The organism is Amycolatopsis granulosa (genome assembly GCF_011758745.1).
In the GTDB taxonomy this organism is placed as follows: Bacteria; Actinomycetota; Actinomycetes; order Mycobacteriales; family Pseudonocardiaceae; genus Amycolatopsis_E; species Amycolatopsis_E granulosa.
In genome coordinates, this window is the sequence record NZ_JAANOV010000001.1 from 3,823,459 (window position 1) to 3,933,935 (window position 110,477).

A 110,477-nucleotide genomic window follows, 5' to 3' on the forward strand; every position below is an offset into this window, starting at 1 on the left:
CAGCCGGGGCGAGCTGGTCGAGATCGGTGACGGGTTCCGCATCCCCGAGCTGCTGGAGTCCACCGGCGCCCGGCTGCGCGAGGTCGGCACCACCAACCGGACGAGCCTGCGTGACTACTCGGCGGCGCTCGGCCCGGACACCGGGTTCGTGCTCAAGGTGCACCCGTCGAACTTCCGGGTCACCGGTTTCACCGCGGAGGTGCCGGTGCGCGAGCTGGCGACCCTCGGCGTGCCGTTGGTGGCCGACATCGGGTCCGGGCTGCTGGCCCCGCACCCGGTGCTGCCGGACGAACCGGACGCGACCACGGCGCTGCGCGACGGCGCGGACCTGGTGACCGCCAGCGGCGACAAGCTGCTGGGCGGCCCGCAGGCCGGGCTGCTGCTGGGTTCCGCGGATCTGGTGGAGAAGCTGCGCCGGCACCCCGCGGCGCGCGCGTTGCGGGTGGACAAGCTGACCCTGGCCGCGCTGGAGGCCACCGTGCGCGGTCCGGAGCCGCCGGTGGCGCGGGCGCTGGCGGCTGACGTGGCGGACCTGCGCCGCCGGGCCGAGGCGCTGGCCGCGCGGATGCCCGGCGCCACCGTCGAGTCGTGCCGCGCCGCGGTTGGCGGCGGTGGCGCGCCGGGCGTCGAGCTGCCGTCGGTGGCGGTGAGCCTGCCCCGATCGTGGGCGGAACCGCTGCGCACCGGGTCGCCGTCGGTGGTGGGCCGGGTCGAGCGCGGCCGCTGCCTGCTGGACCTGCGCACGGTCGACCCGGACGAGGACGAACTGCTGGTCGCGGCGGTGCGGGCGTGTACGTCGTAGCGACCGCGGGGCACGTCGACCATGGCAAGTCGACGCTGGTGGAGCGGCTCACCGGCACCTGGCCGGACCGGCTGGCCGAGGAGCAGCGCCGTGGACTGACGATCGAGCTGGGGTTCGCGTGGACGGAGATCGACGGGCGGCGGCTCGCTTTCGTGGACGTGCCCGGACACGAACGGTTCGTCCCGAACATGCTGGCGGGGGTCGGGCCGGTGCCCGCGGTGGTGTTCGTCGTCGCCGCGGACGAGGGGTGGATGCCGCAGTCGGCCGAGCATCTGGCCGCGTTGCGGGCGCTCGGTGTCCGGCACGCGCTGCTCGTCGTGACGAAGGCGGATCTGGCCGACCCTCGCCCCGCGACGGAGGAAGCGCTTTCCCACCTGGCGGCGCTCGGCCGGTGCGACGCGGTGGCCGTCGGCCGGGGCGGGGACCTGGGGCCGGTGCGGCGGGCGTTGTGCGCGCTGGTCGACCGGTTGCCCGCGCCCGATCCGGCGGCGGACGTCCGGCTGTGGGTGGACCGGGCGTTCACGGTGCGCGGCGCCGGGACGGTGGTGACCGGGACGCTGGCCGGTGGCACCCTGCGGGCCGGGGACGAGCTGGAGCTCGCCGGGGAGCGGGTGAGCGTGCGTGGCTTGCAGTCGCTCGGAGCCGGGGAACGCGAGGTGACGGCGGTCGCGCGGGTCGCGGTGAACCTGCGGGGCGTGGACCGCGGCCAGGTGCGGCGGGGCGACGCCCTGCTCACCCCGGGGGCGTGGGTGCACACCTGCGAGGTGGACGTCGCCGTGCGTGCCCAGGGCGAGTTGCACCGGGAACTCGTGCTGCACCTGGGCGCGGCCGCGGTCGCGGTACATGTCCGTCCACTCGGGACGGACGCGGCGCGGTTGCGGCTGCGGGAGCCGTTGCCGCTGCGGATCGGGGACACGGGGTTGCTGCGGGATCCGGGTGAGCACCGCATCGCGGCCGGTATCACGGTGCTGGACGTGCGGCCGCCGCCGCTGCGGCGCCGCGGGTCGGCCCGGGCGCGGGCGGCGGAGCTGGCCTCCGGGCGCGTCGCGCCACCGCCGGTCGCCCGCGCGAGCGAGCTGCGCGCGATGGGTTTCCCCTCCTCCGGTGAGCGGATCGGCGAGTGGGTCGTGGACGCGGGCGCCCTCGCGCGGGCGCGCACGGAGGCGCTCTCCCGGTTCGACGAGTGGTCCGGCCGCAACCCGGTGGCGGCCGGGATGCCGGTGGAGGCACTGCGCCAGGCGGTCGGCCTGCCCGCGGCCGAGCTCGTGCCGGCCGCGCTGGCGGGGACGGGCCTGGACATCTCCGACGGCCGCGTGCGGCGCCCCGGAGCGGGATTGCCGGACAGGGTGCTGTCCGCGCTGGCTCGCCTGGACGAGCGGTTCCGGTCGCAGCCGTTCCGCGCCCCCGAGGCCGACGACCTCGCCGGGCTGGGACTGGGCCCGCGGGAACTGGCGGCGGCCGTGCGTGCCGGACGGCTGGTCCGGATCGCCGACGGCGTGTTCCTCGGTCCGGACGCCCCGGCCCGCGCCGCGGAGGCGCTGGTCGCGCTGCCCCAGCCGTTCACGGTCAGCGAGGCCCGGCGCGCGCTCAGCACGACGCGCCGCGTGGCCGTGCCGCTGCTGGAACTGCTCGACGCTCGGCGGATCACCGCGCAGGACGCGGACTTGCGGCGCCGGCTCGTCTGACCAAGCCTGGTACTGCTGGACCCAGGGTCGAGCAGGAGCTGGGCCGGTTCTCCCATTTGGGGCATGGTTGGTCTCGTTCCAGCCCACACCGACAGGAGAACCCGATGAACTACGACACCCTCGCCGGACGTACCGCCGTCATCACCGGAGCTGCCAGCGGGATGGGCGCCGCCACCGCCGAGCTGCTGGCCGCCAGCGGCGCGAAGGTCGTGCTGCTCGCCCGGCGTGCGGACCGCCTCAGCGAGCTGGCCGACAAGATCACCGCGAACGGCGGGCAGGCTCTCCCGGTGGCCGTCGACGTCACCGATCCGGCGTCGGTCACCGCCGCCGCCGACCGGGTCCACGAGGTCTTCGGCCCGGTCGACCTGGTGGTCAACGCCGCCGGTGTGATGCTGCCGAACCCGATCACCGACGGCCGCGAGGACGAGTGGACCCGGATGATCGACACGAATGTGACGGGCGCGCTGCGGGTGATCCGTGCGTTCACCGGCGACCTGGTCGCGGCCGCGGCGGAGGGGAAGACGGCGGACCTGGTCAACATCTCGTCCATCGGCGCGCACATCCCGTTCCCCGGGTACGCCGTCTACAGTGCGACGAAGGCCGCCCTCACCCAGCTGTCCACGTCGCTACGCACCGAGCTGGGGCCGAAGGACGTGCGGGTCACCAACATCGAGCCTGGCCTGACCACGACCGAGCTCGGCGAGCACGTGGCCTCCGCCGAGCACGCGGCCCAGCTCGACGAGATGTCCGCCGCGCTCGACCCGCTGACGGCAGACGAGATCGCCGACCTGATCGCCTACACAACGAGCCGCTCGCGGCACGTCAACCTGCGGCAGATCATCGTGCTCCCGACCAGGCAGGCCTGATCGGTTTCGCTCGGAAGCGTGACGGGTACTCCACACTCGGTGAGGAGAGGAGCTCGGCATGGACACGAACGCCTATGTGGCCTTCCTGGTGGTGGGGGCGCTCATCGTCATGATCGACGGCCAGTTCGTCTACCACAGCGGGAAGCGGTACCTGGCGAACGGGCAGGGCGAATCGGAATCCGGGGCGTCGATGGCCCGGCTGGTCGCGGTGCTGTTCCACATCGCGACGCTGGGCGTGCTCGCGCTCATCTCGACGATCGGCTTCCCCGGCGGCACCTCGGCGACGGCCATCGTGGGACGCATCGGGGTGTTCCTGCTGGTCCTGGCGCTGGCTCACGGCATCACCATCGCCGTGCTGGCGCGGCAGCGCGAGGAGCAGGTGGTCGAGCAGATCAACACGCGGATGAACGCGCCGGCGCAGCGCCCGGCGGACCACTCGCTGAACGACCCGGTCGTCTCGCCGGTGCCGGGACAGGAGGGCCGCGACCCGCGGGTCAGCCCCAGCCTGGAAAGCGGCGCCCCGTACACGACCGACCGGTACTAGGAGTTCAAGCTCCGCAGCAGCTCCAGTGTGCGAGCCTGTTCCGCCGGTGACCCGACGAGGGCGGCGGCGAACTCGGTGGCTCCGGCGTCCAGGTGGCGCCGGAGTTCTCGCTCGACGGTGGCTTCGTCGCCGGTGACGACGGTGTCCGCGACCTCCCGCACCCCCTCCCGGTCGAGGATCGCGCGATACGCGGGCAGCGACGCGGCGATGCCGTACTCACGCGCGACCCACGCCCGGATCGAGCCGGGATCGTCGGTCACCGCCACGATCACGCCGGCGATCACGCGTGGCTCCGCGCGCCCCGCCGCGGCCTTGGTGATCTTCGGGACGATGTGCTCGCCGAGCGCGCGCGGCCCGGCCCAGGTGGTGATCGTCCCGTCCGCCAGCTCACCCGCGACACGCAAGGTCAGGTCGCCGAGCGCGGACACCAGCAACGCGGGCGGCTTCGCGCCGGCGACGTCGACTCGCCCCTGCGCTGCCAGCGTTTCCCCCCGATAGGCAATGGATTCGCCGCGCAGCAACGGGCCCAGGGCACTCAGGTACTCACGCAGGTGCCGTGCCGGCCTGTCGTAGGAGAGGCCGTATCCGTCCTCGATCATCGCCGGGTGGCTGAGCCCCACGCCGAGGCTGAGCCGGTTGCCGGTGACCGCTTGGGTGCTCAGTGCCTGCACGGCCAGCTTGATCGGGTGCTGCGGCCAGGTCGGGACGATCGCGGTGCCGAGTTCGACGCCGGGCACCTCCTGACCGGCGACGGCCAGCGCGGTCAGCGGGTCCCAGCCGAACCGCTGGCCCAGCCACAGGGCGGGCAGTCCGGAGCGTGCCGCCGCGACGATGTCGTCGATGGTCTTGCCCGAGTCGTCGACCATCAGGCCGATCCTCATGATTTTCTCCCGTGGTAGGCGGCGCGGTGCTGGTTCCCGATCTTGGCGAACAGGTCGGCGACCTGGGGTGCGAGCTCGGCCAGCAGAGCCGGGTCCGGTTCTGTCCGCGGTTCGAAGGCGCCGCGCACGGTCGCGGCGACCAGGTCCGCGGCGTCCGGGTGCGGCGGGGACAGGAAGAAGCCTTCGAGGGTGGCGTGCCAGGCGTAGCCGAGTTGGTCGAGCGGCAGGTCGGTGCGGACCAGGTCGTGCTCGGTGAGCAGCCGCAGGTAATCGGCGAGGGCTTCGTCGTGCCGCGACTGCGTCCGGTCGCGGGCGAGCTTGCCGAGCACGGCGGGGTCGGCGCGCACCAGCGCCCGCAGCAGGGGACGGCCGGTGACCGACTCGAAGTTGACGCGGGTCAGCTCGTGCAGCAGAACCGTGCGCGGGTCCGCGCGGATGGCGGCCACCAGCTCGTCGGAGGCCGCGGCCAGCTCGCGCCGGAACACCGCGTGGAACAGGTCCTGCCGCGACTTCCAGTGCAGGTAGACGGTGCCCTTGCCGATACCGGCCCGCTCGGCCACGTCGTCGATCGTGACCTTCTGGTAGCCCCAGCGCAGCAGCAGGCCGCCGGCCACGTCGAGGATGCGTTCCGCCCGCTCCTGTCGATCCACGCAGTAACCTTATGACTGAATTCGAATTTCAGTCAACAGTCACCACGGGCCGGTCGCCGGGATGGCCTCACCGGGCGTACCGGGCCACGGTGGTGCGGTAGCCGCGACCACCGCCAGGCCGTGCGGGCCCGCGCGGAACTGGAACGTCGTGCCGAGGGGGATCGTCAGGCACACCCCCGGCACCAGCTCGGTGATCTCGCCTCGGGCGCCTTGCCCGCGCCAGAGGCGGCCGCGCCCGGCGACGACGTACCAGATCTCCTCGACGGTGGCGTGCTCGACGGCCCGCGAGACCTGCCCGGGGGCGAGCGCGAAGTGGGCGAAACTCGCCACCCCGGGCAGCGCGCACAGCGGGCGGACCGCGGACCCGTCGGGGGCGGTGACCTCGGTGCTGTCCCCGACGTGCGTGGTGGTGAACGGGGTCACCGGTCCACCGTAGGATCACTCGCCCGGTCGCAGCGACTCGTCGCCGGGCCGGCCACGGCTCAGCCGCAGATGGCGCCCTGCGCCGCGGAGCCCACCAGGCGCGCGTACTTGGCCAGCACCCCGGTGCGCCGGGGCGGCTCCGGCATCTGCCAGCCGGTCCGGCGCTCCGCCAGCTCCTCGGGGGTGATGCCCAGGTCGAGCGTCCTGGCCTCCATGTCGAGGACGATCGGGTCGCCGTCGCGGACGAAGGCGATCGGCCCGCCGTGCGCGGCTTCCGGTGCGACGTGCCCGATGCACAACCCGGTGGTTCCGCCGGAGAAGCGGCCGTCGGTGAGCAACAGGACCTCCTTGCCCAGCCCCGCGCCCTTGATCGCGCCGGTCACGGCCAGCATCTCCCGCATCCCGGGCCCGCCGCGCGGCCCCTCGTAGCGGATCACCACCACGTCCCCGGGTTGCAGCGTCGGCAGCGCGTCCATCGCCGCCTGCTCCCCGTCGAACACGCGTGCCCGGCCCTCGAACCGGGACGAGTCGAACCCGGCGCTCTTCACCACCGCACCCTCCGGGGCGAGGCTGCCGTGCAGGATCGTCAGTCCGCCGGTCGGGTGGATGGGGTTGGACAGCTTCCGCACGACCTCGCCGTCCAGTTCGGGTGGCGCCAGCTCGGCCAGGTTCTCGGCCACCGTCTTGCCGGTGACGGTGAGGCAGTCGCCGTTCAGCAGCCCCGCGTCGAGCAGTGCTTTCATCACCACCGGGACGCCACCGACCCGGTCCACCGCCGTCATCACGTGCCGCCCGAACGGCTTGACGTCGGCCAGGTGCGGCACGCGGTCACCGATCCGGGTGAAGTCGTCCAGCGTCAGCTCCACCTCGGCCTCGTGTGCGATGGCCAGCAGGTGCAGCACCGCGTTGGTCGACCCGCCGAGCGCCATCACCACGGCGATCGCGTTCTCGAACGCCTCCCGGGTCAGCACGTCCCGGGCGGTGATCCCCGCGCCGAGCATCCCGACGACGGCCTCGCCGCTCTCCCGCGCGAACCGGTCGCGCCGCCGGTCCACCGACGGCGGGCTGGCCGACCCGGGCAGTGACATGCCCAGCGCCTCGGCCGCGCACGCCATCGTGTTCGCCGTGTACATGCCGCCGCACGCGCCCTCACCGGGGCAGATCGCGCGCTCGATCTTGTCGACCTCCTCGCGCGAGATCAGCCCGCGCGCACACGCACCGACGGCCTCGAACGCGTCGATGATCGTCACCTCGCGGCCGTCGACGGTGCCCGGCAGGATCGATCCGGCGTAGAGGAACACCGCCGCCACGTCCAGGCGCGCCGCGGCCATCAGCATGCCGGGCAAGCTCTTGTCGCAGCCGGCCAGCAGGACCGCGCCGTCCAGCCGCTCGGCTTCCATCACGGTTTCCACCGAGTCGGCGATGATCTCCCGCGACACCAGCGAGAAGTGCATGCCCTCGTGGCCCATGCTGATGCCGTCGCTGACCGAGATCGTGCCGAACTCCATCGGGAAGCCGCCGCCCGCGTGCACCCCCTGCTTGCTCGCCTGCGCCAGCCGTTGCAGGGACAGGTTGCACGGTGTTATCTCGTTCCATGACGAGGCGATGCCGATCTGGGGTTTGGCGAAGTCCTCGTCGCCCATTCCCACCGCACGCAGCATGCCGCGCGCCGCCGCGCGCTCGAGCCCGTCCGTCACGTCCCGGGACCGCGGTTTGAGGTCAGCCATGTTGAGCACCTTAGGCCCGAGATCCAATCTCTACACAACATTGACGACCGAGAAGAATTTGTCGAGAATCAAGGCCATGACGACGGTGTCATTCGATCGAGGGCCCGAGGACTACCGGCACTGGCGGTTGCGGATCGAGCCGCCGATCGCCTGGCTCGAAATGGACGTCGACGAGCACGGCGGGCTCGTGCCGGGGTACGAGCTCAAGCTCAACTCCTACGACCTGGGCGTCGACATCGAGCTCTACGACGCCGTCCAGCGGCTGCGCTTCGAGCACCCCGAGGTGCGCGCCGTGATCCTGACCAGCGCCAAGGACAAGGTCTTCTGCGCCGGGGCCAACATCCGGATGCTCGCCGGCTCCGCGCACGAGTGGAAGGTGAACTTCTGCAAGTTCACCAACGAGACCCGTAACGGCATCGAGGACGCCACCGAGAACTCCGGCCAGATCTACCTCGCCGCGGTCAACGGCAGCTGCGCAGGCGGCGGCTACGAGCTCGCACTGGCCTGCGAGAAGATCCTGCTGGTCGACGACAACTCCTCGACCGTGGCGTTGCCCGAGGTGCCGCTGCTCGGCGTGCTGCCCGGCACCGGCGGGCTGACCCGGGTCACCGACAAGCGCCGCGTCCGCAAGGACCGCGCCGACGTGTTCGCCACCCGCCCGGACGGCGTCAAGGGGCGCACGGCCGTCGAGTGGCGGCTGGTCGACGAGCTGGTTCCGCGACAGGACTTCCGTGCCGTCGTGGAGCAGCGCGCCCGCGAGCTGGCCGCGTCCAGCACCCGGCCGGCCGATGCGCAGGGCATCGTGCTCGAACCGCTGGAACGCGAGGTGACCGGCGACCGCATCGCCTACCCGCACGTGACCGCCGAGCTGGACCGGGACACCGGCGTCGTCACGATCACGGTCCGCGGACCGCGGGGCGACGGCTGGCTGCTGGCGATGACCCGCGAGCTGGACGACCTCATCCTCCGGCTGCGGACCAACGAACCCGAGCTCGGCACCTGGGTCGTGCGGACCGAAGGCGACCCGGACGCGGTGCTCGCCGCCGAGCGGGAGGTGCTCACCGGGACGGACTGGCTGTCCAACGAGATCCTGCACTACTACAAACGCACGCTGAAACGGCTCGACGTCACCAGCCGCAGCCTGATCGCGCTGATCGAACCGGGCAGCTGCTTCGCCGGGGTACTGCTGGAGCTGGCGCTGGCCTGCGACCGGCAGTACATGTTGGACGGTCCGCCGATCGACGACGAGGACAGCGACGAGCGCGCGTTCCTGGTGCTGTCCGAGGCCAACTTCGGCGCCTTCCCGATGGGCAACGGGCTGTCCCGGCTGGAGTCGAGGTTCTACGGCGATCACGACCACCTCGACCGGCTCAAGCGGGAACGCGAGCGGCCGCTGTCCGCGAGCGAAGCGGTCGAGCTGGGCCTGGTCACCGAGGCCCCGGACGACATCGACTGGCCGGACGAGATCCGGATCGTGCTGGAAGGCCGGGCGGCGCTGTCGCCGGACGCCCTGACCGGCATGGAGGCCAACCACCGGTTCGTCGGCCCGGAAACAATCGAAACCAAGATCTTCGGCCGCCTGACGGCCTGGCAGAACTGGATCTTCACGAGACCGAACGCCTCCGGCCCGGACGGCGCGCTGCGCCGCTACGGCACCGGCCAGAAGGCTTCCTACGATCGCAAGCGGGTGTGAAATGCCGACCAGGATCGACTACGACGCCAAGATCCCGAACAACGTGGAGCTGTCCGACAACCGGCGCCTGCAGCGGGCGCTGGAGGGCTGGCAGCCGAAGTTCATGCACTGGTGGGCCGAGATGGGCCCGGCGCTGGAGACGCAGGGGGTGTACCTGCGCACCGCGGTCAGCGTCGGCCGCGAGGGCTGGGCGCACTTCGACCACGTCGTGCCGCAGGACTACCGCTGGGGCATCTTCCTGGCCGAGCGCGACCCGGACCGCCGGATCGCCTTCGGCGAGCACCAGGGCGAGCCGGCCTGGCAGCAGGTTCCCGGCGAGTACCGGGCCGACCTGCAACGGCTGATCGTGATCCAGGGCGACACCGAACCGGCGTCGGTGGAGCAGCAGAAGCTGCTCGGCCTGTCCGCGCCGAGCCTGTACGACCTGCGCAACCTCTTCCAGGTCAACGTGGAGGAGGGCCGTCACCTGTGGGCGATGGTCTACCTGCTGCACGCCTACTTCGGCAAGGAGGGCCGCGAGGAGGCGGAGGGGTTGCTGTACCGCAACTCCGGCAGCCCCGACACGCCGCGCATCCTCGGCGCGTTCAACGAGGAGACCGCGGACTGGCTCGCGTTCTACATGTTCACCTACTTCACCGACCGGGACGGCAAGTACCAGCTGGGCACGCTCAAGGAGTCGGCGTTCGACCCGCTGTCGCGCACCTGCGAGTTCATGCTCAAGGAGGAGGCGCACCACATGTTCGTCGGCACCACCGGTGTCGACCGGGTGGTGATGCGCAGCGCCGAGCTGATCCGCGAGCACGACACCATGGACATCGCCGCGCACGGCGGTATCCCGCTGGACATCATCCAGCGCTACCTGAACTTCCACTACACCGTGTCGCTGGACCTGTTCGGCAGCGAGACATCGACCAACGCCGCCAACTACTACACCGCGGGGCTCAAGGGCCGGTGGATGGAGACCCGCCGCAAGGACGACCACCAGCTGACCGACGACGCGGCGACCCTGGACAAGCCGCAGCCGGACGGCACCTGGACCAGCGAGGAGATGCAGAAGATCCTGCTGCTCAACCTCGACCTGCGCCGGGAGTACATCGCCGACTGCGAATCCGGCGTCAAACGGTGGAACAAGATTCTCACCGACGCCGGCATCGACTTTCGGTTCCGCTTGCCGCACCCTGGTTTCAACCGCAAGGTCGGAATAAACTCCGGCCACCACATCACGCCGGACGGGACGATCGTGGACGAGGCGACCTGGGAACGCAACCGCAAGCGCTGGCTGCCGACCAGCGAGGACCTCGCGTTCGTCCGGTCGCTCATGCACCCGGTGTACGAGCGCGGCAAGATCGCGAGCTGGGTCGCGCCGCCGCGGCAGGGCATCAACGGCAAGCCGTTCGACTACGAGTACGTGTACCTGTGACCTGCGAAGGGCGGGCGCGATGGCCGAGTTCAACGCCGCGGACTACCTGGTCGACCGGCACGTCCGGGACGGTGACGGCGCCCGCACCGCGGTCGTCACGGCCGCTCGCACGCTGACCTACGCCGAGCTCTCCGACGCGGTGCACCGCGTCGCCGGCGGGCTCGCGGACATCGGCGTGCGGCCGGAGGAGCGGGTCATGCTGTGCATGGTCGACGGCATCGAAATGCTCACCGGCATCCTCGGCGCGATGTGCGCCGGCGCGGTGCCGGTGCCGGTGTCGACCATGGTCACCGGGCCGGAGCTGGGCCGGGTGCTCGCGGATTCGCGGGCGCGCGTGCTGTGCGTGTCGGGCGAGTTCACCGCGGCCGCGAAGGAGGCGGTCGAGCTGGCGCCGGAGGTCACCGACGTGGTCCTGGACCGCGCGGACCCGGCATCGTTCTCCCGGGTGTCCACACACGACTGGACCCGGCTGTCGACCGCGGGCCCCCGGGAAACCTACGCCACCTGGGCGGATTCACCCGCGCTGTGGTTGTACACCTCCGGCACGACCGGGCAGCCGAAAGGTGCGATGCACCGCCACGCGAGCATCCGCGCGGTGTGCGAGACCTACGGCCGCCAGGTGCTCGGCATCCGGCCGGAGGACCGGTGCTTCTCGGTCGCGAAGCTGTTCTTCGCCTACGGCATCGGCAATTCCGCGTTCTTCCCGCTGTCGGCCGGGGCGAGCACGGTGTTCGAACCGGGACGGCCGACACCGCAGCTGGTGGCCGACCGGGTGCGCACCGAGCGGCCGACGTTGTTCTTCGGCGTGCCGACGTTCTACTCCGCGCTGCTGGCCGCGGACCTGCCGGCCGACACGTTTTCGTCGGTGCGGCAGGCGGTTTCCGCGGGCGAGCCGCTGCCGGCGGTGATCTACGAACGGTTCCTCGCCAGGTTCGGGGTGGAGATCCTGGACGGCATCGGATCGACCGAGGCGCTGCACATCTTCCTGTCCAACCGGCCGGGCGAGGTGGTGCCCGGCACCACCGGGTTCGCGGTCCCCGGGTACGAGCTGGAGATCCGTGACCCGCTCGGCAGGCTGATCGACAGCGCCGGGCAGCCGGGGGAACTGTACGTGCGCGGGCCGTCGACCGCGTTCGGCTACTGGAGCCGGTACGAGACGTCCAAGCACGTGTTCCAGGGCGAATGGCTGCGGACGGGGGACAGCTACGTGCGCAATCCCGACGGCACCTACACCTGCCTGGGCCGGTTCGACGACATGCTCAAGGCGGGCGGCATCTGGGTGTCGCCCGCGGAGGTCGAGCAGCGGTTGCTCCAGCACCCGGACGTGGCCGAGGTGGCGGTGGTGGCGGCGCCCGGCTCGGACGGCATCGAGAAGCCGGTGGCGTGCGTGGTGCCCGCCGCCGGCCACGAGGTGGATCCGGATGCGCTGATCGACTTCTGCCGGGAGGGGCTCGCCGCGTTCAAACGGCCGCGTGCCGTGGTCGCGGTCGCGGAGCTGCCGAAGACCGCGACCGGCAAGATCCGCCGGAACGTGATCCGCGAGCTGGTGCGGGACTCGCTGCGGCCGGGGGCGCTCACGTGATCGACGGCTACACCGTGGTGGACGCGCACGTCCACCCGCCGCGGCTGAGCACGCTGAAACCGGCATGGCTGGAGTGGGCCGAGCAGTTCTCCGGGCCGCACGACTGGCGCTCGGTCTACGACACCGGGGGAAACGTCGTGCCCGAGCGGCTGGACGCCCTGTTCGAATCCGAAGGGGTCGACCGGGCACTGTTGTTCTGCGAGTACAGCCCGCGCGCGACCGGGATCCAGCCGATCGAGGACAACCTGCCGATCGTCGAGCACAACCCGGAGCGGTTCCGCCTGGTGGCGAACGTGAACCCGTACCTGCACCACCCGGTGGCGGCCGAGGTGGAGCGGCAGCTCGACCTCGGTGCGGTGGCGCTGAAGATCCACCCGGTGCACGGCGCGTTCTCGCCGGGGGACAAGGAGCTGTACGCGGCGTACCACGTGTGTGCCGAGCGCGGGGTGCCGGTGATCATCCACTCGGGCACGAGCAGCTTTCCCGGTGCCCGTGCGAGCTTCGGCAACCCGGAGCTGATGTCCGACGTCGTCGAGGACTTCCCGTCGGTGCCGTTCGTGTTCGCCCACGGCGGCCGCGGGTGGTGGTACGACGTGGCCGCGTTCCTGGCCCTGACACGCGACAACGTGTGGCTCGACCTCGCCGGCCTGCCACCGAGGAAGCTGCCCGAGTACTACGCGCGGTTCGACTTCACCCGGCTCGCCGGCCGGTTCGTGTTCGGCACGGACTGGCCGGGCGTCCCCGGCACGCGCCGGAACGTCCAGGCGCTGGCCGAGCTGGGCCTGCCGGAGGCCGTGATGCGGGACGTGCTGGCCGGCAACGCCGCGAAGCTGTTCCCGGGCCTGGGGATCTGACCGCCAACCCGGTGCGTCGAGCAGCAAACACGTCGCAGCGGCATCTTTGCCGATCCGGGCGCCGTGTTTGTCGTTCCGGGTGGCACTGCCGTAGTGCAGGTGCTCCCGAAACCCGCCACCGTCCCGGTGCTGCATCGCCGCGTGGCGGCAACGGGACGGAACCGTCCGGAGGCCGGGCTGTCTCACCGCCGCACGCGACGCAGTCAACCGGCCAGGCGCCGGGTTGTTCGGTGCCCGGCCGTTGTTGCTCAGCGCATGACCTGGTGCAGGCAGAGGACGTTGCCTTCGGAGTCGGTGAACCAGGCGGCCTTTTCGTTGCCCATCGTGGCGATGTGGTCCTGGGTGCGCAGGTCGCCGGAGTCGAAGTCGGCGAAGTGCACGCCGCGGGATTCCAGGTCGCGCACTTCGGACGCGATGTCACCGACCTCGAAGCTCAGTGCGGTGTTCTCGCTCGGTTTGGTGTCCGGCAGCGGCCGCAGGCCGATCACGTGACCGGAGCCGGCCTCGAAGAAGCAGGTCCCGTCGGGGCCGGTTTCGGTCTGCCGCAGGCCGAGCTGGTCACCGTAGTAGTGCCGTGCCCGTTCGGTGTCCTGCGCGGGGAGCATGTGGGTGATGGTGGACGTGGTGAGCATGTCGCCTCCTTCTCCAGCGACGAGAGCATTCATGGTGCGCCTCGGGACTGGCGGGGGCAACGGGGGTGTCAGCTGGTGCCGTTCACTTCGCGCAGGGTGCGCATCGCGTCGGCCAGTGCCTGCGACGCCTCCGGTCCCAGCGGCTCCAGCACGCGTCGCCGGAGGATCTCGGCGCACGCCTGGCGCGCCTTCTCCGCGACCTCGCGCCCGTGCTCGGTGAGGCAGGCGAACGTCACGCGCCGGTCGTCCGGGCTCGGTTGGCGGGTGATCAGACCGGCGGCGGTGAGGCGGTCGGCCACCTTGGTGAATCCGCCGCTGGACAGCGCCGCCTCGGTGGCCAGCCGCGTCATCGGCATGCGGTGGCCGGGCGTGCGCACCAGCCGGAGCAGGATGTCGAACGGCGCCGGCGCCAGACCGAACCGCTCGGCGATCTCGTCCATGAGTCGATCCTGTGTGGCGAGGTACCCCTCGATGACGAGGCCCCACCAGGTCACGATCTCGTCGTCGCCGGGCATGGTCACCCCGTGACTGTACCAGCATAATTCTTTCTGGAATATATCTTGCTGGCGAGAGGTTGTTCCGGTGGTCCCGGGGTCCGGCGAAGGAGCAGACGATGTCCATCAAGACCAGCGGCTTGCACCACGTGACCGCGATCGGCGGCGACCCGCAGCGCAATGCCGGCTTCTACCTGCGCACCCTCGGCCTGCGCCTGGTGAAGACCACCGTCAACTTCGACGATCCAGGCACCTATCACCTGTACTACGGCGACCAGTCCGGGAAGCCGGGCACGCTGATGACCTTCTTCCCCCGGCCGGACGCGCCGAGCGGCCGCATCGGCACCGGTCAGGCCACCACCACCGCGTTCTCCGTGCCGGAGCGCTCGATCGGGTGGTGGAAGGACCACCTGGCCGACGCCGGCATCACCACCGGCCGCATCGCCAACCGCGCGGGTGAAGACGTCCTGACCTTCCGCGACCCGGACGGCCTCCAGCTCGCGCTCGTCGCGCATCCGCAGGGTGACCCGCGCGATCCGTGGGACAACGGGCACGTCCCGGCCGAGCACGCGATCCGCGGCCTGCACTCGGTCACCCTCTCGGTCACCGAGGAGGACGCGACCGCCGAGATGTTCGCTGAGCTGGGCCTGACGTTCGCCGGACAGGACAGCAACCGCCTGCGCTTCACCGCCGGCGAGGGCGGCCCGGGCGCGATGGTCGACGTGCTGGTCACCCCCGGCACACCGCGCGGGCTGGTCGCCACCGGCACCGTGCACCACGTCGCGTGGCGCGCGCCGGACGAGACCAGCCAGGCCGCCTGGCGCGAGGAGCTGGTCGACCGGGGAGTGCACGTCACCTCGATCCTGGACCGGCGGTACTTCCGCTCGATCTACTTCCGCGAGCCGGGCGGGACGTTGCTGGAGATCGCGACCGACCAGCCCGGGTTCGCCGTCGACGAGCCGCTGCTGGAGCTGGGCCGCGCGCTCAAGCTGCCGCCGTGGCTGGAGCCGGACCGCGAGCAGATCGAGCGCGCGCTGCCGAAGCTGGACATCCCGGGCGAGAACAACCGGGTGGACCGGACCGGCCGTTCCTAGAACTCGGTGGGCCGCATCAACGCGTCGGAACCGCCGTCGATCGCGAACTGGGCGCCGTGGATGTAGCCGGCGTGCGGTCCGAGCAGGTAGACGATCAGCGCGGCCACTTCCTCCGGTGTCCCGTGACGCGCAATGGGCGGCTGGTAGCTGCGGATCGCGTCGCCGTAACGGGACGCCAGCCCGGCCCGCAGCAGGGGAGTGTCGACCGCCCCGGGCGCCACGGTGTTCAGCCGGACCCCGGCCGCACCCCATTCGGCGACCCGTTGTCGCACCGCGACCGTCACCGCGTTCTTCGACCACGAGTACGCGAGATGCCCGGCGAACTCACCGGCGTCGGCCAGCGCGGCAGCCTCCGCGCCGCGGGAGATGGGGTTGTCCGCCCACCGGACCATCGTCGACGCGGACGACGACACCGCCACCGCAGCCCCGCGCAGCGCGGGGAACAGGCCGTCCAGCACCTCGACCGCGCCACGGTAGTTCACCTCGATGATCCGCATCGGATCCGGCACGTGCGGCCCGACTCCGGCGCACAGGACGAGCCCGTCCAGCTCGGGCGCCCGGCCGAGCACACCGCCGATCGCCGCACGGCGACCGTCCGATGTGGATAGATCGGCGCAGACCTCGACATCGCGCAGGTCCACACCGATCACCCGGTGCCCCGCCGTCCGCAGCGCCGAGGCCACCGCGGCACCGATTCCCGACGCGGCACCGGTCACGGCGATCACGTCAGCACACATCGCGTCCCCCGGTAGATCGTCGGCATGCACTTGTTGCAGTGCACGCACAGCGAGCGCGCCCCGGAGCGCAGCCGCAGCGGCAGGTCCGGCTCGCGCAGCAGCGCTCGTGCCATCGCGACGAACGCGAAACCTTCCGCCAGCGCCCGTTCCATCGTCTCCAGCCGGGTGATCCCGCCCAGCAGGATCAGCGGCAACTCCAGCGCCGCCCGGAACTGCCGGGCCCGGTCCAGCAGGTACGCCTCCTGGAACGGATAGCTGCGCAGGAACGCACGGCCACCCGCCCGCACCCCCCACCGCACCGGCCGGGGGAACACCTCCGCGAACTCCCGCACCGGCGCGTCGCCGGTGAACAGGTACATCGGGTTCAGCAGCGAGCTTCCCGCGGTCAGCTCCAGCGCGTCGAGCGTCCCGTCCGCCTCCAGCCACCGCGCTACCTGCACGCTCTCGTCCAGCCAGAACCCGCCGGGCACGCCGTCATCCATGTTGAGCTTCGCCGTCACCGCGATGCGGTCGCCGACGGCGTCCCGCACCGCCCGCGCGACCTCCAGCGCCAGCCGGGCCCGGTTGGCCGGTGAACCGCCGTAGGAATCGGTGCGCCGGTTGAGCCGCGGACTCAGGAAGGAACTGACCAGGTAGTTGTGTCCGAAGTGGAGTTCCACGGCGTCGAAGCCGGACTCGATCGCCAGCCGAGCGGCCGAGGCGTGTGCGCGCACCACCCGGGACAGATCGTCCACAGTGGCCGATCGCGTGAACCGCATCCCCAGCGGGTTGGGGAACCGGCCCGGCGCCAGCGCGGGTAACCGGTTGGATGCCGCGTTCGCGACCGGACCCGCGTGACCGATCTGCGCGCTCACCGCGGCACCCTCCGCGTGCACGGCGTCGGTGAGCCGCCGCAGGCCCGGCACCGCCTCCGCGCGCATCCAGATCTGGTGCCGGTCGGTCCGGCCCTCGGGGGACACCGCGCAGTAGGCCACCGTGGTCATCCCGGCCCCGCCGCGCGCCACTCGCCGGTGGAACTCGATCAGCCGGTCGGTGACCAGCGCGTCCGGTGTCGCGCCCTCGAACGTCGCCGCCTTGATGATCCGGTTGCGCAACCGGACCGGGCCCAGCTGCGCGGGCGCGAACACCGTGAACGCCTCGGACGACTCGGACAACTCCGTCATGATTCCGCCAGCCCGGCGGTGACGAACGCCCGCAGCGTCCCGGCCGGGACGTCCCCGGGCACCCCGCCGGCGAAGAACTGGAGCACCAGCCCGAAGGCGAGCAGCCACCGCTGCGCGGCCGCGACCTGCGACAGCTCCGGGCGCGCGTCCCGCAGCAGCTCGATCCACGGCTCCAGCCCGAACCAGCGTGACGTCCACGCCGCCTCCCGCCGTCCCAGCACGAACCGGGCCAGCAGGCGCAGCCGCAACCGGCCGACCGGGTCCGCGGCGAGCTCGGCCAGCGGGGTCACGACGAGGTCGACCAGTTCGGGCACCGTCGGTACCCATCCGTCGCGCCGGCGTTCGGTGACCTCGTCCAGCCGCTGCCGCCACACGGGCGCGAGCCGGGTCTCCAGCAGCGCCGCGATCAGGGCGTCCTTCGAGCCGAAGTGGTAGTGCACCGCGGCCGGGTTCATGCCGGCCGCGGTGTTGATGGCGCGCACGGACACGCTGTCGTAGGCGTCGCCGCCGGATTCGAGCAACAGGCGCTCGGCGACCGTCAGCAGCCGCTCGCGCGTGGTGGCATCGGTGCTCGGCACCCCTCCAGCGAACCACATGCCCATCACCGAATCAATCACTGATTGACCCGCGCCGGGCGGCAGAATGGGGGCATGGCGGACGCGGTGCGCAGGTGGGCGCGGCAGCTGGCGGACTGGGCCATTCCGGAGCACATCCTGGCCGCCGCTCCCGAGTCGCCCTGGGTGGTGCCCCGCACGGTGTTCGCCCGCCGGGCGGACCGGCAGATCGCGGAGCCCGGGACGCCGACGCACCAGGCCGTCCTGGACGCGCTCCCGGGCACCGTGCTCGACGTCGGCGCGGGCGCCGGTGCCGCGAGCCTGCCGTGCGCGCGGGCGATCACGCACGTCACCGCGGTGGACACCAGCGCCGCGCTGCTCGCCGAGTTCCGCCGGCGGGCCGAGGCGCTGTCGCTGTCCCACACCGAGGTCGAGGGGCGGTGGCCGGACGTCGCGGTCGGGCCGGCCGACGTCGTCGTCTGCGCCCATGTCCTCTACAACGTGCCGGACCTCGCGCCGTTCGTCGCCGCGCTCACCGCGCACGCGCGCCGCAAGGTCGTCGTCGAGCTGGCGCATGCGCACCCGTTGACCAGCCTCAACCCGCTGTGGCGGCACTTCCACGGTATCGACCGCCCGTCCGGTCCCACGGCCGCGGACGCGATCGCCGCGCTGCGCGAACTCGGCGTCGAACCGGAGGTCGTGCGCTGGCGCAAGGCCCCGAAGCCGGAGTACGAGCGCTTCGACGAGCTGGTCGACGTCACGCGGCGCCGCCTGTGCCTGCCCGCCGGGCGCGCGGACGAGGTGGCCGAGGTGCTGCGGGGCCTCGGCGTGGACGAGGGGATGCCGCCCGATCTGGGGTCCTCCGGCCGGGAAGTGGTCACGCTCAGCTGGCCGGGTCGCCGGCCGGGGTGACTTCGACCTGCGGGAAGGCACCCACCCGAGCACAATTCGGTTATGACGCACGCGCAGGGGGACAAGCCGGTGAGCGGCACCCCACCTCAGCCGCCCGTGACGAAACCAGCACCCGCGAAACCGGTCCGGATCAACCGCACCCGGGTCAGCGGCACCTGGTTCGCGATCATCATCGCCTTGATCATCCTGATCTTCCTGCTGATCTTCATCCTGCAGAACCTGGCCTCGACCACGGTCACCTTCCTCGGCATGCAGGGCAGCCTGCCGCTGGCCGTCGCGATGCTGTTCTCCGCGATCGCCGGTGCGGTGCTCGTCGCCCTGGTCGGCGGTGCCCGGATCGTCCAGTTGCGCAAGGCGACGCGGAAGGCGAACAAGGTGGTGCGCTGACCCGGCCGTACCATCGTCCCCGGAAACGGGGTGATGCGGTTGACCAGCGAGAACCTGCCGAGTTCGCCGGAGAGCGGCGACGAGAACCTGCTGCGCCGGGCGGGACGGCTCGCCGGGTGGGCCGCGCGCACCGGGGTCACCCTCGGCCGCCGCCTGCCGGTGCCCGGTCTGGAACTGGCCGGTGAGGGGTTGCGGCAGGTCGAACGTCAGGTCCTGACCGGTCTGCGCCGCCGCCTCGACGAGGTCGACGACCCGTACGTGATCGCGCTGAACGCGGCGGGCACCGAGCACGCGCCGGACCCGGCCGGCGAGCTGGTCCCCGCCCGCGAGCCGCTGCGGGCCGCCATGAAGGAACTGCTCGACCGCTCCGTCGGTTTCCGCCGGGACCAGGCTCGCGAGTACCTCTACGCGACCGTGCTGCGGCAGCTGACGCCGGACGAGGCCCGCATCATCGCCACCCTCGCGACCGGCGCGGCCTTCCCTGTGATCGACGTCACCGAACGCGGCTTCGGTGGCGGCCGGACCATCCTGCGCAACGCCTCCACGGTGGGCAAGGCGGCCGGGGTGACCCTCGCCGACGAAGTGCCGGGCTACCTGACCCGGCTGTCCGGGTTCGGTCTGGTGGAGCTGGACGACGAGGCGTCCGAGCTGGAGTCGCAGTACGAGATCCTGGCGACCGAGGACCTGGTCCGCTCCGCGGTGAAGTCCGCCCGGCGGGCCCGGCTGGTGCGCCGGACCGTGCGCCTGTCGCGGTTCGGCAGGCGGTTCTGGGCCGCCTGCGATCCGGGCGACTGGGCTCGCGTGGTGTGAGCGCTGCCACTACCGTGTAACACGAGGTGCCTCAGGTGCGCTCTACGTGACAGACCCCCGCCTCGATTGCGGCCATAGCACACCGGGTTCGGCAACGCCAGCTCGCTGTTGTCATTCTCACGTGTGTTTCGTCGTTTTTGCAGGTAGCCAGCTTGTGGGTGACACGTTGCGCTGAACGACCTAATCATCTCTGTTAGGTTGTTTTGACATGTCCGGAAAGCACTTGATCGAAAATCCGACCAAGGCCGACGGGGCTGCGCTTTGGCGAATCGCGCGCGATTCGCAGAAGCTCGATCTCAACTCGCCTTACGCATATCTGCTGTGGTGCCGCGATTTCGCCGACACCTCGGTGGTGGCGCGGGTGGATGGCAATGCGGTCGGATTCGTGATCGCATATCGCCGCCCCGCGGCGCCGGATACGGCGCTCGTCTGGCAGGTTGCCGTCGACGCGTCCCAGCGGGGGCGGGGACTGGCCGGTTCCCTGCTCGACGACCTGTTCACGCGACTGGTGGCCGACGGGGTGCGATACCTGGAGACCACCATCACGCCCGACAACAAAGCGTCCATCCGCCTGTTCACCTCCTTTGCCGAGCGGTGGCAGGCGCATCTGGAGACCACTGAGCTGTTCAGCACGGCGGACTTTCCGGACGACGACACCCGGCACGAGCGGGAAGACCTTTATCGAATCGGCCCGCTCCAGCCGCGATAACGGCGAATTGGGCGAGGACGCCCGTGCGATTAGCTGTCGACCAGCACCAGTGAGGGGATAACCCAACGTGAGCATCTTCGAAAAGCTCGAATCCGAAGTGCGCAGCTACAGCCGGGGATGGCCGGTCGTGTTCGACCGGGCGCAGGGCACCCACCTCTACGGTGAGGACGGCCGCGCCTACCTCGACTTCTTCGCCGGCGCCGGCGCGCTGAACTACGGGCACAACAACCCCGTGCTCAAGCAGGCCCTGATCGACTACATCGAGCGCGACGGCGTCACGCACGCCCTCGACATGTTCACCGTCGCCAAGCGTGACCTGCTCGAGACGTTCGACGAGCACATCCTCAAGCCGCGCGACCTGGACTACAAGGTCATCTTCCCGGGCCCCGGCGGTGCCAACGCCGTCGAGGCGGCCCTGAAGCTGGCCCGCAAGGTCACCGGCCGCGAGTCGGTCATCAACTTCACCAACGCCTTCCACGGCATGACGATCGGCGCGCTGTCGGTCACCGGGAACTCGATGAAGCGGCACGGCGCGGGCATCCCGCTGGTCCACGCCACTCCGATGCCTTACGACCAGTACTTCGACGGGGCGTACCCGGACTTCCTGTACTTCGAGCGCCTGCTCGAGGACTCCGGCAGCGGGCTCAACGAGCCGGCCGCCGTGATCGTGGAGACCGTGCAGGGCGAGGGCGGCATCAACGCGGCCGGCATGGAGTGGCTGCGGGGCCTGGCCGACCTGTGCAAGCGGCACGACATCCTGCTGATCGTCGACGACGTGCAGATGGGCTGCGGCCGCACCGGCCCGTTCTTCAGCTTCGAGGACGCCGGGATCAAGCCGGACATCGTGTGCCTGTCGAAGTCGATCAGCGGCTACGGCCTGCCGATGGCGCTCACGCTCATCCGCCCCGAGCTCGACGTGTGGGAGCCCGGTGAGCACAACGGCACCTTCCGCGGCATCAGCCCCGCGTTCGTCACGGCCGCCGAGGCCCTGCGCACCTACTGGAGTGACGACTCGCTGGAGAAGGCGACCCGGGCCAAGGGTGAGCGCATCGGCGCGGCGCTGCAGGGCCTGGTCGACGCCTACCCCGACGCCCAGCTGACCGCCAAGGGCCGTGGCCTTGCCCGCGGTTTGGAGTTCCAGAACGGGGAACTCGCCAGCAAGGTGTGCGCGGCTGCCTTCGAACGCGGTCTGCTGATGGAGACCTCCGGGCCGGACGGCGAGGTGGCGAAGCTGCTGCCCCCGCTGACCGTCACCGACGCCGAGATCGGCGAGGGGCTGGAGATCATCGACGCCTCCGTCCAGGCCGTGCTCGGGAAGTAGAACAACGAGAAGAGGAGAAGTTTTGATCGTCCGGACCCTCGACGAGATCACCGACACCGACGCCGACATCAAGACGCCGAACTGGCGCTCGAAGCGGATCGTCCTCGCCAAGGAGAAGGTCGGTTTCTCGGTGCACGAGACCACGCTGTACGCGGGGACCGTCAACGACTTCTGGTACGCCAACCACATCGAGGCGGTCTTCGTCTACGAGGGCGAAGGCGAGATCACGAACAAGGAGACCGGGGAGACCTTCCAGCTGCGCCCCGGCTCGCTCTACCTGTTGAACAACCACGACAAGCACCAGGTCCGGCCGAAGACCGACATGAAGACCGTGTGCGTCTTCAACCCGCCGGTGACCGGCCGGGAGGTGCACGACGAGAACGGCGTGTACCCGCTGGTGGTCGAGGAAGACGCCGAAGCCACCGCCTGAGCCACCCCGAACGCGGATCCCCTACCGGAAGGCACATCGCATACAAGGAGGCGAACCGATTTGACGATCATGGAACCCGGTGTCCAGGACAGTTACCCCACGCGGGTCGCTGCCACCACCCAGCCCATCGACCGGGCCGACCCGACGGTCTGGGGCACCGAGGCCGACGGCCCGGTCGACGCGGCGACGCTCGCTTCGCACGACGCGAAGGGCTACCACATCGTCGAGGGGTTGCTCTCGCCCGCTGAGGTGCAGGGTTACTGGCAGGAGCTGGTCCGGCTCTCCAGCGACGAGCAGCTGAAGGCCGACGAGCGGGTGATCACGGAGAAGCAGACCGGCAGCGTCCGGTCGATCTTCGAGGTTCACAAGATCAGCGAGCTGATCGCGGAGCTGGTCCGCGACCCGCGGATCCTCGACCGGGCCCGGCAGATCCTCGGCTCCGAGGTGTACGTCCACCAGAGCCGCGTGAACTACATGCCGGGCTTCAAGGGCACCGGGTTCTACTGGCACTCCGACTTCGAGACCTGGCACGCCGAGGACGGCATGCCACGGCCTCGGGCGGTGAGCTGCTCGATCGCGCTGACCGACAACTACCCGTTCAACGGCGGCCTGATGGTCATGCCGGGCTCGCAGCGAACGTTCGTGCCGTGCGTCGGCGCGACCCCGGACGACTACTACAAGTCGTCGCTGAAGGAGCAGGAGATCGGCGTGCCCACCGAGGACGACATCACCAAGCTCGCCGCGGAGTACGGGATCGACCAGTTCACCGGGCCCGCCGGTTCGGCGTTGTGGTTCGACTCGAACATCATGCACGGGTCCGGCAACAACATCACGCCGTATCCGCGCTCGAACATCTTCCTGGTGTTCAACAGCGTCGAGAACGCGCTCGTCGAGCCGTTCGCGGCCGCGAAGCCCAGGCCGACCTTCATCGGCAGCCGGGACTTCACGCCTGTGACGCGGTAGACACCGGAAGAAGTGCGGGTCGGGTGTAGCCGGTTCATCGCGCCCTGTTACAGTGCCGCCACTGCGAACGGCGGCAGCATGGGTCTTCCTTGCTCGGGGTGAATTCCGTGTGACGCCGGTAGCGATGACGTGGCACACCCAGCCCCGTCACTTGTTTCACCGAGTGCGGCCCCGCACCATCAGATCGGGACTGATGGTGCGGGGCCGTACTCGTTGTCTGCCACGGCGCGGTGCTCGGGGAGGGGCCGGTGCGCGAGGGGTTGCGGGTCCGGCTGCTCGGCCCGGTGGAGCTTTCCGCGGGTGGCCGCGCGGTGCCGGTCGGCGGCGCGGGGGTGCGCGGGCTGCTCGCGATACTGGCGCTCGCGCCGAACCGGACCGTCGCCCTCGACGACCTGATCGACGCGCTGTGGCGGGACCCGCCGCCGACGGCGCGCACGATCGTGCACGGCAACGTCTCGCAGCTGCGCCGGGTCCTGCGGTCGCTGGGGACCAGCCAGGCGCGGATCGAGACCGCACCACCCGGCTACCGGCTGCGCATCGACCCGTCGCTGATCGACGTCCACCAGGCCCGCGCGTTGTCCGAGCGTGCCGAGGCCGCGCCGTTGAGCGAACGCGCGCGACTGCTGGCCGAGGCGTGGGCGCTGTGGCGGGGTCCGGAGCTGGGCGGGGTGCCGGAGTCGCTGCGCGCGCCCCAGCTGGCCGACCTGCGCAGGGCGGTGCACGGCGCCCGGGTCGACGCCGACCTGGCCCTCGGCCGTCACGAGGAGCTGATCACCGAGCTGACCCCGCTCGTCCGGCAGGACCCGCGGCGCGAGCGGACGGCCGGCCAGCTCATGCGCGCCCTCTACCACTCCGGCCGCCGGGCGGAAGCGCTCGAGGTGTACCGGGAGGTCGCGCGGTACGCGTCCCGGACGCTCGGCCTCGACCCCGGGCCGGACCTGCGTGCGCTGCACCAGCACGTGCTGCACGACGACCTCGCACCGGCTGCCGCCGCGGTCGACGTGCGGCGCGTCGTACCGCGCCAGCTGCCGCCCGCGGTCGCCGTGCTGGCCGGGCGCTCGGCGGACCTGGCGTGGCTGGACGGTCTGGACACGATCGGCGTGCTCACCGGGCCGCCCGGGATCGGCAAGAGCGCGCTGGCGGTGACCTGGGCGCACCGGGTGAGCGCCCGCTTCCCGGACGGTGTCCTGTTCGCTCCGTTGCACGGGTTCGACGCCGCACATGCGCCGATGCCCGTGACGGCGGTGCTCGCGCAGTTCCTGCTCGGGCTCGGGGTGCCGCCACCCGGGCTACCGCAGTCCGAGGACGAGCGGCTCGCGCTGTACCGGTCGCTGACCGGTGAGCGGCGGATGCTGGTCGTGCTCGACGACGCGCGGTCGGCCGACCAGGTGCGGCCGTTGCTGCCGCCCGGGCCGGGTTCGCTGGCCGTCGTGACGTCCCGGGCGCGGCTGGACGGGCTGACCGTGTCGCACGGCGCCCGGGTCCGGCCGCTGGCGCCCTTGGCGCGGGACGACTCGGTGCGGCTGATCGGCGAGGTGGCGGGCGAGGCGGCGGCCGGGCACCACGAGCAGCTGGCGCGGTTGTGCGGGGACCTGCCGCTCGCGCTGCGGATCGCCGGCGCCCGGCTGGCGGCCGCCCCGGCGTGGGCGGTGCCCGAGTTCGTGGCGGAGCTGGCGAGTGAGCGGACGCGGCTGGACGCGCTGGACGTGGACGACGCCGGGGTGCGGGCGGCGCTGGACGTGTCGTACCGGGGGCTGCCGGACGACGTCGCGGCTCTGTTCCGGGCGCTCGCGGCGTTTCCCGGGCCGACGGTGGGCCCGTTCCCGGCGGCGGCACTGGGCGACGTGCCGGTCGGCGAGGCGCGGCGGCGGTTGCGGGTGCTTGCGGCGCACCACCTGCTGGCCGAGAGCGGACCGGACGTGTTCACACAGCACGACCTGGTCCGGCTGTACCAGCGCGAGCTGGGTGGCGCGTCCCCGGCCGCGCTGGCCCGGGTGGTGCGCTACTACCAGGCGGCGGCCGACCGGGCACGGCGGTGCCTGTTGCGCATCGTCGACCCGCTGGAGTTCTCCGCCGGGCCGCTGCCCGAGCCGGCGGGCTTCGACGACGCGCTGGCGTGGTTCGCGGCCGAGTGGCCCAACCTCCTGGCGGTGCTGGAGGCCGCGGCGCAGGCCGGGCTGCACGGCGATGTCTGGCGCCTGGCTCGGGTGGTGCACACCTACCGCGTGGTGCGGCCCCTGTGGGACGAGTGGCAGCAGCTGGTCGCGCTGGGGATGTCGGCGGCGGAGGCGTGCGGGGACGCCGAGGCGCGCTTCTGGATGCTGATCTCGCGGTGCGCGCTGTCCCTGACGTTCGGCCCGGGAGCGCAGAGCCTGGCGGACGCGTCGGCCGCCGCGGCGCTGGCCGGCGCCGATTTCCGGCGCCGCATCTGCGCGATGATCCACCTCGGCAGCGCGCTGGGCTCCTGCGGCCGGCACGAGGAGGCGGTGGCGTGCCTGGGCGAGGCGATCGAGGCGGCGGCGCGGGCAGGTGCGGACGAGTTGCGGGGGCAGGCGCTGGCGAACTGCGCCGAGGTGGAGAAGGCGCGGGGCCGGTTCGCGCGGGCGATCGAGCACCAGCTCGCATCGCTGGAGATCGACCGGCGCCTCGGGGACGACAGCTACGTGGTGGTGTCGCTGAACAACCTGGCCGAGTCCTACCTCGGCCTGGGAGACGACGAGCGGGCGATGTCGTACGCGAGCGACGCGGTGGAGCTCGCGGCACGCCGGGGGTTCCAGCTGCAGGAGTCCGTCGGCCGGTTCACCGTGGGGCGGCTCCTGCGGCGCCGCGGAGACCTCGAAGGTGCCCGGCGGCAGGTCGAGCTGGCGGCGGAACTGCACGAGCGGGTGAGCCCCACCCCGTCGGCGGAGATGCGTGCCGAGCTGGCGGCACTGGCTTCCGCCGGGGGGTGACCTCGAACGTCTGCCGCGAGCCCGGGCCCGACCCTCACTGGTCGAACAGGTTCACTTCCGGCGTGATCTCCAGCAGCTCGTGCACCGGGCGGCCGCGACGGCCGTCGATCGTGGTGGTGCGGACGACCCGCAGGCGGGCGGTCACCGGGCGGTCCAGGTTCTCCTTGATCTGGTCCAGCAGATCCGGCGCCACCGCCCCCTGGATCGTCCCGCCGGTCTCGCGCTCCAGGTAGAAGATCCGGCGGCGCGTGCGGACCCCGTCCAGCCTGCCCGCCACCGTCTCGTAGCCGACCTCTTCCCGCGACTCGCGCAGGCTGCTGTGCAGCACCTTCGCCTGGTCGGTCGTCATGCTGCGCGTCACGTCCTCACCGGACGTCGGGGTCAGCTGCAACCCGATTCCGGTGTTCTTCACGACCGCGCTGACGATGTCGCTCACCGCGTTGCGCACCGTGTCCCGCTGCAGCAGCACCGCGTCCAGCGCGCCGTCGTCCGAACCGTTCGCCGGCAGGAAGTCGCACAGCTCCTTCACCGCCCGCTCGGACAGCGTCTCGATGCCGTCGTGGATCAACGCGTCGTCCGGTGCGGGCTCGGGGAACCCGAAGAAGATCGTGTTGCCTGCCTGCCCGCGCTGGATCAGCGGCGCCTTGTCCCGGTCCGTCTGCTGGACGTAGGTGATCTCGCCCTGCGGGTTGCGGATGATGTGCCCGACCTTCGCCGTCGCGTCCTGCAACGCCCGGCTGATGTCGGAGAACGTGTACGCGTCCAGGTTGGTCGGCCCCAGCATCGACACCCGCAGCAACGGCGATCGCGCGGTGCGCTCGAACTTCGCGTGCGCGGCCATCGCCGACGCGCGCGCCAGGTCGTCCAGCCACGTGCCGCCCGGGATCTCCTCGGCGATCCGCCGGAAGTCCATCATCACCACACCACCTCGGGGAAACCGCGGTGCCCGTCAGCCGACCAGGTGGCCGCCCAGGTCTCCTCGTCACCGGGGAAACACAGGAACCCGTCGAGCAACCCGCCGACGGGTTGCACCTGATCGAGGTACATCGCGGGCTGCCCGACGATCACGCCGCGCAGGGTCAGCAGCCCGTACAGCGAATCCCGCGCCGGGCCGGTCATGCGCTTGAGCCCGCCCCAGTCGTCCGGGATGAGCACCACGTCGAGGCCGCTGGGCACGTCGGGCGTCCGCGTGATGAACGAACCGCCGATCCACGCGCGGCCGCTCGGGATGATCCGGGCGACCGCGCCGAGGTAGCTGTTCAGGGCGCTGAACAGAATCTCGCGGGCGTTCTGGTGCGGCGCGTCGAAGACGAGACGTTCGTAGATGTCGGCCACGTCCGCCGGCAGCCGCCCGGGCGGCAGCACCCCCTGCGGGGTCCAATGGGGCAGCGGCATGGTCAGAAACTATCAGCGAGGCGCGGCGTCTCCGTTGAGGGTGGTGTGGCGACGGGCGGGCTCAGCAGCTCGCTCAGCTCGCCGCGGCGTGGTCGTCCGGCACCGGCGGAGCCACCACGAACGGCGCCAGCTGCGGCCGCTTCGGCGACAGCCCGTCACCCATCGACTCGCCACGCAGCTGCCGCCGGATCCAGGGCAGCAGGTGCGTCTTCGTCCACGCCAGGTCCGACCGGCGCAATGCGATCCAGTCCGCCCGCGTGCCGACGATCGGCCAGGGCTCGCGCCAGTCCTCAGCCGTGGGCACCCCCAGCACCTCGGCCGCGCGCAACGCGATCCGCCGGTGCCCCTCGGCCGTGAAGTGCAGCCGGTCGTCGCTCCAGGCGCGCGGGTCGTGCAGCACGTCCATCGCCCACATGTCGACGATCTTCGCGCCGTGCCGCGCCGCGCTGGTCCACAGGTGCGCGTTGTAGATGCCGATCTTGCCGCGCAACACGCTCATCACAGGGAGGTGCTTGGTGTCCGGACCGTTGAACACGAGCACGTCGATGCCGGCGGCGCGCAGCTTGCCGATCACCTCGTCCAGCTGCGCCGCGATCTCGTCCACGTCCGAGCCGGGCACGATCACGTCGTTGCCGCCCGCGCACAGCGTCACCAGGTCCGGCTTGAGCTCCAGCGCGATCGGCACCTGCTCCTCGACGATCTCGGCGAGCATCTTCCCGCGCAACGCCAGGTTGGCGTACTGGAACCCCGGTTCACCTTCGGCGAGGATCTCGGCGAGCCGGTCCGCCCAGCCCCGGAACGTCCCGTCCGGGTTCAGGTCGTTGAGCCCCTCGGTGAAGCTGTCACCGAGCGCGACATAGCTGTTGTACCCACGCACGCTGCCGTCCCCTTTCGCCAGCACCTCTAGAGCGCCCGCACCCCTTGAACAACTCAGCAGGATCCACGTCTAATCCCGGCCTACGCCACCGTCGGTTCAGTCCCGGGTCGCATTCCCTTGCCTTGTCGGCCTCCTGAGCTTCGCCATTACACCCTGCCCCGTGATCATGTGGTCAAGATCTCGATGGTAACTGCCGGCACCGACAGTTTTGGGGCAGGCTGGTGGGGTGACCGAACAAGCCACGCCGGAACGGGAATCGCTGGCCGACATCCTGGGGGGCCGCAACGGGGCGATCGACGCGAGCCTGCCGCCGCTGGCGTTCGTGATCGGCTGGCTGGCCGCGGGCTCCTCGATCGCCTGGGGCTCGGCCGCCGCGATCGCCGTGGCCGTGGTGGTGGGTGTCGTCCGGCTGGTGCGCGGTGACAAGGCACGGGCCGTGGTGGTCAGCCTCGCGGCGGTGATCGTGGCCGCGCTGATCGCGTTGCACACCGGCCGCGCCCAGGACTTCTTCCTGATCCAGGTGTTGTCCAACGTGGCCAGCGCGCTGTTGTGGGTGACCAGCGTGGTCGTGCGGTGGCCACTGCTGGGCGTGGTGGTCGGCCTGCTGCTCGGGCAGAAGACCCGGTGGCGGCGCGACCCGGACCTGGTGCGGGCCTACTCGCGGGCGAGCCTGGTGTGGTCGCTGCAGTACGTGCTGCGGGTCGCCGTCTACCTCCCGCTGTGGTGGGCGGGTGAGCTGGTGGCGCTGGGCGTTTCGCGCACCGTGCTGACGTGGCCGTTGCAGGCGCTGACCATCGCGGTGAGCGGGTGGGTGCTCTACCGCGCGCTGCCGCGGGACCACCCCGGCCTGCGGGTCGTGCGATCCGGGTAGCGGGGCAAGTAAGAGCCCCCGGCGAGGGGGAGTCCGGGGGCTTCCTGAACCGTACGCCGGGCGGCGCCGGCCGCGCTCGTGCTGTGCGCACGAAAAATGTCCGGATGTTTGGTCTCTGCTGACTCAGCCCGGTCGCCGGGCCGAGTCTTCGCCGAACGCCTCCACCGCGGCCAGCCAGGCCGCTCCGAGCACACCGTCGGAGCTGGCGAGGACCTCGAACCCGGCGAGTTTCGCGCGCACCCGCGCCCCCACCCGGGTGTCCTCGCCGAGCACGCTGCCGACCAGCACGATCGGCGAGTCCTCGCCCGGGTCCCGGGTCGCCAGTGCGGTCGCGACCAGCAGGTCCGCGGCGCGTTCGACGATGTCCGCCGCGGCCGGGTCGGCCACCGCGACCAGCGGCGCGAAGCGCGCCAGCCGGATCGGGGCCTCGGCGTTGGCGACCGTGATCAGCCGCCGCCACGCCAGGCGCCGGTCGGCCGGGTCGACCCCGGCCTCGGCGAGCACGGCGGTGGCCAGCGGCCCGAGCTCGGCGTCGCGCCCGAGTGCGGCCAGGGTCGCGCGCACCGCCTCCCGGCCGAGCCAGAACCCGGAGCCCTCGTCGCCGAGCAGCCAGCCGTACCCGCCCTCGGTGGCCACCATGCGGTGCCCGCGGATGCGGCCGGCGATCGAGCCCGTTCCCGCGATCAGAACCGTCCCGTCCGGCACGTCGGTGGCCGAGGCGAACGCGACCTCGGCGTCGGTCAGGACCACGACCGGGTCCAGCCCGAGGTCCCGCCACGTGCGGTCGAACAGGGCCGCGACGACCGGATCGGTCAGTTTGGCCGTGCCGGCCATGCCGATCACGCAGGCGCTCGCACCGGCCGGTTCCGGGTGCGCGCCGCGGATCGCCGCCGCCAGGTTCGCGACCGCCTCCGCCGGCGGGTGCGAGTTCGGGTTCGCGCCGCCCGCCCGGCCGGTGCCCAGCACGGTGCCGTCCGCGGCGACGGCCAGTGCGCGGGTGGACGTGCCACCCGCGTCGACTCCCAGCACGAACTTCATCGGGTCCGGGTCACCTTGTGCAGCCCGCGCGGGCGGTCCGGGTCGAGCCCTCGGGCCAGCGCCAGCCCGAGCGCGATCCGCTGCACCGGCAGCACCTCCAGCACCGGCGCGATTTCCTCGGCCACGGAAGGCACCGGGATGCGGACCGCGGCGGGCACGTCGTCCGCGGACGAGCCAAGGGCCAGCACGTCCGCGCCCCGGTCGGCGACGGCGGTCAGGACGTCCCTCAGCGCGGCGGCGCCCCGGCCGGCGCTGGTGATCGCCAGCACCGCGGTCTCCTCGTCCACGGCCGCGACCGGGCCGTGCAGCAGGTCCGCGCCGCTGTACGCGCGGGCCGCCAGATAGCTGGTCTCGGCGAGCTTGAGCGCCGACTCCAGGGCAGTCGCGTAGGAGTAGCCGCGGCCGGTGGTGATGATCCGGTCGACGAAGCGGTAGCGGTCCACCGCACGCTGCACGTCGATCTCCAGTGCCTGCCGGGCCAGCGGCTCGATGTCCGCCGCCGCCGACGCGTCGCCACCCCGGACCGCGTCGACGAGCAGGTACAACGCGAGCAGCGTGGCCGAGTAGGTCTTGGTGGCGGCCACCGCGGTCTCGGTGCCCGCACCGATGTCCACGGACAGCTGGGCGGCGCCGCCCAGGGGGGAGGCCGGTGTGTTCGTCACCGCGACCGTCAGTGCGCCCTGCTTGCGCGCCGTCTGGGTGAACTCGAGCAGATCGGGCGAGCCGCCGCTCTGGCTGACCGACACCAGCAGCACGTCCCGCAGGTCGGGGCGGGCGCCGTAGAGGGTCACCGTGGAGGGTGAGACGAGTCCGGCCGGCAGGCCGAGCAGGACCTCGATGAGGTACTTCGCGTACAACGCCGCGTGGTCGCTCGACCCGCGCGCGGCCAGCAGTGCGAACCGTGGCGGTCGCCGCGCGATTTCCCGGGCGACCTGGGCGATTTCGGCGCGGCGGGCCACCAGTCCACCCAGCACGGCCGGCTGATCGGTGATCTCGGCGGCCATGTGCTGTCCGGGGTTGCTCATCCCTGATCCCTTCGCAGGTCTAGACCAATGTTACCCCGGGCGCGCGCCCCGGAGGAAAGGGTAGTTTCATCCTGCGCCAGGGGCGCGGTTCGAGGAGGAGTTCGGTCATGTTGGAGTCACCTGCGCGCGGTCAGCGCGAGCCCAAGTACTGGGCGTTGAAGCAGCATCTGCTCGACCTGCTGGAGACGATGCCGCCGGGTTCGCCGATCCCCACCGAGCGCGCGCTGGCCACCGAGTTCGCGGTCTCCCGCACCACCGTGCGCCAGGCGCTCGCGGACCTGACCGCCGAGGGCCGGCTGCACCGCGTCCAGGGCAAGGGCACGTTCGCGGCCGAGCCGAAGCTGGCGCAGCGGTTGCAGCTGTCCTCCTACACCGAGGACATGCGCGCGAAGGGCCGTGAGCCGTCGTCGAAGCTGCTCGAGGTGGAGGAGCTGACGGCCGAGCCCGAGCTGGCGAAGCTGCTCGGCATCCGCAACGGCGCCAAGGTACTGCGGATGCGCCGCCTGCGGCTGGCCGACGGCGAACCGATGGCGCTGGAGACCACGCACCTGCCGCTGGGCCGGTTCCGCGGCCTGCGCAAGCACGTGTCGTCGGGCGGTTCGCTGTACGCGGTGTTGCGGGAGCACTACGGCGTGGAAATGGACAGTGCGGAGGAAACCATCGAGACCGCCCTCGCCGGGCCGCAGGAGGCCGACCTGCTGGGCGCCGACGTGGGCACGCCGATGCTCCTGCTGTCCCGGCATTCGTTCGCCACGGACGGCAAACCGGTCGAATTCGTGCGGTCGATCTACCGGGGTGACCGGTACAAGTTCGTCACCACCCTGCGGCGCCCCTGACCCTCACAAGATCTCTTGACGTGTCAAGGAATCGTTAACCGCAGTCGGTCTATTGTGGACGATGAGAGTGGCTTCCGTCACCATCCCGCAACACGGGGAGCATCTCAATCGACAAACACGTTGGGCACGACGGGGTAACCACGAGAGGGAGAGCGAACACACCGCGATCATGACCGAGGTGAAGGAAGAGAGCGGCGAAAAGAAGTCCGGGCTGTCTCCGGCGCAGGTGGTGGCGTCGGCGCTGGCCGCGGTGACGGCTGCCTTCCTGGGCTCCACGCTGGGCGTCGCGGGGACGGTCATCGGCGCCGGGATCGCGAGCGTGGTCACGACGGTGGGGAGCGAGATCTACCTGCGGTCGCTGCGGCGCACCCGGGCGGCGGCCCGGCGGACGGCCGAGCTGCTGGCGGTGGCGGAGACCCGGCAGCAGACGAACGTGGTCCCGCCGGTGGCGGCGCCGCGGTCGACCCATCCGCTGATCAGGCACCAGCAGCAGAACGGGACGACGCAGCGAAGACCGGCCGCGCAGCTGACGGACGTGCAGCGGACCCGGGTGGTGCACCCGGTCGCGCCGCCGCCGCTGGGCGGCACGACCCGGCGCCTGCCGGTCGCCGGACAGGGCGGCTCGGCGCGTGGTGAACGCACGGTGTTCATCCCGAAGCCGGTGAACCCACCGGCCGCCACCGAGGAGGCGCCGGCATCGGGGAAGAAGCCCTGGTGGAAGACGCGGTGGGCGCTCGCGGCGGCCACCAGCGTCGTGGCGTTCGTGGTCGGCATGCTGGCCATCACCGGTTTCGAGACCGCCACCGGGAGCACCGTGTCCGGCGGGAACGGCACCACGCTGGGCCGGGTGGTCGGCGGATCCGGCGGGGGCACCGAGCAGAAGAAGACCAGCGAGGTCCCCTCCGGAACGCGGAGCTCCACGCCGCACGAGAAGGCGCCGGCCGGCACGAGCAGCAGGCCGACATCGTCGAGCGAGGAGGCGACCGAGGCGCCGGTGACGACCACCCCGAGCGGCAGTGCGCGGCAACAGCCCTCCACGGCCTCGCCGACACAGACGACGGCGCCGGCCAGCCCCTGACCCACGGTCGCAGACCCACGGTCGCAGACCCACGGTCGGGAACGGGCCCTTCGCGAGGTTTCGCGGAGGGCCCGTTCCCGTGTTCGTGCCGGCCAGGGGACGGCTAGGGGAGCTGTGTGCGCAGTGCCCTGGCGGCCGCCTCGGGGTCGTCCGCCTCGGTGATGGCCCGCACCACCACGACCCGGGACGCTCCGGCGGCCAGCACGTCCGGCAGCCGCTCCGCGTCGATGCCGCCGATGGCGAACCACGGCCGCACGGTGCCGAACTGCGCGGCCGCGCGCACCAGGTCGAGTCCCGGCGCGGGGCGGCCCGGCTTGGTCGGTGTCGGCCAGCAGGGACCGGTGCAGAAGTAGTCCGCACCGTCTTCCGCTGCCGCCGCCCGTGCCTGGGTGACGTCGTGCGTGGACAGGCCGATCACCGGCTCGTCGCCGATGATCCGGCGCGCCAGCGGCACCGGCAGGTCGTCCTGGCCCAGGTGCAGCACGTCCGCGTCCACCGCCGCCGCGATGTCCGCCCGGTCGTTCACCGCCAGCAGGGCCCCGTGCCGGGCGCACGCCTCCGCGAGGATCTCCAGCGCGGCGAGCTCCTGGCGGGCCTCCAGCGGCACGTCGTCCCGCTTGTCCCGCAGCTGCACGATGTCCACGCCGCCGGCCAGTGCGGCGTCGGCGAACTCGGCCAGGTCCGGCCGGTCCCCGGTGCACAGGTACAGCCGTGCCGTGTCGAGTCGCTTCCGGATCTGGTCCCCGCTGAGCCCTGGCATGGCCTGAACCCTATCTCGCGGGTTAGGGTGTGGGTGTCCGCACGGGAGCCCGGGCCACGGGCTGAGAGGGAGCTGGGAGCGCTCCGACCGTGGAACCTGATCCGGATCATGCCGGCGCAGGGAGCGTGATTCTGATGAGCAAGCACCACGTGACCGTCGTGGGCGGCGGTGTCATCGGCCTGTCCGTGGCCTGGCGCGCCGCGGCGGCCGGCCAGCGCGTCACCGTCGTCGACCCCGCACCCGGCCGCGGTGCGTCCTGGGTGGCCGGCGGGATGCTGGCCCCCGTCACCGAGGCTTGGCCCGGCGAGGAGGAGTCGCTCGCCCTCGGCGAGGAGTCGCTGCGCCGCTGGCCGGACTTCGCGCAAGCGCTTGCGCGCGACGGTGGTGATCCCGGCCTGTCCTTCGCGGGGACGGTCGTCGTCGCCCTCGATCGCGCGGACGCCGACCAGCTGGACATCGTGGCCGGCTACCTGCGCTCGGTCGGCCGCGACGTGGAGCAGGTCACCGGCCGCCGGTTGCGCGCGCTCGAACCCGGGCTAGCCGCCGTGCGGGGCGGCCTGCTCGTGCCCGGCGACCTGGCCGTCGACAACCGCCGCCTGCTGAGCTCGCTCCAGGCCGCCGCGGCCGCCCGCGGCGCGGAGTTCGCCAGCGACGAGGCCACCGGGGTGGAACCGGGCCTCGTCCGGACGGCGCACGGCGACCTGCGCTGCGATGTCGTGGTGATCGCGGCCGGCGCCCACAGCGCGCGGCTCCACCCGCTGCTGGCGCGCGGCGTCCGGCCGCTGAAGGGCGAGATCCTCCGGCTGCGTGCGCGCCGCACCAGCCTGCCACCGCCTGCGCGCACCGTCCGCGCCGTCGTCGAGGGGCGGCCGGTGTACCTCGTGCCGCGGGCGGACGGCGAACTCGTCCTCGGCGCGACCCAGTACGAGGCCGGGTTCGACGAGACCGTCACCGCCCGCGGTGTGCGCGAGCTGCTGGAGGGTGCCGAGCGGATCTTCCCCGGCATCGACGAGTACGAGCTGGTCGAGACCGCCGCCGGGCTGCGCGCGGCCAGCGTCGACACGCTCCCGTTCATCGGGGACCTGGGGGACGGCGTCCTCGCCGCCACCGGTCACCACCGCAACGGACTGCTCATGGCGCCGGTGACCGCCGACGCCGTGGTGGCGTGGCTGGCCGGGGAGAAACCGCCGCAGGAGGCGCTGGCGGCGGACCCGGCCCGGCTGGAACCAGGAGGAGTTTGATGGAAGTGCAGGTCAACGGCGAGTGGCGGGCGTTCCCCGACGGCTCGACGGTCGCCGACGTGATGACGGCGATCGACGCGCCCGACCGCGGTGTTGCGGTCGCGCTCGACGGCGAGGTGGTGCGGCGCGGCACCTGGGCCCAGCAGGTCGTGCCGGCCGGGGCGCGTCTGGAGATCCTGACGGCGGTGCAAGGTGGGTGAGGTCATGTTCGACGGCGACCAGCTCGTGATCGGTGAGCACAAGCTCTCCTCGCGGCTGATCATCGGAACCGGCGGCGCGGTGAACCTGTCCGTGCTGGAACGCGCGCTGGTCGCGTCGGGGACGGAACTGACGACCGTCGCGATGCGCCGCGCCGACGCCCAGGGCGGCTCGGGTGTGCTGGATCTGCTGCGCCGCCTCGGCATCCGGCTCCTGCCGAACACCGCGGGCTGCCGCAACGCGGCCGAGGCGGTGCTCACCGCCCGGCTGGCCCGTGAGGCGCTGGAGACCGACCTGATCAAGCTCGAGGTGCAGGCCGACGACCGCACGCTGCTGCCCGACCCGGTCGAGACGCTCGACGCGGCCGAGCAGCTCGTCGCGGACGGGTTCACCGTGTTCGCCTACACCAACGACGACCCGGTGCTCGCCCTGCGGCTGGAGGAGGCGGGCTGCGCCGCGGTGATGCCGCTGGGTGCCCCGATCGGCACCGGGCTGGGCATCCGCAACCCGCACAACATCGAACTGATCGTGGCCCGCGCCGGGGTGCCGATCATCCTCGACGCGGGGATCGGCACCGCCTCCGACGCGGCGCTGGCGATGGAGCTCGGCTGTGACGCGGTGCTGCTGGCCACGGCCGTCACGCGGGCACAGGACCCCGAACGCATGGCGTACGCGATGCGGTCGGCGGTGACCGCCGGGCGGCTGGCGCGGCAGGCGGGGCGCATCCCGCAGCGGTTCTGGGCGCACGCGTCGAGCCCGCCGCGCTGAGAACCCGGACTTCACCTCGGCTTGCCGTGACGAGCCCGTATGGTTTACCGCACCCCGCACGGTCCGCGAGGCGAAGGAGCTCGAGAGTGGTTGAGTCAACCGAGGATGTCGCTGGACGGTTGTTCCTCGCCGTCGGCCGGCTGTCCCGGTCACTGCGGCAGGCCGGCACGCCCGGTCCCGGCCACGGCTCCATTTCCGCGCTGTCCACCCTGGTCGTTCTCGGACCGATGCGGCTGGGTGACCTGGCGGCGAAGGAGGGGGTGGCGGCCGCGACGATGTCGCGGATCGTCGCGTCGCTGGTGGACGCGGGCTGGGCGAGCCGCGAGCCCGATCCGGTCGACCGCCGGGCGTGGCTGGCCACGGCCACGCCGGCGGGCGAGCGCATGCTGCTCGATCTGCGCTCCACCCGGGTGCACGAGCTGCAGAAACGCATCGACCGCCTGTCGCCGGAGCACCAGGCCGCGCTCGGCCAGGCGCTGCCGGCGCTGGAGGCGCTGCTGGCGGGCGAGGAAGCCTGACGCTCGGCGGCCGAGCTCGGTCAGCGGTCCTCGGGGGCGAGGCGCCAGAAGGCGGACACCGGGCCGACCTTCGCGCCCATCGGGTAGGAGTTGGCGACCGCGTTGCTGACGAACCACTTCCCGAACCGCGCGGCCTCCGGCACCGGCATGCCCCGCGCCAGACCCGCGGTCAGCGCGGACGCCATCGCGTCCCCGGCGCCGTGCGTGTGCGGTGTGGAGAACCGCGGCCCGGGCAGTTCGACGAACGACCGCCCGTCGTAGAGCAGGTCGACGCACTCCGGGTCGCTCGTCAGGTGCCCGCTCTTGACCAGCACGTACTTCGGGCCGAGTTCCTTCAGCGCGACCGCCGCGTCGTGCATGCCGGCGCGGTCGGTCACCTCGAGCCCGGTGAGCAGGCGCACCTCGTCGAGGTTCGGCGTGATCACCGCGGCACGCGGCAGCAGCAGCTCCCGCAGCGCGGCCAGCCCGGCCGCGTCGAACAGCGGGTGCCCGTGCATCGACGCGGCCACCGGGTCGACCACGAACGGGACCCTGGTGTCCCGGCCGATCTCCGCCCGGTCACACGCGGCCGCGACCGCCTCGATGATCTCCGCCGAGGCGAGCATGCCGGTTTTCGCCGCCTGCATGCCCATGTCGGCGGCAACGGCCTCGATCTGCCCGGCCACGATCCGGGCCGGGATGTCGGCCCGGTCGTGCACGCCGAGGGTGTTCTGCACGGTCACCGCGGTCACCGCGACCAGGCCGTGCACCCCGCAGGTCAGGAACGTGCGCAGGTCCGCCTGCAGCCCCGCCGCGCCACCGGAGTCGGATCCGGCGATGGTCAGGGCGGCAGGCGGACTCGCGTGGTGGCTCATGCCCCCAGTGTCGCAAACGGGCCGATCAGGCGAGCCGCCAGAACGGCGACACCGGCCCGACGCCCTCGCCCAGCGGGTACGCCTCCGCCACGCACCGCTCGATGAACCGCTTGCCCTCGTCGACCGCGTCCGGCACGCCCAGTCCCTTGGCGAGGAACGCGGTGATCGACGAGGCGAGCGTGTCGCCACCGCCGTGCGTGTGCGGCGTGTCGATGCGGCGCGCGGACAGCTCGATGTACTGCACCCCGTCGGACAGCAGGTCCACGCACTCCGGGTCGTCGTAGAGGTGCCCGCCCTTGACGAGCACCCACATCGGACCCAGGGCCAGCAGCGCCCGCGCGGCCTCGCGCTGGCTGTCCCGGTCGGTGACCTCGACCCCGGTGAGCAGCCGGACCTCGTCCAGGTTCGGCGTCACCAGGGTCGCGCGCGGGAACAGCTCCGTGCGGATGGCCTCCAGCGCCTCCTCGCGCAGCAGCGCGTCCCCGTGCATCGAGGCCGCCACCGGGTCCACCACGAACGGAACGCTCGCGTTCCGTCCGATGTGGACCTCGTCGAGGGTCTTGGCGACCGCGGTGATGATTTCCGCCGTGGCCAGCATGCCGGTCTTCGCGGCGTCCACACCCATGTCCCCGGCGACGGCCCGGATCTGCGCCGACACCACGTCCGGCGGGATCTCGGTGAAGCCCTGCACACCCAGCGAGTTCTGCACCGTGACCGCCGTGACGGCGGTCATCCCGTGCACGCCGCAGGCGAAGAACGTGCGCAGGTCGGCCTGGATGCCCGCGCCACCGCCGGAATCGCTTCCGGCGATGGTCAGCGCGGTCTTCGGGGTGGCGGTCATCAGGGCTGGACCACCGGGAGGTACACCTGTTTGCCGCTCTCGGCGAACTCCGCCGACTTCTCCTGCATCCCGGCCTCGATCGCATCCACCGTGGACAGACCGTGCTCCTCGGCGTACTTGCGCACGTCCTGGGTGATCCGCATGGAGCAGAACTTCGGGCCGCACATCGAGCAGAAGTGCGCGGTCTTCGCGGGCTCCGCGGGCAGGGTCTCGTCGTGGTAGGCGCGCGCGGTGTCCGGATCGAGCGAGAGGTTGAACTGGTCGGTCCAGCGGAACTCGAACCGGGCCTTGGACAGCTCGTCGTCCCACTCCTGCGCGTACGCGTGGCCCTTCGCCAGGTCCGCGGCGTGCGCCGCGATCTTGTACGCGATCACCCCGGCCTTCACGTCGTCGCGGTCGGGCAGGCCCAGGTGCTCCTTGGGGGTGACGTAACACAGCATCGCCGTGCCGTACCAGCCGATCTGCGCGGCGCCGATGGCCGAGGTGATGTGGTCGTATGCCGGTGCGATGTCCGTCGTGAGTGGACCGAGCGTGTAGAACGGCGCTTCACCGCAGAGCCGTTCCTCCAGCTCCACGTTCTCCTTGATCTTGTGCATCGGCACGTGGCCGGGCCCCTCGATCATCACCTGCACGTCGTGGGCGCGGGCGATGTGCGTCAGCTCGCCGAGCGTCTCCAGCTCCGCGAACTGGGCGCGGTCGTTGGCGTCGGCGATCGAACCCGGGCGCAGCCCGTCACCGAGGGAGAAGGTGACGTCGTAGGCCCGCAGGATCTCGCACAGCTCCTCGAAGTGCGTGTAGAGGAACGATTCCCGGTGGTGCGCGAGGCACCAGGCGGCCATGATCGAGCCGCCGCGGGAGACGATTCCGGTGACGCGGTTCGCGGTCAGCGGGACGTAACGCAGCAGCACGCCGGCGTGCACGGTCATGTAGTCCACGCCCTGCTCGCACTGCTCGATCACGGTGTCCCGGTACACCTCCCAGGACAGCTTCGCCGGATCACCGTCGACCTTCTCCAGCGCCTGGTAGATGGGCACGGTGCCGACCGGCACGGGGGAGTTGCGCAGGATCCATTCGCGTGTTTCGTGGATCCGCTTGCCGGTGGACAGGTCCATGATCGTGTCGGCGCCCCACCGGGTCGCCCACACCATCTTGTCCACTTCCTCCTCGACCGACGACCACACGGCCGAGTTGCCCATGTTCGCGTTGACCTTCACCAGGAAGTTCTTCCCGATGATCATCGGCTCGCTCTCCGGGTGCTTCCGGTTCGCCGGGATCACCGCGCGGCCGGCGGCCACCTCGTCGCGCACGAACTCGGGGCTCACGCGCTCGCGCGCCGCGACGAACTCCATCTCCCGGGTGATGACGCCGGCCTTGGCGAAGCCCAGCTGGGTGTTGTGCTCGCGGCCGTCCAGCCAGCCGGAACGGGTCCGGAAGAGTCCATTGTGGACGTCGATGGTGACGTCCGGGTCGGTGTACGGGCCGGAGGTGTCGTAGACGTCGAAGTGGCCGCCGTTGCTCAAATCGATGCGGCGCACCGGGACGCGAAGCCCGTTCTCGGTGTGGTGGTAGACCTTGCGGGAACCGGTGATCGGCCCGGTGGTCACGGTCGGCGCGACGTTCTTGCCGTTTTCCAGCGTCGTCACTGGCGAAGTCACTCCCTACGCCGGCATTACCCGGTCAGGTTCGGCGGTCGGCGGCGCCGGGTCCCAACGGACACCAGCCGCCCTCTCAGCCCGCCAAGGCGCGAGCTCCCGCGTTGTTCGGTTGTCGGTCCGACCATGCCACGACGCGCTCCAGACCTCAAGAGCGCGATGGTGAGACCGCTCACCCGGGCTGGAGCTTCGCACCGGTGTCAGACCTCAGGTTCGCGATCATGCGAACCATGGCCGCGCTGATCGCGCTGGGTGCCTGCCTCTTCGTGGTGGTCACGGCGGAGACGCTCGTGATCGGACTGCTGCCCGCGCTGTCGGCTGACCTGCGGGCGCCGGTGCCCTCGGCCGGGCTGCTCGTGGCCGGGTACGCGCTCACGGTGACCGCCGGCGGGCCGCTGGTGACCGCCGCGACGCTGCGAGTGCCGCGCAAGGCGGCGCTGCTGGGGCTGGTCGCGGTGTTCGCGGCGGGCAACGCGCTCGCGGCGACGGCGGACGGGTTCGGGGTGCTCCTGGCGGCGCGGGTGGTCACCGCCCTGACCCACAGCACGTTCGTCGCGATCGCGCTCGTCCTGGCAGCGTCGATGGTCCACCCGTCGCGGCGCGGATGGGCCATTGCCTTCGTGTCGACCGGGCTGAACCTCGCGACCGTGCTCGGCGCGCCACTGGGCACCCTCGTGGGGGAGGCGTACGGGTGGCGGACGTCGTTCTGGTCGCTGGCGGTCGTGGCGCTGGTGGCGATGGCCGCGGTCGCGCTGCTGGTGCCGGCCGTCCGGACCGAGCAACCGCCGCGGCTCGGGCCGGAGCTGCGGGCCCTGGCCACGCGGCAGGTGCTCGTGCTGCTGGCGGTGACGCTGGTGGCGGAGACCGGCTTCTTCGTCGCCTACACGTACCTGTCGCCGGTGCTCGGCCGCATTCTCCCGCCCGGCGCGGTGGTCGTGCTGCTGGTGGTGTTCGGGGCCGGGGCGCTGTGCGGGAACCTGGCCGGCGGGCGGCTCGCGGACCGGTGGCCGTGGGGTTCGCTGCGGGTGCTGATCGCGGGGCTGGCGGCGGCGCTGGTGTTGTTCGCGGCGATCGGCTGGGCGCGAGCCGGTGCGGTGGTGGGGGTGTTCGTGCTGGGTGCGGTGGCGTTCGCGCTGGTCCCCGTGCTGCAGACGCGCGTGGTGGTGGCCGCCGCCGGGGCGCCGACGCTGGCGGTCGCGGTCTATACGTCGATCTTCAACCTGGGGATCAGCGCGGGAGCCTGGTTGGGCGGGCTCGCGTTGTCGGCCGGGGCGCCCCTGGGCGCGTTGCCGCTGCTGGGAGCGGTCGGCGTGCTCGGCGGGCTGGCCGTGTCAGCTCTCCACCGCCATCGCCACGCCGAACGCCACGAACAAGCCGCCTGAGGTCTTCTCCAGCCGCCGCCGGACGGTGGCGGTGCGCAGCCAGCGCCCGACGCGGGTGAGCGCGAGGGCGAGCGCGGTGTACCAGACGGTGTCGGTGAGCATCCAGACGAGGACGAGGAGCAGCAGCGGCAGCGGGCCCGCGGCGTGGGCGGGGACGAACTGCGGGAGGAACGAGATCGCGAAGATCCCGGCCTTCGGGTTGGTGACGTTGATCAGGAAGCCGGCCCGGAACCCGGCGCCCGGGCTGGGCTCGTCCACCGGGACGTGGCGGCGGAGGTCGGGCTCGGCAAGCACGTCGACGACGTCGTCGGCCTGATCCGCGGGGCGGGTCTCACCGATGCCCGCGGTGCAGCCCAACGGAACGCCCTCGGAGATCTGGGAACTGCCCACGGGGCACGACTGCATGATCACGCTGCCCGCGGAGCCGAGCGAGCCGCTGCTGACGCTCGCCTGAGGGCCGCGGGCTGACGGGCCGGACCGCGGTTGACCACGGAAAACGCCCTTCCAGGCTGCAGTTCTGATGATGGATGCCGCTGTTCCTGGGAAGCCGAGCGAGGAGGTGGGGCAGATGAGCAGCGCCGTGACCAGCTACGGCTGGGAGTGGGAAGCCCTGCTGCGTACCTGGCAGGAGCTCGACGTGCCGGAAGGGTGGCGTGCGGAGATCACCGAGGGGGGAGTGACGATGACGCCGCCGCCCGGCAACGGGCACAACAAGATCGCGAACAAGGCCCATCGCGCCCGCACGGATCGCGTCGAGAAGCTCTGGGCCTACGCGAAGGCGCCGGTTCCGCTCTACCTCCTGATCGAACACTACCGCGAACCGAAACCGTCCGTCACGCTCTTCACCGACCCGGTCGACGGGCACTACCGTCGCTCCGAGCAGGTGGCCTTCGGCGAGCAGATCCGGCTGCCCGCGCCGTTCGGCCTGGTGCTGGACACCGCCGCCTTCTAGTTCACCAGCTCGCTCGGCGTCGCGAACACGTCCACCATCGCGCCGTTGCGCAGCACGGTGATCGCCAGGCGGGTGCCGATCACCTCGGCGAACAGCTGCCGCTGGATGTCCTGCGCGTCCGTGATCCGCGCACGCCCCACGGTCAGCACCAGGTCGCCCGGCCGCAGCCCGGCGCGCTCGGCGGGCCCGCCGCGCACCACCTCGACGATCCGCAGCCCGGCCCGCTGCCCGGTGTGCTCGGCGACGTCGTCCGGCAGCGGCGCCGGGACCCCGACCACGCCGAGGTAGGCCCGTCGCACCCGGCCCTCCACCGTGAGCGTGTCGATGATCCGCCGGGTGGTGTCGTTGATCGGCACCGCGAGGCCAAGCCCGAAGCCCGCGACCGCGGTGTTGACCCCCACCACCCGGCCGGCCGAATCCGCGAGCGCCCCGCCCGAGTTGCCCGGGTTCAGGGCCGCGTCCGTCTGGATCACGTTCTCGATCACCCGTCCGGCGCTGCGCGTGCGCACCGGCAGCGACCGGCCCAGTGCGCTGACCACACCGGCCGTCACCGACCCGGCCAGCCCCAGCGGACTCCCGATCGCGACCACCAGCTGACCCACGACCAGCTTGTCCGCGTCGCCCAGGCGCGCGGCGGGCGGCGCCTCGGACGCGCGCAGCACGGCCAGATCGGACAGCGGGTCCGCACCCACCACCGTGAACCGGGTCTCCGTACCGTCGGCGTAGGTCGCGACGCCGTGCGCACCGCTTCCCACCACGTGCGCGTTCGTCACCAGGTGACCGTCGTCGGCGAACACGACCGCCGATCCGCTGCCGCGGGCCAGCCGCACGCTCGCGACGTGCGGGGTCACTTCGGCGGCCACCGAGCTCACCGAGCGCGAGTAGGCATCGAGGGCATCGGCGTCATCCACCGCCACCACCGCCACCCTGCAATCACCCGGGCAATTACACCGTTACACCTGTAACCAGTGTGCGCTCGCAGCCCGCGGAAACCCGCCCCGTTCACCGAGGGCGAAAGCTCACTCCGCGCCGGGCAGCCAGGACAGGCCGGGAGTACCCCACTTGTTGCGCTTGAGCATCCGCTTCGCGTCCCGCGCGTGGCGCCCGACCAGCCGGTCGAGGTAGAGGTAGCCGTCCAGGTGGTCGGTCTCGTGCTGCAGGCAGCGCGCGAAGTACCCGGTGCCCTCGACCTCGATCGGGTTGCCGTCCAGGTCTGCGCCGCTGACCTTCGCCCACTTCGCCCGCCCCGTCGGGTACGACTCGCCGGGCGCCGACAGGCAGCCCTCCCAGTCGTCGTCCGGGTCGGGCATGGACTCCGGGATCTCGGAGGTCTCCAGCTTCGGGTTGACCACCAGGCCCTTGTGCCGCACGCCCTCGTCGTCCGGGCAGTCGTAGACGAAGACGCGCAGGTCGACGCCGATCTGGTTGGCCGCGAGCCCCACGCCTTCGGCGGCGTACATCGTCTCGAACATGTCGTCGGTGAGGGTGCGCAGCTCGTCGTCGAACTTCTCCACCTCGCGGGTGGGCTGGTGCAGCACCGGGTCGCCGGCGATCCGGATCGGGTGGATGGTCACAGTCCGCGATCGTACCCAGCGCACGACCCGTGACGCGCCGGGCCGTGATCCCACAACCGCACCCTCGACCCGTGGTTGAATGGCGCCCGCGGGATGACAACCGTGTGATTTGCGAGTTGAGGAGTCAGATGGACGCCGCGGAGTCGATGGCGGAGGGCGACCGGCCGTCGCCCGGGCCCACCGGCGACGAGGGCGGGCTCACGCCCCGCGAGCTGAAGATGCTGGCGTTCGAACGCCAGTGGTGGCGCTACGCGGGCGCCAAGGAGCAGGCCGTCCGCGAGGAGTTCGGCCTCTCGCCCACCCGGTACTACCAGCTGCTCAACCAGCTCCTCGACAAAGAGGAAGCGATGCGCGCCGACCCGATGCTCGTCAAGCGGCTGCGCCGGATGCGCAGCACGCGGCAGCGCAAGCGGGTCGCCCGGCGACTGGGGATCGAAGCGCTATGAACTTTCTGCAGGGTCTGTCCCGCCCGCTGCGCCTGACCGGTGTGGTGCTGATCGGGGTCGCTCTGGTGGCGGTCGTGATCGGCGGAATCACCGCGCTGAACGGCGGCGAGAACAGCGACCAGGCCGCGGCGCCGAGCTCCACCGCCGGCGGCGGCGCGCCGTCGCCGGCGCCGACCACCGCGCCGAGCTCCGCCGAACCGCCGGCGTCGAGCCCGGCGCCGCCGCCGCCGTCGTCGGAGGTGGCCCCGCCTGGCCAGCCGACGGACACGGCGGCCCCGGGCGGCCCCGGTGGTGCGCCGGGCCAGCCGGGCGGCACGTCCGGGACGCCCGGCCAGAACCAGGGCGGGACGGCCGCCGACCAGACCGCCGGCAAGTGGGTGCCGGTGCGCGTCTACAACAACAGCACCATCCACGGGCTCGCCGCCCGCGCGGCCGACGACCTGAAGGCCAACGGCTGGAACGTCGTCGAGTCCGGCAACTACCCGTACGGCGTCATCCCGACGACCACGGTGTACTACACGCCGGGCACGGATGAGGAGACCGCGGCGCGCTCGATGGCCGTGGCGTTCGGCATGAAGGTCGAACCGCGCTTCGAGGGCATCCGGGACGCGAGCCCGGGCGTCATCGTCATCGTGACGAACGACTACAAGGGCTCCCAGGTCAAGGGCTCCTGACCGACCCTCAGGCCCGGTTCGCCGCGTAGGCCTCCAGCGCGGCGAGCTGTGCCGGGTCGAGCGACGGGCGCACGGTCTCGCGCGCCTTCTCCAGGTGGGCCGCGGTGACCTCCGCGGCGTCCAGCGACTCACGCATCGCCGTCAACGCGGCCTCCCGGATCAGGGCCGCGCAGTCGGCCGCCGAGTAGCCGGCCAGGGTGCCGGCGATGGCGGTCAGGTCCACATCGGACGCCAGTGGCGTGTGCCGGGCCGTGGCGCGCAGGATCTCGGCCCGCGCCGGCGCGTCCGGCGGCGGCACGTACACCAGGCGCTCCAGCCGCCCGGGGCGCAGCAGGGCCGGGTCGACGAGCTCGGGCCGGTTGGTCGCGCCGAGCACGACCACGTCCCGCATCGGCTCGACCCCGTCCAGCTCCGTCAGCAGCGCGGCCACCACCCGGTCGGACACGCCCGAGTCGCCCGACTGCCCGCGGCGCGGCGCGAGCGCGTCGATCTCGTCGAGGAACACCAGCGAGGGCGCCGCGTCGGCGGCCTTGCGGAACAGCTCGCGCACCGCGCGTTCGGACTCGCCGACCCACTTGTCCAGCAGCTCCGCGCCCTTGACCACGAACACGTTCAACGCGCCCGCGCCGGCCAGCGCCCGGACCAGGAAAGTCTTGCCGCCACCCGGCGGCCCGTACAGCAGCACACCGCGCGGCGGCGCGATCCCGAGCCGCGCGAACGAGTCCGGGTACCGCAGCGGCCACAGCACCGCCTCGGTCAGCGACTGCTTGACCTCGGTCATGTCGCCGACGTCGTCCAGCGTCAGCCCGCCGGTCGCCAGGCTGTCCGAAGTGGACATGGAGATCGGGCGGACGGACTGCAACGCGTCCAGCAGGTCCTGCTGGGCGATCCGCGGTTCGGTCACGTCCCGCTGCCGCAGGGCGGCGCGGACCGCGGCGTCCCTTCGCAGCGCGAGCAGGTCCGCGGCCACGAAACCCGGGGTGCGCTCCGCGATCACCCCTAGGTCCACAGTGGGGTCGAGCGGTACGTCCCGCAGCAGCACGCGCAGCAGTTCGATGCGTACCCGGACGTCCGGCTGTGGGATCGCCAGCTCGCGGTCGAGCAGATCGGCGGCGCGCAGGCGCGGATCGCACGCCTCGGGGCGGGCCGTGGTCGCGACGACGGCGAGCTCCGGCCGGGTCAGCGCGCCGCGCAGCTCGTCCAGCACCACGGTGGCCACGGGCGGTGGCTGGGCCGCCGGGAGGAGCGTGTCGACGTCGGTGATCAACAGGACCGCGGGCCCGCCCGACCCGGCCCGGTCGATCGCGTCGCGGAGCCGGGTGGCGATCGCGTTCGGCTCCAGCACGGCGATCGACGGTGCGGCCAGCACGACCACCCGGAGGTTCTCCGCCGCGGCGACCGACCGCACCAGAGTCGTCTTGCCGACTCCTTCGGCGCCGGACAGCAGCACGCCGAGCCGCGCCGAGGTGCCCAGCCGGGACAGCAGGTCGGGGCGGCGGAAGGTGAGGTCGACCCACTCGGCGAGCGTGCGTGCCTGGTCCTGTGCGCCGCACAGGTCGCTGACCGGCGGGGCCGGCTCGTCCGGCTCCGGCGCCACCGCGGCCGCCACCCGCGGGGCGGGCGCTGCGGGTGCGGCGGGCGCGGCGGTGTGCGCGCCATCCCGCCAGTCGACCACAGTGGACGGTCCAATCACGACCGGGCCGGCCGGTTCGGTCGCGGTGACGGTGAGCAGTTCGGTGGTCCAGCCCGCGCCGATCGCACGGGACAGCTGGCCGCGCACCGAGGTGACGTCCGAGCCGGGCGCGGGCGCCAGGTCCTGCGGCAGCAGCGACACCGCGTCGCCGACCGTCAGCACCTTCCCGGTGAGCGCGAGCCGCAGCGTGTTCGGCGAGAGCGATGCGCTGGCCAGGCGGGATCCGGCGACGATGACCGAGCGGGCCTGCGTGACGTCCGCCGGGGCGACGACGACCTCCGAGCCCTCCGTCACGCCGAGGTTGGACAGCGTCACGTCGTCGGCGTACACCACGCCGGGCGTCCCGCTCGCGTCTGCGGGTGCGGCGAGCGCGGCACTCACCCGGGCGCCGGTCAGGTGCACCGCGTCCCAGGCGCGCAGACCCAGCGCGTCGAGCACCTCGGGGTGCAGGCGCACGATGCCGCGCCGGGTGTCCAGGGCGGACGGCGTGTGCCGGATGGTCAACGTGATCTGGGGCGCGCGCACGCCCTCACTCTAGGGCGAGCGCGGCCGGGATGGCGGCGAAGGTGCGGTCGACGAGGACCGGCAGCTGTGCCCGGTCGCCGGACGGGCTCCACCCGGCGAGCGCCACGTTCCACGCCACCACCGCGATCTCGACGAGCAGCCGCAGCTCCAGCGTGGGCGGGCCGGGCAGCAGCCGGATCATCTCCTCCTCGACCTCGGCGCAGTACCGCAGCGAATGGGCGTGCAGCGCCGGGTGCGCGTCGATCAGCCGGACGGTCGGCAGGAACTGCCGGTACCAGTGGTCGTCCATCCGGTCGATCGCGGTCAGCAGCGCGTCCTTGATGCCGCCGAGCAGTGGTCCGGACGGCGGGCGCTCGGCCAGCACCTGGAGGACGGTGTCCCACAGCTGCTTGACGGCGGCCAGCGCCACGTCCTCCTTGGACGTGAAGTTGCGGAAGAAGGTCCGTTTGGAGACCTCCACCGCCTCGACCAGTTCGTCCAGCGTCGTGGAGTCGAAACCGCGCTCGGTGAACATCGCGACCGCGGTCTCCGCGAGCGCCTGGCGCGTGCGCAGCTTCTTCCGCTCGCGCAGGGGGAGCGGGTGCCCGGTCGTCGGCATGGCTGTCATCGCCACGAGTGTAGTTGATGCCGCTTGTAAGCAAATGCCACTCGGTGGCACAATGGCCGAAAGACACTCAGGAGGAGAGAACATGCGTGCACTGGTCGTCGACCACTCGGTGGAGTCCCACCTGCGGCTGGCCGAGGTCCCCGATCCCGTGCCGGAGCCGGACGAGGCGCTGGTGCGGGTCGAGGCGGTATCACTCAACTTCGGCGAGACCCACGGCGTGAGCTCGCCGGAGATGCCCGAGGGGGTCGTGCCCGGCTGGGACGCGACCGGCGTGGTCGTCCGGGCGGCGGCCGACGGATCCGGTCCCGCGGCCGGTACCCGCGTGGTCACCCTGGCGCACAGTGGCGCCTGGGCCGAGCTGCGGGCGGTGCCGACCGCGATGATCGGCACCGTGCCGCCCGGCGCGGACGGCGGTGCCATCAGCACGATCCCGGTGGCCGCGCTGACCGCGGTGCGCGTTCTGCGCCGGTTCGGGCAGACCCTCGGCCGGCGCATCATGATCACCGGTGCGTCCGGCGGTGTCGGCCGTTACGCCGTCCAGCTCGCCGCCAGGGCGGGCGCCGAAGTGGTCGCCGTCAGCGGGGATCCGGCCCAGGCCGACGTGCTCCGGGCGCTCGGCGCCCACGAGGTGATCAAGCACCCGGCCGAGGCGAGCCGTCCGGTGCACGGCGTGCTGGACAACGTGGAGGGCGAGCAGATGGTCGCCGCGTTCCAGGCGCTGCACGCCGGTGGGCAGCTGGTCGGTGTCGGGCGCGCCACCGGCGAGGACGTGGTCTTCCCGTTCGGCACGTTCCTCGCCACCGAGGGGCGCCACAACCGGTCGATCAGCACGTTCTACCTGCTCGCGGAGCCCAGGGAGGACTTCGCCGAGGACCTCACCTGGCTCGCCGGCGAGGTGGCCGACGGCCGACTCGACCCGGGCATCACCTGGCGCGGTGACTGGTCCCGGCACGCCGAGGCGACCGCGGCCCTGCTCGGCCGCCGGCTGCGGGGCAAGGCCGTCCTGGAGATCAGCTGACGCGGGACCCCCACCGGTCGAGGTAGGTGATCTCCTCGACCGGTGGCCGCGCCGCGGGCCGGAACTCCTGCTGGGTCGTGTAGGCCACCGGCAGCAGCGCGATCTGCGTGTACCCCTCCGGGATGCCCAGGGCGCGCGCGACTTCCTCCTCGTGGCCGTACAGGTGGTAGCCGGTGATCGTGCTGCCCAGCCCGCGGGCGCGCAGCGCGAGCTGGAAACTCCAGATCGCCGGGTAGATCGAGCCGTAGAACCCGGTCAGCTCGGCGTTGCCGCCCTCCGGCCGCCCGGCCACGCACACGAGGACGAGCGCCGGGACGCGGTGCAGGTTGTCCTTCAGGAACCGCGCCGAGGCGAGCGAGCGCGGCGCGACCAGGTGGCCGTACTCGCGCTGCGCGGCCTCGGCCACCTGCCGGACCCGGTCGGCGACGCGGGCCTTCAGCTCGGGGTCGCGCACCAGGAGCCAGCGGATCGCGTCCTGCCGGTTGCCGGCGGTCGGGGCCTGCATCGCGATGCGCAGGCACTCGATGAGCACCCCGTCCTCGACCGGCCGGTCCAGGTCCAGCTTGCGCCGTACCGAGCGGGTGGTGGTCAGTACCGTGTCCGCGTCCATCTGCCGTCCTCTCTGGGACTTACGCTGTAAGTACTTACATGTAAGCCATGTCGTTGACACGCGAGAAGGTGCTCGACGCCGCGTTGCGGCTGGTCGGGGAGAACGGCCTGGGCGGCTTGTCGATGCGCAAGCTCGCCGCCGAGCTGGGCGTGGAGGCGATGTCGCTCTACAACCACGTCGCCGGCAAGCAGGATCTGCTGGACGGGGTCGCGGCCCGGGTGTTCGAGCAGGTGGCGTTACCCGACCCGGGGTTGCCCTGGGACGAGCGGCTGCGGGCGCTCGGACTGAACGCCTTCGAGACGCTCAACCGCCACCCGGCCGTCGTCCGCGCCCTCACCGCCGAGCAGGCCAACCCGCTGTCCGAGGGTGCGGTCCGGCTCATGGACGCGATCGTCGGCGCGCTGCTGGACGCCGGGCTCGACGAAGACCACGCCGCGCGCGCCTACCGTTCGCTGATCGGGATGGTGTTCGGCGCGGTGCTCGTCGGCGCGGGCGGGCTGGCGGCCGAGCGCGCGGAGCCGGTCATGGAATGGTTCCGCCGCACGGTCACGCCGCGGCAGCACCCGAGCCTGCACCGGGTCATGCCCGCCATGGCCGCCATCGACTGCGTCCAGGACTTCACCTACCAGCTCGACCTGCTGATCAACGGCCTGCGCTAGCCGGATCGACGGCCGGTCGCGGTCAGCGGTTGCGCTGGCGCAGGCCGATGCGGCGCCAGCTCCGCCGCCGCGAGCGGTCCTGGCCCTCCGCCGGGTACGTGCGCACGCCGCGCACCACGTGGTCGTGCGTGCGGCGCACGTTCAGCCGCTGGTTGCCGGCCACCCGCGGGAACCGCGGCCGCCGCAGCCGCAGCCGGCTGGTGCTGCGCCGGATCGCCCGGCGCTCGCGCAGCGGCACGCCCCAGGCCTCCGGGTGGTTGGCCAGCCAGTGGTAGCGCCGGAGGGCGTAGGGGATGTGGGCCAGGTAGAGCAGCAACGCGGTGGCCAGCGCGACCAGCGGGTACTGGATGACCGCCGCCGCGGCGAGGCCCACCCCGACCAGCAGCGGCGCGGCCGCCTTCGCCGGCACCCGGACCGACTTCAGCGACAGCGTCGGCAGCCTGCTGATCAGCAGCAGCGCGATCGCCACCGTCCACACGTAGACGACCGGCGCACTGGACCACCAGCCGTCGCCGAACTCCAGCGTGAGGATCACCGGCATCAGCGCGCACAGGCCGCCCGCGGGCGCCGGTACGCCGACGAAGAACTCCTTCGCGTACGGCGGTTGTTCCACGTCCAGCAGCGTGTTGAACCGGGCCAGCCGCAGCACCATGCACACCGCGAAGGTCAGCGCGACGATCCAGCCGGCGCCGGAGCTGTCCCCGGCCCAGATGTAGAGCACCAGTGCCGGTGCGACACCGAAGGAGATGGCGTCGGACAGCGAGTCCAGCTCGGCGCCCATCTTCGACGTCGCGTCGAGCAGGCGGGCGATCCGGCCGTCCAGGCTGTCCAGCACGGCGGCGACGCCGATCGCGCCGATCGCCAGCACGAGCTGCCCCTTGAGCGCGAACTGCGCGGCGGACAGGCCCGCGCACAGCGCGAGCACCGTGATCGCGTTGGGCAGCAGCCGCACCGTCGGTGTCATCACCCGGACCATGATCAGGCTCCTCGCTCCGGCAGCGCCGCCAGCGGCGTCTCGCCGCCGATCGTCCGCTGGCCCTTGCGGACCAGCACCTCGCTGCCCGGCGGCAGGTAGATGTCGACGCGCGAGCCGAACCGGATCAGCCCGTAGGTGTCACCGGCCCGGACCTTCTCGCCGTCGGCGACCTGGCACAGGATCCGGCGGGCGACCAGTCCGGCGATCTGCACGACCACCAGCTCGTGCCCGTCCCCGGTGCGCAGCAGCAGCGAGTTGCGCTCGTTGTCGTCGCTGGCCTTGTCCAGGTCTGCGGACAGGAACTTGCCGGGCCGGTAGGCGACCCGCTCGACCACCCCGGTGGCCGGCACCCGCTGCACGTGCACGTCGAAGACCGACAGGAACACGCTCACCCGCATCCGCGGCTCGGCGGGCAGGCCCAGCTCCGGTGGCGGGGCGGCCTCCTCGATCAGGGAGACGATGCCGTCGGCCGCCGCCAGCACCAGCCCGTCCCGCTCCGGCGGCACGCGCTTCGGCTCGCGGAAGAAGGCCGCGACGGCCAGCGTCGCCAGCGCGCCCGCCGGGCCCAGCGGCTTCCACAGCCGTCGCAACAGCAGCGTGGCGGCCACCCCACCGGCGACGAACGGCCGCCCCGCGGGGTGCATCGGCGGCAGCGTCTCGCGGGCGAGTTGCAGCGCGTGGGTGATCGGGTTGCTCGCCTTGTCCGGCGAAGAGGTGCTCATCGAAGCGGGTCCCGGGTGATTCGTGTCCAAGGTGTGACCGGTCCGTGACGCCGGGTCAGGCGTGCTGGGTCACCGATCCGGGTATCCACGCTACCGGCAGGCCCGCGCGCCCCGTTGCGCGTCCCGTCAAACGGGCTCCGCGCCGCTGACCGGGAGTGACATCCGAGTGTGCGGACCGTAGTAGCAGCAGAGAGGAAGTGTCATGTCGGCCCCGCAGCGCATCCGCGCAGAGCGCCTTTCCGAGCTGTTGGCGGCGTGGCGCGACGACGTGAACAGTGTCCCGATACCCCGGCTGGTGCCGACCGAAACCGCGGTGGCCCTGATCCGGCGCGTGCGAGCCCTCGATGCTCCGTGCCGGGCCGCTGAACCCCCCGACGGCCCAGCGGCCCGGCACGGCAGGCTGGTGCCGTAAGCGCTGAATTTTAGCTTCGGTAAGCGAATTCGTAACCAGTCGTAGGACAACTGTTACAAAAAGTCACACCGTGGCACCAAGCGGCAGGAGCAGCACGTCGACCTCGCTGCCCTCCGGCGCCTCGACCACGTCCTCCGGCAGCTCGATCAGGCAGTTGGCTTGCGCGAACGCGGCGAGCAGGTGCGATCCCGGACCGCCACGCGGCCCGACCTCCCCGGTCACCTGGCCCTCGTGCTGCGAGTAGAACCCGCGGCGGAACTGACGGCGGCCGGCGGGCGAGCTCAGCGACTCGGTCAGCCGGGCCCGCACCCGGTGCCGGTCCACCTGGCGGTGGCCCAGCGCGGCGAGGATCGCCGGGCGCAGGAACACCTCGAACGACACCAGCACGCTCACCGGGTTGCCGGGCAGCGTCACCACCGGCACGCCCTGCCAGCGGCCGTTGCCCTGCGGGCCGCCCGGCTGCATCGCGACCTTCACGAACTCGACACCGGCGCCGGTCAGCGAGTCCTTCACGACCTCGTAGGCGCCCGCACTGACGCCGCCCGAGGTCACCACCAGGTCCGCCGCCGCCAGGCGCGGTTCGACGACCGCACGGAACTCGGCCACGTCATCGGCGACGCTGCGCACGATCTCCACCGCGCAGCCGAGCGCGCGGATGCCCGCGGCCAGCATTATGCTGTTCGACTCGTAGATCTGCCCGTGCCGCAGCTCCCGCGGCGGCGTCACCAGCTCCGAACCGGTCGACACCACCAGCACGCGCAGCGGCGCGTACACGGTCAGCCGGTCCAGGCCCACCGCCGCGGCCAGCCCGAGCTGCGCCGGTCCCAGCACCGTGCCGGCGTGCAGCGCGATCGAACCCGCCGCGACGTCCTCACCGGTGCGGCGCAGATGCGTGCCGACCGGGGCCGGCTCCCGGATCGACACCTTCTCGGTGCCGCCGTCGGTGTCCTCGACCTTGATCACGGCGTCCGCGCCCGGCGGCATCGGCGCGCCGGTCATGATCCGGTGCGCGGTGCCCGGCAGCAACGGCGGCACGTCCGTGCGCCCGGCCGGGATGTCCGCGGCGACCGGCAGCTCCACCGGCGTGCTCGCGGTCGCCGACGCGACGTCGACCGCCCGCACCGCGTAGCCGTCCATCGCCGAGTTGTCGAATGGCGGCAGCGAGACGCCCGCGGGCACGTCCGCGGCCAGTACCAGCCCGGCGCACCCGGCCAGCGGGAGCGAGGTGACCGGGGCGGTACCGAGCAGCTCGGTGACGGCCGCGCGGTAGGTGTCGACGGAAATCACGCGGACCATCCTCCCCCGCCCGGGCGGCCGTGCAACACTTCCCCCCGCTCGGTGATCCACGAGGAGGAGGCATGCAGGTCCACACCCGGCACACACCCGCGTTCGGCGTGGCCCGGGTGATCCTGGGCCCCGGTGAAGCCGTGCAGGCGCCCGGCGAGTCGATGGTCGCGAGCAGTTTCGGCCTCACCGAGGTGGCCGGCGGACGCAAGTCACCGTCGGTGTTCACCGCGCCGGCCGAGGGCGGCTGGCTCGACCTCGCGCCGTCGGTCGCCGGCGACGTCTACGCGCTGGAGTTCGACGGGCGCACGGGCTGGTGCGTCGCACGGCACGCGGTGTTCGCGCGGCCGGCGTCCGTGCGGGCCGGTGCGTGGCCCGGCCTGCGGGCGATGTTCGGCGCCGAGGGAACGTCCCAGGGCTTCCTGGAGCACTACAGCGGAACCGGCCCGCTCGTGCTCGCCTGCGCCGGTCCGGTGGACCAGTTCCACCTGGCCGCCGGTGAGCTGATCTCGGTGCACCCCCGGCACGTACTGGCCTATCCGGACACCGTGCAGTGCCGCCTGCGGGCGGTCGACCCTTCGGCGCAGCAGTCCATCCGGACGGGCGAAGGGCTGATGCTCGACTTCGCCGGACCGGGAACGCTTTTGGTGCAAGCGCGTAAATCTCGCTGAAACTTGTTGCTCCCGCGCGTTTCTCCGGTACCGTTACCTCCACTCGGGAGCCGGGCGGGCACGGCTTCCGGAGTTTTTCGCAAGGAGGAAGCCGTGGCTGTTGGCACGGTCAAGTGGTTCAATTCGGAAAAGGGCTACGGGTTCATCGCGTCCCCCGAGGGACCCGATGTGTTCGTGCATTACTCGGCCATCCAGTCGGACGGGTTCCGCACCCTCGACGAGGGTGATCAGGTCGAGTTCCAGATCGAAGCAGGCCGGGACGGCCGGACACAGGCAGCGGACGTCCGCAAGGTGTCGTAAGCGGTTGCGGCTAGGCTGCGCTGTGTGACAGGCGATGTGTCGGGGGACCTCACCGGTCGCCTGCTGGGCAACTACCGCATAGACGGAGTGCTCGGCAAAGGTGGCATGAGCGTCATGTACAAGGCCACCGACGTGCGGCTCGGTCGCAAGGTCGCCTTGAAGGTGATCGGCGAGCACCTGGGCGCCGACGCCGAGTTCCGCGAACGATTCGTGGACGAGGCGCGCAACACCTCCGCCGTGGACCACGCGAACGTCGTGCCGTTGTACGACTTCGGTGAGCTCGACGGAATGCTCTACATCGCCATGCGCCTGGTCGACGGCGCCGATCTGGCGAGTCTCGTCGCGGACGGGCCGATCGCGCCCGAACGTGCGCTGAAACTGCTCGACCAGGTCGCCGACGCACTCGACTGCCTGCACGAGCGCGGCCTGGTCCACCTCGACGTCAAACCGGCCAACGTGCTGGTCACCAGCCGGGAGGCGGCACGTGAGCACGTGTACGTCGCCGACTTCGGGCTGACCCGGCGCGGCGCGACCGGGCATCGCACCCGCGGTGGCGACTTCCTCGGGTCGCCGACCTACGCCGCGCCGGAACACCTGCGCGGGGAACCGCTGGACGGGCGCACCGACCAGTACGCGCTCGCGTGCGTGCTGTACGCGTGCCTGACCGGGCAGCCGCCGTTCAGCGGTGACGTGCCGGCGGTGATCAAGGGGCACCTGGCCGTCGAGCCGCCGGCCGTGTCGGAGGTGGTCGGCCTGCCCCCGGCGATCGACGAGGTCGTCCGCAGGGGCATGGCCAAGAACCCGGCCGACCGCTACGACAACTGCGTCGAACTGATCACCGCGGCACGCAAGGCGCTCGGCCCGGCCGCGAGTTCGGCCACCCCGCCCGGACCACCCCAGCCGCCGGCGCGGGAGCCCGGGACGCCGTCCGCCCCGGCTCCGGGGCCGGCCGGTCCGGTGGGACAGTTCGGGCAGCCCGGGATGCCCGGGCCCGGTGACCGGCCCGGCTCACCCTCGGTTCAGCCGGGGGAATTCGGTCCGGCCGCGCGGCCCGGCCCGCCGGGCCAGTTCGGCCACCCGCCACAGCACACCGGTCACCCGGGGTTCCCGGTGCAGCCGGCCCGGTACCACCCGGGCCCGCCACCCCGGACCGGCTGGGCGCCGCCGGCCACCGCCTGGCAGCCGCAGAACCAGTACCCCCCGCCGGGCTACCCGCCGTACGGTCCCTACGGCGGCCACCAGCCGCCGAAGACCGGCGGCCTGAAGTGGCTGTGGGCCGGCCTCGCCGGGCTCGTCGTCGTGGCGGCCGTCGTGGTGACGCTCGTTCTGGTGAATCGGGACGGTGGTTCCGCGCCCGCCCCGACCACCGCGCCGCAGATCCCGGTCGGGCCGACCGGCGGGTCGACCGGCCGATCCACCGGCGAGGGCCCGCCGCCCGCGACGATCTCCATCAAACCGGGCCCCTGACGTGCGGTTCTTGCACTCGCCACCGGAGAGTGCTAAACAGGCGTTGGCACTCGGCAGCGTCGAGTGCCAAGAAGCACCATGGTCGGGACGGTGAGGCCGGCTCGGAACACCGAGCAGGTCGTCCGTCGCGGGCACCGAGCCTGGCCGAGCTACGTGTCCTGCTGCCGACCCCGACGCGGGTCATGGCAGCGACCACTACCGGAGGACAACACCCCAATGGCCAAACTGATCGCGTTCGACGAGGACGCCCGCCGCGGGCTTGAGCGGGGTCTGAACACCCTCGCCGACGCCGTCAAGGTGACGCTTGGCCCCCGTGGCCGCAACGTCGTGCTCGAAAAGAAGTGGGGCGCGCCGACGATCACCAACGACGGTGTCTCCATCGCCAAGGAGATCGAGCTCGAGGACCCGTGGGAGAAGATCGGGGCCGAGCTCGTCAAGGAAGTCGCGAAGAAGACCGACGACGTAGCCGGTGACGGCACCACCACCGCCACCGTGCTGGCCCAGGCGCTCGTGCGCGAAGGTCTGCGCAACGTGGCCGCCGGTGCCGACCCGATCGCGCTGAAGCGCGGCATCGAGCAGGCGGTCGAGGCCGTCGTCGAGCAGCTGCACAAGGCTGCGAAGGAGGTCGAGACCAAGGAGCAGATCGCTGCCACCGCCTCGATCTCGGCCGCGGACCGCACCATCGGTGAGCTGATCGCCGAGGCGCTGGACAAGGTCGGCAAGGAAGGTGTCGTCACCGTCGAGGAGTCGAACACCTTCGGCCTCGAGCTCGAGCTCACCGAGGGTATGCGCTTCGACAAGGGCTACATCTCGGGTTACTTCGTCACCGACGCCGAGCGTCAGGAAGCCGTCCTGGAGGACCCGTACATCCTCCTGTTCGGCTCGAAGATCTCCAACGTCAAGGACCTGCTCCCGGTCCTGGAGAAGGTCATGCAGTCGGGCAAGCCGCTGCTGATCATCGCCGAGGACGTCGAGGGCGAGGCCCTGGCCACCCTGGTCGTCAACAAGATCCGCGGCACCTTCAAGTCCGTCGCCGTCAAGGCCCCGGGCTTCGGTGACCGCCGCAAGGCGATCCTGCAGGACATCGCGATCCTGACCGGCGGCCAGGTCATCTCCGAGGACGTGGGCCTCAAGCTGGAGAACGCGGACCTGAACCTGCTGGGCAAGGCCCGCAAGGCCGTCATCACCAAGGACGAGACGACCATCGTCGAGGGTGCCGGCGACGCGGACCAGATCCAGGGCCGGGTCAACCAGATCCGGGCCGAGATCGAGAAGTCGGACTCCGACTACGACCGCGAGAAGCTGCAGGAGCGGCTGGCCAAGCTGGCCGGCGGCGTGGCCGTCATCAAGGCCGGTGCCGCCACCGAGGTCGAGCTGAAGGAGCGCAAGCACCGCATCGAGGACGCCGTTCGCAACGCGAAGGCCGCCGTCGAGGAGGGCATCGTCGCCGGTGGTGGCGTGGCCCTGCTGCAGGCGTCCAAGGCTGCCTTCGAGGGCCTGCGCCTGTCGGGTGACGAGGCGACCGGTGCGAACATCGTCAAGGTCGCCGTCGAGGCTCCGCTCAAGCAGATCGCGGTCAACAGCGGTCTCGAGGGCGGCGTCGTCGCGGAGAAGGTCAAGGGCCTGCCCGAGGGCCACGGCCTCAACGCCGCGACCGGCGACTACGAGGACCTGGTCTCGGCCGGCGTCATCGACCCGGCGAAGGTGACCCGTTCGGCGCTGCAGAACGCGGCTTCGATCGCGGGCCTGTTCCTGACCACCGAGGCCGTCGTCGCCGACAAGCCGGAGAAGGCCGGCGCCGCTCCGGCCGGTGACCCGACCGGTGGCATGGGCGGCATGGACTTCTGATCCACCCAGTCCGGCGAGAGCCCGGGTGCGCACCGCGCATCCGGGCTCTTTGCTGTTCACTCCTGGGGCATCACGGCCCAGCAGATCGCGTAGATCAGGATGGGCGCGCCGAACCCGAGCAGGGTCGCGGCGGCGAGGACGATGCGGATGATCGATGCGTCGACGCCGAGCAGTTCGGCCCAGCCACCGGCCACGCCGGCGATCATCTTGTCGGTGGAGCTGCGGCGGAGTTTCTCGCCAGGCACTGAGTTCGTCATGTCTCCATCGTCGGCCGCGTGGCCGTTCGGGACATCGGGGACGAACCCGGAGCGCACCCGGAAACTCTGGGCCAGGGTGGTCAGGGGCCGATAAAGTCGGTGCCATGGCGGGATCTTTGCTCGGAACCGAGGTACGCCGGGTCGAGGACCCGGAGCTGGTGCGCGGCCGCGGCACCTTCGTCGGCAACCTGAAGTTCGAGGGCCTCTGTCACGTCGCCTTCGTGCGGTCACCGTTCGCGCACGCGCTCGTCAACGGCATCGACACCAGCGCGGCCGCCGCGGCGCCCGGGGTGATCGCGGTGCTCACCGCCGCGGATCTCGACCTGCCCGAGTTGCCGGTGTTCCTGGAGCTGAACCCGCAGGCGAAGCGGTACGCGCTGGCGTCCGGGCGGGTGCGGTTCGCCGGTGAGCCGGTGGCCGCGGTGGTGGCGGAGAGCGCGGTGGCCGCGGCGGACGCGCTCGAACTGGTCGACGTGGACTACGAACCACTGCCGGCCGCGGTGGATCCGGAGCAGGCGCTCGCGGACGACGCGCCCGTGCAGTTCCCCGAGCTCGGCACGAACATCGCGGCCGGCGAGCGCGACGCGGCCGGTGCCGAGGTGCTCGACGGCGCGGACGTGGTGGTGCGGGCGCGCATCGAGAACCAGCGGCTGGCGGTGGCTCCGATGGAGGGCAACGCGATCGTGGCGCTGCCCGGGAACGACGAGTTCGACCTGACGGTTTACGTGTCGACCCAGATGCCGCACGGGTTCCAGGGCGCGGCGGCCAAGCTGTTCGGGCTCGACCGCGAGCGGGTCCGGGTCGTGGCGCCGCACGTCGGCGGTGCGTTCGGCGGCAAGGTCGGCGTCATCGCCGAGCACGCCGTGGTGATCGAGGCGGCCCGGCGGCTGGGGCGGCCGGCGAAGTGGGTGGAGACGCGATCGGAGAACCTGCAGGCGTCGCCGCAGGGCCGGGCGCAGGTGCAGTACGCGGAGCTGGGACTGCGCCGCGACGGGACGATCGTCGGCCTGCGGTGCCGGGTGATCGGGGACGCCGGGGCCTACGCCGGGTTCGGCGGCGGGCTCGCGCTCGGGCCGACCCGGACGATGGCGCAGGGCGTGTACCGGATCCCGAAGATCAGCTTCGCGGCGATCGCGGCCCTGACGAACACCGCGCCGGTCGGCGCGTTCCGCGGTGCGGGCCGTCCGGAGGCGACCGCGATGCTGGAACGGTTGATGGACCTCGCCGCGGCCGAGCTGGGGATGGACCCGGCCGAGATCCGGCGCCGGAACTTCCTGCGGCCGGAGGAGTTCCCGTACACGACGTACAGCGGGGCGAGCTACGACAGCGGTGACTACGACTTGCCGTTGCGCACGGCGCTCGAGATCGCCGGCTACGAAGACCTGCGGGCCGAGCAGAAACGGCGGATCGAGGCCGGGGAAACGCGGTTGCTGGGGATCGGGGTGAGCGCGTACGTCGAGATCACCGGCGGCGGCAACGGCGAGTTCGCGTCGGTGGAGATCCGGCGGGACGGCACCGCCGCGATCAAGGTCGGCACGTCCGGGCACGGCCAGGGGCACGCCACGTCGTTCTCGATGCTGCTGGCTGATGCGCTGGAGATCCCGCTGGAATCGATCGAGTTCGTGCAGTCCGACACCGCCGAGGTGCCGCGTGGCGCCGGGACCGGCGGGTCGCGGTCGCTGCAGGTCGGCGGCAGTGCGGTGCGGCAGGCGGCGGATGCGGTGCTGTCACGCGCTCGTGAGCTGGCCGCGGCGCGGCTGGAGGCCGGGGTGGACGACATCGTGCTGACCGACGGCCGGCTGGGCGTCGCGGGCGTCCCACAGGCGACGATCGGGTGGGCGGAGCTGGCGGCCGCGGCTGCCGAGGAGGGCCGCCCGCTGCTGGAGACGACGGACTTCAAGCCGGGCGGGGCGACGTTCCCGTTCGGCGCGCACGTGTCGGTGGTGGAGGTGGACGTCGAGACGGGCTTCGTGAAACCGTTGCGGCACATAGCGGTGGACGACTGCGGTCGGGTGCTGAACCCGATGCTCGTGCGCGGGCAGCAGCACGGCGGGGCGGCGCAGGGGATCTCGCAGGCGTTGTGGGAGCAGGTGTCCTACGACGAGGACGGCAACCCGGTGACCGCCACCTTCGCCGACTACCACCTGCCGTCGGCCGCGGACGTCCCGCCGCTGGAGGTGAGCAACACCGAGACCCTGACCTCGCGAAACCCCTTGGGGGCCAAGGGGATCGGCGAGTCCGCGACAGTCGGCTCCACCCCGGCGGTGCAGAACGCGGTGGTCGACGCGCTGACCCACCTCGGTGTGCGGCACATCGACATGCCGGCCACGCCGCAGCGGGTGTGGCGCGCGGTGCGGGGCCGGGGTCCCGACCCGTGGCGTGAGCCACCCGCCGTGTTCGACACCCTGCCGGTCCGGGCGGCGGGCGATTCCCCCGACGCCGATGAGGCAGTCGCGTAGCGGGAACGCCGGTGCTGCGCCGCGCCGGAAGGCTGCACCGTGGCCTGCCGGCGGGCTTGGGCTCCCGCTGTCCTGCCGTGGCGTCGCGCCGGCGCCGCCGCGCCGGAAGGCTCGTCGTCGCTCAGCCGGCGACGCGGTGCAGGCGGTCTAGCCAGGCGGCCGTCGTGGCGTCGTCCGCGCGAGCTCCCGCCGCGAGATCCGGCTCGGGCGCCGTCCGCAGCACCGGCAGAAAGCCGTCCACAGGGGACAGACTGTCGCTGCTCGTGTCCGCGGTGAGCAGCGAGATCGTACCGAGCCCGCACGCGAAGTCGAGTTCGGGAAGCGCCCCGGCGAGCGCCAGCCCGGCGGCCAGCCCGACGCTGGTTTCGACGGCGGAGGAGACCACGCACGGAATTCCGGCGGCCTCGGCGACCTCCAGCGCCCGCCGGACCCCGCCCAGCGGGGCCACCTTGATCACCGCCACGTCGGCCGCCTTCGCGACTGCCACCCGGAGCGGATCCTCGGCCCGCCGGATGGATTCGTCGGCGGCGATGCGGACGTCGGTCTTGCGCCGCACCGCGGCGAGTTCGTCGATGTCCGGGCACGGTTGCTCGACGTACTCCAGCCCGCCCGCAGCGCGGTCGAGTTCCCGGATCGCCGTCACGGCCGCGCCGACGTCCCACGCGGCATTGGCATCGACCCGGATCGCGCCGTCCGGACCCAGTGCGTCCCGCACGGCGGCCACGCGCTCGCAATCCTCCACAATGGACGTCCGCGGGTCGGCGACCTTGACCTTGGCCGTCCGGCATCCCGACTTGGCAACCATCTCGTACGCCCGTTCCGGATCGACCACTGGCACGGTGGTGTTCACCTCGACCCGGTCGCGTACGGGCTCCGGCCACCCCCGGCGGCTCGCTTCCAGTGCGGCGGCGAGCCACGGCGCGCTCTCTCGATCGTCGTAGTCGGCGAACGGGCAGAACTCGCCCCAGCCCGCCGGGCCGCGCAGGAGCACCCCTTCGCGCACGGTCACGCCCCGGAACCGGTTCCGGAGCGGGATCGCGTACACCAGGGGCTCAGGCATGCGCCCATCCTCGCACGCGACCACCCTGCTCGCGCCGTTCGTGAACGGCGTGGCCCCGAGCTGGTTGCGGCTAGCGTGCGAAGGGTGCACACGTGGAGGAAACGCACGAAGGCCGTGCTGCTGGCCGAACCCGAGCCAGGCGTTCGGCGCCGAGACCGGTGACATGCGCGAGTTCGACCTCGTCTTCGAGACCTCCGGAGTCCCGCGGGCCCCGGCGCGCGGGCCTGGTTCGGCTGCGTCCCGGTGGCACCGCCGTGCCCGTCGGCCGTGGCCGCGCTCGAGCGGGACGAGGTCCGTCCGGGCAAGGTGCTGCGGGCGCGCTTCCCACTGGGCGAGGCCGCGTAGGCGTTCGCCTCGGTGCGGCCCGTCGCCGGGAAGTCCTGATCAGCTTCGACTGATGCCTGGATCCGGGGACTTCGCCGCGTCCGCCTCGATGGACCACGCGGTCCGCAGCAGCTCGGGCACGTAGTCGCGCTCGACCAGTCCGGGCCCGAGCCGGTCGGGGTGCACCGACGCGGTCACCGCGGCGACCACCCGATCGCGACGGTGCCGTACCGGCGCGGCGATCGCCCGCAGGCCGCCGTCGCGGTCGCGGTCCACCATCGCCCAGCCGCGCTCGCGGACCTGCCCGATCTCGGCGGAGAGCGCAGCCGGTCCGGGGAGTGCTGCGAGCTGCCGGTCGAGCTCGTCGCCGGGCAGTGCGGCGAGCAGCACGTGCCCGGCCGACGACAGGTGCGCGGGCCGGCGCGCGCCGACCGTCAAGGTCGGCGGCGCGTGCCGGTGCCCCGGCACGACCGTCAGGTACACCACATCCCCGCGGTCGAGCACCGACAGCGACGCCGTCTCGTTCAGCTCGTGCGCCAGGTCGTGCAGGTGCGGATGCGCGATTTCGGGCAGAGCGAGCCCCGACAGGTACGCATACCCCAGGTCCAGCGTCCGCGGCGTGAGCCGGAACGTCTCTCCGTCGTGGCGCACGTATCCCAGGTCCGCCAGCGTGCGCAGCAAGCGGCGCGCGGTGCCGCGCTCCAGGCCCGTCCGGTGCGCCACGGCCGCCGTGGTCAGGGCCGGCCGGTCCGGCCCGAAACACTGCAGGACCGCGAACGCACTCCCGACGTCCTGCCCGGAATAGGGCCCGTGGCCAGGGCCTTCGTCAACCGGCGTACTCGTCATCGGATCCTCCGGCCGCATGTTTCGCCTCCGCCGCGAGGCGGGTAGTTCACCGGTGGATCCCCTGAACGGAAGGAGTGCAATCGTGGCGAACACACTCTCCGGTAAGCGAGTGGCCTTCGTCGTCGCGCCCGAGGGCACCGAGCAGGTCGAACTGACCGAGCCCTGGAAGGCGGTCCAGGACGCGGGCGGCCGACCGGAGCTGGTGTCCACTTCGCCGGGCAGCATCCAGGCGTTCAACCACCTCGACAAGGGCGACACCTTCCCGGTGGACCAGGTCGTCACCGACGTCTCGCCGGACGACTTCGACGCACTGGTCCTGCCGGGCGGCGTGGCGAACCCGGACTTCCTCCGGACCGTGCCGGACGCGGTCCGCTTCGTTCGCGAGTTCTTCGCGCAGCAGAAGCCGGTCGCCGCGATCTGCCACGCTCCGTGGACGCTCATCGAAGCCGATGTGGTCCGTGGCCGCCGGCTCACCTCCTGGCCGAGCTTGCAGACCGACCTGCGCAACGCCGGCGCGGAGTGGGTGGACGAGGAGGTCGTCACCGACTCCGGCCTGGTCACCAGCCGCAAGCCGGACGACCTGCAGGCCTTCTGCCGCAAGCTCGTGGAGGAGTTCGCGGAGGGCAAGCACCGCGCGCAGGCGCGGAGTGCCTGACCGGTTTTTCCGGACGCCCGGTCGACTTGTCAGGACGGCAGGTCGATCGGGCGGTTCGTGACCCCCAGCCGGGCCGCGAGCTCGATGGCGTCCCCCGGTGCCTTCACCTTGATGTCGTTGTCGAAGTAGACGTAGACGTCCCGCATTCGCCCGCCGCCGGCGCGCCGCCACCGCCGGAGTTTGCCGGCCCAGCGGTCCAGTGCCTCGCCGGTGTAGCCGCTCGCGTAGAGCTCCTCGTCACCGTGCAGCCGGACATAGACGAAATCCGCGGTCACCTCCTCGAAACTCGGCCAGGTGCCAGCCGAATCAGCCGCCACCAAGGCGATGTTGTTGTCCTGCAAGAGCTTCCGGCACTCGTCCGAGTGGAAGCTCGGGTGCCTGGGCTCGAGCGCGTAGCGCAGCCGCCGGTTCTTCCCGGCTTCGGTATGGGCCTCTCCTTTCAGTTTGCTGTCGTGCCTCGTCGCCAGTTCCGCCGCGGCCCGGCTGTCGCGGGGCAGGCTCTGGAAGAACTTCTCGAAGCGGCCGGGCTCGAACGCGAAGTTCGCCGGTAGCTGCCAGAGGATCGGCCCGAGCTTGCCGCCCAGCGCCAGCACCCCCGAGGCGAAGAAGTTCGCCAGTGCGGTCTCCGTGTCGGTCAGCCGTTTCATGTGGGTGATGAAGCGACCGCCCTTCACGGCGAAGACGAAGTCGTCGGGCGTCTGCTCCGCCCAGGCCCGGTACCGCTCCGGCCGTTGGAGCGAGTAGAACGAGCCGTTGATCTCCACGGAGTTCACCTGCCGCGAGATGTATTCCAGCTCGCGGCGCTGCGCCAGGCCCTTCGGGTAGAACGTGCCCCGCCACGGCGGGTACCGCCACCCCGAGGTGCCCACCCGGATCTCGGCGATGGTGACCTCCTCTTCCGTCCGTCAGTCCCAGGCGAACCGCCAGTGCCTCCGGTGCACCAGTCCGTCGGCGTACTCCCGCAGGGTGCCCGGCTGCCCGGAGAAGCTGCGCACGCTGAACGCGCGGTGTTCGGCGGCGAGGACGAGCGCGCGGCCCTGACCGCGGGGCGGTGCCGCGACCGAGAGCTCCAGCTCGTCGAACCCGAGCACGACCAGTACCGCCCCGAAGCGGTCCTCCCAGCTGCGCAGGACCGCCGACACGGCGGCCACCTCGTCCGTCGACTTGATCATCCCGGTCCAGCCGAGGGCGGCCGGGACGTCCGCCGGCCGTTCGACCGGCACGAGCCCCAGGCGGTAGGGCGCACGCCGGGCGAGGATCGAGCCGGTGTTCCCGGCCTCGGCGAACGGATCCACCCGCAGCTGCGATTTCCTGGCCAGGCCGGGGAAGCGGGCACCGTACGGGCGCAGGCAGCCGGTGCCGTTCGGGCAGCAGAACGGATCCCACCACCGGGCCAGCGTCGCGCTCACGTCGACGTCGCCGACCCGGTGCACGGCCGGCGCGAGCCGGCCGCGGTCGGTGAGCCAGTCCTCGCCACCCGCGGCGAAGCGCGGGTCGTGCGGGATCAGCACGGGCCACAGCGCCGAGCGGTCGAACTCGGCGATGCAGGCCCGGTAGCGGCCGGGGTCGGCCAGCGGGCCGTCGGACACCCACATCGGGCCGACCCAGCGGCCGGGCGGCAGACCGGTGCCGGTCAGGGCCCCGGAGACGAGGCTTTCCTCGGGTGTGGCGGCGGTGGTCACGAGACCTCCTCGGGATGGACTACGTCGATGAGGTCGAACAGTAGTTCGAAGGTACGACAGTTTCCGGTCCCGGGAATCAGTTCCCGCCACTTCACCCGATCGGTCGAACGAGTGTTCGAGAATCGTGGTAGCTTCGGTCATGAGCGGGCCGTGTCCCGCCGTTGAACTGGGGTTTCGCCCGCACCCGCGTGAGTACTGGACCGCACGTGCAGGGCGAGGGCGAGCAGCCAGGTCCCCGTCAGCGCCAGCGAGAGCGGCAGCAGCACGAACAGGCGCTGCCCGGCCACCACCATCCCGCCCGAAGCCAGGAGGCACAGGACCAATGACACTCCGCGCAGCCGCGGCCACCGGTACCCGGCGATCACCGGAGCCGCCGGAAGCACCAGGCCGGCCAGCCCGATCAGGGCCTTCGGCGAACCAGCGGACAACCAGAGCACCAGCCACACCGCGCTGGGCACCGCGGCCAGGACGAAGCCGGCCCACGACCACGCCCGGCACAGCCGGCTCAGGCCTTCGGGTTCGGTGTGACGGGCACGAGACCCCGACATCCCCGACATCCCCGACGGACCCGACAGCGCTGACAGCACCGTCGCCGTGGCCGCCACCACGAACGCCACGACGACGAAGACCACGCCCGCCCACACCACGGGCACCGAGTTCCACGGTGCGGCGGAGATTATGCCTGTCCGTCGCGGCCCTGAACCGTGCGCTGCCGCTGGGGAGCCGGGCCGGGGTCCGTGCCGGCGCGGCGGCCCGGAACCGTCTCGCCGCCGTGCTACAGGTAGGCGTCCGCGTCGTGGATCGTGTACGCGTAGCCCTGTTCGGCGAGGAACCGCTGCCGGTGCGCGGCGTATTCGGTGTCCAGGGTGTCGCGCGAGACCACCGAGTAGAAGTGCGCCTGCCTGCCGTCGGCCTTCGGCCGCAGCAGCCGGCCCAGGCGCTGGGCCTCCTCCTGCCGCGAGCCGAAGGTGCCCGACACCTGGATGGCGACCGTCGCCTCCGGCAGGTCGATCGAGAAGTTCGCGACCTTCGACACCACGAGCTTGCCGATCTCGCCGCGGCGGAACGCGTCGAACAGCGCCTCGCGCTCCTTGTTCCGCGTCGAACCCTGGATCACCGGTGCGTCCAGTTCGGCGCCCAGTTCCTCCAGCTGGTCCAGGTAGGCGCCGATCACGAGGGTCTGTTCGCCCGCGTGTTTGTCCAGAATGGACTTCACAACCGGCATCTTGGTCCGCGCGGTGGCGGCGAGCTTGTACTTGTCCTCGGGTTCGGCCGTCGCGTACAGCAGGCGCTCGTTGTCGGTGAGCGTCACGCGCACCTCGATGCACTCGGCGGGCGCGATCCAGCCCTGCGCCTCGATGTCCCGCCACGGCGCGTCGTACCGCTTCGGGCCGATGAGCGAGAACACGTCGCCTTCGCGGCCGTCCTCGCGCACCAGTGTCGCGGTCAGGCCGAGACGGCGACGGGACTGCAGATCCGCGGTCATGCGGAAGACCGGCGCGGGCAACAGGTGCACCTCGTCGTAGACGATCAGGCCCCAGTCCCGCGAGTCGAACAGCTCCAGGTGCTTGTACTCGCCCTTGGACTTGCGGGTGATCACCTGGTAGGTGGCGATGGTGACCGGCCGGATCTCCTTCTTCTCACCGGAGTACTCGCCGATCTCGTCCTCGGTCAGGGACGTGCGCGCCACCAGCTCGCGCTTCCACTGGCGGCCGGCGACGGTGTTGGTCACCAGGATGAGGGTGGTCGCCTGTGCCCTGGCCATGGCGGCGGCGCCGACGAGGGTCTTGCCCGCCCCGCAGGGCAGCACGACCACGCCGGAACCGCCGGCCCAGAACGCCTCGGCGGCCTGCCGCTGGTAGTCGCGCAGCCCCCAGCCCGTCTCGGCCAGGTGCATCGGGTGCGCCTCGCCGTCGACGTAGCCGGCCAGGTCTTCGGCCGGCCAGCCCACCTTGAGCAGCGCCTGCTTGAGCCGGCCCCGCTCCGACGGGTGCACCGTCACCGTGTCGTCGTCGATGCGATTGCCCAGCATCGGGCTGATCTTCTTGTTGCGCAGCACCTCTTCGAGCACGGCCCGGTCGGTCGTGGTCATCACCAGGCCGTGCGCGGGGTTGTTGGCGATCTGCAGCCGGCCGAACCGCGCCATCGTGTCGACGATGTCGATCAGCAGCGGCTGTGGCACCGGGAAGCGCGAGTAGGTGGTCAGGGCGTCCACCACCTGCTCGGCGTCGTGGCCGGCCGCGCGGGCGTTCCACAACGCGAGCGGGGTGATGCGGTAGGTGTGTACGTGCTCGGGGGCCCGTTCCAGTTCGGCGAACGGGGCGATCGCGATCCGGGCGTCGTCGGCCATGCGGTGGTCGACCTCGAGCAGCACGGTCTTGTCGGATTGGACGATCAACGGGCCATCGGTCACGTATTCCTTTATACGGTGTTGCCGGAGGTCAGGCCGTGCTGGTCGGAGGCCGGGGCGCCGAACCAGCGGGTCAGGGCGGCGTCGAGAGGGCCGCCGTCCGGCGTCCAGCACCGCGCCCCGTCCGGCCGGATCAGCAGGGCGGCCTCGGTCAGGTGGTGGTCCGGTTTGGCCTGGACCCGGTCGACGCGGCCGGACCAGCCCGGCGGTAGTGGGTGGTCGCCGGTGAGGTCGAGCAGGAGACCGCGTCCGGTCCTCAGCAGCGCCGACAGGCGGGTGGCACCGTCGGCGGTGAGCAGGTCGGCGTCGGGTACCCGGTCCGGACTGTCCAAACCGGACATCATGCCGGCCAGGTAGTGGTTGGTGTCGGGCAGGCGCAGGAGGTCGACGAAGATGTCGCGCAGCGCGAGGACGTCTTCGCTCGGCTTCGGCGCGGCGAGCACGCGCTGGGCCGAGGTGTGGTGCAGCACGCGGGCGGCCGCGGGATGCCGTTCGTCCTGATAGGTGTCCAGCAGATCGTCCGAGGCCCAGCCGTGCACGGCGGCCGCCAGCTTCCAGCCGAGGTTGACGGCGTCCTGCACGCCGAGGTTCAGTCCCTGGCCGCCGAGCGGTGGGTGGATGTGGGCCGCGTCTCCCGCGAACAGGATCCGGCCGTGCCGGTACTGCTCGAGTTGCCGGGTCGCATCGCTCCACCGGGATGCGGTGAGGATGCCTGCCAGCCGGGTGTCCTCGCCGTAGACCGCGGTGAGGGCGTCGACGACCTCGCTCTCCTGGACCGGACCGGTGCCTGGCGACTGGTCTTCGCGGCCGAACGTCAGCCGGTAGCGGTCGCCGCCGACCGGATGGAGCATCGACCAGTAGCCGTTCGCGTGCCGGGTCAGCTCGCTGATGTGTCCCGCCCGCTCGGGTACCAGTGCGGACACCGCGGCCAGCCGGATCTCGGCCAGTACGGCCTGGAAGGTGCCGGGCCGGCCGGGGAAGGGCAGGCCGAGCAGCTTGCGGACGGTGCTGTGCGCGCCGTCGCAGGCGACCAGGTACCGGGCACGCAGGTTCCGGTCGGCGGTGGTGACGGTGACGCCGTCGCCGTCCTGCTGGACGCCGGTGACCCGTCGTCCGCGTCGCAGGTCGGCACCGCGGCGCAGGGCGGCGTGCTCCAGGACCTCCTCCACGAGGTCTTGCCGGACCGACAGTGGATAGGGGTGGCGGGTCGGCCAGGACGAGTAGTCGAGCGGCACCGGCAGCGTCGCGAAGTGGCCGCCGACCGGCGCGCGCTCGTGGGCCTTCGCCCGCAGGGCGTCGAGCAGGCCGCGCTGCTCGAACAGCTCGGCGGTGCGGGGCTGGATGGTGCCGCCCTTGGTCTGCTCGACGCGTTCGGTCAGCGGTTCGAAGACCACTGTCCGCACGCCGGCGAGAGCGAGTTCGTGGGCGAGGGTCAGGCCGGCCGGGCCCGCTCCCGCGATGACGACATCGGTGTCCACATGTCCTCCCAGGTTAAAAGTATACTCAGTGCAGAATACGACCGAGTGAAAGGAGTTTGCTACCGTGCCCCTGTGACGGAGCCCACCGGACTGCGTGAACGCAAGAAGCAGCGCACCCGCGCGGCGATCTCGAACGCGGCGATCGAGCTGTTCCTGGCCCACGGGTTCGACCAGGTGTCCGTCGCACAGGTGGCGGAGGCGGCCGAGGTCTCCCGGCGCACGTTGTTCGCCTACTTCCCGACGAAGGAATCGCTGGTCGTCCACCGCTTCGCCGACCACGAGACGGAAAGCGCGCGGGTGGTGCGCGCCCGCCCGGACGGCCGGAGCCCCCTGGAAGCACTCCGGGAGCACTTCCTCGACGGGCTCGGCCGGCGCGACCCCATCACGGGTCTGAACGATGAGCCCGGCGTCCGCGCGTTGTACGAGCTGATCTTCGCGACGCCGGCGTTGGTGGCCCGCATGCTCGAGTTCAACCAAACCGCCGAGGCGGCGCTGACCGAAGCCCTGACGGAGACCGCCGGGGTGGAGGTGGGCGAGGCGCGCGTGGCCGCGGCCGCGATCGTCGCGGTGCTGTGGGCGCTCGCGCGGCAGAACCTCGCGGCCGTCGTGGCCGGGCGGCCCGCGGACGAGGTGTTCCCCGAGGCCGAGGCGGCCGCCGAGGAGGCATTTCGGCTGCTGGACGGCGGCTTCGGCAGCCTCGGCCGCGGTAGTGGCGTGGCGAACGCCACAGGGAAGGAACGTCACGGGTAGTGCCGGGCGTCTTGCGGAGCGGAAGAGTTCGATGCGCGGGTGGAACCTCCGCACCGGGGCCAATACGATCGCCCGACGGACCGCGCGACGAGTAGCGCGGGCGGGGCGCATGTGTCCGGGGTCGCTACCCTCTCCGGGGTTGGCGATCCAGCCGGTGCCGATCCGAACCCGGCAAGACGGCTAGAGAAGGAAGTCAGGTGGCCCGGCGGCACAAGCGTCCCGAGAGCGGTGAGGCGCTGGACCGGCGGCCGGACACCCGCACAGGCAGCCGGTGGCGGCTGCGGAACTGGCGGCTGCGCACCAAGCTGATCGTCGTCCTGCTCATCCCGTTGCTGACGGTGCTGGCGCTGACCGCCCTGCACGCGCGCGGGAACCTGCAGCACGCCGAGCAACTGGCGGAACTCGCCGCCCACAGCCGTGTCGACGCGGGCGTCAACGCCGTGGTGAACGAGCTGCAACGCGAGCGGGACCTGACGGTGCGCTACGTCGCCGGGCAGCGCCGGAACGGGCTCGGCGAGCTGCGGGACCAGCGCGGCCGGGTGGATCAGGCCGCGGGCGCGTTCGCCCGGGAACTGTCGGCGCAACGTTCCCGCTTGTCCCCGACCAGCGCCGAGGACCTCACCGAGGCCCAGTCACGGCTGGAGGCACTGCCCGGGCTGCGATATTCCGGGGAGTTCACGAATTCGCCCGCCGATTCGATCCTGACCTCCTACAGCGACCTCATCTCCGGCGTGCTCGGCCTGTCCGACCAGGCGGTCGCGGAGATCGCGGACCCGGAGGTCACGCGGCTGCGGCTGGCGGCCAACGCGCTGGCCCGGGTCAAGGACCAGATGTCGGTCAAGCGCGCCGTCCTCGGGCAGGCCTTCGCCGAGGGCACCGTCTCCCCGGACCGGCTGCGGAAGCTCCTCGGTGCCGACGCCCAGCTCGTCGCCGCGCAGAACGACTACCGCACGTTCGCCACCACGGCCGAGCAGCGGTCCTACGCGCAGACCGTGTCCGGCCCCGCCGTGCAGACCGCGACCACGTTGTTCGAACTCGCCGTGACCAGGGCCGAGAACGGGCAGAACCTGACGGGGCTCGACTCCCGCCAGTGGGAGCAGGCGATCACCGGCTCGATCGACCTCGCCTACCAGTTCCAGCAGACGTTGCAGGTGCAGACCCAGCAGCGGTGCGACGCGCTGGCCGCGGACGCCCGCCGCTCCGCGATCGTCAACGCCGCGGTGGTGTTCGGTGCTCTGCTGCTGTGCGGCGTTCTCGCCGTGGTCATCGGCCGCTCGCTGCTGCGACCGCTGCGGATCCTGCGCAACACCGCGTTCGACGTCGCTGAGCACCGCCTGCCCGCCGCCGTGGACGAGATCCTCGCCGATCCGCACCCAGACTTCATGGCCGCGCACCGCGGTGTGGCGCCCGTGCCGGTGTTCACCCGCGAGGAGGTCGGGCAGGTCGCGCGCGCGTTCGACGCGGTGCACGGACAGGCGGTGCGGCTGGCCGGTGAACAGGCGCTCCTGCGGGAGAACATCAACGCGATGTTCGTCAACCTCTCCAAACGCACCCAGGACCTGGTCGAACGCCAGCTGTCGGTGCTGGATCGGATGGAGGCCGACGAGCAGGACCCGGAAACCCTGGGTGGTCTGTTCGAACTCGACCACCTGGCGACGCGGATGCGGCGCAACAGCGAGAACCTGCTCGTGTTGTCCGGGCACGACTTCGGCGACGCGCAGGCCGAACCGGTCGCCGCCGAGGAGATCATCGGAGCGGCGTTGTCGGAGGTCGAGCACTACCAGCGGATCGAGCTCACCGCGACGCCGGAGATCGCGATCCGCGGCGAGGCGTGCAACGACCTGGTGCACGTCGTCTCCGAACTGCTCGAGAACGCGACGCTGTATTCGCCGCCGGACAAGACGGTGACCGTGGTCAGCTCACTCGCCGAGGACGGCGCGTGGCACGTGCACATCACCGATCAGGGCGCCGGGATGCCCCAGCCGGAGATCGATCGCGCGAACAAGCGGCTGGCCGACCCGCCCGACGTGGATGTCGAGGTGTCGCGGCGGATGGGCCTGTTCGTGGTGGCCACGCTGGCCAAGCGTCACGACATCCAGGTGCGGTTGCGGCCGGCGGACGGGGCCGGCCTGGTGGCCACGGTCGTCGTCCCGGCTGCGCTGGTGATCGAGCACGTTCCGCCGGTCCCGGAGCCGCTGCCCGCCCCGGCCACGCCGGAACCGCCGCCGGCGCCGGTCGCGCTGCCGTCACTCGCGCCGATCGCCCTGCCGGAGCCGGTTCCGGAACCCGCGCCGCTGCCCGCTGTGGAACCGGAGCTGGACGACACGGTCGCGATCCCGGTGGTGCGGGACGAGCAGCAGCGCGTGACCGCCGAGCGGAACGTCGACTGGCCGACCGCCGACAAGGACGTTTTCCCGCCCGAGGAAGAGGAACCGACCGAGCGGATGCCGGCCTACCAGGCGGTGTTGTCCCGGTGGTTCACGACCGGTGAGCACTGGCCGGTCAGCCGCCCGGACCCGGCGAACCAGGGGGAACGGCCCGAGTGGCCGGCGGAGCCGGAATGGCCGTCGTCGGACGGGGACGCGGCCGTGGACGGCAACCCGCCGAACTTCCCGCAGCAGCTGCGGCGCCGGCCGGATTCGTTCGACCCGCCTACGCTTTCACTCGATCCGGACGAGGTGCGGCATCGGATGTCGCGGCTGCAGAACGGCTTCGCCCGCGCCCGCGACGCACGGGCGACGGAGGGCTGAGGGGACCCGGTCCGGCCGGCCGTTGCCGGGCGTCGATCGCGCGGGCCAGCCGGGACAACGCGTAGTTGATCGCGAAGTACAGCAGGGCGATCACCAGGTAGGTCTGGATCAGCAGCCGGTTGTACCCGGCGAGCACCTTGCCGCTTTCCAGCAGCTCGGCGTAGCTGACCACGATGCCGAGCGAGGTGTCCTTCACGACGCCCGCGGCCTGGCTGATCAGCGCGGGCACCACTCGGCGGATGGCCTGGGGGAAGATCACGTACCGCATCGCCTGGTGGGGCCGCATCCCGAGCGCGGCGGCGGCATCGCCCTGGCCGGCCTCCAGCGAGCGGAAGCCGCTGCGGAAGATCTCGGCGAACTGCGCCGAGCGGGACACGGCGATCGGCAGGACGAGCTTCCACAGCAGCGGAAGGTCCATGCCGTAGCGGGGCAGCGCGAACATCGCGAAGTAGATCAGCAGTAGCAGCGGAACGACCCGGATGGCCTCGACGTACACCCGCGCCGGTGCGCGGACCGCGAGGTGCCGGGACACCCGGGCGAAGGCGAGCGCGAGCCCGGCGAGCATGGCCAGCGCGACGCCCAGCACGGCCGCGAGAGCCGTTCCGCCGAGGCCGCCGAGCAGGTAACGCCACATCGGCCAGGAGGCGTAGGGCGCCCAGCGCGCGGCCGCGAGCTCCCCGTTGATCGCGAACTGCCGCACGGCCAGCGCGACCAGCACCAGCCCGGCGAGGACGGCGACCACGGTGGCGATGCGGATCCGCCGCCGGGCCCGCGGTCCGGGGCTGTCGAAGAGCGCGGGTGTCATGACGGGCCTGCCTGGGTGAGCACGAGCGACCGGGCCCGGGGGTGCGGGCGGGACCCGTTCTGATGGGCACGCGGTGACCGGCCGCCGGGCAAGCGGTTGCCGACGGGGTGCCGGGCCGCGGAGTGACGACCCGCGGGCGGTGGTGGTAGCGCTTCCCGGCCGGCCGGGGTCATCGGGGGATCGCCAGCTTCCGTTCCGCCAGCGCGGTTCCCGCGGAGATCATCAGCGCCAGCACGGCGTAACAGACACCCGCCCCGACGTAGACCGGCAGCGGTTCCGCCAGGACGAGGTTGATCCGGTTCGCCGCCTCGGTCAGTTCGACCACCCCGACCGCGGCGGCGAGGGCGGTGTTCATCAGCAGCTGGATGGTGACGTTGCCGAGCGGCTGGACGATCGCGCGCAGCGCCTGCGGCAGGACCACCGCCGACAGTGACTGTCCGAAACCGAGCCCGAGCGCGCGGGCCGCCTCCGTCTGGCCCGCTCCGACCGCGTTCACGCCCGCCCGCAGCGTTTCGGCGTAATACGAAGCCATGTAGAGCGCCGTCGCGGCGGCCGCCGTGGTGAACAGGCCGAAACTGATTCCCACCGCCGGTAGCCCGAAAACGAACAGCACCAGCCACACCGCGAGCGGAATGTTCTGGAACAGCTCCACATAAGCGGTACCGAACGCGCGCAGCGGGCGGACCGGGCAGATGCGGAACGCGGTGATCACCACCGCGACCGTCACCGCACCGGCGAAGCTGAACACGGTCAGCAGGACCGTGTTCAGCGCACCCTCGGCGAACGTCCCGAGGTGATCGCCCCACCCGTTCACGATCCGGGAACGGAACCCGTCTTGGGCGGGGCGGGCACGTCACCGGGGATGACCGTCCCGAGGGTTTGCCGGTACGCCTCCTGCCACAGCCCGGCCGCCTGGATCTTCGTCAGCCAGGCGTTGACGAACTGCTTGAACGTGTCGTCGCCGTGGTGGATGCCGATGCCGTACGGGTCCTGCCCGAACGTGCCGGTGTTGATCTGCACCTTGTCGTTGGTCTGCGCGTTGCCGGCCAGCTGCGTCAGGTCGTTGACGTACACGTCGCCGCGGCCCTGCTCCAGCGCGGTCACGCACTCGGCGTTGGTGCCGAGCGTGATCATTTCGGCGGGCTGGTACTGCTGGGCCAGCGCCATCCCGGTCGAGTTCGTCACCGCGAGCACCCGCTTGCCCTTCAGGTCCTGCGGTTTGGTGACGGCCGAGTCGCCCTTCCGCGCCATGATCGCCGGCCCGGACATGAAGTACGGTCCGGCGAAGGACACCTTCTCGGCTCGTGCCGGGGTGATCGAGTAGGTGTGCAGGACCACGTCGACGGTGTTGTTCTGCAGCAACGCCTCGCGGATCTGCGACGTCGAATTGACGATCTTCACGTTCGGCCTGCCCAGGATGTACTTCGCGAGCAGCCGGCCGAGGATCGCGTCGAAGCCCTCGGTCTGACCGGTGGTCGGGTTCTGCTGGGACAGCAGCGGCGTGTCCAGCTGGCTGCCGATGAGGATCTGCCCGCGTTGTTTGATCGCCTGCGCGGTCGGGCTGGTCGCGAGATCGGCGTCGGACGCGACTGGGGCCCGGTCGAGCAGGTTCTGCTCCTGACCGCCGCCTCCCGCGGGCGGTACCGCACCGCCGCTGGAGCTGCAGGCGGTGGCCGCGCTCAGCGCTACCGCGGTGAGCAGGGCGGCGAGGCGCCGTCGTCGTGCTGGTGCCGTCATGGTGTGCGAGGTCCCTCCTGGATGTGGAGCCGGTCGCCGCTATCTACTCTTAGTAATGCAACTACCACTCGATCGGGTGGAAGTAGTTCACGACCTACGGCGCAGGATTGTGCAGGTCCAACGGTTGCGTCAAGTCCTCGTGAGGTGAACTCGGCCCTGGGCGGGACATTCACCCGGGCGGTGTCACAACGCTGTCCCGCTTTCCGGACGGCGAGGTTGACACCGGGCAGACGGCTCTCGCGCGGTGCCGGCCGCGTGACGCTCGTCTCTCACCCGGTGGGGCTGTTGGTGATATTTCGTCATCCTCCAGGGAGGCAAACTTCGTGGTGAGGGCTTTTTGCCCGCTTCCTTTTCGTCCCCGCAGCCGATAGCCTCTACCCCCGATCGGGTGGGCTCGTGTTAACCATTCACGTTCTGGTTCCGAGTCCGTGGAGCCCGAGAGCGGAAACGCGGAAACTGGACAGCTCGAACCGGGAAGGAAGTCCTCGGTGCCCCAGCCCACGAGCGGGGAGCGCGGTCGCAAGGCAGTGTCCCCGGCGGAGTCGCCTGTCGCGCAGAGTGACGAAAGCAGTGCGCAGGACAACGCGATCGGAGCATCGACCGGCGGTGAGCGCGCTCGCCGGGTCCGCGGTCTCGCCAACTGGCGCGTCAGTGCCAAGATCGCCGCCGTGGTCGCCGTTCCGACGGCGGCCGCGCTGTCGCTGGCCGGCCTGCGCGTGTACGACAGCTTCGCGACGATGACCGTCTACCAGCACGCCGAGCAGCGGATCGAGCTCGGCCGGAAAGTCGCCGCCGAGGTGGACGCGCTGCAGCGCGAGCGGGACGCGATGTCGGCCTGGATCGCCTCCGGCCGCCCCGGCGACCGGGCCGAGCTCGACGGCGCGATCAGCACCGCGGAGCGGGCGGCCGACACCGTGCGCGGTGCGGTCAAGGAGGTCGTCGCGATCAGCGACGGGGTCACCTCCGCGCGCTACCAGCAGGGCCTGGCGCGGCTCGACGGGCTGAGCCAGCTGCGGTCCTCGGCCGGCGCCACGGACTTCCCGAGCCTGGCCGCCCAGGCCGGGTACACCGGGGTGATCGACGCGCTCCAGCTGATCGCCGACGAGTTCGACGCCGACGTCACCGACCAGGGCCTGCAGGACCGCCACGCGGCGCTCGGGTTCCTCGCCGATGCCAAGGAGTACTCCGCCCAGCAGAACTCCTACCTGCGCAGCGCCGCGATCCGCGGCAAGTTCGACCCCGCGGAGCTGAAGAACCTGACCACGGCGCAGTCGAACCTGGTCGCCGCCATCGACCGGTTCAACGCCGTCGCGACCCCGCAGGCCCAGCTGGACTACTCGACCAGCCTGTCCGGCCCGCAGGTCTCGGAGCGGTTCACGCTGCAGCAGCTGGCGTTGCTGCGTGCGCAGGTGAACCCGCCGCTGCCGCTGGCCATCGACCCGGCCGCGGTGGCGCAGTCCTCGTCCGAGACGCTCGGCCTGATCAGCCAGGTCCAGAACCGGTTGCTGGACGACGCCGCCGTCTACACCGACGGGCTCATCGGCGACCAGCAGCGGAACCTGCTGATCACGGTCGCGACGATCCTCGCCGGGATGCTGATCGTGCTGGCGCTGATGTACGTCGTGGCGCGTTCCCTGATCCGGCCGCTGCGCACGTTGCGCACCACGGCCCTGCAGGTCGCCGAGGTGCACCTGCCGGAGGCGGTGGAGCGGATCATGCACGACGCCGATCCGGCGGCCGCCGCGAAGGCGATCGACCCGGTGCCGGTGGACACCACCGAGGAGATCGGGCAGGTGGCCCGCTCCTTCGAGGTGGTGCACGGGCAGGCGGTCCGCCTCGCCGCGGAGCAGGCCCTGCTGCGCGAGAACGTCAACGGCATCTTCGTCAACCTCTCCCGCCGGTCGCAGCGCCTGGTGGAACGCCAGCTCGCGGTGATCGACCTGCTGGAGGCCGACGAGCAGGATCCCGACCACCTGGCGAGCCTGTTCGAACTGGACCACCTGGCGACCCGCCTGCGCCGCAACGGCGAGAGCCTGCTGGTGCTCTCCGGGGCAGGGCTGAGCAAATCGATGCCGAAGCCGGTCTCCGCCGCGGACGTGATCGGTGCCGCGGTGTCCGAGATCGAGCAGTACGCGCGGGTCGACGTCGGCGCGATCCCCGACGTCGCCGTCCGCGGTCCCTCGGTGCACGACCTGGTGCACCTGCTCGCCGAACTGCTCGACAACGCCACCTACTTCTCCGAACCGGAGACGAAGGTCAGCGTGCGGGCGGTGGTGACCCGCAAGAAGGCGCTCGCCGTCCAGATCACCGACCGCGGGGTCGGTATGTCGTCCGACCAGATCGCCGAGGCCAACAAGCGTCTCGCGGACCCGCCGGACCTGGACGTCTCGGTGACCCGGCGGATGGGGCTGTACGTGGTCGCGCGACTGGCCCAGCGGCACGGCATCGAGGTGCGCCTGCGGGAGAACGAGGACATCGACGGCGGCGTGATCGCGCGCGTCGTCGTGCCGCCGGACCTGCTAGGCCCCGTCGCGCGTGAGCCGTTGCCGCGCGCCGGGGAGGTGTCCTCGCCCAGCCTGCCCCCGGTCCCGGCCCAGCGCACACCGGCCAACGTGAGGCGCCGCGAGGCCGCGCCGGACCAGGCACAGCCCGCGGCGCTGCCCCCGCTCGACCAGCCGATCAGCCTCGACGACCTGGTGGCCGGCTCGTCCGACGCCGCCTACCTCAGCCTGGGGAAACCGGGCGCCAGGCAGCCGGAGCCGGAGGTCACCGGCTCCCGGCCGGAGCAGCCGGACCAGTTCTCCGCCCTCACGCTGCCCCGCCGCGAGCCGCAGTACGTGCCGGTGACCGAGCCGCCGGTGGAGCAGCCGTCGCCGGCGGACGAAAGCATCTTCGACGACGACGTGCCCACCAAGCGCCTGCCGATCTACCAGTCGGTTGTGTCGAGGTGGTTCAGTGCGGAGGGCGAGGACCCCGGCGCCGTGACCGGCAACCTCGACGAAGAGCCCCCGCCGGCAACCGAGGCCACCCCGCAGGCCGAGGACAAAAGCGGGGATCTTTGGCACAGTGTGTCCGACGAAGGCTGGCGCGCGGCGCAGTCCCTGCTGGAGTCCCGGGCGGAGGAGATCACTCCGGCCGGGCTTCCGAAGCGGGTGCCGAACGCTCATCTCGTCCCCGGCTCGATCCCGGTGGGCGAGACCGGCGCCTTCACCGACACGACCGCCGGCACGCCGGGGCAGGGCGCGCTGGCCCGCTCCGCCGAGGCGGCGCGGGAACGGATGGCGAGCTTCCAGCGCGGCTACGTCAGCGGCAGGCACGCGCTGCAGGAGACCACCCCGGGACGCCGCGACCAGGGCGACCCGGTGAGTGGCGGGGAATCCGCCCCGCCGGACGAGGCAGTGAGGAGCGAAGAGTGACTCGGGCGGGATCGCTACAGCCGGAAGGCTCGACGCCGCAGGCGCCGCGGAACGGTTTCGCGTGGCTGATCACGGACTTCGTGCACCGCGTGCCCGGTGCCGCGCACGCCGTCGTGGTGTCCGCGGACGGGCTGCTGCTGGCCGCGTCGCGGGGGCTGCCGAAGGACCGCGCGGACCAGCTGGCCGCGGTGGCGTCCGGGCTGACCAGTCTGGCGCGGGGCGCGGCGAAGGTGTTCGAGGGCGGCCCGGTGGCGCAGACCGTGGTGGAGATGGCCAACGGTTTCCTGTTCCTCATGGCGGTGTCGGACGGGTCGTGCCTGGCCGTTCTCGGGTCTCCGGACAGCGACATCGGCCTCGTGGTGTACGAAATGACGCTTCTGGTGGACCGGGTCGGCCAGCAGATGACGCCCGAAATGCGGGCACAGCTCCAAGGAGCCGCGCGCGGTTGAGCGCGCCGGGCACGAGAGGGACTGCAAGTGGACGGTGGGCAGCCGGCGGGCGTGGGCCCGGGACGGCTGGACGGCGACGCCGAGGCCGCCTGGCCGGACGAGTCGGCGGCGACCGAGGACTGGACCGCGTTCCGGGCCAAGGTCGACCGCGCCTGGCGCCTGCGCCGGGCCGGGGCGGGCGAACGGCGCTCCGGTGTCCTGAGCGATCCCGAGCCGCCCGGCTACCAGGCGACCGAGTACCCGGCGGGCGAGCGGCTCATCGCCGGCCCGGCCGCCGAGCTGTTCGGGGACTCCGGCGTGCCGTTGGCCCCGGCCGGTGAGCTGCCGCCCGCGCCGACCGTGCAGAGCCACCCGAGTTTCCCGCCGGTACCGGCGCCGGTGACCGCGGAGGAATCGTCCGGTCTGGTCCGCCCCTACTTCCGCACACGGGGCCGGACCCGGCCCAGCTACGATCTGGCGATCGAAGCACTCGTCTCGACCAGCGAGCGGGGACGGATGCTCGACCGGGTGCGAGTGCCCGAGCACCGGTCCATCTGCGGCCTGTGCCTGGACACGCGCTCCGTGGCGGAGGTGGCGGCGTACCTGCGCATGCCCCTCGGAGTCGCGCGGGTGCTGATCGGCGACGTCGTCGATCTCGGCCTGGTCCTGGTCCATTCCACGACGTCGGTCGTCGGCGATCGTCCCGGTATCGAGTTCATGGAGAGGGTGCTCAGTGGGCTTCGGAGAATTTGACTCCGACGCGAACACGTCGGCGGCGACGGGACCGACGCAGTCGGCCAAGATCGTCGTGGCCGGCGGCTTCGGTGTGGGCAAGACGACGCTGGTCGGCGCGGTCTCGGAGATCGACCCGCTGACCACCGAGGCGGTGATGACCGAGGCCAGCGTGTCGGTGGACGACACGACCGCCACCCCGAACAAGACGACCACCACGGTCGCGATGGACTTCGGACGGCTCACGCTGGGCGACGACCTGGTGCTCTACGTCTTCGGCACGCCCGGTCAGCACCGCTTCTGGTTCATGTGGGACGACCTGGCCGTCGGCGCGATCGGCGCGGTCGTGCTGGTCGACACGCGGCGCCTGGCGGACGCGTTCCCGTCGATCGACTTCTTCGAGAACCGGAAGCTGCCCTACATCGTGGCGATCAACTGCTTCGACCGGCTGCTGCACCACCAGATCGAGGACGTCCGGCAGGCGCTGACGATCTCCGAATCGGTGCCGATCATCGCGTGCGACGCGCGGGAGCGGGAGTCGGCCAAGCAGGTGCTGATCACCGTGGTCGAGCACGCGATCAACCGGGACCGCGAGTTGCAGCCGGGGTGATCGGGTAACCGTGCGGCCGGAAGGGTGAATCGCTGTGAGATCACCCCGGGCGGGCGACCGCCCGGACCAGGTTCGGCAATACCCTGGTCGGAATAATCGCAGAACAGGCTCGACCGGTGAGGAGGCACATGACGGCATCGGCACAGCAGTCGAGCAGCTTCGGCTGGCTGGTCACCGACTTCGTGCGACGGGTCCCGGGCGCGGCGCACGCCGTGGTCGTCTCCGCGGACGGTCTGTTGCTGGCCGGTTCGGAGGGGCTGCCCAAGGACCGGGCGGACCAGCTGGCCGCGGTCGCCTCCGGCCTGGTGAGCCTGACCACGGGCGCGGCGCGCTGCTTCGAGGCGGGGTACGTGAACCAGACGGTCGTCGAGATGGAGCGCGGGTACCTGTTCCTGATGGGGATCAGCGACGGGTCCTGCCTGGCCGTGCTGGGCGCGCCGAACTCCGACATCGGGACGGTGGCGTACGAGATGACGCTGCTCGTCGACCGGGTCGGGATGCAGATGACGCCGGAGCTGCGCAGCCGGCTGCAGGGTGGCGTGCGGGCATGAAGGGCGTGTCGAACGGGGCCGACGCCTGGGACCGGTTGCACCAGGGGACCGACCGCGAGGGACTGGACTCGCCGGCGCGATTCGTGCTGACCAAGAAGCCGGTGGTGCTCCAGGTGCGGACGCCGGTGCGGCCGACACCGGCGGCGGCACGCGGTGCCGTGGGAGTGGCCGGGCCCGGGATGCCGCCCGCGCAGTCCCGTGGCGGCGTGGCGTCGGTCCGCACGCGCACGATGATGCGGCCGTACGCCCGCACGGGTGGCCGCACCAAACCGGACTACGAGCTGGCGCTGGAAGCGCTGGTGTCGACGACCGACCGGGGGCGGGTGCCGCAGGCCGTGACCGGCGTGCAGCACCGGCGGATCTGCGGGTTGTGCGTGGAACCGCGGTCGATCGCCGAGATCGCCGCGTACCTGGACCTGCCGCTGAACGTGGTGAAGGTGCTCGTCAGCGACCTGGACAACGCCGGGTTGGTGCTGATCCACCAGTCCGGGCTGTGTTTCGGGGACCGCTCCTCACGGGAGTTCATGGACCGGGTGCTGCAGGGTCTGCGCCGTCTCTGAGTGGTCCCGGCCGGGGCCACTCAGTCGTCCACCAGGGCCGCCGAGGTGATCCGGTGCAACGGGTACCGCTCGTCGTCGGTGCTGGTCAGCACCCCGCCGCCGACGTGCGCGGGTGTGACGATCCGCTGGCTCGCCGTGCCGTGGGCGTCCACGTACCCGATCCAGACCTCGCGCCGTTCGCGGTGGGCGCGAGCCAGCAGCGCCATCGTCGCCGCGGTGTCGAAACCCCCGCCGCCTCCGGGCAGGCGCACCGTCGCGCCCTTGCGGCTCGCCGCGGCGCGGTCGCCGGCCCGGATGTGGGCCACCACTGACGCCGCCTGGTCACCGCTCAACCCGGACGGCTCCGGAATCACGCGCCGCGTCGCGCGCGGCCGGGCGGGGATCCGCCGCCCGGACGGCCGCAGGTCCACCACCCGGCCGTCCGGTCCCTCGGCGGCGGGTGCGAAACCGGCCGCGCGCAGCCCGTCCAGCACCTCGGCCAGGGGATACGGGCTGATCAACACGGTCGCGGCGATCTTGCGCAGCTCGTAGTCGTCGGAGACGGGGTTGCTGAGCACCTCGGTCAGCAGCACCTCGTCGTCGCAGCGCAGGAACGATCCGGCCGCCCCGCCGCGGAGCCTGCCGTGCCGCCGGGCGACGTCGTCGATCAGGTAGGTCAGCGACTGCGGCACCTCGGTGGCGGACCGCTTCCGGAACAGTTCGTGCAGCTCGTCGGCGGTGCGGCCGGTGTCCAGCGCGCGCCGCACGGACGCCTCGGTGATCCGGTACACCGTCGCGTGCCCGGCGGACTCGACGTCGGCCACCGCGGCGATCTCGGTGGCCAGGTCCATCTCCAGCGGGCCCGGGGCGACCACCGTCAGATCCGCCTGGACCAGCACGTGCCCGATCGGCTTGGGCATCGCGTCGTACATCGCGTTGAGGGCGCCCGCCCGGTCGCCGTCCAGCAGCGCCGCCGCGGCCGTGGTCAGTGCACCCAGCGCGATCACGCCGAGCGCGGACGCTTCGGCGTAGGTCCACCGCACTGCTTCGTCCCGCAACCGGCCACCCCGCCGCGGTGCCCGCCACGCGAGCAGTTCGACCAGGTCGCCGGCCCCGTGCACCCCCGCGCCGCGGGGCAGCTCGGCGAGCGTGCCGAGCACCCGCCGGCGCACGGCCGGCGCCAGCGGCCGCCGCAGGTCCTCCGACAGCGGCGCGATCGGCTTGTCCTTCGCGTCGCGCTGACCGGCCAGCGCGGGCAGTCGCGGCAGGTCCAGCCACGCCTCCGCGATGATGACCCACCGCTGCGCCGGCTCGGACGCCAGCCACGAGTCGGCGAGCGTTGTCGGTACCCACTCCGGGCTGGTGCTCTGACTGTCCGCGACCAGCCCGGCCGCCACGGCCAGCTCGGCGAGCAGCGTCGCCCTGGCGTCGTCGGCGTCCAGCTCACGCGCCAGTTTCCGCAGTTCGCGTACCCCGAGGCCGCCGGCTTTGAGCACCGGTGGCGGCTGGGCCGACCACTGCGCCAGCAGGGATTCGGTCTGCCGCAGGAACTCCATGGCTTCGCCAGCCGCGGCCTCATCCACTGTGGACTGCTGGTGCGGGCTGGTCGGCAGCTCCGGCTCGCGCACCGCCTTCGGCGAGCAGATCCGTCCGCCCCGCAGCGCGATCGCCACCTCGCGTGGCAGCTCCACCGTCTCCTCGTCGCGGCGCAGCAGCAGCCCGCGGGCGAGCAGCTTCTGCACCGGCGTCGCGTCCGCGGCCAGCGACGGTTCGGCGCTCGCGTCCCGGGTACGCCCGATCGGCGGACCGGCGGCGAGGGCGGCGAGCACCCCGCGTTCGTCCTCCCCGGCCTCGGCGAGCGCGGACTCGGCGTCCAGGCCGGGGGCGGGCGCGCCGAGCCCGGCCGGGAAGGGCCCGGCCAGCTCGCGGGCGGTGGGGATGACGCGGAGGGCGTCGTCGCCGCCCCAGGCCAGCAGCCGCGACCGCAGCCGGCCCACGGCCGGCCGGACGTCGGCGCCGACCAGCTCGGCGATCCGGTCGAGCGGCACGGCCGCGGTGTCCGCGTCGGCGACGAGCAGGGCGTCGAGCACGGAGAGGGTGAAGGTGTCCAGGTCCTCCATCGCCCTGGCGACCGATCCGGCGGTGCCGGCACGGGTGGCGAGCACGGTGCTGTCGGACGGCGGCGGGGTCGCCAGGTCGCGCCTGGCCTGCAGGAGCGCGCCCAGCTCGTCGTCGGACGCGGACCGCAGCCAGTCCGCCAGGGAGGTCGCGGGCATCACAGGTGAGGATACCCGCCCTGACCATCGGGTTCGGGCGGCTGTGAGGCAAACTGGGGACCGTAGGTGCCGAGCACTGGAGGATGAAGTGGCGAAGGGCGACAAGGACAAGAAGAGCGGTCGGATCGACCCCAGCTGGCCGCATCTCCCGGATGGCGAGCACCCGGTCACGGAGCTCTCCTCGGACCGCCAGGGCGCGTTGTCGCCGTTCGGGAACGTGACGTTCCCCCTCGACGCCGTGCCGTACGTGCACCCCGAGACCGAGATCAACAAGTAGACAGCAGGGGGTAACAGCCGTGCCGGTTCCCGGCCCCGGGTATTCGATCACCGTTCGTGTCGAGGCGCCGCCGTCCGCGAGCGCCGCGGGCGACCTCACCTCGGCGGTGGGCCGGGTCGGCGGCGTGCTGACCGCGTTCGACGTGGTCGAGTCACACGCCGACGCGATCGTCGTCGACATCACGGCGAACGTCGTCAACGCCGACCACGTCGAGCACGTGCGGGAGGCGCTGGACGCGCTGCCCGGCGTTCGCGTGCGCAAGGTCTCCGACCGGACGTTCCTGATGCACCTCGGCGGCAAGCTGTCGGTGTCCCCGAAGGTCCAGCTCCGCAACCGGGACGACCTGTCCCGCGCCTACACGCCGGGTGTGGCACGGGTGTGCCAGGCGATCGCGGCCAATCCGGCCGACGCGCGCCGCCTGACCATCAAGCGCAACACGGTCGCGGTCGTCACCGACGGTTCGGCCGTGCTCGGCCTGGGCAACATCGGCCCGGCCGCGGCCCTGCCCGTGATGGAGGGCAAGGCGGCGCTGTTCAAGAAGTTCGCCGACGTCGACGCGTGGCCGGTGTGCCTGGACACCCAGGACACCGAGGAGATCATCAAGATCGTCAAGGCGCTCGCCCCGGTGTACGCCGGCATCAATCTCGAGGACATCGCCGCGCCGCGGTGCTTCGAGATCGAGAAGCGGCTGCGTGAGCAGCTCGACATCCCGGTGTTCCACGACGACCAGCACGGCACCGCGATCGTCGTGCTCGCCGCCCTGCGCAACGCTTTGCGCGTGGTGGGCAAGGAGATCGAGGACTGCAAGATCGTGGTGAGCGGCGCCGGTGCCGCCGGCTCGGCGATCATGCGGCTGCTCATGCACAAGAAGCCCGGCGACATCATCGCGGCCGACATCAACGGCATCGTCCACCTCGGACGGTCCGATCTGGACGAGAACCTCCGGTGGCTGGCCGAGAACACCAACAAGGACAACGTGTCCGGCACCCTCCACGACGCGCTCGTCGACGCCGACGTGTTCATCGGGGTGTCCGCGCCGAACCTGTTCGGGGCGGACCAGGTGGCCACGATGGCACCGGACGCGGTGGTGTTCGCGCTGGCCAACCCGGACCCGGAGATCGACCCGCTGGAGGCGCAGAAGCACGCCGCGGTGGTGGCGACCGGTCGCAGCGACTACCCGAACCAGATCAACAACGTCCTCGCCTTCCCGGGTGTGTTCCGCGGGCTGCTGGACGCGCAGGCGCACGAGATCACCGACGAGATGCTGATCGCGGCGGCGAACGCGATCGCCGACGTGGTCGACGACCGGCTCAACGCCTCCTACATCGTGCCGAGTGTGTTCGACTCGGCGGTGGCGCCGGCCGTCGCCGAGGCGGTCAAGAACGCGGCGCGGAAGTCCGGTGTGGCGGGTTAGCGCTCGATGAGCCGCGCCGTCGAGGAGTCCAACCGCCGGATGCTGCGGGCGCGCGACGCGATGGACCGCGCCTACGCCCGGCCCCTCGACGTCGCGGCCCTGGCCCGGATGGTGCACGTCTCCCAGGCGCACTTCATCCGCACCTTCCGGGCGACTTTCGGGGAGACACCGCACCGTTACCTGCAGCGGCGGCGGGTGGAGCGGTCGATGTTCATGCTGCGCGAGACCGAGCGCAGTGTGACCGAGATTTGCTTCGCGGTCGGGTTCACCAGCCTCGGCACGTTCAGCCGCACTTTCCGGGAGATCGTGGGGCGGTCGCCGTCGGAGTACCGGCGGAGCGCCGGTGCTCCGGTCGCCGCGCCTTCCTGTTTCGGTATGGCCTGGACGCGGCCGAGCAGTTTCGGAGAAGCCGGGGGCACGGCTGGTTGATTAGCGTTGTGGTCATGTTCAACGCGATCACACTTTCCCAGATTTTCGTCACCGACCAGGACGAGGCGCTCGACTTCTACGTCGGCAAGCTCGGGTTCGAGGTCAAGGTGGACCAGGACCTCGGCTTCATGCGGTGGCTGACCGTGTGCGTGCCGGGCGAACCCGGCCGCGAGATCCTGCTGGAGAAGCCCGGGCCGCCGGCGATGGACGAGGGGACGGCTTCCCAGGTCCGCGAGCTGCTCGCGAAGGGCGCGACGGGTGGCTGGATCGGTCTCACCACGGACGACTGCCGCAAGACCTACGAGGAACTCCTGGCGAAGGGCGTCGAGTTCACGCAGGAACCGACCGAGCGTCCGTACGGCATCGACTGCGGCCTGCGCGACCCCTTCGGCAACGCGATCCGCATCAACCAGCCGGTGCAGGTGGACTGAGCCTGGACCGGCCGTCCCGGCGCGGGGCATGCCCCGCACCGCTGGACCGCCGAAGGCGTTTAGCCTTGTCACGTGAGTGAACTGAGCCACGTCGACGAGAAGGGTGCCGCCCGGATGGTCGACGTCTCCGGCAAGGCGGCCACCGCCCGCACAGCCATCGCCACCGGTGTGGTGCGCACCACGCCGGTGGTGATCGACCTGCTGGCCCGCGACGGGCTGCCGAAGGGCGACGCCCTCGCGACGGCCCGGATCGCCGGGATCATGGGTGCCAAGAAGGTCCCCGAGCTGATCCCGCTCTGCCACCAGATCGCCCTGTCCGGGGTGCAGGTGGAGTTCGACCTCGGGCCCGCCGAAGTACGCATCACGGCCACGGCCAAGACCACCGACCGCACCGGTGTCGAGATGGAGGCGCTGACCGCGGTCGCCGTCGCGGGGCTCACCGTGCACGACATGATCAAGGCCGTCGATCCCGCGGCGACTTTGGACGAGGTCCGTTTGGAGCGCAAGCTCGGCGGCAAGTCCGGCGTGTGGGAGCGGCCATGAACAACGACAAGCGCACCGCCCGGGTCATCGTCGCCTCGAACCGGGCGTCCGCCGGGGTCTACGCGGACCACACCGGGCCCGTCATCGCCGCCTGGCTGACCGAACGCGGGTACGACGTGCCCGAACCGCGGGTGGTCCCGGACGGTGACCCGGTTGCGCAGGCGATCCGCGAGGCGCTCGGCGACGACGTGCACGTGGTCGTCACGACCGGCGGTACCGGCATCTCACCCACGGACCGCACGCCCGATGTGACCGCCCCGCTGCTGGACCACCAGCTGCCGGGGCTGGCCGAGGCGATCCGCTCGGCCGGTCTGCCCGAGGTGCCCACCGCCGTCCTGTCCCGGGGACTCGCCGGGGTGGCCGGGCGGACGCTCGTGGTGAACCTGCCCGGCTCCCGCGGCGGCGTCCGGGACGGGCTCGCGGTGCTCGACGGCGTGCTCGACCACGCCGTGGACCAGCTCGCCGGTGGCGACCACCCGCGACCGGTGGACGCCCCGCACAGCACGGGAGCCGGGGCCGGTCACGGCTCGCCCGAGGGTGCCGGCAGCGGCGGCCGGATCGACGTCGAGCCGGAAATGACGACGGCCACCCGGGCGACCGCGTACATCGCGCGGGCCGAGGTGACCGATCAGCCGTTGTCCGTCGAGGAGCATGCGCGCCTCGTGGACCACCAGTCCGCCGGGGCGGTGGTGACCTTCGGCGGCGTCGTGCGCGACCACGACGACGGTAAGGGCGTCAAGTCGCTCTTCTACGAGGGCCACCCGAACGCGGGCGAAGTGCTCGCCCGGGTGGTCTCCCAGGTCGCCGGCCGCCGGAGCGGGGTGCGCACGATCGCCGTCAGCCATCGGATCGGCGCCCTGGAGATCGGTGACGTGGCGCTGGCCTGCGCCGTGTCGGCCGATCACCGGGCCGAGGCCTTCGCGACCTGCGCGGAGCTGGTCGACGAGGTGAAGGCCCAGCTTCCGGTGTGGAAGCACCAGCACTTCACCGATGGCACGGACGAGTGGGTCAACTCCCCCTGAAACCAAGCTTGAGGCGGTGCGGGTCTGGTCGACCCGCACCACCGGGGCGCCGGCGCCCCACCACCCGGGGGATTGTGGTGGGGCGGCCGGACGCCCCCAGTGTCACTTCAGTGTCACTTCGTGGCGATCTTCTGCCCGACCAGGATCAGGTTCGGGTTCGAGATGTAGTTCGCGTTCAGCTGCTGCAGCTTCTGGTAGCCGCCCGCAACGTCGAACTTCTTGGCGATCCCGGACAGCGTGTCGCCCGCCACGACGGTGTAGTCACCGTTCGGGTTGGAGGACGGGACGCTCACGGCCGGAGCCGGGGTGCTCTTCTTCGGGGTGGCCGGCGCAGGGGCGGCCTGCTTGGGGGCAGCCTGCTTCGGCGTGGCAGCCTTCTTCTGGGTCGAGCCCGTGGTGTTGCTGCCCTTGTAGCTCGCCGAAGAGCCGGCCTTCTTGCCGCACACCGGCCAGGCGCCGATGCCCTGGCCCTGCAGGACCCGCTCCGCCACCGCGATCTGCTGCTCGCGGGACGCGTTCTGCGGGCTGCCGGTGCCGCCGTAGGCCTTCCAGGTGCTCTGCGTGAACTGCAGGCCGCCGTAGAAGCCGTTGCCGGTGTTGGTGCTCCAGTTGCCACCGCTCTCGCACTGCGCGATGGCGTCCCAGTTGACGCTGGCGGCCTGCGCGGGGGTCGCGGCGATCGCCAGCGGGGTGCCAACCGCGATACCCGCGACAGCGACGCGAGCGATGTTGCGAGCGGCGGGGGACATCTTGCGGTGCTTGCCTCGGTAGGACATTCCATCAACTCGGCCTTCGCGCCGACGGGCCATGCTGCGAGGCGAACCCTCACGGGTCCTGCTCCACCCGGCGGGGTCCGGGCGAGCCAATCGGGCCTTCGCGGAACGCTCGGGTCCGACCCTCTCCGTCCCTGTCCGGAAAACCTACTTTCGCTCGGGGTTTTGGTCCGGGATTCCGCCGGACAGGACTTGGCGCTCGGAATCCCGGTGTTGCCGTGGCCGGTCGGGGCCAGCCGAAAAGCGACGGTACGTAACGACGAGCGTGATCGGAAATTATTCGGGACGTGACCTACATCACAGTAACATCGAGCAACCTGTGCCGATCACCGTGTTTCTCCTGGTCAGTGCGCCGTTACCTGGCCGTTTCCAAGTCGAGATATTTCACCGATAGTGAGGTCTGGGTCACGTCGATCAGCCACGGTTGGACCAATCGCGAACTGTGTTCAACCGCCGGCGAACGGCGGCAGCACGTCGAGCTGGGCCCCCTCTGGGAGGGGGCGCGCGGGGTCGCGGACGGCCACCCCGTCGACGAGGAAGCTGGCCGCCCGGAGGATCCGCGGGAGGGTCTCCGGATGAAGATCGCGGAGGGCGACGACGGCTTCGGCGACCGATGCGCCGGCCGGTAACTCCAGTACCTCTTCTTCCACGCCCGCGGCCGCGCGCGCGGACGCGAAATAGCGCACGACGACGCTCACGGTCAAGATCTATCCCCCGATCGCGCTCATCGGCCGGATCGGCTGGGCGAAGCCGGCGTCGTTGATCTCGTGGCCGGCGAGCTTGCCCCACATGGTCATCCGCCAGGTCTGGGCGATCTCCTCGTCGTCCGCCCCGCCCCGCAGGAGCGCGCGCAAATCCGTTTCGTCGTTGCTGAACAGGCAGGACCGCACCGCGCCGTCCGCGGTCAGCCGGGTGCGCTCACAGGCCGCGCAGAACGGCCGGGTGACCGACGCGATGATCCCGACGTCGGCCGGTCCGCCGTCCACCAGCCATCGTTCGGCGGGCGCGCCGCCGCGTGCCTCTTGGCTCGGCGTGAGCGTGAACTCCTTGCTGAGCAACGAAAAAATCTCCGCGGCGGTCACCATGTCGGCGCGGTTCCAGCCGTGCTGGGCGTCCAGTGGCATCTGCTCGATGAAGCGGAGGTGGTAGCCGTGCTCGATGCAGAACCGCAGCAGTGCGGCTGCCTCGTGCTCGTTGATCCCGCGCAGCAGCACCGCGTTGACCTTCACCGGGTCCAGCCCGGCGGCGCGGGCGGCGGCGAGCCCGTTCAGCACGTGGGCCAGCCGGTCGCGCCGGGTGATCCGCGCGAACGTCTCCGGGTCCACGGTGTCGAGCGAGACGTTGATCCGGTCCAGCCCGGCTTCGGCGAACGCCCTGGCCCGTTTGGCCAGACCGATCCCGTTGGTGGTCATCGAAAGCCGGGGTCGCGGGCGCAGCGCCGTGATCTCGCCGACCAGGTGCTCGAGCCCAGGGCGCAGCAGCGGTTCACCGCCGGTGAGCCGGATGTCGGTGACGCCGAGCCGCTCGACGGCGATCCGCAGCAGCCGCACGAGCTCGTCGTCGGTGAGCACCTCCTCGCCCGGCAGCCACGGCAGACCCTCCGCCGGCATGCAGTACGTGCAGCGGAGGTTGCAGCGGTCGGTCAGCGAGACGCGCAGGTCGGTCGCGACGCGGCCGAACGTGTCGACGAGGGCGGGGTTGTCCGGGCGGGGCTTCGTGGTTCCGCGTGTGCCCGGCACGCGGGGAAGCCCGAGATTTACCGCACTCATTGACACCAGCCTAACCCGGCGAACGCCCCGTGGTTGCTCATTAGAATGTCTCGGTAGCGAAGTGTTTCAACCGCGAAGACGACAGGGGAAGGGACGCGCCGGATGTCCGAGGAAAGCCGGTACCCGGTGCCCCCCGAGGTGCTCGCCCGGTTCGCCGAGTACGGCCGCGAGTCGAGCACGCTCGCCGTCCTCCGGCACGCCCAGATCGCCGAGAAGATGGGTCTGTCCGCCACCGACCACAAGGCGCTCGACCTGGCCGCGCGTGCCGAAGGCCCGCTGACGGCGGGCGAGATCGCCCGGGTCACCGGCCTGTCCACCGGTGCCGTCACCGGCGTCATCGACCGCCTGGAGCGCGCGGGTTTCGTGCGCCGCGTGCGGGACGCGAACGACCGGCGCAAGGTTCTGGTCGAGGTCCTGCCGCTGGACGAGGACAAGGTGGCACCGCTGTTCTCCTCGGCCCTGGTGGTGACCGAGAAGGTGCTGGAGAAATTCACGCCGGCCGAGCGCGACGTGATCGAGCGGTACCAAAGCGAGCTGAACGCGTTGCTGCGCGAGGACGTTCTCGGTGGTAACCCGTAGCTTTTCCGCAAACGCGGGGATAATCTCCCCTCCATGCCGCAATTCCGGTTATCCGAAGCCGCCGAGCTGCTCGGCGTCAGCGACGACACCGTGCGCCGCTGGGTGCGGGGCGGGCAGCTGACCGCGGGCACCGACGCGGCCGGCCGCAAAGTCGTCGACGGTGCCGAGCTGGCCGCGTTCGCCCGCGAGCAGGCCGCCCGGCCCGGTGATCCGTCCGACGTCGGCCGGTCCGCCCGCAACCGCTTCGTCGGCCTGGTCACCGAGGTCGTCGTGGACAAGGTGATGGCCCAGGTCGAGTTGCAGTGCGGCCCGTTCCGGGTCGTCTCCCTGATGAGTGCCGAGGCGGTGCGGGAGCTGGCCCTCGAGCCCGGGTCGCTGGCGGTTGCGGTGGTGAAGGCGACCACCGTGGTCGTCGAGACCCCAGGAGGACAGAGTTGAAGAAGCTGGGCGCCCTGCTGGCCGCGGCCACGCTGCTGATCACCGGATGCGGATCGCCGTCGGGCGGGACCGGGACGAAGACGCTCACCGTGTTCGCGGCCGCGTCGCTCACCGAGTCGTTCACCGCGCTCAAGGCGCGGTTCGAATCCGCCCACCCGGGCACCGAGGTGAGGTTCAACTTCGCCGGCTCGTCCGCGCTCGTGCAGCAGCTGTCCAACGGTGCGCGGGCCGACGTGTTCGCCTCCGCCGACCAGGCCAACATGGACAAGGCCGGGCAGGCCGGGCTGCTCGACAGTGCGCCGAGCGTTTTCGCGACCAACAAGCTGACCATCGCGGTCGCGCCGGGCAACCCGAAGGGCGTCGCCGCCTTCGCCGACCTGGCCACGCGCGGCCTCACCGTGGTGGTGTGCGCCCCGCAGGTGCCCTGCGGCTCCGCGACGCAGAAGGTCGAGCAGAAGACCGGGGTGACGCTCCGGCCGGCCAGCGAGGAGCAGGACGTCAAGCAGGTGCTGAACAAGGTGCAGACCGGTGACGCCGACGCCGGCCTGGTGTACGTGACCGACGCCGCGAGCGCGGCGGGCAAGGTCGCCCGGGTCGACTTCCCGGAGGCGTCGCAGGCCGTCAACTCCTACCCGATCGCGGTCGTGAAGAACGCACCCGAGGCCGGGCCGGCCAGGGAGTGGGTCGACTTCGTGCTGGGTCAGCAGGGCCGGGCCGAGCTGCAGAAGGCTGGTTTTGGCGCGCCGTAGGACCCGGCGGGTGCCGTGGGTTCTGTGGGTACCCGCGGCGCTCGCCCTGGCACTCGTCGTGCTGCCGGTGGCCGGTCTGCTGGTGCGGACCGACCTCCGTCGCGTTCCGGGGCTGATCGTCAGCGATGCGTCGCTGACCGCGCTGCGGCTGTCGCTGGAGACGGCGGCGGTGTCCACGCTCGCGTGCATCGTGCTCGGGGTGCCGCTGGCGGTGGTGCTGGCCCGCTCCGCCGTGCCCGGGATCCGGGTGCTGCGCGCCGTGGTGCTGCTCCCGCTGGTGCTGCCGCCGGTGGTGGGCGGGCTCGCGTTGCTGTACCTGCTCGGCCGCAAGGGCTTCCTCGGTTACCTGCTGGGCGTGACGGCCGGGGTGCAGGTCCCGTTCACCACCGCCGCGGTGATCATCGCGCAGACCTTCGTCGCCATGCCGTTCCTCGTGGTGAGCCTGGAGGGCGCGCTGCGCGGCGGCGGGGACCGCTACGAACGGATCGCCGCGACCCTGGGGGCCCGTCCGTGGACGGTGTTCCGGCGGGTCACGCTGCCGCTGCTGCTGCCCGCGCTCGGGTCGGGCGCGGTGCTGAGCTTCGCCCGCGCTCTGGGCGAGTTCGGGGCGACGATCACCTTCGCCGGCAGCCTCGAGGGCGTCACCCGGACCCTGCCGCTCGCCGTCTACACCGAGGCGGAGGTCGATGTGGACAGTGCCGTCGCCCTGGCGTTGCTGCTGATCGTCGTCGCGATCGTGGTGATCGCGGTGGCCCGGCCGCGGGCGCTGGAGGGGACCGCCCGGTGAGCCTGCACGCCGAGATCGAACTGACCCGCGGCACCTTCCAGCTGTCCGTGGCCTTCGACGTGCCGGCGGGGAGCGTGCTGGCGGTCCTGGGCCCGAACGGGTCCGGCAAGTCCACCGTCCTGGGGTGCCTCGCCGGGCTGTTCCGGCCGGACCACGCCGTCATCACCCTCGGCGGCCGGGCGTTGCACGACCTGCCCGCGCACCACCGCGCCGTGGGCCTGCTGTCGCAGGACCCGCTGCTGTTCCCGCACCTGTCCGTTGTGGACAACGTGGCGTTCGCGCCCCGGTCGAAGGGCAAGGGGCGGGCGGAGTCGCGGGCGATCGCGCACCGGTGGCTGGCCGAGGTGGACGCGGCCGGGTTCGCCCGGCGCAGGCCGGCACAGCTGTCCGGCGGGCAGGCGCAGCGGGTGGCGGTGGCGCGGGCCCTGGCCGGCGATCCGGACCTGCTGCTGCTCGACGAGCCGCTGGCCGCGCTCGACGTCGACGCGGCCCCGGCGATCCGCGGGCTGCTGCGCCGGGTGCTGGCCGCCGGTCCGCGCCGCGCCACGGTCCTGGTCACGCACGATCCGCTGGACGCGCTGGCGCTGGCCGACCACGTCGTCGTGCTGGCCGGCGGACGAGTGGTCGAGCGCGGGCCGACCCGCGAGGTGCTGGCGGCGCCGCGCACCGCGTTCACCGCGCGGATCGCCGGGCTCAACCTCGTCCCCGGCATCGCCGTCGACGACGGGTTGCGTACCGCGGACGGCGGTCTGGTGGCCGGCATCCGGTCACCCGGCGCGGTCACCGGCGAACCGGCCGTCGCGGTGTTCGAGCCGAGCGCGGTGTCCGTCTATCCCGCGGCGGACGGACATCCGGGCAGCCCGCGCAACACGATCGCGGCGGTGGTCGGGGCACTCGAACCACACGGCCCGGTGATCCGGGTCCGGGCGGCCGGGAGGGGCTGGGCGGACGGCCTGTCCGCGGACCTCACCCCGGCCGCGGTCGCCGACCTGCGGCTCGAGCCGGGCATGCCGGTCCGGCTCGCGATCAAGGCCACCGCGGTGACCGTGCACCCCGCTAGTCTTCAGGCATGAGCCGTTGGACGTATCTGACCGACATGGACGGCGTGCTGGTGCACGAGGAGCACCTGGTGCCCGGCGCCGACGAGTTCCTCGCCGAACTGCGCGCCAACGACACCCCGTTCCTGGTGCTGACCAACAACTCCATCTACACCCCGCGTGACCTGCGGGCCCGGTTGCTGCGCACCGGCCTGGACGTGCCCGAGGAACGCATCTGGACCTCCGCGCTGGCGACCGCGAAGTTCCTGGACAGCCAGCGGCCCGGCGGATCGGCGTTCGTCATCGGCGAGGCCGGGCTGACCACCGCGCTGCACGAGGCCGGGTACGTGCTCACCGACCGCGACCCGGACTACGTGGTGCTCGGGGAGACCCGCACCTACAGCTTCACCGCGATCACCCGCGCCATCCGGCTCATCGAGGCGGGGGCGAAGTTCATCGCGACCAACCCGGACGCCACCGGCCCGAGCCTGGAGGGCAGCCTGCCTGCCACCGGCTCGATCGCCGCGCTCATCGAGCGCGCCACCGGGCGGCAGCCCTACTTCGTGGGCAAGCCGAACCCGCTGATGATGCGCTCGGCGCTGCGCAGCCTCGGCGCGCACTCCGAAGGCACCATCATGATCGGCGACCGGATGGACACCGACGTGCACTCGGGCATCGAGGCCGGGCTGCAGACGGTCCTGGTCCTCACCGGCATTTCCACGAAGGAGTCGGCCGAGCGCTACCCGTACCGGCCCACGCTGGTGATCGACTCGATCGCGGACCTCGTCGGCCGTACGCAGGACCCGTTCGGGGACGGGGCGGTGCAGAGCTGACCTGCGGCAACCGCCTATCGTCGGAGGGATGAGCGACCATCAGCGTCCCGATGCCCGCACCTACGTCGTCGGCGACGTGCACGGGCACCGGGACGAGCTGGCGGCCGCGCTGTGCCGGGCCGGGCTGGCCGACGAGGCCGGGAACTGGTCCGGCGGCGAGGCGCACCTGTGGTTCCTCGGTGACTTCGTGGACCGGGGCCCGGACGGGATCGGCGTCATCGAACTGGTGATGCGGCTGCACGAGCAGGCCGCGGAGGCGGGCGGGTCCGCGCAGCCGCTGCTCGGCAACCACGAGATCCTCCTGCTGGGCATGCACCGGTTCGGCGACACCGAGGTGCCCTCCGATTTCGGGCCGCGCAGCTTCGCCCGCAGCTGGGAGATCAACGGTGGGCAGCTGTCCGATCAGGACGCGCTGACCGCGGAGCACGTGGAGTGGCTGAGCAGCCGGCCGTTGATCGCGCACGCGGCCAACCACCTCCTGATGCACTCGGACACCGTCGAGTACCTCGACTGGGGCGATGACGCCGAGGACATCAACACCACCGTGCGGGAGATCCTCGACGGCGACGACCTGGTCGAGTGGTGGGAGGTGTGGCGCCGCATGACGACCCGCTACGCCTTCCGCGGCCCGCACGGCCCGGACATCGCGGACTACGTGCTGGAGCAGCTGGGCGGCGAGCGGATCGTGCACGGGCACAGCGTGATCGCCGACCAGCTGGGCATCCACCCCACGCAGATCGAGGCGCCCTACCTCTACGCCGGGGGCAAGGTGCTGGGCATCGACGGCGGGCTGTTCGTCGGCGGCCCGTGCCTCGTCGTGCCGCTGCCGTGGAAACCGGGAGACTGATCCCCGCCGGCCGGGGCAGGCCAGGACGAGGCTCGCCCTACCCCCGTACCCGCACCCGCTGGTCGCTGCGCAGCATCGCCACCGCGAGACCCAGCCCGGCCACGGTGACCACGGCGGCGGCGGGGTACAGGGCGCTGATGCCGCTGCCGTTGATCAGCTGCCCGCCCAGCCAGCCGCCGAACGCGGCGGCGAGCTGGAAGCCGGACGCGTTGACCGCGACGGCCAGGGTCGGTGCGGCGCCCGCCGCGGTGAGCACCCGCGTCTGCATGCCGGGGACGATCGCGAACGCCAGCCCGCCCAGGACGAACACCAGGACCGCCACCACCACGCGGTTGTCCCCGGCGGCCCACAGCAGCGCCAGCGTGCCGACCAGCGCGGCCAGCATCCAGGCGAGCGACGGCATCAGGGCGCGGTCGGCCAGCCGTCCGCCGACCAGGTTGCCGATCACCGCACCGGCGCCGTACACCAGCAGCAGCACCGGCACGGCGTCCACGCTGAACCCGGCCACGTCGGTGAGCAGCGGCACGATGTAGGTGAAGACCGTGACCACGCCGAGGTTGCCGAGCGCGGTCAGCGCGATACCGCGCCACACCTCGCGGTCGGCGAGCACCCGCAGTTCACCGAAGACGGACGCGTCGGAGCCCGGGAACGCGGGCACGAACCGCAGCACCAGCAGCAGCGCGAGGAAGGTGATCGCGGCGACCGCCACGAACGTCGCCCGCCAGCCGAAGTGGTGGCCGACGAACGTGCCCAGCGGCGTGCCCAGGATGATGCCGAGGTTCAGGCCCAGCGCGACCTTGGCGATCATCGCGGCCTGCTTGCCTTCCGGCGCGCTCGCCGCGGTGATCGAGATCGCCAGCGCGAAGAACGTCGCGACGATCAGGCCCGCGACGAACCGCGCCAGGAGCAGGACGGCGTAGCCGGGCGCCACCGCCGACCCGAGGTTCGCGACGACGGAGACCGCGACGAGCCCGGTGATCAGCGGTTTCCGGCCCACACGGGCGGTCAGCGGGGTGATCACCGGGCCACCGATGATCATGCCGGCGGCGTAGGCGGTGACCAGCAGGCCGGCCGAGGGCACGGACACCGACAGGTCCGCCGCGACGTCCGGAACGAGCCCGGCGATCACGAACTCGCCGGTGGTGAGCCCGAAGACCACGAGCATCAACGAGAAGACGGGTAACGGCACGACCACTCCCAGAAGTTCGAGCTGTAATGATTCGAACTAGAACTATCACAACTCGGACCATCCCGCTAGACTCGGGGGCATGGTGGACGTCGAACTCGACCGCGATGTGTGCAAGCTGGTGCACGAGTTCGCCCGGCGCCTCGACGGGCAGGTCCGCCGGATCGGCGAGGAGGTCGGGCTGACCCCGGCGCAGGTCGTCGCGCTGCGCGAGCTGTCCGAGCCGATCACCGCGCGCGAGCTGGCGAACCGGATGTCGTGCGAGGCGTCGAACGCGACCTTCGTGATCGACCGGCTGGAGGATCAGGGCCTGGTGAACCGGCGGCCGCACCCGACCGACCGGCGCGCGAAGGAGATCGTGCTGACCGAAGCCGGGCAGACGGCGCGGGACACGGTGCTCGACCGTCTCAACCGGACCTCGCCGATGGTCTCACTGGACCCCGCCCAGCAGGAGTCGCTGGTCGAGTTGTTGCAGGCGCTGGTGGGTCAGGGCCGGTAGTAGGCGCCCGCGCCACGGCCGGCGGGCACGATCACCTTGCCGAGCGGCATCAGCGAGACCGGGATGAGCTTGAAGTTCGCCAGCCCGAGCGGGATCCCGACGATCGTGACGCACAGCGCGATCCCGGTGACCACGTGCGCGATCGCCAGCCAGAACCCGGCGAACACGATCCAGATGACGTTGCCGATCAGCGAGCCGACGCCGGCGTCGCGGCGGTCGACGATCGTGCGGCCGAACGGCCACAGCGCGTAGTTCGCGATGCGGAACGACGCGATGCCGAACGGGATCGTGACGATCAGGACGCAGCAGATGATCCCGGCCGCCAGGTAGGCGAGGGCCATCCAGAAGCCGGCCAGCACCAGCCAGATCAGGTTCAGGATGAGACGCATCAGACGTGCAACTCCCCGCTCAGCACGGTGACGGCCTGCCCGGACAGCGTCACCCGGTCCCCGTCGAGCCGGACGCGCACGATCCCGCCGCGCTCCGACGCCTGCTCGCCGACCAGCTCGTCCCGCCCGAGCTTGCCCGCCCAGTGCGGCGCCAGCAGGCAGTGCGCCGAGCCGGTCACCGGGTCCTCCGGGACGCCGACGGCCGGGCCGAAGACGCGGCTGACGAAGTCGACGTCGTCCCGGTCACCGGCTGCGGTGACGATCAGGCAGCGCGCATCCCAGCCCGCCACCACGTCGAGTTCCGGCTTCAGACCGCGCACTTCCGCCGCGTCGGCGACCTCGACCAGGATGTCCCACTTGCCACGCGCGACGCTCGTGACCGTCACACCGGGCAGGGCGCCCAGGACGTCGTCCGCGGCCGGCCGTGGCGGGTCGTGCGGGAAGTCCATGCTGACCCAGCCGCCGTCGGCGCGGGTGCGCAGCTCGCCGCTGCGCGTGGTGAACACCTGCTCGCCGCCCAGCACGTGCCCGGTGGCCAGCGTCGCGTGCCCGCACAGGTCCACCTCGACCGTGGGCGTGAACCAGCGCAGCCGCTTCGGGCCGTCGCCGGACACCTCCACGAACGCCGTCTCCGAATGCCGCAGCTCGGCGGCCACCGACTGCATCCACGCGGTCTCCGCCGGTGCGTCGAGCAGCACCACCCCGGCTGGATTCCCGGCGAACGGGGTGCTGGTGAACGCGTCGACGATGGAGATCCGCATGGCACCCACTCTAGGGGGTATCCGGGCGGCGAAGGGATTTCTAGACTCGGTAACGGTCAGTGTGGACCGGGTCCGAGGAGGCGTCATGCCAGCCGTGCCGAGTTATGCGTCGGGGATCTCCGAGGTGCCGCTGCTCGGAGACACCATCGGTGACAACTTCGATCGCACCGTGGCCGCGTTCGGTGAGCGGGACGCGCTGGTCGAGTGCGCGTCGGGCCGGCGGTGGACCTACCGGGAGCTGGCGGCCGAGGTGGACGCCCTGGCCGCCGCCCTCGCGGGGCGGGGGATCGGCAAGGGCGATCGCGTCGGGATCTGGTCGCCGAACTGCGCGGAGTGGACGTTCCTGCAGTACGCCACGGCGAAGATCGGCGCGATCCTGGTCAACATCAACCCCGCGTACCGCTCCCACGAGCTGGAGTTCGTGCTGAACCAGTCCGGGGTGCGGACGCTGGTCGCGGCGCAGTCGTTCAAGACCTCCGACTACGCCGCCATGATCGAGGAGGTCCGGCCGCGCTGCGCCGGGCTGGAACAGGTCGTGCTGCTGGGCTCGGACGAGTGGTCGGAGCTGCTGGAGTCCGGCCGGGGCAAGCCGCTGCCGGAGGTGGGGCTGTCCGCGGACGACCCGATCAACATCCAGTACACCTCCGGGACGACGGGCTTCCCGAAGGGCGCGACCCTGTCCCACCACAACATCCTCAACAACGGCTTCTTCGTCGGCGAGCTCTGCCACTACACGGAGGCGGACCGGATCTGCCTCCCGGTGCCCTTCTACCACTGTTTCGGCATGGTGATGGGCAACCTGGCGGCGACCTCGCACGGTTCGTGCATGGTGATCCCGGCCCCCTCGTTCGAGCCGAAGGCCACGCTCCAGGCGGTCGAGTCGGAGCGGTGCACGTCGCTGTACGGCGTGCCCACGATGTTCATCGCCGAACTCGCCGAACCGGGCTTCGAGGACTACGACCTGTCGTCGCTGCGAACCGGCATCATGGCCGGCTCGCCCTGCCCGGTCGAGGTGATGAAGCAGGTCATCGAGCGGATGGGCATGACCGAGGTGTCCATCTGCTACGGCATGACCGAGACCTCCCCGGTCTCCACGCAGACGAGGTCGGACGACTCGATCGAGCGCCGGGTGTCCACCGTCGGCCGGGTCGGGCCGCACCTGGAGGTGAAGATCGTCGACCCGGAGACCGGGCTGACCGTGCCGCGTGGCGAGCCGGGTGAGCTGTGCACCCGGGGCTATTCGGTGATGCTCGGGTACTGGGACCAGCCGGACAAGACCGCCGAGGTGATCGACCAGGGGCGTTGGATGCACACCGGCGACCTGGGCGTGATGGACGACGAGGGCTACGTCCGGATCACCGGCCGGATCAAGGACATGGTCATCCGCGGCGGCGAGAACATCTACCCGCGGGAGATCGAGGAGTTCCTCTACACCCATCCGGATGTGCTGGACGCCCAGGTGATCGGCGTGCCGGACCAGCGGTACGGCGAGGAACTGATGGCGTGGGTCCGGATGCGCGAAGGAGCCGAGCCGCTCACGGCGGAGTCGCTGCGCGAGTTCTGCGCGGGCAAGCTCGCGCACTACAAGATCCCGAAGTACGTGCACATCGTGGACGAGTTCCCGATGACGGTGACCGGAAAGGTCCGCAAGGTCGAAATGCGGGAACAGGCACTGAAGATCCTGGACCTGACGTGAACCGGCCAACCGCCACGCGGTAACGCGGCGAGCAGCTGCCGGGTCCGGAGGCCGACCGCACCCGGCAGCGCGGCGCAACCGCCCCTGTGCCAGACCTTCCGGGGTGCGTCTACGGCACGACGTCGGCCAGGGCTTTCGCGTCCTCCTCGCCGAACGTGTCCTCCAGCTGTTCCGGTGAACGGTCCAGGTCGATCTGCGCCACCGGCACGCCGCGCGCCGACGCGATGGCGCCAAGGCGGCGTTGTGCGCGGTCGGTGGCGTAACCGATGAACTCCTGCGGGTCGTTGCCGAACGGGTGCGATTCCCCGAACTGGTCCCGCACCCACTGGATCATTCCGAGCGCGTGCGGCAGCAGCTCGCCCATCCGTTGCTGCACCGCGTCCCACAGCGAGTCGTCGGCGGCGATGTGCCGGCGGCAGGTGAACGTGCCCCACGCCATGTGGCGACGTTCGTCGTCGCTGATGTGCTTCACCAGCTGTTGCATGCCGGGCAGGATGCCGCGTGTCACGCACAGCTTCTGCCAGGCGTAGTAGCCGGTCAGCGCCAGGCTGCCCTCGATCACGTGGTTGTAGGTGACGCTCGCGCGGACCTGGTTGAGCGGGCTGGGGTCGCGTTCCAGCACGCTCAGCGACTCCGGCAGCTCCTCGTAGAACAGCTTGCGGTAGTGCGGGTTCTCACTGACGTACGACGTCAGGTCCTCGGTCAGGCCCACCGCGTCCATCCAGCGCCGGAACACCTCGGTGTGCTTGGCCTCCTCGAAGCAGAACTGCGTCAGGTACATCTCGTCACCGAACCGGCCCTCGGCCGCCATCGCCTGGAGGAACGGCTGGATGTCCTCGGTCACCGCCTCCTCGCCCGCGGCGAACTGCGTGCACAGGTAGGTCGCCGACCGGCGTTCCTCGTCGTTGAGGGTCCGCCAGTCCTCGGCGTCCTGGCTGAAGTCGATGTCGGCCGGGTTCCAGAACTTCCGGTTGCCCTTGACGAACAGCCGCAGCGGGAAGGAGTCCCAGTTCAGTCCGCCCCGGCGCAGCGAGGTGAACCCGGTGCGGCGTGCGGGAAGTGTTCCGGTCATCGCTGCTCACACTCCATTGTGGACGCGTAGTGGGTGATGGCGGGTGCGATCGCGGCGCAGATCAGGTCCGCGGCCTCGGCCGCGGAATGGGTCGGCAGCACCAGGTGGCTCAACGCCAGCCGGACCACGGTCTCCGCGAGGAGCGTCGCGGACCGGGCGCTGAGGGTGGGCAGGAATTCGCGGTAGTGCACCGCCGCGGTCTCCGTCGCCGCCGACAGCACGGGTTCACCCCTGGTGGTGAGCAGCGGCAGCAGGTCCTCACCCTGCGGAGTGCCCAGTGCCGAGGCGACCAGCCGGTTCTCCCGGCCGTGCTCGATCGTGTAGGTGAGCGAATCTCGGATGCCGGTCAGCAGATCGGGTGCGGTGGCGAACCGCTGGTGGATGCCGTCCAGGAACTCGCCCGTGGTGCGCAGGACCACGGCCTGCACGAGCGCGTTCTTGTTGCCGAACTCGTTGTAGACGGTCTGCCGGCTGACCCCGGCCGCCGCGGCGACGTCCGCCATGCGCAGGGCCGCGTAGCCCCGGGCCGCCAGGATGTCGGCCGCCGCGTCGATCAGGGTCTCCCGCAGCGAGGTCCGGGTGCGCGCGGTGAACGAGCCGGTGATCTCAGTCACACGCTCAGCTTGACATAGGTGTTCAGGATGTCAAGAAGGTTGACCCGATCGGCGCCACTGTAAAGACGAGATGAGACGGCTTCGGGAACTGTCGGTGGGTCCGGCTACCGTGGCTGTCGTGGGGATCGTCGTCGGATTCGACCTGGACATGACGCTCATCGACCCGCGGCCGGGCATGGTCGCGGTGATGAACGCGCTCGGCGCGGAGGCCGGCCTGCCGCTGGACGGTGAGCACTTCGCCGCCAACCTCGGCCCGCCGCTGGACCACGTGCTGCGCGAGTTCGGCGCGCCCGAGGACCGGATCGGCGGCCTGGTCGACCGGTTCCGCCAGCTGTACCCGGAGATCGTGATCCCCGGGACGGTCGCCCTGCCAGGCGCCCACGAGGCGCTGGCCGCGGTGCACGAGGCGGGCGGCCGCACGGTCGTGGTCACCGGCAAGTACGGCCCGAACGCGGCGCTGCACGTCAAGGCGCTCGGCCTGGCCGTCGACGTGCTGGTGGGAGAGCTGTGGTCGGACGGCAAGGCGGTCGCCCTGCGCGAGCACGGCGCGTCGATCTACGCGGGTGACCACCTGGGCGACGTGCGGGGCGCACTCGCCGCCGGCGCGGTGCCGGTCGGGGTGACGACGGGCCCGTGCAGCCGGGACGCGCTGCTCGAGGCCGGGGCCGAGGTGGTGTTCGAGAGCCTGGCGGAATTTCCCGGCTGGCTCAGCCGGCAGCCGCTCGACGGTGCTCGCGCACCAGTGAGATGAGCGACAGGGCGATGCCCAGCGGGGTCGCCACCCCGGCGACGGCGCTGAGCCAGACCGGGAGGTCGCGCAGGCCGAAGGCGAACAGCACGAACACCGCCAGCACGGCCAGTACGCCCACGGCGAACACGCCGATCCCGAGCCGCATGAGGAACGGCTTGCGCGGGGAAGTCTCGGCCGGAGTATCCATGGCACAAGGTTAGAACCCATATCTTCTTCACCGGAGGGCGCATACCGGGATAGGCTGGCGAATACGCGTCCTGGGTACGCCCAGGGCGCGTTCGTCGTGCAGGGCGGCCCCGTGCCGCAGGTGGACGAGACGATGTTTCGCAGAACGAAGGAACGGTGAGGGCAGTGCCGACCGGCAAGGTCAAGTGGTACGACGCGGAGAAGGGGTTCGGTTTCGTCACCCAGGACGGCGGCCAGGACGTCTACATCCGCAAGACCGCGCTCCCGCAAGGGGTGGAGGCACTCAAGGCCGGCCAGCGGCTGGAGTTCGGCGTCGCCGACGGTCGCCGCGGCCCGCAGGCCCTGTCCGTTCGGCTCATCGACAGCCTGCCCTCGGTCGCCGAGGCGCGCCGTCGCCCCGCCGAGGAGCTGCACGGCCTGATCGAGGACATGATCAAGCTGCTCGAGATGAAGGTGCAGCCGGACCTGCGCCGCGGCCGCTACCCCGACCGGAAGAACACGAAGCGCATCGCCGAGGTGATGCGTGCCGTCGCGCGCGACCTCGACCCGTGATCGCGCGCTGCTGACCACCGGCCCCACTCGCCGCGGCGAGTGGGGTTCGTCCGGCTCAGCTCACCCCGGCTGCACCTGCAGCGTCCACAACGACCGCGCGACGAGCTGCGGGTTGCCGTTCTCGTCGAGGATCGGGTTGCCGGCCTGGTCCGCGGCGAACACCGCGCCGAGCTGCTGCACCTCGACCACGACCAGCTGGTCGCCGGGGGTGTTTCCGGTTGCGGTGTAGGCGAGTTTCGCGCCCGGCGAGAAGTACTGCTGCTTGACCGGCTGCAGCTCACCCTTGGCGTTGGTGTACTGGACGTTCACCAGCCACGGGGTGTCGCCGATCTCGGACGGCACGGAGATCTGCACCGGCTTGCCCGGGCGCACCTTCAGCGTCGCCGCCGCCCCCGGGTCCTGCGAGCACGACTTCAGCAGGGCGTCGCAGTTCACGATGGGGCCGGCGTTGACCGTGTGGCCGTCGCCGAAGAAGGTGACCTCGGGCGGTCCGGCGGTGGCGGTGCACCCGGTCAGCGTCAGCGCACCGGCCGCCAGCAACAGCAAAGTTCGCCGCATGGCGGAAACACTACGGGTCGGCTCAGCGCACTCGGGGAGCGGCCCCGCTGCCCGTTCGCGCGGGTCGGCGCGCTCGCTTCGCGCTCACCGCGGGCAGCAGCGAGGAGCCGCGCTGCAGCAGGAAGGTCTGTGCCAGGCCGAGTGCGAGCAGGATCGACACCACGAGGAACCCGATCCAGTACGTTGCCGGCAGTAGCAGGCCCAGCGCGCCACCGAACACCCACGCCAGCTGGAGCACCGTCTCCGACCGGCCGAACGCCGAAGCCCGGGATTCCTCGGGCAGGTCGCGCTGGATCACCGCGTCCAGGCTGACCTTCGCCAGCGCGCTGGCGGTCGACCCGACCAGGCCGACGATGGTGACGGTGATGATCCCGGACATGACGGCGGCGAGGATGGTGGACGCGAGCGACGCCGCGACGCAGGCGAGCACCACCTGACTCGCGTGCCCGAACGTCAGCCGCGAACCCAGCGCGTTGCCGACGAACCCGCCGATCCCGGCCGCGGCGCCGACCAGCCCGAGGAGCAGCAGCTGCATGAACGGGGTCTGCCCGTTCTGCTCGGCGTGCGCCTTCACCGCGAAGGCGGTGAACATCATCAGGAACCCGGTGAGCACGCGCACGGTCCCGTTGCCCCACAGGGCGAGCACGACCTCGCTGCCCAGCGGCTGCCGTTTCTTCTTCTGCGCCGGGTGGGCCTTGAGCGTCGCCGGGACCTCGCCCTCGGTCACCTCGACCCACGCCGGGATGCGCATCGCCTGCACACCGCCGACCGCGCAGATCGCCGCGGTGAACCACAACGCCCCGGCGGATCCGAACAGCGAGTTCACCCCGGAGGCGATCGCGCCGAACACACCACCGGCGGCGAGGCCGAAGACGGTGAGCCGCGCGTTGGTCTTCGACAGCGTGATCTCCGGCGGCACCACCCGCGGGGTGACCGCGGACTTGAGCACCGTGAACGACTTGGACAGCACCATCTTGCCCAGCGCCGCCGGGTAGAGACCCCAGTCGTTGAAGTGCAGCGCCATCACCACGGCCATCAGCACCTGCCCGACCGACGCCAGGCACATCGCCAGCCGCCTGCCGCGCTGGATGCGGTCCAGCAGCGGGCCGATGACCGGCGCCACCAGTGCGAACGGCGCGATGGTGATCAGCAGGTACAGCGCCACCCGGCCGCGGCTCTCGCCGCTGGTGGCCGCGAAGAACAGCGTGTTGGCCAGCGCGATCGCCATCGCCGCGTCGCTGGCGTAGTTCAGCATCACCGCGTACGTCAGCGACGTGAGACCGGACTTGTCCGCGCCGTCGGCCTTGGTCGCGCGCTGGAACAACCCGAACGCCTTGCCGCCGAGCTCCCGGCTGCGCAGTGCGGCGACCCGGGTGACCGTCAGCTTCTTCGGCATCCGCGGCGGCGGCCCGGCGTGCTCGGTGCGGGGGTCGGTGCGCGGCTCCTCCGCCGGTTCCGGCTCCGGGCGTGCGGACTTCGCGTAGCCGTTGGTGTCGTAGTGGTCGTAGAGCGGCTCGGTGCGGCGCGGTGGGGGAGACGGCGGATCGGTGTGCCACGGGCGCGGCGGTGGCGCCTGCCGTGGCGGGTACGGCCGCGCGCCGCGCGGTGGTGGCGGCGGCCGGTTGCCCGACGGGACGGCGTTCGTCGGCGCGTCGTCCGCGGCCGGGACCGGGGACGGCTCGGGGTAGAAGCCGCCCTGGTCGCGCCACGAGTGGCCGGCACCCGGGGCCGGTGTCCACTTCCGTTTGCGCCGCACGGGTCAATCTTGCCGTATTCCCACCGTGCGGTGCTGGATGATCAGGAAGCCGGGACGAATTTCACCCGGAACATCGTCGGCCAGAGCTTGCCGGTGATCAGGAACTCGTCGGTGCCGGGGATCGCCGCGATCCCGTTGAGCACGTCGGCGGCGGCCGCCTGGGCCGGGGTGAGCAGCCCGGAGGCGGTGATCTGGCCGGTCACCTCGCCGGTCGCCGGGTCGATGCGCAGGATCCGGTCGGTCTGCCACACGTTGGCGTACACCGCGCCGCCGCTGCACTCCAGCTCGTTCAGCTGATCGAAGGTCTGCGCCCCGGAGTGCACGGTCACCTCACCGGTGACCGCGAAGGTGGCCGGGTCACGGAAGGTGAGCCGGTCCGAGCCGTTGCTCATCACCAGCCTGCCGCCGGCGTGGCAGAGGCCCCAGCCCTCGCCGTCGTAGCTCACGCGCCGCAGCTCGGTGAGGGTGCGGGCGTCGCGTTCGATCGCGATCCCGTTCTGCCAGGTCAGTTGCCACAGCGTCGGCCCGGTGACGGTGATGCCCTCGCCGAACAGCGGCGCCGGCAGTTCCACGCGCACGGCCGGCGGCTGCCCGGGCACACCGGCCCGCACCGAGGACTGCCCGACCAGCCCGGTGCCCTCGTACAGGGTGCCGCCGGCGAATTCCAGGCCTTCGGTGAAGGCGGCCGGATCGTGCGGCAGCGTGGCGAGCACCCGCACCGCGAGCTGCGGAACCGTGGCCGGCGCTGGCGGTGCGGACGCCGCGCAGCCGCCGAGCGCGACGACCGCGGCGAGCGTGAGGGTGAACAGGGTGCGCACGGCTCCACCCTGACACGGCCGCTCGACGCGCGCGGGGCACAATTGGGGTATGACGCTGCTGCTCACCCTGGACGACGGCTCCGTGGAGCGCGCTCTCGCCGAGGCGGTCGGCCTCGCGCGCGACGCCGCGGTCGAAGAGGCGGGCGCCGAGCAGGTGGGGGCGCACGTCGGCGTGTCGCGCGAGGACGCGGTGTCGGCGAGCCACCTCTTCGAGGCGAACGTGCCCGGCTACCGCGGCTGGCGCTGGTCGGTGACCGTGGCGAGCGCGGGCCCGGACACCCCGGTGACGATCAGCGAGGTCGTGCTCGTGCCCGGCCCGGACGCGCTGATCGCCCCGCAGTGGGTGCCGTGGGAGCGGCGGGTGCGGGCCGGTGACCTCGGCGTCGGCGACATCCTCCCGCCGGACAAGGACGACCCACGGCTGGTCCCGGCGTACGTGCAGTCCGACGACCCGGCGGTCGAGGAGGTCGCGCACGAGATCGGGCTCGGCCGGGTGCACGTCCTGTCCCGCTACGGCCGCGAGGAGGCCGCCACGCGGTGGCACCGCGGCGAGTTCGGCCCGCGGTCGGACATGGCCCGTGGTGCGCCGGCGCACTGCGGCAACTGCGGCTTCTACCTGCCGCTCGCCGGTTCGTTGCGGGCGGCGTTCGGGGTGTGCGGGAACGAGATCGCCCCGGCGGACGGCAACGTCGTGCACGCCGAGTACGGCTGCGGCGCGCATTCCGAGGTCGAGGTCGAGGTGACCTCGTCGGTGCCGGTGGCCGAGCTGGTCTACGACGACTCGCTGCTGGACACCGAGCCGGTCGGGGAGCCGAAGACCGAGACGGGCGTCACCCCGGACGCCGAGACGGCGAGTGAGTCAGCTGAGTGATCCGTTCGGCACCGAGGCGCTGCGGGCTTCGGTGCTGCGGGCCTGGCGCGACTCGCCGACCCGGTTCACCGAGGACACCAACGCCGAAGGCGATCTGCGTGCCGGCGGCTACCGCGACCGGCTGTTCGTCGAGCTGGCGCAGAACGCCGCAGACGCCGCCGCGCTCGCCGGAACTCCCGGCACGCTGCGTGTTTCCCTGACCGGCGGTGAACTCCGGGTGGCCAACACCGGCGCGCCGCTCGACCCCGCCGGGGTCGCGTCGCTGGCGTCGCTGCGGGCGTCGGCGAAGCAGGGCGGCGCGGTGGGTCGGTTCGGTGTCGGGTTCGCCGCGGTGCTCGCGGTCTCCGGTGAACCGCGGGTGATCTCGCGCACCGGCGGGGTCGCGTTCTCCGAGTCCCGCACCCGGGAAGCCACCGGCCGGGACGGTGCGGTGCCGGTGCTGCGGCTGCCGTGGCCGGCCGACGAGGACGTGCCCGCGGGTTTCGACACCGAGGTCCGCCTGCCGTTGCGACCCGGCGTGGACCCGGAGGACCTCCTCGCGCGGCTGGCCGAGGAGGCCGAGGACCTGCTGTTGTCCCTGCCGTGGCTGGCCCGGATCGAGGCGCCCGGCGCGGTCTGGTCGCGTTCCGATGTGAACGGTGTGGCGGAGTTGTCCACCCCGTCCGGCACGGTCCGCTGGCTCACCCACGCCGGGGAGAACGTGGTGTGGGCGAAGCCGGTGGACGGCCGGCTCACCGAGGACGTGCTGCACGCACCGACACCGACCGACGAGCGGTTGTCCCTGCCTGCCCGGCTGATCGCGACGCTGCCGCTCGAGCCGTCCCGGCGGCGCGTGCTTCCCGGCGCGGACGCCGCCCTGGCCGCCGCCGCCCGCGAGTACCCGGCGCTGGTGCGCCGGCTCGCGCCCGCCGACCGGCTCGGCCTGGTGCCCGAGGCCGGGTTCCCACTGTCCGAAGTGGACGGGAAACTGCGGGAACTGGTCGGCCATCAGCTCACGACGCAGGCGTGGCTACCCGCGGCCGAGGGCGGCGACCTCGCGCCCGGCGGGGCGCGGGTGCTGTCCGTGGCGTCGCCGCGGCTGCTGGACCTGCTCGCCGGGGTCGTCCCCGGCCTCGCCGGGGTCAGCGGGTACGACGCCGCGCAGGTCCTCGCCACCGTCGGCGCCGACCGCCTCGACGTGAGCGAGCTGGTCGACCTGCTGGTCGGGGCCGGCCGGGACCCGGGGTGGTGGCGCGATCTCTACGACGCGTTCCTGCCGTTGCTGGACAACCACGAGGTGACCGCGGACGAGCTGGGCGCGCTGCCGGTGCCGCTGGCCGACGGGCGGACGTTGCCCGGCCCGCGCGGGGCGTTGCTGCTCGGCGCGTCGGAGCTGCTGGAGCTGCTCGCCGAGGCCGACGTGGGCGGGCTGCGGCTGGTGCACCCGGACGCGGCGCACCCCCTGCTGGAGCGGCTGGGCGCGAAGCGGGCGGATGCCGCCGACCTGCTCGAAGCACCCGCGCTGCGGGAGGCGATCGAGCGCAGCCTGGCCGATGCGGAGTCCGGGTTGGACATCCGGCCGCTGGCGGAAGCCGTGCTGCGGCTGGTGTCCGAGACCTCGGCCGAGGGACTGGGCGCGCTCGCCTTGCCGTCGGCGGACGGCTGGCGCCGCGCGGACGAGCTGGTGCTGCCGAACTCACCCCTGCGCGAGGTGTTCGACCCGGAGGTGTTCGAAGAGGACGGTCCGTTCTCGGTGCTGGACGCGGGTTTCGCCGAGCAGTGGCCGGTCCGGGTGCTCACCGAGCTGGGCGTGCTCGACGAGTTCGTGGTCGTGGACAACGCCGACGGACGACCGGAGGTCCGTGACCTCGACCTCGTCGCCGACGACGCGTGGCCGCAGGCACTGCGGCTGATCGCCGGGCAGCGCGCCACCTGGCAGGCACTGGCGATGCCGGACAGCCCGACGGCTGCCTGGCTCGCGCGCAACGCGCTGCTCGCCGGTCGCGCCCCGGTCGAGTGGCGGTTGCCGGACGCGGACGGCCTGACCGGGTTGTACGACCCGGTGCCGGACGTCGGCGTCCGGCCGGACGTGCTGGCCGCGGCCGGGGTCCGGTCCCAGCTCGCCGTGCGCGGCCCCGATGATGCCGCCGACCTGCTGGAGCGCCTCGCCGACCCGGACCGGCAGGTGCCGCCGGGGCTGATCCTGCGGGCGCACGCCGTGCTCGCCGCCGCCGACCTGGACTGGTCCGGGCTGGACGCACCGGAGCGGGTGCGGACCGTCGACGGATCCGTCGTGGACGCCGAGCGGACCGCGGTACTGGACCGGCCGTGGCTCGGCTCGGTGTGGGCGCCGGAACGCCTGGTGGCCGCCGCGCCGGGCGCGGACCCGGCCGCGCTGGCCGACGTGCTGGACATCCCGCTGCTCAGCGAGCACGTCGACGCGCGGATCGCCGGCGAGGGCGAGTTCGTGCCGTGGCCGGAGATGACCGCGCTGGTCCTGGCCGCGGAACTGCTGGACATCCCGCTGCCCGACGGCGGCCTCGTGGTGCACGACGAGCTGACGATCGAGGTCGACGGGGTCAAGCGCGCCGCACCGTGGTGGGTCGGGAGCGGGACGTTCCACGCGGAGGACTCACCCGCCGGGCTGGCCCGGGCCTTCGCCTGGGCCACCGGCCGCTGGTCCGACCGGCACCTGGTCGAGGCCGTGCTGAACGACCCCGCGACGACGACGTTCCTGCTCTAGAGGCCGGTCTGGGCGCTGCGGCTGCCGCGGCGGCGAGCCCAGCGCTGCCAGCTCATGATGCCCAGGCCCATCAGGCCGAGCACACCGCCGGACAGGCAGGTCCACATCCACACGCTGCCCGGGCCGCCGCCGCCGAACAGGCGCAGCGCGCCCAGCACCACGAACGCGGTGAACCACACGAGTGTGCCGACGACGACCACCGGGTAGAGCACCACCAGGCGCTCCGGCAGGTCGGGTACCGGAAGCAACGGACGTTTAACATCCCCGGCGTTGATCGGATCGGCCACGTCAGGAAGG

115 protein-coding genes and 1 riboswitch (1 of these 116 running past the window's edge) are annotated in these 110,477 nt (G+C 71.8%); of the genes, 63 read left to right on the forward strand and 52 right to left on the reverse strand.

What is annotated here, in order from left to right; genetic code table 11:
- From selA to FHX45_RS18755, 4 genes are all read left to right on the forward strand, one after another.
- Positions 1-802 carry the 3' portion of an L-seryl-tRNA(Sec) selenium transferase gene (gene selA / locus FHX45_RS18740; RefSeq protein ID WP_167103523.1) on the forward strand. 479 nt of this gene lie to the left of the window's left edge, so 802 of the gene's 1,281 nt are visible here — the last part of the coding sequence; its start codon lies off the left edge, out of view; it ends in the stop codon at positions 800-802.
- On the forward strand, positions 790-2,487 hold the full coding sequence (locus FHX45_RS18745) for a SelB domain-containing protein (protein WP_167103526.1): 1,698 nt from the start codon (positions 790-792) through the stop codon (positions 2,485-2,487). Before selA ends, FHX45_RS18745 begins: the two co-directional genes overlap by 13 nt.
- Positions 2,488-2,591: 104 nt before the next feature.
- Positions 2,592-3,353, forward strand: a complete 762-nt coding sequence (locus FHX45_RS18750) for an SDR family oxidoreductase (RefSeq protein WP_167103529.1) — start codon at positions 2,592-2,594, stop codon at positions 3,351-3,353.
- A gap of 58 nt (positions 3,354-3,411) precedes the next feature.
- Positions 3,412-3,897 (forward strand): hypothetical protein, encoded by a 486-nt coding sequence (locus FHX45_RS18755; RefSeq protein WP_167103532.1) that lies wholly within the window; start codon positions 3,412-3,414, stop codon positions 3,895-3,897.
- On the opposite strand, the gene FHX45_RS18760 is transcribed toward FHX45_RS18755, so the two are convergent.
- Genes FHX45_RS18760 through ilvD form a run of 4 tightly spaced genes read right to left on the reverse strand, consistent with a single transcriptional unit; the run spans position 3,894 to position 7,578 of the window.
- A complete protein-coding gene (locus FHX45_RS18760) occupies positions 3,894-4,778 on the reverse strand; it encodes a TIGR03564 family F420-dependent LLM class oxidoreductase (RefSeq protein ID WP_167103535.1) in 885 nt (294 codons plus the stop codon). The two genes, FHX45_RS18755 and FHX45_RS18760, sit on opposite strands and share 4 nt — an antisense overlap.
- A complete protein-coding gene (locus FHX45_RS18765; protein ID WP_167103538.1) occupies positions 4,775-5,428 on the reverse strand; it encodes a TetR family transcriptional regulator in 654 nt (217 codons plus the stop codon). Before FHX45_RS18765 ends, FHX45_RS18760 begins: the two co-directional genes overlap by 4 nt.
- A 39-nt stretch (positions 5,429-5,467) precedes the next feature.
- Positions 5,468-5,851 (reverse strand): cupin domain-containing protein, encoded by a 384-nt coding sequence (locus FHX45_RS18770; RefSeq protein WP_167103541.1) that lies wholly within the window; start codon positions 5,849-5,851, stop codon positions 5,468-5,470.
- A gap of 59 nt (positions 5,852-5,910) precedes the next feature.
- On the reverse strand, positions 5,911-7,578 hold the full coding sequence (gene ilvD / locus FHX45_RS18775; RefSeq protein WP_167103544.1) for a dihydroxy-acid dehydratase: 1,668 nt from the start codon (positions 7,576-7,578) through the stop codon (positions 5,911-5,913).
- Between the two features lie 76 nt (positions 7,579-7,654).
- Here ilvD and boxC point away from each other — a divergent pair, with 76 nt between their 5' ends.
- The 4 genes from boxC to FHX45_RS18795 are packed head-to-tail and all read left to right on the forward strand — an operon-like array spanning position 7,655 to position 13,127.
- Positions 7,655-9,271 (forward strand): 2,3-epoxybenzoyl-CoA dihydrolase, encoded by a 1,617-nt coding sequence (gene boxC / locus FHX45_RS18780; protein ID WP_167103547.1) that lies wholly within the window; start codon positions 7,655-7,657, stop codon positions 9,269-9,271.
- Between the two features lies 1 nt (position 9,272).
- A complete protein-coding gene (gene boxB / locus FHX45_RS18785; RefSeq protein WP_167103550.1) occupies positions 9,273-10,691 on the forward strand; it encodes a benzoyl-CoA 2,3-epoxidase subunit BoxB in 1,419 nt (472 codons plus the stop codon).
- 19 nt (positions 10,692-10,710) lie between these two features.
- Complete coding sequence (locus FHX45_RS18790) at positions 10,711-12,273, forward strand: benzoate-CoA ligase family protein (RefSeq protein ID WP_167103553.1); 1,563 nt, start codon at positions 10,711-10,713, stop codon at positions 12,271-12,273.
- A complete protein-coding gene (locus FHX45_RS18795; protein ID WP_167103556.1) occupies positions 12,270-13,127 on the forward strand; it encodes an amidohydrolase family protein in 858 nt (285 codons plus the stop codon). The genes FHX45_RS18790 and FHX45_RS18795 overlap by 4 nt, the downstream gene beginning before the upstream one ends.
- A gap of 248 nt (positions 13,128-13,375) precedes the next feature.
- Here the strand turns inward: FHX45_RS18795 and FHX45_RS18800 are convergent, their stop codons facing one another.
- Together FHX45_RS18800 and FHX45_RS18805 are read right to left on the reverse strand one after the other, a co-directional pair.
- The gene (locus FHX45_RS18800) at positions 13,376-13,759 is read right to left on the reverse strand and encodes a VOC family protein (protein WP_167103559.1); all 384 of its coding nucleotides are present in this window, start codon (positions 13,757-13,759) and stop codon (positions 13,376-13,378) included.
- A 68-nt stretch (positions 13,760-13,827) separates the two neighbouring features.
- Positions 13,828-14,274 (reverse strand): MarR family winged helix-turn-helix transcriptional regulator, encoded by a 447-nt coding sequence (locus tag FHX45_RS18805; protein ID WP_208407279.1) that lies wholly within the window; start codon positions 14,272-14,274, stop codon positions 13,828-13,830.
- 98 nt (positions 14,275-14,372) lie between these two features.
- On the opposite strand from FHX45_RS18805, the gene FHX45_RS18810 reads away from it, so the two are divergent.
- Positions 14,373-15,347, forward strand: coding sequence for a ring-cleaving dioxygenase (locus tag FHX45_RS18810; protein ID WP_167103565.1), 975 nt, complete (start codon positions 14,373-14,375; stop codon positions 15,345-15,347).
- On the opposite strand, the gene FHX45_RS18815 is transcribed toward FHX45_RS18810, so the two are convergent.
- The 3 genes from FHX45_RS18815 to FHX45_RS18825 are packed head-to-tail and all read right to left on the reverse strand — an operon-like array spanning position 15,344 to position 17,825.
- Positions 15,344-16,072 carry an SDR family oxidoreductase gene (locus FHX45_RS18815; protein ID WP_341771521.1) on the reverse strand — a complete coding sequence of 243 codons (729 nt, stop codon included), beginning with the start codon at positions 16,070-16,072 and terminating at the stop codon, positions 15,344-15,346. The genes FHX45_RS18810 and FHX45_RS18815 overlap by 4 nt on opposite strands.
- Complete coding sequence (locus FHX45_RS18820) at positions 16,069-17,247, reverse strand: NADH:flavin oxidoreductase (RefSeq protein WP_167103571.1); 1,179 nt, start codon at positions 17,245-17,247, stop codon at positions 16,069-16,071. The genes FHX45_RS18815 and FHX45_RS18820 overlap by 4 nt, the downstream gene beginning before the upstream one ends.
- Complete coding sequence (locus FHX45_RS18825) at positions 17,244-17,825, reverse strand: TetR family transcriptional regulator (protein ID WP_167103574.1); 582 nt, start codon at positions 17,823-17,825, stop codon at positions 17,244-17,246. Before FHX45_RS18825 ends, FHX45_RS18820 begins: the two co-directional genes overlap by 4 nt.
- A gap of 72 nt (positions 17,826-17,897) precedes the next feature.
- Between FHX45_RS18825 and FHX45_RS18830 the strand changes: the two genes are divergently transcribed.
- The 8 genes from FHX45_RS18830 (at position 17,898) to FHX45_RS18865 (ending at position 26,284) form a co-directional block, all read left to right on the forward strand.
- Positions 17,898-18,713 carry a class I SAM-dependent methyltransferase gene (locus FHX45_RS18830; RefSeq protein WP_167103577.1) on the forward strand — a complete coding sequence of 272 codons (816 nt, stop codon included), beginning with the start codon at positions 17,898-17,900 and terminating at the stop codon, positions 18,711-18,713.
- A gap of 42 nt (positions 18,714-18,755) precedes the next feature.
- Complete coding sequence (locus FHX45_RS18835) at positions 18,756-19,100, forward strand: LapA family protein (protein WP_167103580.1); 345 nt, start codon at positions 18,756-18,758, stop codon at positions 19,098-19,100.
- Positions 19,101-19,133: 33 nt separating this feature from the next.
- A complete protein-coding gene (locus FHX45_RS18840; protein WP_167103583.1) occupies positions 19,134-19,910 on the forward strand; it encodes an Abi-alpha family protein in 777 nt (258 codons plus the stop codon).
- Positions 19,911-20,118: 208 nt separating this feature from the next.
- Entirely contained in the window at positions 20,119-20,619 is a 501-nt protein-coding gene (gene ectA / locus FHX45_RS18845; RefSeq protein WP_167103586.1) for a diaminobutyrate acetyltransferase, read from the forward strand.
- Positions 20,620-20,686: 67 nt separating this feature from the next.
- The gene (ectB, locus tag FHX45_RS18850) at positions 20,687-21,940 is read left to right on the forward strand and encodes a diaminobutyrate--2-oxoglutarate transaminase (protein WP_167103590.1); all 1,254 of its coding nucleotides are present in this window, start codon (positions 20,687-20,689) and stop codon (positions 21,938-21,940) included.
- 22 nt (positions 21,941-21,962) lie between these two features.
- Positions 21,963-22,370, forward strand: a complete 408-nt coding sequence (locus tag FHX45_RS18855) for an ectoine synthase (RefSeq protein WP_167103592.1) — start codon at positions 21,963-21,965, stop codon at positions 22,368-22,370.
- Positions 22,371-22,439: 69 nt separating this feature from the next.
- Positions 22,440-23,333, forward strand: coding sequence for an ectoine hydroxylase (thpD, locus tag FHX45_RS18860; protein ID WP_167109179.1), 894 nt, complete (start codon positions 22,440-22,442; stop codon positions 23,331-23,333).
- Positions 23,334-23,581: 248 nt separating this feature from the next.
- Positions 23,582-26,284: a BTAD domain-containing putative transcriptional regulator gene (locus FHX45_RS18865; RefSeq protein ID WP_167103595.1), complete on the forward strand. Its 2,703-nt coding sequence runs from the start codon at positions 23,582-23,584 to the stop codon at positions 26,282-26,284.
- 34 nt (positions 26,285-26,318) lie between these two features.
- On the opposite strand, the gene FHX45_RS18870 is transcribed toward FHX45_RS18865, so the two are convergent.
- The 3 genes from FHX45_RS18870 to FHX45_RS18880 form a co-directional block, all read right to left on the reverse strand.
- The gene (locus FHX45_RS18870; RefSeq protein WP_208407281.1) at positions 26,319-27,197 is read right to left on the reverse strand and encodes a hypothetical protein; all 879 of its coding nucleotides are present in this window, start codon (positions 27,195-27,197) and stop codon (positions 26,319-26,321) included.
- 2 nt (positions 27,198-27,199) lie between these two features.
- Complete coding sequence (locus FHX45_RS18875; protein WP_167103601.1) at positions 27,200-27,679, reverse strand: DUF6932 family protein; 480 nt, start codon at positions 27,677-27,679, stop codon at positions 27,200-27,202.
- Between the two features lie 73 nt (positions 27,680-27,752).
- Positions 27,753-28,556, reverse strand: a complete 804-nt coding sequence (locus tag FHX45_RS18880) for a GDSL-type esterase/lipase family protein (RefSeq protein ID WP_167103604.1) — start codon at positions 28,554-28,556, stop codon at positions 27,753-27,755.
- 226 nt (positions 28,557-28,782) lie between these two features.
- Between FHX45_RS18880 and FHX45_RS18885 the strand changes: the two genes are divergently transcribed.
- A complete protein-coding gene (locus tag FHX45_RS18885; protein ID WP_167103607.1) occupies positions 28,783-29,427 on the forward strand; it encodes a DUF3159 domain-containing protein in 645 nt (214 codons plus the stop codon).
- A 123-nt stretch (positions 29,428-29,550) separates the two neighbouring features.
- Here the strand turns inward: FHX45_RS18885 and FHX45_RS18890 are convergent, their stop codons facing one another.
- Both FHX45_RS18890 and FHX45_RS18895 read right to left on the reverse strand, forming a co-directional pair.
- Entirely contained in the window at positions 29,551-30,465 is a 915-nt protein-coding gene (locus tag FHX45_RS18890) for an N-acetylglucosamine kinase (RefSeq protein ID WP_167103610.1), read from the reverse strand.
- Positions 30,462-31,469 (reverse strand): SIS domain-containing protein, encoded by a 1,008-nt coding sequence (locus FHX45_RS18895; protein WP_167109180.1) that lies wholly within the window; start codon positions 31,467-31,469, stop codon positions 30,462-30,464. The genes FHX45_RS18890 and FHX45_RS18895 overlap by 4 nt, the downstream gene beginning before the upstream one ends.
- A gap of 128 nt (positions 31,470-31,597) precedes the next feature.
- On the opposite strand from FHX45_RS18895, the gene FHX45_RS18900 reads away from it, so the two are divergent.
- Positions 31,598-32,326 carry a GntR family transcriptional regulator gene (locus tag FHX45_RS18900; protein WP_167103613.1) on the forward strand — a complete coding sequence of 243 codons (729 nt, stop codon included), beginning with the start codon at positions 31,598-31,600 and terminating at the stop codon, positions 32,324-32,326.
- Between the two features lie 169 nt (positions 32,327-32,495).
- Positions 32,496-33,404: a hypothetical protein gene (locus FHX45_RS18905; RefSeq protein ID WP_167103616.1), complete on the forward strand. Its 909-nt coding sequence runs from the start codon at positions 32,496-32,498 to the stop codon at positions 33,402-33,404.
- Positions 33,405-33,507: 103 nt separating this feature from the next.
- On the opposite strand, the gene thiE is transcribed toward FHX45_RS18905, so the two are convergent.
- Positions 33,508-34,164 (reverse strand): thiamine phosphate synthase, encoded by a 657-nt coding sequence (gene thiE, locus FHX45_RS18910; RefSeq protein WP_167103619.1) that lies wholly within the window; start codon positions 34,162-34,164, stop codon positions 33,508-33,510.
- A gap of 31 nt (positions 34,165-34,195) precedes the next feature.
- Positions 34,196-34,304: riboswitch (TPP riboswitch) on the forward strand.
- Between thiE and thiO the strand changes: the two genes are divergently transcribed.
- The 4 genes from thiO to FHX45_RS18930 all read left to right on the forward strand — a co-directional run bounded on the left by thiO (position 34,299) and on the right by FHX45_RS18930 (position 36,889).
- Positions 34,299-35,405, forward strand: a complete 1,107-nt coding sequence (gene thiO / locus FHX45_RS18915) for a glycine oxidase ThiO (RefSeq protein ID WP_167103622.1) — start codon at positions 34,299-34,301, stop codon at positions 35,403-35,405. It overlaps the preceding riboswitch by 6 nt.
- Complete coding sequence (gene thiS / locus FHX45_RS18920) at positions 35,405-35,605, forward strand: sulfur carrier protein ThiS (RefSeq protein ID WP_167103625.1); 201 nt, start codon at positions 35,405-35,407, stop codon at positions 35,603-35,605. Before thiO ends, thiS begins: the two co-directional genes overlap by 1 nt.
- 4 nt (positions 35,606-35,609) lie before the next feature.
- Positions 35,610-36,371 (forward strand): thiazole synthase, encoded by a 762-nt coding sequence (gene thiG / locus FHX45_RS18925; protein WP_167103628.1) that lies wholly within the window; start codon positions 35,610-35,612, stop codon positions 36,369-36,371.
- An 86-nt stretch (positions 36,372-36,457) separates the two neighbouring features.
- A complete protein-coding gene (locus FHX45_RS18930) occupies positions 36,458-36,889 on the forward strand; it encodes a MarR family transcriptional regulator (protein WP_167103631.1) in 432 nt (143 codons plus the stop codon).
- A 20-nt stretch (positions 36,890-36,909) separates the two neighbouring features.
- Here FHX45_RS18930 and thiD (FHX45_RS18935) read toward each other — a convergent pair whose 3' ends face one another.
- The 3 genes from thiD (FHX45_RS18935) to thiC are packed head-to-tail and all read right to left on the reverse strand — an operon-like array spanning position 36,910 to position 40,227.
- On the reverse strand, positions 36,910-37,743 hold the full coding sequence (thiD, locus tag FHX45_RS18935) for a bifunctional hydroxymethylpyrimidine kinase/phosphomethylpyrimidine kinase (RefSeq protein WP_167103634.1): 834 nt from the start codon (positions 37,741-37,743) through the stop codon (positions 36,910-36,912).
- Positions 37,744-37,768: 25 nt separating this feature from the next.
- Entirely contained in the window at positions 37,769-38,584 is an 816-nt protein-coding gene (gene thiD, locus FHX45_RS18940) for a bifunctional hydroxymethylpyrimidine kinase/phosphomethylpyrimidine kinase (RefSeq protein WP_167103637.1), read from the reverse strand.
- Complete coding sequence (thiC, locus tag FHX45_RS18945; protein WP_341771522.1) at positions 38,584-40,227, reverse strand: phosphomethylpyrimidine synthase ThiC; 1,644 nt, start codon at positions 40,225-40,227, stop codon at positions 38,584-38,586. Before thiC ends, thiD (FHX45_RS18940) begins: the two co-directional genes overlap by 1 nt.
- Before the next feature lie 230 nt (positions 40,228-40,457).
- Here thiC and FHX45_RS18950 point away from each other — a divergent pair, with 230 nt between their 5' ends.
- On the forward strand, positions 40,458-41,618 hold the full coding sequence (locus FHX45_RS18950; protein ID WP_208405998.1) for an MFS transporter: 1,161 nt from the start codon (positions 40,458-40,460) through the stop codon (positions 41,616-41,618).
- Here the strand turns inward: FHX45_RS18950 and FHX45_RS18955 are convergent.
- Positions 41,568-42,008: a LysE family translocator gene (locus FHX45_RS18955; protein ID WP_341771523.1), complete on the reverse strand. Its 441-nt coding sequence runs from the start codon at positions 42,006-42,008 to the stop codon at positions 41,568-41,570. The two genes, FHX45_RS18950 and FHX45_RS18955, sit on opposite strands and share 51 nt — an antisense overlap.
- Before the next feature lie 178 nt (positions 42,009-42,186).
- Here FHX45_RS18955 and FHX45_RS18960 point away from each other — a divergent pair, with 178 nt between their 5' ends.
- Positions 42,187-42,570: a Uma2 family endonuclease gene (locus tag FHX45_RS18960; RefSeq protein ID WP_167103643.1), complete on the forward strand. Its 384-nt coding sequence runs from the start codon at positions 42,187-42,189 to the stop codon at positions 42,568-42,570.
- Here FHX45_RS18960 and FHX45_RS18965 read toward each other — a convergent pair.
- Positions 42,567-43,481 carry a trypsin-like peptidase domain-containing protein gene (locus tag FHX45_RS18965; RefSeq protein ID WP_167109186.1) on the reverse strand — a complete coding sequence of 305 codons (915 nt, stop codon included), beginning with the start codon at positions 43,479-43,481 and terminating at the stop codon, positions 42,567-42,569. The genes FHX45_RS18960 and FHX45_RS18965 overlap by 4 nt on opposite strands.
- 108 nt (positions 43,482-43,589) lie before the next feature.
- Positions 43,590-44,144 carry a peptide deformylase gene (locus FHX45_RS18970; RefSeq protein ID WP_167103646.1) on the reverse strand — a complete coding sequence of 185 codons (555 nt, stop codon included), beginning with the start codon at positions 44,142-44,144 and terminating at the stop codon, positions 43,590-43,592.
- 128 nt (positions 44,145-44,272) lie between these two features.
- Here FHX45_RS18970 and FHX45_RS18975 point away from each other — a divergent pair, with 128 nt between their 5' ends.
- Positions 44,273-44,590 carry a DUF3263 domain-containing protein gene (locus FHX45_RS18975; RefSeq protein WP_167103649.1) on the forward strand — a complete coding sequence of 106 codons (318 nt, stop codon included), beginning with the start codon at positions 44,273-44,275 and terminating at the stop codon, positions 44,588-44,590.
- Positions 44,587-45,264, forward strand: coding sequence for a LytR C-terminal domain-containing protein (locus FHX45_RS18980; protein ID WP_167103652.1), 678 nt, complete (start codon positions 44,587-44,589; stop codon positions 45,262-45,264). The genes FHX45_RS18975 and FHX45_RS18980 overlap by 4 nt, the downstream gene beginning before the upstream one ends.
- Before the next feature lie 7 nt (positions 45,265-45,271).
- Here the strand turns inward: FHX45_RS18980 and FHX45_RS18985 are convergent, their stop codons facing one another.
- Both FHX45_RS18985 and FHX45_RS18990 read right to left on the reverse strand, forming a co-directional pair.
- The gene (locus FHX45_RS18985) at positions 45,272-47,482 is read right to left on the reverse strand and encodes an AAA family ATPase (protein WP_167103655.1); all 2,211 of its coding nucleotides are present in this window, start codon (positions 47,480-47,482) and stop codon (positions 45,272-45,274) included.
- A gap of 4 nt (positions 47,483-47,486) precedes the next feature.
- The gene (locus tag FHX45_RS18990) at positions 47,487-48,089 is read right to left on the reverse strand and encodes a TetR/AcrR family transcriptional regulator (RefSeq protein ID WP_243869132.1); all 603 of its coding nucleotides are present in this window, start codon (positions 48,087-48,089) and stop codon (positions 47,487-47,489) included.
- Between the two features lie 82 nt (positions 48,090-48,171).
- On the opposite strand from FHX45_RS18990, the gene FHX45_RS18995 reads away from it, so the two are divergent.
- Positions 48,172-49,107 carry a zinc-binding dehydrogenase gene (locus FHX45_RS18995; protein WP_167103658.1) on the forward strand — a complete coding sequence of 312 codons (936 nt, stop codon included), beginning with the start codon at positions 48,172-48,174 and terminating at the stop codon, positions 49,105-49,107.
- On the opposite strand, the gene FHX45_RS19000 is transcribed toward FHX45_RS18995, so the two are convergent.
- Complete coding sequence (locus tag FHX45_RS19000; protein ID WP_167103661.1) at positions 49,100-49,717, reverse strand: nitroreductase family protein; 618 nt, start codon at positions 49,715-49,717, stop codon at positions 49,100-49,102. The genes FHX45_RS18995 and FHX45_RS19000 overlap by 8 nt on opposite strands.
- 47 nt (positions 49,718-49,764) lie before the next feature.
- Here FHX45_RS19000 and FHX45_RS19005 point away from each other — a divergent pair, with 47 nt between their 5' ends.
- A complete protein-coding gene (locus tag FHX45_RS19005) occupies positions 49,765-50,376 on the forward strand; it encodes a TetR/AcrR family transcriptional regulator (protein WP_167103664.1) in 612 nt (203 codons plus the stop codon).
- 22 nt (positions 50,377-50,398) lie between these two features.
- On the opposite strand, the gene pssA is transcribed toward FHX45_RS19005, so the two are convergent.
- The 3 genes from pssA to moeA form a co-directional block, all read right to left on the reverse strand.
- Positions 50,399-51,352 carry a CDP-diacylglycerol--serine O-phosphatidyltransferase gene (pssA, locus tag FHX45_RS19010; RefSeq protein ID WP_167103667.1) on the reverse strand — a complete coding sequence of 318 codons (954 nt, stop codon included), beginning with the start codon at positions 51,350-51,352 and terminating at the stop codon, positions 50,399-50,401.
- Between the two features lie 2 nt (positions 51,353-51,354).
- Entirely contained in the window at positions 51,355-52,074 is a 720-nt protein-coding gene (locus FHX45_RS19015; RefSeq protein WP_167103670.1) for a phosphatidylserine decarboxylase, read from the reverse strand.
- A 475-nt stretch (positions 52,075-52,549) separates the two neighbouring features.
- Positions 52,550-53,782 carry a molybdopterin molybdotransferase MoeA gene (gene moeA, locus FHX45_RS19020; protein ID WP_167103680.1) on the reverse strand — a complete coding sequence of 411 codons (1,233 nt, stop codon included), beginning with the start codon at positions 53,780-53,782 and terminating at the stop codon, positions 52,550-52,552.
- Between the two features lie 62 nt (positions 53,783-53,844).
- On the opposite strand from moeA, the gene FHX45_RS19025 reads away from it, so the two are divergent.
- The 4 genes from FHX45_RS19025 (at position 53,845) to groL (ending at position 58,056) form a co-directional block, all read left to right on the forward strand.
- Positions 53,845-54,441, forward strand: coding sequence for an AIM24 family protein (locus FHX45_RS19025; RefSeq protein WP_167103682.1), 597 nt, complete (start codon positions 53,845-53,847; stop codon positions 54,439-54,441).
- A gap of 93 nt (positions 54,442-54,534) precedes the next feature.
- The gene (locus tag FHX45_RS19030) at positions 54,535-54,741 is read left to right on the forward strand and encodes a cold-shock protein (RefSeq protein WP_017985292.1); all 207 of its coding nucleotides are present in this window, start codon (positions 54,535-54,537) and stop codon (positions 54,739-54,741) included.
- Positions 54,742-54,765: 24 nt separating this feature from the next.
- The gene (locus tag FHX45_RS19035) at positions 54,766-56,208 is read left to right on the forward strand and encodes a serine/threonine-protein kinase (protein WP_341771525.1); all 1,443 of its coding nucleotides are present in this window, start codon (positions 54,766-54,768) and stop codon (positions 56,206-56,208) included.
- 216 nt (positions 56,209-56,424) lie between these two features.
- Positions 56,425-58,056 carry a chaperonin GroEL gene (groL, locus tag FHX45_RS19040; RefSeq protein WP_167103684.1) on the forward strand — a complete coding sequence of 544 codons (1,632 nt, stop codon included), beginning with the start codon at positions 56,425-56,427 and terminating at the stop codon, positions 58,054-58,056.
- Between the two features lie 56 nt (positions 58,057-58,112).
- Here the strand turns inward: groL and FHX45_RS19045 are convergent, their stop codons facing one another.
- Positions 58,113-58,313, reverse strand: a complete 201-nt coding sequence (locus FHX45_RS19045; RefSeq protein ID WP_167103687.1) for a PspC domain-containing protein — start codon at positions 58,311-58,313, stop codon at positions 58,113-58,115.
- A 104-nt stretch (positions 58,314-58,417) separates the two neighbouring features.
- On the opposite strand from FHX45_RS19045, the gene FHX45_RS19050 reads away from it, so the two are divergent.
- A complete protein-coding gene (locus FHX45_RS19050; protein WP_167103690.1) occupies positions 58,418-60,772 on the forward strand; it encodes a xanthine dehydrogenase family protein molybdopterin-binding subunit in 2,355 nt (784 codons plus the stop codon).
- 121 nt (positions 60,773-60,893) lie between these two features.
- On the opposite strand, the gene FHX45_RS19055 is transcribed toward FHX45_RS19050, so the two are convergent.
- Both FHX45_RS19055 and FHX45_RS19065 read right to left on the reverse strand, forming a co-directional pair.
- Positions 60,894-61,832, reverse strand: coding sequence for an o-succinylbenzoate synthase (locus tag FHX45_RS19055; protein WP_167103692.1), 939 nt, complete (start codon positions 61,830-61,832; stop codon positions 60,894-60,896).
- A 384-nt stretch (positions 61,833-62,216) separates the two neighbouring features.
- Entirely contained in the window at positions 62,217-63,002 is a 786-nt protein-coding gene (locus FHX45_RS19065) for an IclR family transcriptional regulator domain-containing protein (protein WP_167103695.1), read from the reverse strand.
- Between the two features lie 82 nt (positions 63,003-63,084).
- Here FHX45_RS19065 and FHX45_RS19070 point away from each other — a divergent pair, with 82 nt between their 5' ends.
- A complete protein-coding gene (locus FHX45_RS19070) occupies positions 63,085-63,657 on the forward strand; it encodes a type 1 glutamine amidotransferase domain-containing protein (protein WP_341771526.1) in 573 nt (190 codons plus the stop codon).
- 29 nt (positions 63,658-63,686) lie between these two features.
- Here FHX45_RS19070 and FHX45_RS19075 read toward each other — a convergent pair whose 3' ends face one another.
- The 5 genes from FHX45_RS19075 to FHX45_RS19095 form a co-directional block, all read right to left on the reverse strand.
- Entirely contained in the window at positions 63,687-64,526 is an 840-nt protein-coding gene (locus FHX45_RS19075) for a DUF72 domain-containing protein (RefSeq protein WP_167103698.1), read from the reverse strand.
- A 36-nt stretch (positions 64,527-64,562) separates the two neighbouring features.
- Positions 64,563-65,339 carry a DUF4253 domain-containing protein gene (locus tag FHX45_RS19080; RefSeq protein WP_167103701.1) on the reverse strand — a complete coding sequence of 259 codons (777 nt, stop codon included), beginning with the start codon at positions 65,337-65,339 and terminating at the stop codon, positions 64,563-64,565.
- A 137-nt stretch (positions 65,340-65,476) separates the two neighbouring features.
- Complete coding sequence (locus tag FHX45_RS19085) at positions 65,477-65,992, reverse strand: hypothetical protein (RefSeq protein WP_341771527.1); 516 nt, start codon at positions 65,990-65,992, stop codon at positions 65,477-65,479.
- Between the two features lie 122 nt (positions 65,993-66,114).
- Positions 66,115-67,752, reverse strand: coding sequence for a DNA repair helicase XPB (locus tag FHX45_RS19090; RefSeq protein WP_167103704.1), 1,638 nt, complete (start codon positions 67,750-67,752; stop codon positions 66,115-66,117).
- A gap of 8 nt (positions 67,753-67,760) precedes the next feature.
- Complete coding sequence (locus FHX45_RS19095; protein ID WP_167103707.1) at positions 67,761-69,227, reverse strand: FAD-dependent monooxygenase; 1,467 nt, start codon at positions 69,225-69,227, stop codon at positions 67,761-67,763.
- 72 nt (positions 69,228-69,299) lie between these two features.
- On the opposite strand from FHX45_RS19095, the gene FHX45_RS19100 reads away from it, so the two are divergent.
- Together FHX45_RS19100 and FHX45_RS19105 are read left to right on the forward strand one after the other, a co-directional pair.
- Positions 69,300-69,977: a TetR family transcriptional regulator gene (locus tag FHX45_RS19100; protein ID WP_341771528.1), complete on the forward strand. Its 678-nt coding sequence runs from the start codon at positions 69,300-69,302 to the stop codon at positions 69,975-69,977.
- A 197-nt stretch (positions 69,978-70,174) separates the two neighbouring features.
- Entirely contained in the window at positions 70,175-72,727 is a 2,553-nt protein-coding gene (locus FHX45_RS19105; RefSeq protein ID WP_167103713.1) for a nitrate- and nitrite sensing domain-containing protein, read from the forward strand.
- Here FHX45_RS19105 and FHX45_RS19110 read toward each other — a convergent pair.
- The 3 genes from FHX45_RS19110 to FHX45_RS19120 form a co-directional block, all read right to left on the reverse strand.
- Entirely contained in the window at positions 72,630-73,532 is a 903-nt protein-coding gene (locus FHX45_RS19110; RefSeq protein WP_167103716.1) for an amino acid ABC transporter permease, read from the reverse strand. The genes FHX45_RS19105 and FHX45_RS19110 overlap by 98 nt on opposite strands.
- A gap of 169 nt (positions 73,533-73,701) precedes the next feature.
- Positions 73,702-74,346, reverse strand: coding sequence for an ABC transporter permease subunit (locus FHX45_RS19115; RefSeq protein WP_167103719.1), 645 nt, complete (start codon positions 74,344-74,346; stop codon positions 73,702-73,704).
- Positions 74,343-75,269: a glutamate ABC transporter substrate-binding protein gene (locus FHX45_RS19120; RefSeq protein ID WP_167103721.1), complete on the reverse strand. Its 927-nt coding sequence runs from the start codon at positions 75,267-75,269 to the stop codon at positions 74,343-74,345. Before FHX45_RS19120 ends, FHX45_RS19115 begins: the two co-directional genes overlap by 4 nt.
- A gap of 527 nt (positions 75,270-75,796) precedes the next feature.
- Between FHX45_RS19120 and FHX45_RS19125 the strand changes: the two genes are divergently transcribed.
- The 6 genes from FHX45_RS19125 to FHX45_RS28160 all read left to right on the forward strand — a co-directional run bounded on the left by FHX45_RS19125 (position 75,797) and on the right by FHX45_RS28160 (position 81,566).
- On the forward strand, positions 75,797-78,685 hold the full coding sequence (locus FHX45_RS19125) for a nitrate- and nitrite sensing domain-containing protein (protein WP_167109196.1): 2,889 nt from the start codon (positions 75,797-75,799) through the stop codon (positions 78,683-78,685).
- Complete coding sequence (locus tag FHX45_RS19130; RefSeq protein WP_167103724.1) at positions 78,682-79,134, forward strand: roadblock/LC7 domain-containing protein; 453 nt, start codon at positions 78,682-78,684, stop codon at positions 79,132-79,134. The genes FHX45_RS19125 and FHX45_RS19130 overlap by 4 nt, the downstream gene beginning before the upstream one ends.
- Positions 79,135-79,161: 27 nt before the next feature.
- Positions 79,162-79,866 carry a DUF742 domain-containing protein gene (locus tag FHX45_RS19135; RefSeq protein ID WP_167103727.1) on the forward strand — a complete coding sequence of 235 codons (705 nt, stop codon included), beginning with the start codon at positions 79,162-79,164 and terminating at the stop codon, positions 79,864-79,866.
- Positions 79,847-80,455: an ATP/GTP-binding protein gene (locus FHX45_RS19140; protein WP_167103730.1), complete on the forward strand. Its 609-nt coding sequence runs from the start codon at positions 79,847-79,849 to the stop codon at positions 80,453-80,455. The genes FHX45_RS19135 and FHX45_RS19140 overlap by 20 nt, the downstream gene beginning before the upstream one ends.
- A gap of 128 nt (positions 80,456-80,583) precedes the next feature.
- Positions 80,584-81,006 carry a roadblock/LC7 domain-containing protein gene (locus FHX45_RS19145; protein ID WP_167103733.1) on the forward strand — a complete coding sequence of 141 codons (423 nt, stop codon included), beginning with the start codon at positions 80,584-80,586 and terminating at the stop codon, positions 81,004-81,006.
- Positions 81,003-81,566 (forward strand): DUF742 domain-containing protein, encoded by a 564-nt coding sequence (locus FHX45_RS28160; protein ID WP_243869135.1) that lies wholly within the window; start codon positions 81,003-81,005, stop codon positions 81,564-81,566. The genes FHX45_RS19145 and FHX45_RS28160 overlap by 4 nt, the downstream gene beginning before the upstream one ends.
- Before the next feature lie 20 nt (positions 81,567-81,586).
- On the opposite strand, the gene FHX45_RS19155 is transcribed toward FHX45_RS28160, so the two are convergent.
- A complete protein-coding gene (locus FHX45_RS19155) occupies positions 81,587-83,821 on the reverse strand; it encodes a helicase-associated domain-containing protein (RefSeq protein WP_167103741.1) in 2,235 nt (744 codons plus the stop codon).
- Between the two features lie 88 nt (positions 83,822-83,909).
- Between FHX45_RS19155 and FHX45_RS19160 the strand changes: the two genes are divergently transcribed.
- From FHX45_RS19160 to FHX45_RS19185, 6 genes are all read left to right on the forward strand, one after another.
- Positions 83,910-84,098 (forward strand): hypothetical protein, encoded by a 189-nt coding sequence (locus FHX45_RS19160; protein ID WP_167103743.1) that lies wholly within the window; start codon positions 83,910-83,912, stop codon positions 84,096-84,098.
- A gap of 19 nt (positions 84,099-84,117) precedes the next feature.
- Positions 84,118-85,512, forward strand: a complete 1,395-nt coding sequence (locus tag FHX45_RS19165) for a malic enzyme-like NAD(P)-binding protein (protein ID WP_167103746.1) — start codon at positions 84,118-84,120, stop codon at positions 85,510-85,512.
- A gap of 6 nt (positions 85,513-85,518) precedes the next feature.
- Entirely contained in the window at positions 85,519-85,941 is a 423-nt protein-coding gene (locus FHX45_RS19170) for a helix-turn-helix domain-containing protein (RefSeq protein WP_167103752.1), read from the forward strand.
- A 14-nt stretch (positions 85,942-85,955) separates the two neighbouring features.
- Positions 85,956-86,372, forward strand: coding sequence for a VOC family protein (locus FHX45_RS19175; RefSeq protein ID WP_167103754.1), 417 nt, complete (start codon positions 85,956-85,958; stop codon positions 86,370-86,372).
- A gap of 72 nt (positions 86,373-86,444) precedes the next feature.
- Positions 86,445-86,915, forward strand: a complete 471-nt coding sequence (gene moaC / locus FHX45_RS19180) for a cyclic pyranopterin monophosphate synthase MoaC (RefSeq protein ID WP_167103757.1) — start codon at positions 86,445-86,447, stop codon at positions 86,913-86,915.
- Positions 86,912-87,937 carry a molybdenum cofactor biosynthesis protein MoaE gene (locus tag FHX45_RS19185; protein WP_167103760.1) on the forward strand — a complete coding sequence of 342 codons (1,026 nt, stop codon included), beginning with the start codon at positions 86,912-86,914 and terminating at the stop codon, positions 87,935-87,937. The genes moaC and FHX45_RS19185 overlap by 4 nt, the downstream gene beginning before the upstream one ends.
- Positions 87,938-88,050: 113 nt before the next feature.
- Here the strand turns inward: FHX45_RS19185 and FHX45_RS19190 are convergent, their stop codons facing one another.
- The 3 genes from FHX45_RS19190 to moaA form a co-directional block, all read right to left on the reverse strand.
- The gene (locus FHX45_RS19190; RefSeq protein WP_167103763.1) at positions 88,051-88,713 is read right to left on the reverse strand and encodes a LysM peptidoglycan-binding domain-containing protein; all 663 of its coding nucleotides are present in this window, start codon (positions 88,711-88,713) and stop codon (positions 88,051-88,053) included.
- Positions 88,714-89,156: 443 nt separating this feature from the next.
- Positions 89,157-89,408 carry a MoaD/ThiS family protein gene (locus FHX45_RS19195; RefSeq protein ID WP_167103766.1) on the reverse strand — a complete coding sequence of 84 codons (252 nt, stop codon included), beginning with the start codon at positions 89,406-89,408 and terminating at the stop codon, positions 89,157-89,159.
- Positions 89,409-89,417: 9 nt separating this feature from the next.
- Entirely contained in the window at positions 89,418-90,479 is a 1,062-nt protein-coding gene (gene moaA, locus FHX45_RS19200; protein ID WP_167103768.1) for a GTP 3',8-cyclase MoaA, read from the reverse strand.
- A 102-nt stretch (positions 90,480-90,581) separates the two neighbouring features.
- On the opposite strand from moaA, the gene FHX45_RS19205 reads away from it, so the two are divergent.
- The 7 genes from FHX45_RS19205 to FHX45_RS19235 are packed head-to-tail and all read left to right on the forward strand — an operon-like array spanning position 90,582 to position 95,749.
- A complete protein-coding gene (locus FHX45_RS19205) occupies positions 90,582-91,058 on the forward strand; it encodes a MarR family transcriptional regulator (RefSeq protein ID WP_167103771.1) in 477 nt (158 codons plus the stop codon).
- Positions 91,059-91,091: 33 nt separating this feature from the next.
- A complete protein-coding gene (locus tag FHX45_RS19210) occupies positions 91,092-91,496 on the forward strand; it encodes a TOBE domain-containing protein (RefSeq protein WP_167103774.1) in 405 nt (134 codons plus the stop codon).
- Entirely contained in the window at positions 91,493-92,245 is a 753-nt protein-coding gene (gene modA / locus FHX45_RS19215) for a molybdate ABC transporter substrate-binding protein (RefSeq protein WP_167103777.1), read from the forward strand. The genes FHX45_RS19210 and modA overlap by 4 nt, the downstream gene beginning before the upstream one ends.
- 10 nt (positions 92,246-92,255) lie before the next feature.
- Positions 92,256-93,032: an ABC transporter permease gene (locus FHX45_RS19220; protein WP_167103796.1), complete on the forward strand. Its 777-nt coding sequence runs from the start codon at positions 92,256-92,258 to the stop codon at positions 93,030-93,032.
- Complete coding sequence (locus FHX45_RS19225) at positions 93,029-94,105, forward strand: ATP-binding cassette domain-containing protein (RefSeq protein ID WP_167103799.1); 1,077 nt, start codon at positions 93,029-93,031, stop codon at positions 94,103-94,105. Before FHX45_RS19220 ends, FHX45_RS19225 begins: the two co-directional genes overlap by 4 nt.
- Entirely contained in the window at positions 94,102-94,902 is an 801-nt protein-coding gene (locus tag FHX45_RS19230) for an HAD-IIA family hydrolase (protein ID WP_167103802.1), read from the forward strand. Before FHX45_RS19225 ends, FHX45_RS19230 begins: the two co-directional genes overlap by 4 nt.
- A gap of 28 nt (positions 94,903-94,930) precedes the next feature.
- A complete protein-coding gene (locus FHX45_RS19235) occupies positions 94,931-95,749 on the forward strand; it encodes a metallophosphoesterase family protein (RefSeq protein ID WP_167103805.1) in 819 nt (272 codons plus the stop codon).
- A gap of 37 nt (positions 95,750-95,786) precedes the next feature.
- On the opposite strand, the gene FHX45_RS19240 is transcribed toward FHX45_RS19235, so the two are convergent.
- Positions 95,787-96,938, reverse strand: a complete 1,152-nt coding sequence (locus FHX45_RS19240) for an MFS transporter (protein WP_341771530.1) — start codon at positions 96,936-96,938, stop codon at positions 95,787-95,789.
- A gap of 79 nt (positions 96,939-97,017) precedes the next feature.
- Here FHX45_RS19240 and FHX45_RS19245 point away from each other — a divergent pair, with 79 nt between their 5' ends.
- Positions 97,018-97,434: a MarR family winged helix-turn-helix transcriptional regulator gene (locus tag FHX45_RS19245; RefSeq protein WP_167103808.1), complete on the forward strand. Its 417-nt coding sequence runs from the start codon at positions 97,018-97,020 to the stop codon at positions 97,432-97,434.
- Here FHX45_RS19245 and FHX45_RS19250 read toward each other — a convergent pair.
- Positions 97,422-97,823 carry a YccF domain-containing protein gene (locus FHX45_RS19250; protein ID WP_167103811.1) on the reverse strand — a complete coding sequence of 134 codons (402 nt, stop codon included), beginning with the start codon at positions 97,821-97,823 and terminating at the stop codon, positions 97,422-97,424. The genes FHX45_RS19245 and FHX45_RS19250 overlap by 13 nt on opposite strands.
- Positions 97,823-98,584: a PhzF family phenazine biosynthesis protein gene (locus tag FHX45_RS19255; RefSeq protein WP_167103814.1), complete on the reverse strand. Its 762-nt coding sequence runs from the start codon at positions 98,582-98,584 to the stop codon at positions 97,823-97,825. The genes FHX45_RS19250 and FHX45_RS19255 overlap by 1 nt, the downstream gene beginning before the upstream one ends.
- Positions 98,585-98,669: 85 nt before the next feature.
- On the opposite strand from FHX45_RS19255, the gene FHX45_RS19260 reads away from it, so the two are divergent.
- Positions 98,670-100,280: an AMP-binding protein gene (locus tag FHX45_RS19260; protein ID WP_167103817.1), complete on the forward strand. Its 1,611-nt coding sequence runs from the start codon at positions 98,670-98,672 to the stop codon at positions 100,278-100,280.
- 109 nt (positions 100,281-100,389) lie between these two features.
- Here FHX45_RS19260 and FHX45_RS19265 read toward each other — a convergent pair whose 3' ends face one another.
- Together FHX45_RS19265 and FHX45_RS19270 are read right to left on the reverse strand one after the other, a co-directional pair.
- Positions 100,390-101,352 (reverse strand): R2-like ligand-binding oxidase, encoded by a 963-nt coding sequence (locus tag FHX45_RS19265; RefSeq protein ID WP_167103819.1) that lies wholly within the window; start codon positions 101,350-101,352, stop codon positions 100,390-100,392.
- Positions 101,349-101,966, reverse strand: a complete 618-nt coding sequence (locus FHX45_RS19270; protein WP_167103823.1) for a TetR family transcriptional regulator — start codon at positions 101,964-101,966, stop codon at positions 101,349-101,351. The genes FHX45_RS19265 and FHX45_RS19270 overlap by 4 nt, the downstream gene beginning before the upstream one ends.
- 118 nt (positions 101,967-102,084) lie before the next feature.
- Between FHX45_RS19270 and FHX45_RS19275 the strand changes: the two genes are divergently transcribed.
- Complete coding sequence (locus FHX45_RS19275) at positions 102,085-102,717, forward strand: haloacid dehalogenase-like hydrolase (protein ID WP_167103826.1); 633 nt, start codon at positions 102,085-102,087, stop codon at positions 102,715-102,717.
- On the opposite strand, the gene FHX45_RS19280 is transcribed toward FHX45_RS19275, so the two are convergent.
- On the reverse strand, positions 102,674-102,904 hold the full coding sequence (locus FHX45_RS19280) for a hypothetical protein (RefSeq protein ID WP_167103829.1): 231 nt from the start codon (positions 102,902-102,904) through the stop codon (positions 102,674-102,676). The genes FHX45_RS19275 and FHX45_RS19280 overlap by 44 nt on opposite strands.
- Positions 102,905-103,068: 164 nt before the next feature.
- Between FHX45_RS19280 and FHX45_RS19285 the strand changes: the two genes are divergently transcribed.
- Positions 103,069-103,455, forward strand: a complete 387-nt coding sequence (locus tag FHX45_RS19285) for a cold-shock protein (protein ID WP_017985244.1) — start codon at positions 103,069-103,071, stop codon at positions 103,453-103,455.
- 60 nt (positions 103,456-103,515) lie between these two features.
- On the opposite strand, the gene FHX45_RS19290 is transcribed toward FHX45_RS19285, so the two are convergent.
- Genes FHX45_RS19290 through FHX45_RS19300 form a run of 3 tightly spaced genes read right to left on the reverse strand, consistent with a single transcriptional unit; the run spans position 103,516 to position 106,587 of the window.
- A complete protein-coding gene (locus FHX45_RS19290) occupies positions 103,516-104,013 on the reverse strand; it encodes a DUF2771 family protein (RefSeq protein WP_167103832.1) in 498 nt (165 codons plus the stop codon).
- Positions 104,014-104,035: 22 nt separating this feature from the next.
- Positions 104,036-105,769 carry an MFS transporter gene (locus FHX45_RS19295; RefSeq protein ID WP_167103835.1) on the reverse strand — a complete coding sequence of 578 codons (1,734 nt, stop codon included), beginning with the start codon at positions 105,767-105,769 and terminating at the stop codon, positions 104,036-104,038.
- Between the two features lie 41 nt (positions 105,770-105,810).
- On the reverse strand, positions 105,811-106,587 hold the full coding sequence (locus FHX45_RS19300) for a glutaminyl-peptide cyclotransferase (RefSeq protein ID WP_167103838.1): 777 nt from the start codon (positions 106,585-106,587) through the stop codon (positions 105,811-105,813).
- Positions 106,588-106,636: 49 nt separating this feature from the next.
- Between FHX45_RS19300 and FHX45_RS19305 the strand changes: the two genes are divergently transcribed.
- Together FHX45_RS19305 and FHX45_RS19310 are read left to right on the forward strand one after the other, a co-directional pair.
- Positions 106,637-107,458, forward strand: a complete 822-nt coding sequence (locus FHX45_RS19305; RefSeq protein ID WP_167103841.1) for a DUF3027 domain-containing protein — start codon at positions 106,637-106,639, stop codon at positions 107,456-107,458.
- Positions 107,442-110,180, forward strand: coding sequence for a sacsin N-terminal ATP-binding-like domain-containing protein (locus FHX45_RS19310; RefSeq protein ID WP_167103844.1), 2,739 nt, complete (start codon positions 107,442-107,444; stop codon positions 110,178-110,180). The genes FHX45_RS19305 and FHX45_RS19310 overlap by 17 nt, the downstream gene beginning before the upstream one ends.
- On the opposite strand, the gene FHX45_RS19315 is transcribed toward FHX45_RS19310, so the two are convergent.
- Positions 110,177-110,467 (reverse strand): DUF2530 domain-containing protein, encoded by a 291-nt coding sequence (locus FHX45_RS19315; RefSeq protein WP_424923815.1) that lies wholly within the window; start codon positions 110,465-110,467, stop codon positions 110,177-110,179. The two genes, FHX45_RS19310 and FHX45_RS19315, sit on opposite strands and share 4 nt — an antisense overlap.
- Between the last annotated feature and the right edge of the window lie 10 nt (positions 110,468-110,477).

Excerpts from the sequence above, each read along its gene's own strand:
- FHX45_RS18750 (WP_167103529.1), top strand. The coding sequence starts at position 2,592 with ATGAACTACGACACCCTCGCCGGACGTACCGCCGTCATCACCGGAGCT.
- FHX45_RS18755 (WP_167103532.1), top strand. The coding sequence starts at position 3,412 with ATGGACACGAACGCCTATGTGGCCTTCCTGGTGGTGGGGGCGCTCATC.
- FHX45_RS18760 (WP_167103535.1), bottom strand. The coding sequence starts at position 4,778 with ATGAGGATCGGCCTGATGGTCGACGACTCGGGCAAGACCATCGACGAC.
- ilvD (WP_167103544.1), bottom strand. The coding sequence starts at position 7,578 with ATGGCTGACCTCAAACCGCGGTCCCGGGACGTGACGGACGGGCTCGAG.
- boxC (WP_167103547.1), top strand. The coding sequence starts at position 7,655 with ATGACGACGGTGTCATTCGATCGAGGGCCCGAGGACTACCGGCACTGG.
- boxB (WP_167103550.1), top strand. The coding sequence starts at position 9,273 with ATGCCGACCAGGATCGACTACGACGCCAAGATCCCGAACAACGTGGAG.
- FHX45_RS18790 (WP_167103553.1), top strand. The coding sequence starts at position 10,711 with ATGGCCGAGTTCAACGCCGCGGACTACCTGGTCGACCGGCACGTCCGG.
- FHX45_RS18800 (WP_167103559.1), bottom strand. The coding sequence starts at position 13,759 with ATGCTCACCACGTCCACCATCACCCACATGCTCCCCGCGCAGGACACC.
- FHX45_RS18805 (WP_208407279.1), bottom strand. The coding sequence starts at position 14,274 with ATGCCCGGCGACGACGAGATCGTGACCTGGTGGGGCCTCGTCATCGAG.
- FHX45_RS18810 (WP_167103565.1), top strand. The coding sequence starts at position 14,373 with ATGTCCATCAAGACCAGCGGCTTGCACCACGTGACCGCGATCGGCGGC.
- FHX45_RS18820 (WP_167103571.1), bottom strand. The coding sequence starts at position 17,247 with ATGACGGAGTTGTCCGAGTCGTCCGAGGCGTTCACGGTGTTCGCGCCC.
- FHX45_RS18830 (WP_167103577.1), top strand. The coding sequence starts at position 17,898 with ATGGCGGACGCGGTGCGCAGGTGGGCGCGGCAGCTGGCGGACTGGGCC.
- FHX45_RS18835 (WP_167103580.1), top strand. The coding sequence starts at position 18,756 with ATGACGCACGCGCAGGGGGACAAGCCGGTGAGCGGCACCCCACCTCAG.
- FHX45_RS18840 (WP_167103583.1), top strand. The coding sequence starts at position 19,134 with ATGCGGTTGACCAGCGAGAACCTGCCGAGTTCGCCGGAGAGCGGCGAC.
- ectA (WP_167103586.1), top strand. The coding sequence starts at position 20,119 with ATGTCCGGAAAGCACTTGATCGAAAATCCGACCAAGGCCGACGGGGCT.
- thpD (WP_167109179.1), top strand. The coding sequence starts at position 22,440 with ATGGAACCCGGTGTCCAGGACAGTTACCCCACGCGGGTCGCTGCCACC.
- FHX45_RS18870 (WP_208407281.1), bottom strand. The coding sequence starts at position 27,197 with ATGGACTTCCGGCGGATCGCCGAGGAGATCCCGGGCGGCACGTGGCTG.
- FHX45_RS18875 (WP_167103601.1), bottom strand. The coding sequence starts at position 27,679 with ATGCCGCTGCCCCATTGGACCCCGCAGGGGGTGCTGCCGCCCGGGCGG.
- FHX45_RS18890 (WP_167103610.1), bottom strand. The coding sequence starts at position 30,465 with ATGAAGTTCGTGCTGGGAGTCGACGCGGGTGGCACGTCCACCCGCGCA.
- FHX45_RS18895 (WP_167109180.1), bottom strand. The coding sequence starts at position 31,469 with ATGGCCGCCGAGATCACCGATCAGCCGGCCGTGCTGGGTGGACTGGTG.
- FHX45_RS18900 (WP_167103613.1), top strand. The coding sequence starts at position 31,598 with ATGTTGGAGTCACCTGCGCGCGGTCAGCGCGAGCCCAAGTACTGGGCG.
- FHX45_RS18905 (WP_167103616.1), top strand. The coding sequence starts at position 32,496 with ATGACCGAGGTGAAGGAAGAGAGCGGCGAAAAGAAGTCCGGGCTGTCT.
- thiE (WP_167103619.1), bottom strand. The coding sequence starts at position 34,164 with ATGCCAGGGCTCAGCGGGGACCAGATCCGGAAGCGACTCGACACGGCA.
- thiO (WP_167103622.1), top strand. The coding sequence starts at position 34,299 with ATGAGCAAGCACCACGTGACCGTCGTGGGCGGCGGTGTCATCGGCCTG.
- thiS (WP_167103625.1), top strand. The coding sequence starts at position 35,405 with ATGGAAGTGCAGGTCAACGGCGAGTGGCGGGCGTTCCCCGACGGCTCG.
- thiG (WP_167103628.1), top strand. The coding sequence starts at position 35,610 with ATGTTCGACGGCGACCAGCTCGTGATCGGTGAGCACAAGCTCTCCTCG.
- thiD (WP_167103634.1), bottom strand. The coding sequence starts at position 37,743 with ATGAGCCACCACGCGAGTCCGCCTGCCGCCCTGACCATCGCCGGATCC.
- thiD (WP_167103637.1), bottom strand. The coding sequence starts at position 38,584 with ATGACCGCCACCCCGAAGACCGCGCTGACCATCGCCGGAAGCGATTCC.
- FHX45_RS18950 (WP_208405998.1), top strand. The coding sequence starts at position 40,458 with ATGCGAACCATGGCCGCGCTGATCGCGCTGGGTGCCTGCCTCTTCGTG.
- FHX45_RS18960 (WP_167103643.1), top strand. The coding sequence starts at position 42,187 with ATGAGCAGCGCCGTGACCAGCTACGGCTGGGAGTGGGAAGCCCTGCTG.
- FHX45_RS18975 (WP_167103649.1), top strand. The coding sequence starts at position 44,273 with ATGGACGCCGCGGAGTCGATGGCGGAGGGCGACCGGCCGTCGCCCGGG.
- FHX45_RS18980 (WP_167103652.1), top strand. The coding sequence starts at position 44,587 with ATGAACTTTCTGCAGGGTCTGTCCCGCCCGCTGCGCCTGACCGGTGTG.
- FHX45_RS18990 (WP_243869132.1), bottom strand. The coding sequence starts at position 48,089 with ATGACAGCCATGCCGACGACCGGGCACCCGCTCCCCCTGCGCGAGCGG.
- FHX45_RS18995 (WP_167103658.1), top strand. The coding sequence starts at position 48,172 with ATGCGTGCACTGGTCGTCGACCACTCGGTGGAGTCCCACCTGCGGCTG.
- FHX45_RS19000 (WP_167103661.1), bottom strand. The coding sequence starts at position 49,717 with ATGGACGCGGACACGGTACTGACCACCACCCGCTCGGTACGGCGCAAG.
- FHX45_RS19005 (WP_167103664.1), top strand. The coding sequence starts at position 49,765 with ATGTCGTTGACACGCGAGAAGGTGCTCGACGCCGCGTTGCGGCTGGTC.
- pssA (WP_167103667.1), bottom strand. The coding sequence starts at position 51,352 with ATGGTCCGGGTGATGACACCGACGGTGCGGCTGCTGCCCAACGCGATC.
- FHX45_RS19015 (WP_167103670.1), bottom strand. The coding sequence starts at position 52,074 with ATGAGCACCTCTTCGCCGGACAAGGCGAGCAACCCGATCACCCACGCG.
- moeA (WP_167103680.1), bottom strand. The coding sequence starts at position 53,782 with ATGGTCCGCGTGATTTCCGTCGACACCTACCGCGCGGCCGTCACCGAG.
- FHX45_RS19025 (WP_167103682.1), top strand. The coding sequence starts at position 53,845 with ATGCAGGTCCACACCCGGCACACACCCGCGTTCGGCGTGGCCCGGGTG.
- groL (WP_167103684.1), top strand. The coding sequence starts at position 56,425 with ATGGCCAAACTGATCGCGTTCGACGAGGACGCCCGCCGCGGGCTTGAG.
- FHX45_RS19045 (WP_167103687.1), bottom strand. The coding sequence starts at position 58,313 with ATGACGAACTCAGTGCCTGGCGAGAAACTCCGCCGCAGCTCCACCGAC.
- FHX45_RS19050 (WP_167103690.1), top strand. The coding sequence starts at position 58,418 with ATGGCGGGATCTTTGCTCGGAACCGAGGTACGCCGGGTCGAGGACCCG.
- FHX45_RS19055 (WP_167103692.1), bottom strand. The coding sequence starts at position 61,832 with ATGCCTGAGCCCCTGGTGTACGCGATCCCGCTCCGGAACCGGTTCCGG.
- FHX45_RS19065 (WP_167103695.1), bottom strand. The coding sequence starts at position 63,002 with ATGACGAGTACGCCGGTTGACGAAGGCCCTGGCCACGGGCCCTATTCC.
- FHX45_RS19110 (WP_167103716.1), bottom strand. The coding sequence starts at position 73,532 with ATGACACCCGCGCTCTTCGACAGCCCCGGACCGCGGGCCCGGCGGCGG.
- FHX45_RS19120 (WP_167103721.1), bottom strand. The coding sequence starts at position 75,269 with ATGACGGCACCAGCACGACGACGGCGCCTCGCCGCCCTGCTCACCGCG.
- FHX45_RS19145 (WP_167103733.1), top strand. The coding sequence starts at position 80,584 with ATGACGGCATCGGCACAGCAGTCGAGCAGCTTCGGCTGGCTGGTCACC.
- FHX45_RS28160 (WP_243869135.1), top strand. The coding sequence starts at position 81,003 with ATGAAGGGCGTGTCGAACGGGGCCGACGCCTGGGACCGGTTGCACCAG.
- FHX45_RS19155 (WP_167103741.1), bottom strand. The coding sequence starts at position 83,821 with ATGCCCGCGACCTCCCTGGCGGACTGGCTGCGGTCCGCGTCCGACGAC.
- FHX45_RS19170 (WP_167103752.1), top strand. The coding sequence starts at position 85,519 with ATGAGCCGCGCCGTCGAGGAGTCCAACCGCCGGATGCTGCGGGCGCGC.
- FHX45_RS19175 (WP_167103754.1), top strand. The coding sequence starts at position 85,956 with ATGTTCAACGCGATCACACTTTCCCAGATTTTCGTCACCGACCAGGAC.
- FHX45_RS19185 (WP_167103760.1), top strand. The coding sequence starts at position 86,912 with ATGAACAACGACAAGCGCACCGCCCGGGTCATCGTCGCCTCGAACCGG.
- FHX45_RS19190 (WP_167103763.1), bottom strand. The coding sequence starts at position 88,713 with ATGTCCTACCGAGGCAAGCACCGCAAGATGTCCCCCGCCGCTCGCAAC.
- moaA (WP_167103768.1), bottom strand. The coding sequence starts at position 90,479 with ATGAGTGCGGTAAATCTCGGGCTTCCCCGCGTGCCGGGCACACGCGGA.
- FHX45_RS19205 (WP_167103771.1), top strand. The coding sequence starts at position 90,582 with ATGTCCGAGGAAAGCCGGTACCCGGTGCCCCCCGAGGTGCTCGCCCGG.
- FHX45_RS19210 (WP_167103774.1), top strand. The coding sequence starts at position 91,092 with ATGCCGCAATTCCGGTTATCCGAAGCCGCCGAGCTGCTCGGCGTCAGC.
- FHX45_RS19230 (WP_167103802.1), top strand. The coding sequence starts at position 94,102 with ATGAGCCGTTGGACGTATCTGACCGACATGGACGGCGTGCTGGTGCAC.
- FHX45_RS19235 (WP_167103805.1), top strand. The coding sequence starts at position 94,931 with ATGAGCGACCATCAGCGTCCCGATGCCCGCACCTACGTCGTCGGCGAC.
- FHX45_RS19245 (WP_167103808.1), top strand. The coding sequence starts at position 97,018 with ATGGTGGACGTCGAACTCGACCGCGATGTGTGCAAGCTGGTGCACGAG.
- FHX45_RS19250 (WP_167103811.1), bottom strand. The coding sequence starts at position 97,823 with ATGCGTCTCATCCTGAACCTGATCTGGCTGGTGCTGGCCGGCTTCTGG.
- FHX45_RS19255 (WP_167103814.1), bottom strand. The coding sequence starts at position 98,584 with ATGCGGATCTCCATCGTCGACGCGTTCACCAGCACCCCGTTCGCCGGG.
- FHX45_RS19260 (WP_167103817.1), top strand. The coding sequence starts at position 98,670 with ATGCCAGCCGTGCCGAGTTATGCGTCGGGGATCTCCGAGGTGCCGCTG.
- FHX45_RS19265 (WP_167103819.1), bottom strand. The coding sequence starts at position 101,352 with ATGACCGGAACACTTCCCGCACGCCGCACCGGGTTCACCTCGCTGCGC.
- FHX45_RS19280 (WP_167103829.1), bottom strand. The coding sequence starts at position 102,904 with ATGGATACTCCGGCCGAGACTTCCCCGCGCAAGCCGTTCCTCATGCGG.
- FHX45_RS19290 (WP_167103832.1), bottom strand. The coding sequence starts at position 104,013 with ATGCGGCGAACTTTGCTGTTGCTGGCGGCCGGTGCGCTGACGCTGACC.
- FHX45_RS19305 (WP_167103841.1), top strand. The coding sequence starts at position 106,637 with ATGACGCTGCTGCTCACCCTGGACGACGGCTCCGTGGAGCGCGCTCTC.